The 114,802-nt window shown below is 51.0% G+C and carries 107 protein-coding genes and 1 pseudogene (2 of these 108 running past the window's edge); 41 read left to right on the forward strand and 67 right to left on the reverse strand.

Going from position 1 to position 114,802, the window contains the following annotated elements; all coding sequences use genetic code 11:
* Window positions 1-203: the 3' end of a universal stress protein gene (locus ACWHYD_RS13960; RefSeq protein ID WP_447962638.1), read on the forward strand. The gene continues 304 nt to the left of window position 1, outside the view; 203 of the gene's 507 nt are visible here — the last part of the coding sequence; the start codon falls outside the window, past its left edge; it ends in the stop codon at window positions 201-203.
* Window positions 204-239: 36 nt separating this feature from the next.
* Here ACWHYD_RS13960 and ACWHYD_RS13965 read toward each other — a convergent pair whose 3' ends face one another.
* A complete protein-coding gene (locus ACWHYD_RS13965) occupies window positions 240-374 on the reverse strand; it encodes a hypothetical protein (RefSeq protein WP_447962639.1) in 135 nt (44 codons plus the stop codon).
* On the opposite strand from ACWHYD_RS13965, the gene ACWHYD_RS13970 reads away from it, so the two are divergent.
* A complete protein-coding gene (locus ACWHYD_RS13970; RefSeq protein WP_447962640.1) occupies window positions 373-2,226 on the forward strand; it encodes an alpha-amylase family glycosyl hydrolase in 1,854 nt (617 codons plus the stop codon). The genes ACWHYD_RS13965 and ACWHYD_RS13970 overlap by 2 nt on opposite strands.
* A 28-nt stretch (window positions 2,227-2,254) precedes the next feature.
* Here ACWHYD_RS13970 and ACWHYD_RS13975 read toward each other — a convergent pair whose 3' ends face one another.
* The 9 genes from ACWHYD_RS13975 to ACWHYD_RS14015 all read right to left on the reverse strand — a co-directional run bounded on the left by ACWHYD_RS13975 (window position 2,255) and on the right by ACWHYD_RS14015 (window position 19,565).
* Window positions 2,255-2,923, reverse strand: coding sequence for a protein-L-isoaspartate(D-aspartate) O-methyltransferase (locus ACWHYD_RS13975; protein WP_447962641.1), 669 nt, complete (start codon window positions 2,921-2,923; stop codon window positions 2,255-2,257).
* A gap of 387 nt (window positions 2,924-3,310) precedes the next feature.
* A complete protein-coding gene (locus tag ACWHYD_RS13980; protein WP_447962642.1) occupies window positions 3,311-4,453 on the reverse strand; it encodes a patatin-like phospholipase family protein in 1,143 nt (380 codons plus the stop codon).
* 740 nt (window positions 4,454-5,193) lie between these two features.
* On the reverse strand, window positions 5,194-6,210 hold the full coding sequence (locus ACWHYD_RS13985) for a hypothetical protein (RefSeq protein WP_447962643.1): 1,017 nt from the start codon (window positions 6,208-6,210) through the stop codon (window positions 5,194-5,196).
* Window positions 6,211-6,562: 352 nt separating this feature from the next.
* Window positions 6,563-8,413, reverse strand: coding sequence for a hypothetical protein (locus ACWHYD_RS13990; RefSeq protein ID WP_447962644.1), 1,851 nt, complete (start codon window positions 8,411-8,413; stop codon window positions 6,563-6,565).
* Window positions 8,413-10,074, reverse strand: a complete 1,662-nt coding sequence (locus tag ACWHYD_RS13995) for a Kelch repeat-containing protein (protein ID WP_447962645.1) — start codon at window positions 10,072-10,074, stop codon at window positions 8,413-8,415. Before ACWHYD_RS13995 ends, ACWHYD_RS13990 begins: the two co-directional genes overlap by 1 nt.
* The gene (locus ACWHYD_RS14000) at window positions 10,071-14,075 is read right to left on the reverse strand and encodes a hypothetical protein (RefSeq protein WP_447962646.1); all 4,005 of its coding nucleotides are present in this window, start codon (window positions 14,073-14,075) and stop codon (window positions 10,071-10,073) included. The genes ACWHYD_RS13995 and ACWHYD_RS14000 overlap by 4 nt, the downstream gene beginning before the upstream one ends.
* On the reverse strand, window positions 14,059-15,006 hold the full coding sequence (locus ACWHYD_RS14005) for a hypothetical protein (protein ID WP_447962647.1): 948 nt from the start codon (window positions 15,004-15,006) through the stop codon (window positions 14,059-14,061). Before ACWHYD_RS14005 ends, ACWHYD_RS14000 begins: the two co-directional genes overlap by 17 nt.
* Before the next feature lie 11 nt (window positions 15,007-15,017).
* Entirely contained in the window at window positions 15,018-16,508 is a 1,491-nt protein-coding gene (locus ACWHYD_RS14010) for a hypothetical protein (protein WP_447962648.1), read from the reverse strand.
* A gap of 12 nt (window positions 16,509-16,520) precedes the next feature.
* Entirely contained in the window at window positions 16,521-19,565 is a 3,045-nt protein-coding gene (locus tag ACWHYD_RS14015; protein WP_447962649.1) for a DUF6603 domain-containing protein, read from the reverse strand.
* On the opposite strand from ACWHYD_RS14015, the gene ACWHYD_RS14020 reads away from it, so the two are divergent.
* On the forward strand, window positions 19,557-20,237 hold the full coding sequence (locus tag ACWHYD_RS14020; protein ID WP_447962650.1) for a hypothetical protein: 681 nt from the start codon (window positions 19,557-19,559) through the stop codon (window positions 20,235-20,237). The genes ACWHYD_RS14015 and ACWHYD_RS14020 overlap by 9 nt on opposite strands.
* Before the next feature lie 94 nt (window positions 20,238-20,331).
* Here the strand turns inward: ACWHYD_RS14020 and ACWHYD_RS14025 are convergent, their stop codons facing one another.
* A complete protein-coding gene (locus ACWHYD_RS14025; RefSeq protein WP_447962651.1) occupies window positions 20,332-20,817 on the reverse strand; it encodes a hypothetical protein in 486 nt (161 codons plus the stop codon).
* Window positions 20,818-20,933: 116 nt separating this feature from the next.
* On the opposite strand from ACWHYD_RS14025, the gene ACWHYD_RS14030 reads away from it, so the two are divergent.
* A complete protein-coding gene (locus tag ACWHYD_RS14030) occupies window positions 20,934-21,116 on the forward strand; it encodes a hypothetical protein (protein WP_447962652.1) in 183 nt (60 codons plus the stop codon).
* A 104-nt stretch (window positions 21,117-21,220) separates the two neighbouring features.
* On the opposite strand, the gene ACWHYD_RS14035 is transcribed toward ACWHYD_RS14030, so the two are convergent.
* Window positions 21,221-21,724, reverse strand: coding sequence for a hypothetical protein (locus tag ACWHYD_RS14035; RefSeq protein ID WP_447962653.1), 504 nt, complete (start codon window positions 21,722-21,724; stop codon window positions 21,221-21,223).
* An 865-nt stretch (window positions 21,725-22,589) separates the two neighbouring features.
* Here ACWHYD_RS14035 and ACWHYD_RS14040 point away from each other — a divergent pair.
* The gene (locus ACWHYD_RS14040) at window positions 22,590-22,859 is read left to right on the forward strand and encodes a CBS domain-containing protein (RefSeq protein ID WP_447962654.1); all 270 of its coding nucleotides are present in this window, start codon (window positions 22,590-22,592) and stop codon (window positions 22,857-22,859) included.
* A gap of 65 nt (window positions 22,860-22,924) precedes the next feature.
* Window positions 22,925-23,350: a c-type cytochrome gene (locus tag ACWHYD_RS14045; protein WP_447962655.1), complete on the forward strand. Its 426-nt coding sequence runs from the start codon at window positions 22,925-22,927 to the stop codon at window positions 23,348-23,350.
* 762 nt (window positions 23,351-24,112) lie between these two features.
* On the opposite strand, the gene ACWHYD_RS14050 is transcribed toward ACWHYD_RS14045, so the two are convergent.
* The 4 genes from ACWHYD_RS14050 to ACWHYD_RS14065 all read right to left on the reverse strand — a co-directional run bounded on the left by ACWHYD_RS14050 (window position 24,113) and on the right by ACWHYD_RS14065 (window position 29,569).
* Window positions 24,113-25,741 carry an ABC transporter ATP-binding protein gene (locus ACWHYD_RS14050; protein WP_447962656.1) on the reverse strand — a complete coding sequence of 543 codons (1,629 nt, stop codon included), beginning with the start codon at window positions 25,739-25,741 and terminating at the stop codon, window positions 24,113-24,115.
* Between the two features lie 54 nt (window positions 25,742-25,795).
* A complete protein-coding gene (locus ACWHYD_RS14055) occupies window positions 25,796-27,241 on the reverse strand; it encodes a TolC family protein (protein ID WP_447962657.1) in 1,446 nt (481 codons plus the stop codon).
* A 61-nt stretch (window positions 27,242-27,302) separates the two neighbouring features.
* Window positions 27,303-28,730, reverse strand: coding sequence for an HlyD family secretion protein (locus ACWHYD_RS14060; protein WP_447962658.1), 1,428 nt, complete (start codon window positions 28,728-28,730; stop codon window positions 27,303-27,305).
* 290 nt (window positions 28,731-29,020) lie between these two features.
* On the reverse strand, window positions 29,021-29,569 hold the full coding sequence (locus ACWHYD_RS14065) for a hypothetical protein (protein ID WP_447962659.1): 549 nt from the start codon (window positions 29,567-29,569) through the stop codon (window positions 29,021-29,023).
* A 203-nt stretch (window positions 29,570-29,772) separates the two neighbouring features.
* Between ACWHYD_RS14065 and nhaR the strand changes: the two genes are divergently transcribed.
* The gene (gene nhaR, locus ACWHYD_RS14070; protein WP_447962660.1) at window positions 29,773-30,687 is read left to right on the forward strand and encodes a transcriptional activator NhaR; all 915 of its coding nucleotides are present in this window, start codon (window positions 29,773-29,775) and stop codon (window positions 30,685-30,687) included.
* A 124-nt stretch (window positions 30,688-30,811) separates the two neighbouring features.
* On the opposite strand, the gene ACWHYD_RS14075 is transcribed toward nhaR, so the two are convergent.
* The 17 genes and pseudogenes from ACWHYD_RS14075 to ACWHYD_RS14155 all read right to left on the reverse strand — a co-directional run bounded on the left by ACWHYD_RS14075 (window position 30,812) and on the right by ACWHYD_RS14155 (window position 48,578).
* The gene (locus ACWHYD_RS14075) at window positions 30,812-31,063 is read right to left on the reverse strand and encodes a hypothetical protein (protein ID WP_447962661.1); all 252 of its coding nucleotides are present in this window, start codon (window positions 31,061-31,063) and stop codon (window positions 30,812-30,814) included.
* Between the two features lie 340 nt (window positions 31,064-31,403).
* The gene (locus ACWHYD_RS14080; protein WP_447962662.1) at window positions 31,404-32,279 is read right to left on the reverse strand and encodes a hypothetical protein; all 876 of its coding nucleotides are present in this window, start codon (window positions 32,277-32,279) and stop codon (window positions 31,404-31,406) included.
* A gap of 975 nt (window positions 32,280-33,254) precedes the next feature.
* A complete protein-coding gene (locus tag ACWHYD_RS14085) occupies window positions 33,255-34,787 on the reverse strand; it encodes an alpha-amylase family glycosyl hydrolase (RefSeq protein ID WP_447962663.1) in 1,533 nt (510 codons plus the stop codon).
* 479 nt (window positions 34,788-35,266) lie between these two features.
* Window positions 35,267-35,689 carry a nucleoside diphosphate kinase regulator gene (gene rnk / locus ACWHYD_RS14090; protein WP_447965878.1) on the reverse strand — a complete coding sequence of 141 codons (423 nt, stop codon included), beginning with the start codon at window positions 35,687-35,689 and terminating at the stop codon, window positions 35,267-35,269.
* 196 nt (window positions 35,690-35,885) lie between these two features.
* A pseudogene (locus ACWHYD_RS14095) lies at window positions 35,886-36,220 on the reverse strand (phosphoketolase family protein); the annotation flags it as partial.
* Window positions 36,221-36,222: 2 nt separating this feature from the next.
* Complete coding sequence (locus tag ACWHYD_RS14100) at window positions 36,223-36,531, reverse strand: hypothetical protein (protein WP_447962664.1); 309 nt, start codon at window positions 36,529-36,531, stop codon at window positions 36,223-36,225.
* Window positions 36,532-36,684: 153 nt separating this feature from the next.
* Window positions 36,685-39,381: a cation-transporting P-type ATPase gene (locus ACWHYD_RS14105; RefSeq protein ID WP_447962665.1), complete on the reverse strand. Its 2,697-nt coding sequence runs from the start codon at window positions 39,379-39,381 to the stop codon at window positions 36,685-36,687.
* A 144-nt stretch (window positions 39,382-39,525) separates the two neighbouring features.
* Window positions 39,526-40,470 carry a universal stress protein gene (locus ACWHYD_RS14110; RefSeq protein ID WP_447962666.1) on the reverse strand — a complete coding sequence of 315 codons (945 nt, stop codon included), beginning with the start codon at window positions 40,468-40,470 and terminating at the stop codon, window positions 39,526-39,528.
* 43 nt (window positions 40,471-40,513) lie between these two features.
* On the reverse strand, window positions 40,514-42,055 hold the full coding sequence (malQ, locus tag ACWHYD_RS14115) for a 4-alpha-glucanotransferase (RefSeq protein WP_447962667.1): 1,542 nt from the start codon (window positions 42,053-42,055) through the stop codon (window positions 40,514-40,516).
* A gap of 577 nt (window positions 42,056-42,632) precedes the next feature.
* Entirely contained in the window at window positions 42,633-43,193 is a 561-nt protein-coding gene (locus ACWHYD_RS14120; RefSeq protein WP_447965879.1) for a response regulator, read from the reverse strand.
* A gap of 725 nt (window positions 43,194-43,918) precedes the next feature.
* The gene (locus ACWHYD_RS14125) at window positions 43,919-44,377 is read right to left on the reverse strand and encodes a hypothetical protein (RefSeq protein WP_447962668.1); all 459 of its coding nucleotides are present in this window, start codon (window positions 44,375-44,377) and stop codon (window positions 43,919-43,921) included.
* A 280-nt stretch (window positions 44,378-44,657) separates the two neighbouring features.
* A complete protein-coding gene (locus ACWHYD_RS14130; protein ID WP_447962669.1) occupies window positions 44,658-44,948 on the reverse strand; it encodes a hypothetical protein in 291 nt (96 codons plus the stop codon).
* 170 nt (window positions 44,949-45,118) lie between these two features.
* Window positions 45,119-45,553 carry a CBS domain-containing protein gene (locus tag ACWHYD_RS14135; protein ID WP_447962670.1) on the reverse strand — a complete coding sequence of 145 codons (435 nt, stop codon included), beginning with the start codon at window positions 45,551-45,553 and terminating at the stop codon, window positions 45,119-45,121.
* Window positions 45,554-45,680: 127 nt separating this feature from the next.
* A complete protein-coding gene (locus ACWHYD_RS14140; RefSeq protein WP_447962671.1) occupies window positions 45,681-46,010 on the reverse strand; it encodes a cupin domain-containing protein in 330 nt (109 codons plus the stop codon).
* Window positions 46,011-46,195: 185 nt separating this feature from the next.
* Window positions 46,196-46,684 carry a hypothetical protein gene (locus ACWHYD_RS14145; RefSeq protein ID WP_447962672.1) on the reverse strand — a complete coding sequence of 163 codons (489 nt, stop codon included), beginning with the start codon at window positions 46,682-46,684 and terminating at the stop codon, window positions 46,196-46,198.
* 146 nt (window positions 46,685-46,830) lie between these two features.
* Window positions 46,831-47,349, reverse strand: coding sequence for a DUF1264 domain-containing protein (locus ACWHYD_RS14150; protein ID WP_447962673.1), 519 nt, complete (start codon window positions 47,347-47,349; stop codon window positions 46,831-46,833).
* A gap of 242 nt (window positions 47,350-47,591) precedes the next feature.
* On the reverse strand, window positions 47,592-48,578 hold the full coding sequence (locus ACWHYD_RS14155; protein WP_447962674.1) for a sugar phosphate nucleotidyltransferase: 987 nt from the start codon (window positions 48,576-48,578) through the stop codon (window positions 47,592-47,594).
* A gap of 493 nt (window positions 48,579-49,071) precedes the next feature.
* On the opposite strand from ACWHYD_RS14155, the gene ACWHYD_RS14160 reads away from it, so the two are divergent.
* The 3 genes from ACWHYD_RS14160 (at window position 49,072) to ACWHYD_RS14170 (ending at window position 52,162) form a co-directional block, all read left to right on the forward strand.
* Window positions 49,072-49,218: a hypothetical protein gene (locus tag ACWHYD_RS14160; protein ID WP_447962675.1), complete on the forward strand. Its 147-nt coding sequence runs from the start codon at window positions 49,072-49,074 to the stop codon at window positions 49,216-49,218.
* 1,226 nt (window positions 49,219-50,444) lie between these two features.
* Window positions 50,445-50,945 carry a 5-(carboxyamino)imidazole ribonucleotide mutase gene (purE, locus tag ACWHYD_RS14165; RefSeq protein WP_447962676.1) on the forward strand — a complete coding sequence of 167 codons (501 nt, stop codon included), beginning with the start codon at window positions 50,445-50,447 and terminating at the stop codon, window positions 50,943-50,945.
* Entirely contained in the window at window positions 50,942-52,162 is a 1,221-nt protein-coding gene (locus tag ACWHYD_RS14170) for a 5-(carboxyamino)imidazole ribonucleotide synthase (protein ID WP_447962677.1), read from the forward strand. The genes purE and ACWHYD_RS14170 overlap by 4 nt, the downstream gene beginning before the upstream one ends.
* Window positions 52,163-52,424: 262 nt before the next feature.
* Here the strand turns inward: ACWHYD_RS14170 and ACWHYD_RS14175 are convergent, their stop codons facing one another.
* From ACWHYD_RS14175 to ACWHYD_RS14200, 6 genes are all read right to left on the reverse strand, one after another.
* Window positions 52,425-53,387, reverse strand: coding sequence for a universal stress protein (locus ACWHYD_RS14175; protein ID WP_447962678.1), 963 nt, complete (start codon window positions 53,385-53,387; stop codon window positions 52,425-52,427).
* A gap of 100 nt (window positions 53,388-53,487) precedes the next feature.
* Entirely contained in the window at window positions 53,488-54,216 is a 729-nt protein-coding gene (locus ACWHYD_RS14180) for an alpha/beta hydrolase (RefSeq protein ID WP_447962679.1), read from the reverse strand.
* 26 nt (window positions 54,217-54,242) lie between these two features.
* Window positions 54,243-54,626 (reverse strand): hypothetical protein, encoded by a 384-nt coding sequence (locus ACWHYD_RS14185; protein WP_447962680.1) that lies wholly within the window; start codon window positions 54,624-54,626, stop codon window positions 54,243-54,245.
* Between the two features lie 102 nt (window positions 54,627-54,728).
* Window positions 54,729-56,177, reverse strand: coding sequence for a phospholipase D-like domain-containing protein (locus tag ACWHYD_RS14190; RefSeq protein WP_447962681.1), 1,449 nt, complete (start codon window positions 56,175-56,177; stop codon window positions 54,729-54,731).
* 351 nt (window positions 56,178-56,528) lie between these two features.
* Window positions 56,529-59,234, reverse strand: coding sequence for a bifunctional acetate--CoA ligase family protein/GNAT family N-acetyltransferase (locus ACWHYD_RS14195; protein ID WP_447962682.1), 2,706 nt, complete (start codon window positions 59,232-59,234; stop codon window positions 56,529-56,531).
* A gap of 195 nt (window positions 59,235-59,429) precedes the next feature.
* Entirely contained in the window at window positions 59,430-60,371 is a 942-nt protein-coding gene (locus tag ACWHYD_RS14200; protein WP_447962683.1) for a universal stress protein, read from the reverse strand.
* Between the two features lie 476 nt (window positions 60,372-60,847).
* On the opposite strand from ACWHYD_RS14200, the gene ACWHYD_RS14205 reads away from it, so the two are divergent.
* Entirely contained in the window at window positions 60,848-61,483 is a 636-nt protein-coding gene (locus tag ACWHYD_RS14205; RefSeq protein ID WP_447962684.1) for a YchE family NAAT transporter, read from the forward strand.
* An 870-nt stretch (window positions 61,484-62,353) separates the two neighbouring features.
* Here ACWHYD_RS14205 and ACWHYD_RS14210 read toward each other — a convergent pair.
* The 8 genes from ACWHYD_RS14210 to ACWHYD_RS14245 form a co-directional block, all read right to left on the reverse strand.
* On the reverse strand, window positions 62,354-62,659 hold the full coding sequence (locus ACWHYD_RS14210; protein WP_447962685.1) for a DUF2934 domain-containing protein: 306 nt from the start codon (window positions 62,657-62,659) through the stop codon (window positions 62,354-62,356).
* Window positions 62,659-63,639: a sugar phosphate nucleotidyltransferase gene (locus ACWHYD_RS14215; protein ID WP_447962686.1), complete on the reverse strand. Its 981-nt coding sequence runs from the start codon at window positions 63,637-63,639 to the stop codon at window positions 62,659-62,661. Before ACWHYD_RS14215 ends, ACWHYD_RS14210 begins: the two co-directional genes overlap by 1 nt.
* A gap of 332 nt (window positions 63,640-63,971) precedes the next feature.
* Window positions 63,972-64,328 carry an STAS/SEC14 domain-containing protein gene (locus ACWHYD_RS14220; RefSeq protein WP_447962687.1) on the reverse strand — a complete coding sequence of 119 codons (357 nt, stop codon included), beginning with the start codon at window positions 64,326-64,328 and terminating at the stop codon, window positions 63,972-63,974.
* Window positions 64,329-64,986: 658 nt separating this feature from the next.
* Entirely contained in the window at window positions 64,987-65,148 is a 162-nt protein-coding gene (locus tag ACWHYD_RS14225) for a hypothetical protein (protein ID WP_447962688.1), read from the reverse strand.
* Window positions 65,149-65,218: 70 nt separating this feature from the next.
* Entirely contained in the window at window positions 65,219-65,434 is a 216-nt protein-coding gene (locus ACWHYD_RS14230; protein ID WP_447962689.1) for a hypothetical protein, read from the reverse strand.
* A 147-nt stretch (window positions 65,435-65,581) separates the two neighbouring features.
* The gene (locus ACWHYD_RS14235; RefSeq protein WP_447962690.1) at window positions 65,582-65,731 is read right to left on the reverse strand and encodes a hypothetical protein; all 150 of its coding nucleotides are present in this window, start codon (window positions 65,729-65,731) and stop codon (window positions 65,582-65,584) included.
* Between the two features lie 165 nt (window positions 65,732-65,896).
* Window positions 65,897-66,544: a response regulator gene (locus tag ACWHYD_RS14240; protein ID WP_447962691.1), complete on the reverse strand. Its 648-nt coding sequence runs from the start codon at window positions 66,542-66,544 to the stop codon at window positions 65,897-65,899.
* A gap of 89 nt (window positions 66,545-66,633) precedes the next feature.
* Entirely contained in the window at window positions 66,634-66,993 is a 360-nt protein-coding gene (locus tag ACWHYD_RS14245) for a hypothetical protein (RefSeq protein ID WP_447962692.1), read from the reverse strand.
* Window positions 66,994-67,810: 817 nt separating this feature from the next.
* On the opposite strand from ACWHYD_RS14245, the gene ACWHYD_RS14250 reads away from it, so the two are divergent.
* From ACWHYD_RS14250 to ppsA, 7 genes are all read left to right on the forward strand, one after another.
* Window positions 67,811-68,248, forward strand: coding sequence for a cytochrome c (locus tag ACWHYD_RS14250; protein WP_447962693.1), 438 nt, complete (start codon window positions 67,811-67,813; stop codon window positions 68,246-68,248).
* A gap of 75 nt (window positions 68,249-68,323) precedes the next feature.
* Complete coding sequence (locus ACWHYD_RS14255) at window positions 68,324-68,728, forward strand: c-type cytochrome (protein ID WP_447962694.1); 405 nt, start codon at window positions 68,324-68,326, stop codon at window positions 68,726-68,728.
* A 73-nt stretch (window positions 68,729-68,801) separates the two neighbouring features.
* A complete protein-coding gene (locus ACWHYD_RS14260; protein WP_447962695.1) occupies window positions 68,802-68,996 on the forward strand; it encodes a dodecin family protein in 195 nt (64 codons plus the stop codon).
* A gap of 177 nt (window positions 68,997-69,173) precedes the next feature.
* Complete coding sequence (locus ACWHYD_RS14265; RefSeq protein WP_447962696.1) at window positions 69,174-69,617, forward strand: archease; 444 nt, start codon at window positions 69,174-69,176, stop codon at window positions 69,615-69,617.
* 83 nt (window positions 69,618-69,700) lie between these two features.
* Entirely contained in the window at window positions 69,701-71,131 is a 1,431-nt protein-coding gene (locus tag ACWHYD_RS14270; protein ID WP_447962697.1) for an RtcB family protein, read from the forward strand.
* Between the two features lie 74 nt (window positions 71,132-71,205).
* Window positions 71,206-71,589, forward strand: coding sequence for a hypothetical protein (locus tag ACWHYD_RS14275; RefSeq protein WP_447962698.1), 384 nt, complete (start codon window positions 71,206-71,208; stop codon window positions 71,587-71,589).
* A gap of 52 nt (window positions 71,590-71,641) precedes the next feature.
* Window positions 71,642-74,062, forward strand: a complete 2,421-nt coding sequence (gene ppsA, locus ACWHYD_RS14280; protein WP_447962699.1) for a phosphoenolpyruvate synthase — start codon at window positions 71,642-71,644, stop codon at window positions 74,060-74,062.
* 177 nt (window positions 74,063-74,239) lie between these two features.
* Here the strand turns inward: ppsA and ACWHYD_RS14285 are convergent, their stop codons facing one another.
* On the reverse strand, window positions 74,240-74,623 hold the full coding sequence (locus ACWHYD_RS14285) for a c-type cytochrome (RefSeq protein ID WP_447962700.1): 384 nt from the start codon (window positions 74,621-74,623) through the stop codon (window positions 74,240-74,242).
* 635 nt (window positions 74,624-75,258) lie between these two features.
* Here ACWHYD_RS14285 and ACWHYD_RS14290 point away from each other — a divergent pair.
* Window positions 75,259-75,426 (forward strand): hypothetical protein, encoded by a 168-nt coding sequence (locus ACWHYD_RS14290; RefSeq protein ID WP_447962701.1) that lies wholly within the window; start codon window positions 75,259-75,261, stop codon window positions 75,424-75,426.
* 91 nt (window positions 75,427-75,517) lie between these two features.
* The gene (locus ACWHYD_RS14295; protein ID WP_447962702.1) at window positions 75,518-76,015 is read left to right on the forward strand and encodes a hypothetical protein; all 498 of its coding nucleotides are present in this window, start codon (window positions 75,518-75,520) and stop codon (window positions 76,013-76,015) included.
* 414 nt (window positions 76,016-76,429) lie between these two features.
* Here the strand turns inward: ACWHYD_RS14295 and ACWHYD_RS14300 are convergent, their stop codons facing one another.
* Window positions 76,430-76,867, reverse strand: a complete 438-nt coding sequence (locus tag ACWHYD_RS14300) for a winged helix-turn-helix transcriptional regulator (RefSeq protein ID WP_447962703.1) — start codon at window positions 76,865-76,867, stop codon at window positions 76,430-76,432.
* Between the two features lie 104 nt (window positions 76,868-76,971).
* Here ACWHYD_RS14300 and ACWHYD_RS14305 point away from each other — a divergent pair, with 104 nt between their 5' ends.
* Window positions 76,972-77,202 carry a hypothetical protein gene (locus tag ACWHYD_RS14305; RefSeq protein ID WP_447962704.1) on the forward strand — a complete coding sequence of 77 codons (231 nt, stop codon included), beginning with the start codon at window positions 76,972-76,974 and terminating at the stop codon, window positions 77,200-77,202.
* A gap of 294 nt (window positions 77,203-77,496) precedes the next feature.
* Here the strand turns inward: ACWHYD_RS14305 and ACWHYD_RS14310 are convergent, their stop codons facing one another.
* From ACWHYD_RS14310 to ACWHYD_RS14320, 3 genes are all read right to left on the reverse strand, one after another.
* Window positions 77,497-78,108, reverse strand: a complete 612-nt coding sequence (locus tag ACWHYD_RS14310) for a hypothetical protein (protein WP_447962705.1) — start codon at window positions 78,106-78,108, stop codon at window positions 77,497-77,499.
* Window positions 78,109-78,200: 92 nt separating this feature from the next.
* The gene (locus ACWHYD_RS14315; protein ID WP_447962706.1) at window positions 78,201-78,584 is read right to left on the reverse strand and encodes a DUF4168 domain-containing protein; all 384 of its coding nucleotides are present in this window, start codon (window positions 78,582-78,584) and stop codon (window positions 78,201-78,203) included.
* Window positions 78,585-78,676: 92 nt separating this feature from the next.
* Window positions 78,677-79,108, reverse strand: coding sequence for a CBS domain-containing protein (locus tag ACWHYD_RS14320; protein WP_447962707.1), 432 nt, complete (start codon window positions 79,106-79,108; stop codon window positions 78,677-78,679).
* 869 nt (window positions 79,109-79,977) lie between these two features.
* Between ACWHYD_RS14320 and ACWHYD_RS14325 the strand changes: the two genes are divergently transcribed.
* From ACWHYD_RS14325 to ACWHYD_RS14340, 4 genes are all read left to right on the forward strand, one after another.
* Entirely contained in the window at window positions 79,978-81,057 is a 1,080-nt protein-coding gene (locus tag ACWHYD_RS14325) for a glycosyltransferase family 4 protein (RefSeq protein WP_447962708.1), read from the forward strand.
* 52 nt (window positions 81,058-81,109) lie between these two features.
* On the forward strand, window positions 81,110-82,633 hold the full coding sequence (locus ACWHYD_RS14330; protein WP_447962709.1) for an MFS transporter: 1,524 nt from the start codon (window positions 81,110-81,112) through the stop codon (window positions 82,631-82,633).
* A 230-nt stretch (window positions 82,634-82,863) separates the two neighbouring features.
* Window positions 82,864-83,547, forward strand: coding sequence for a BON domain-containing protein (locus ACWHYD_RS14335; RefSeq protein WP_447962710.1), 684 nt, complete (start codon window positions 82,864-82,866; stop codon window positions 83,545-83,547).
* Window positions 83,548-83,567: 20 nt separating this feature from the next.
* Complete coding sequence (locus tag ACWHYD_RS14340) at window positions 83,568-84,857, forward strand: MFS transporter (protein ID WP_447962711.1); 1,290 nt, start codon at window positions 83,568-83,570, stop codon at window positions 84,855-84,857.
* Between the two features lie 352 nt (window positions 84,858-85,209).
* Here the strand turns inward: ACWHYD_RS14340 and ACWHYD_RS14345 are convergent, their stop codons facing one another.
* From ACWHYD_RS14345 to ACWHYD_RS14375, 7 genes are all read right to left on the reverse strand, one after another.
* Window positions 85,210-85,656, reverse strand: coding sequence for a response regulator (locus tag ACWHYD_RS14345; RefSeq protein WP_447962712.1), 447 nt, complete (start codon window positions 85,654-85,656; stop codon window positions 85,210-85,212).
* 268 nt (window positions 85,657-85,924) lie between these two features.
* Complete coding sequence (locus ACWHYD_RS14350) at window positions 85,925-86,551, reverse strand: hypothetical protein (RefSeq protein WP_447962713.1); 627 nt, start codon at window positions 86,549-86,551, stop codon at window positions 85,925-85,927.
* 92 nt (window positions 86,552-86,643) lie between these two features.
* The gene (locus ACWHYD_RS14355; RefSeq protein ID WP_447962714.1) at window positions 86,644-86,967 is read right to left on the reverse strand and encodes a hypothetical protein; all 324 of its coding nucleotides are present in this window, start codon (window positions 86,965-86,967) and stop codon (window positions 86,644-86,646) included.
* A 371-nt stretch (window positions 86,968-87,338) separates the two neighbouring features.
* Complete coding sequence (locus ACWHYD_RS14360; protein WP_447962715.1) at window positions 87,339-87,710, reverse strand: response regulator; 372 nt, start codon at window positions 87,708-87,710, stop codon at window positions 87,339-87,341.
* Window positions 87,711-87,826: 116 nt separating this feature from the next.
* Window positions 87,827-88,183 carry a hypothetical protein gene (locus ACWHYD_RS14365; protein WP_447962716.1) on the reverse strand — a complete coding sequence of 119 codons (357 nt, stop codon included), beginning with the start codon at window positions 88,181-88,183 and terminating at the stop codon, window positions 87,827-87,829.
* A 232-nt stretch (window positions 88,184-88,415) separates the two neighbouring features.
* Window positions 88,416-90,230 carry a sensor histidine kinase gene (locus tag ACWHYD_RS14370; protein ID WP_447962717.1) on the reverse strand — a complete coding sequence of 605 codons (1,815 nt, stop codon included), beginning with the start codon at window positions 90,228-90,230 and terminating at the stop codon, window positions 88,416-88,418.
* Window positions 90,211-91,593, reverse strand: a complete 1,383-nt coding sequence (locus tag ACWHYD_RS14375) for a sigma-54-dependent transcriptional regulator (protein WP_447962718.1) — start codon at window positions 91,591-91,593, stop codon at window positions 90,211-90,213. Before ACWHYD_RS14375 ends, ACWHYD_RS14370 begins: the two co-directional genes overlap by 20 nt.
* Window positions 91,594-92,202: 609 nt before the next feature.
* On the opposite strand from ACWHYD_RS14375, the gene ACWHYD_RS14380 reads away from it, so the two are divergent.
* Window positions 92,203-94,371, forward strand: a complete 2,169-nt coding sequence (locus ACWHYD_RS14380) for an amylo-alpha-1,6-glucosidase (RefSeq protein ID WP_447962719.1) — start codon at window positions 92,203-92,205, stop codon at window positions 94,369-94,371.
* A 92-nt stretch (window positions 94,372-94,463) separates the two neighbouring features.
* Here the strand turns inward: ACWHYD_RS14380 and ACWHYD_RS14385 are convergent, their stop codons facing one another.
* A complete protein-coding gene (locus tag ACWHYD_RS14385) occupies window positions 94,464-94,874 on the reverse strand; it encodes a hypothetical protein (protein WP_447962720.1) in 411 nt (136 codons plus the stop codon).
* A 333-nt stretch (window positions 94,875-95,207) separates the two neighbouring features.
* On the opposite strand from ACWHYD_RS14385, the gene ACWHYD_RS14390 reads away from it, so the two are divergent.
* The 3 genes from ACWHYD_RS14390 to ACWHYD_RS14400 are packed head-to-tail and all read left to right on the forward strand — an operon-like array spanning window position 95,208 to window position 97,934.
* Window positions 95,208-96,596 (forward strand): NfeD family protein, encoded by a 1,389-nt coding sequence (locus ACWHYD_RS14390; protein ID WP_447962721.1) that lies wholly within the window; start codon window positions 95,208-95,210, stop codon window positions 96,594-96,596.
* The gene (gene floA, locus ACWHYD_RS14395) at window positions 96,596-97,573 is read left to right on the forward strand and encodes a flotillin-like protein FloA (protein ID WP_447962722.1); all 978 of its coding nucleotides are present in this window, start codon (window positions 96,596-96,598) and stop codon (window positions 97,571-97,573) included. Before ACWHYD_RS14390 ends, floA begins: the two co-directional genes overlap by 1 nt.
* 13 nt (window positions 97,574-97,586) lie before the next feature.
* Window positions 97,587-97,934 carry a hypothetical protein gene (locus ACWHYD_RS14400; RefSeq protein WP_447962723.1) on the forward strand — a complete coding sequence of 116 codons (348 nt, stop codon included), beginning with the start codon at window positions 97,587-97,589 and terminating at the stop codon, window positions 97,932-97,934.
* A gap of 1,843 nt (window positions 97,935-99,777) precedes the next feature.
* On the opposite strand, the gene ACWHYD_RS14405 is transcribed toward ACWHYD_RS14400, so the two are convergent.
* Window positions 99,778-100,344: a cold shock domain-containing protein gene (locus tag ACWHYD_RS14405; protein WP_447962724.1), complete on the reverse strand. Its 567-nt coding sequence runs from the start codon at window positions 100,342-100,344 to the stop codon at window positions 99,778-99,780.
* 111 nt (window positions 100,345-100,455) lie between these two features.
* Window positions 100,456-101,373: an ATP adenylyltransferase family protein gene (locus ACWHYD_RS14410; protein ID WP_447962725.1), complete on the reverse strand. Its 918-nt coding sequence runs from the start codon at window positions 101,371-101,373 to the stop codon at window positions 100,456-100,458.
* Between the two features lie 414 nt (window positions 101,374-101,787).
* Between ACWHYD_RS14410 and ACWHYD_RS14415 the strand changes: the two genes are divergently transcribed.
* Complete coding sequence (locus ACWHYD_RS14415) at window positions 101,788-102,207, forward strand: CBS domain-containing protein (protein WP_447962726.1); 420 nt, start codon at window positions 101,788-101,790, stop codon at window positions 102,205-102,207.
* 230 nt (window positions 102,208-102,437) lie between these two features.
* On the opposite strand, the gene ACWHYD_RS14420 is transcribed toward ACWHYD_RS14415, so the two are convergent.
* Window positions 102,438-102,980: an acyloxyacyl hydrolase gene (locus ACWHYD_RS14420; protein ID WP_447962727.1), complete on the reverse strand. Its 543-nt coding sequence runs from the start codon at window positions 102,978-102,980 to the stop codon at window positions 102,438-102,440.
* Window positions 102,981-103,336: 356 nt separating this feature from the next.
* Between ACWHYD_RS14420 and ACWHYD_RS14425 the strand changes: the two genes are divergently transcribed.
* The 4 genes from ACWHYD_RS14425 to pfp all read left to right on the forward strand — a co-directional run bounded on the left by ACWHYD_RS14425 (window position 103,337) and on the right by pfp (window position 106,301).
* Window positions 103,337-103,696, forward strand: a complete 360-nt coding sequence (locus ACWHYD_RS14425; RefSeq protein WP_447962728.1) for a response regulator — start codon at window positions 103,337-103,339, stop codon at window positions 103,694-103,696.
* 41 nt (window positions 103,697-103,737) lie between these two features.
* A complete protein-coding gene (locus ACWHYD_RS14430; RefSeq protein ID WP_447962729.1) occupies window positions 103,738-104,019 on the forward strand; it encodes a YgaP family membrane protein in 282 nt (93 codons plus the stop codon).
* A 46-nt stretch (window positions 104,020-104,065) separates the two neighbouring features.
* Window positions 104,066-104,983: a universal stress protein gene (locus ACWHYD_RS14435; protein ID WP_447962730.1), complete on the forward strand. Its 918-nt coding sequence runs from the start codon at window positions 104,066-104,068 to the stop codon at window positions 104,981-104,983.
* A gap of 76 nt (window positions 104,984-105,059) precedes the next feature.
* Complete coding sequence (gene pfp / locus ACWHYD_RS14440) at window positions 105,060-106,301, forward strand: diphosphate--fructose-6-phosphate 1-phosphotransferase (RefSeq protein WP_447962731.1); 1,242 nt, start codon at window positions 105,060-105,062, stop codon at window positions 106,299-106,301.
* A gap of 183 nt (window positions 106,302-106,484) precedes the next feature.
* Here the strand turns inward: pfp and ACWHYD_RS14445 are convergent, their stop codons facing one another.
* The 4 genes from ACWHYD_RS14445 to ACWHYD_RS14460 form a co-directional block, all read right to left on the reverse strand.
* Complete coding sequence (locus ACWHYD_RS14445; protein WP_447962732.1) at window positions 106,485-106,838, reverse strand: hypothetical protein; 354 nt, start codon at window positions 106,836-106,838, stop codon at window positions 106,485-106,487.
* Window positions 106,839-106,918: 80 nt separating this feature from the next.
* Window positions 106,919-107,536, reverse strand: coding sequence for a CBS domain-containing protein (locus ACWHYD_RS14450; protein ID WP_447962733.1), 618 nt, complete (start codon window positions 107,534-107,536; stop codon window positions 106,919-106,921).
* A 135-nt stretch (window positions 107,537-107,671) separates the two neighbouring features.
* On the reverse strand, window positions 107,672-108,916 hold the full coding sequence (locus tag ACWHYD_RS14455) for a pentapeptide repeat-containing protein (protein ID WP_447962734.1): 1,245 nt from the start codon (window positions 108,914-108,916) through the stop codon (window positions 107,672-107,674).
* A gap of 163 nt (window positions 108,917-109,079) precedes the next feature.
* Window positions 109,080-109,988, reverse strand: coding sequence for a universal stress protein (locus tag ACWHYD_RS14460; RefSeq protein ID WP_447962735.1), 909 nt, complete (start codon window positions 109,986-109,988; stop codon window positions 109,080-109,082).
* A gap of 513 nt (window positions 109,989-110,501) precedes the next feature.
* On the opposite strand from ACWHYD_RS14460, the gene atpD reads away from it, so the two are divergent.
* The 7 genes in view from atpD to ACWHYD_RS14495 are tightly spaced (at most 37 nt apart) and all read left to right on the forward strand, a layout consistent with a single transcriptional unit that may run on beyond the window.
* Entirely contained in the window at window positions 110,502-111,980 is a 1,479-nt protein-coding gene (atpD, locus tag ACWHYD_RS14465; RefSeq protein ID WP_447962736.1) for a F0F1 ATP synthase subunit beta, read from the forward strand.
* A 37-nt stretch (window positions 111,981-112,017) separates the two neighbouring features.
* The gene (locus ACWHYD_RS14470; RefSeq protein ID WP_447962737.1) at window positions 112,018-112,422 is read left to right on the forward strand and encodes a F0F1 ATP synthase subunit epsilon; all 405 of its coding nucleotides are present in this window, start codon (window positions 112,018-112,020) and stop codon (window positions 112,420-112,422) included.
* Window positions 112,415-112,753: an AtpZ/AtpI family protein gene (locus tag ACWHYD_RS14475; RefSeq protein ID WP_447962738.1), complete on the forward strand. Its 339-nt coding sequence runs from the start codon at window positions 112,415-112,417 to the stop codon at window positions 112,751-112,753. The genes ACWHYD_RS14470 and ACWHYD_RS14475 overlap by 8 nt, the downstream gene beginning before the upstream one ends.
* The gene (locus tag ACWHYD_RS14480; protein WP_447962739.1) at window positions 112,746-113,057 is read left to right on the forward strand and encodes an N-ATPase subunit AtpR; all 312 of its coding nucleotides are present in this window, start codon (window positions 112,746-112,748) and stop codon (window positions 113,055-113,057) included. The genes ACWHYD_RS14475 and ACWHYD_RS14480 overlap by 8 nt, the downstream gene beginning before the upstream one ends.
* Window positions 113,047-113,748 (forward strand): F0F1 ATP synthase subunit A, encoded by a 702-nt coding sequence (locus tag ACWHYD_RS14485; RefSeq protein WP_447962740.1) that lies wholly within the window; start codon window positions 113,047-113,049, stop codon window positions 113,746-113,748. Before ACWHYD_RS14480 ends, ACWHYD_RS14485 begins: the two co-directional genes overlap by 11 nt.
* A 31-nt stretch (window positions 113,749-113,779) precedes the next feature.
* Entirely contained in the window at window positions 113,780-114,061 is a 282-nt protein-coding gene (locus tag ACWHYD_RS14490; protein WP_447962741.1) for a F0F1 ATP synthase subunit C, read from the forward strand.
* 4 nt (window positions 114,062-114,065) lie between these two features.
* Window positions 114,066-114,802: the 5' portion of a F0F1 ATP synthase subunit B family protein gene (locus tag ACWHYD_RS14495; protein ID WP_447962742.1), read on the forward strand. 73 nt of this gene lie beyond the right edge of the window; only the first 737 of its 810 coding nucleotides appear in the window; its start codon is at window positions 114,066-114,068; the stop codon falls past the right edge of the window.

Here is a 114,802-nt window from a genome sequence, read left to right on the forward strand (position 1 = left end):
CCAGGATCACAGCATTATTTTCTTCATCTATCCATCGCCCGGATATTGCTCGCGAGTTGATCGAAATGGCTCACAAACAGAATTGCGGAACCATCGTGGTGGGAAGGGAATCGTACTCCAGCTTCAAGGAAATATTTCATCACCATGTGGGCGAAGAGCTGGCAAAAAAAGGGCAGGGCTTTGCGGTTTGGGTCATTGCCTGATGGTGCGTCATGAACCCAATGCCGGGAAACAATCCCTTAGTCCAGATTTTCCAGCGTGGTGAGATGGCCAATATTCGGCAGGTCGGCTATCTGACTGACCGCATGCGAATGCCACCCATATTTCAGACATACGTTGAGGTCCGCACCGTCACAATCAAGGGAGCCCGTCATGACAGAAAAGAATCTTCAAGAGGTGAACCTGCCTTCCCTCAGTGACCGGAAGTTTTTTCCTTCTCCGGCCGCATGGGAGGATCAGGTCTTATACTTTTTAATGCTGGACCGTTTTTCGGACGGACAGGAAAAGGGCTACAGAAGCAATGCCGGGACCATCGTCCGGCGTGGCTCGACTCCCCTCTTTCAGTCAACCGATGCGGGCAATGCGGATGCATCTCATTGGAAGGCCGCGGGACAGAAATTTTGCGGAGGGAATTTATCCGGATTGACGAGCAAGCTGGGATACCTTGAACGTCTCGGCGTGACCGCCATTTGGATCAGTCCCATTTTCAAACAGGTGAAATTTAAAGACACATACCATGGATATGGCATTCAAAACTTTTTGGATGTCGATCCGCATTTTGGGCAACGGGAAGATCTGAGAACACTTGTCCGGACCGCTCACGCTCACGGGATCTACGTCATTCTGGATATTATCCTCAACCACACAGGTGATGTGTTTCGATACAATCCCAACCGCTATCGAACCGAACAGAACGGCCGGACCTTCAATGATCCCCGCTGGGATGGCCAACTCTATGACGTGCAAGGGTTTCATGATCAATTCGGAGAACCGACTCTCCCCTTTCAACAATTCGATATCACAAGCGATCCTGCCGCCTGGCCGCATGGTGCCATCTGGCCACAGGAATTCCAAGACCCTCAGGCCTTTACCCGAAAAGGCCATATCACCAATTGGGATTTTTCACCTGAATTTCTTGAAGGGGATTTCCTTGACCTGAAAAATATTCAACTCGGTTCCGGCGACGTCGATCAGTATCAGCCCTCGGATGCTCTTAAGGCTCTGGCCGAGGTGTACAAATTCTGGATTGCCTTTGCGGACGTCGATGGATATCGGGTGGATACCGTCAAACATATGGACCTGGGAGCCAGCCGGTATTTTGCGTCGGTGATCCATGAATTCACCCAGTCCATCGGCAAAGAAAACTTTTATCTCATTGGAGAAATTACCGGAGGCAGAACCCGCGCGTTTCAAACGCTGGAAACCACAGGTCTGGATGCCGCACTTGGCGTCGACGACATCCCGGACAAAATGGAATACCTCGTGAAGGGCTATCGCAATCCGGAGGAGTATTTTCAGTTATTCCGGAATTCAATCCTGGTTCAGAAAGAATCCCACGTCTGGTTTCGTAACCGGGTGGTTACCCTGTTTGATGATCATGATCAAGTACGGAAGGGAGAAAACAAAGCCAGATTTTGTGCTGATGCTAAGGGGCCGGATGGACTCTTTAATGTGCTCGCGCTGAACGCGCTCACGATGGGCATTCCCTGCATGTACTATGGAAGCGAACAGTATTTTGACGGGCACGGGCAGAATGATCAATTCATTCGCGAATGCATGTTTGGAGGAAAATTCGGGGCCTTTCACAGCCATCAACGGCATTTCTTCAATGAAGAGAGTCCCGCGTACCGGCAACTTGCTATCATCTTACGCCTTCGTCGTGACAAGCTTGCGTTACGACGAGGTCGACAATACCTGAGAGAAATTTCCGGAAATGGCATCGACTTCGGGCTGCCGCGTATGCTTGGTGGGCAGATTCGTTCAGTGGTCCCCTGGTCCAGAATTTTCAATGACCAGGAAATTCTCCTGGCAATGAATACCGACTACGCTGCCCCCCGGAGCGCCTGGGTGACGGTTGATGATGGGCTGCATCAGGCCGGTCACACGCTCACGTGCCTCTATTCAACCAATGCGGGACAGATCGGTCAGGAGACGACCGTTGAGTCGAGAAATGGCAAAGCCGTCGTGCTCACCCTTCCGGCTGGCGGATTCGTCATCTATGCGTAAAGAAGGTGGGCAACGGGTGAAAAGTTCGTCAAGGCTTGGTTGGGGGAGGATTCGTTAAGGCTTCGCCCGTCATGGGCACAAATACCACGGGTAACAACTCGGTTTCCTGGTATCCCTCCTCAGTGCGACGAATAAACAAAAGACGTTGAGGGTAGTCTCCAACGGGAAGAATGAGACGCCCGCCGATCGCCAGCTGCTCTAAGAGTGGTTCGGGAAGATGGTTCGGCGCCGCCGTCAGGATGATCGCATCAAACGGGCTTTCGTCAGGCCAACCTTGATAGCCATCACCAGCCCGCACAATCACATTGTCGTACCCGAGTTCTGCCAGAGTTTTTTTCGCTCTTACGGCAAGTGGTTCGACAATTTCTATGGTAAACACTTTTGAAACTAATTCAGCCAGGATGGCGGCCTGATACCCGGAACCCGTGCCAATTTCCAAGACCTTCTCATCCGGTTTCAACTTCAGAGCTTGCGTCATATACGCAACAATGAAGGGCTGAGAAATCGTCTGCCCATAGCCGATGGAGAGTGGAAAATCTCCATAGGCATCGTCAGCATGTGACTCCGGCATAAACCGGTGCCGAGGAACCCGGCGCATGGCGGCAACTACCATTGGGTCGGTGACACCTCCCGCGACGATTTGGGTATCTACCATCGAATCCCGTTCAACCTGTCGTGTGTGATTAGTCTGCTGCATCAGAGCATGATTCCCATTTCCACATCCTGACAGAATAAACCATACTCCACCAAGTATCACAAAGAAGGCAAGTGGATATATTTTTCTCCTGTCTGTGATTGAGATTCTCATGTGGCCCTGATTATCCAATATGTTTTCTCATCAAAAAATAGAGCGAAATACCAGCACTTAGGGTCAGACAGGTCCAAAGGTTTTCAAGCCGTTTTTCCGCACTAAAAAAGTCATGCTCACTGTTGAATAAGGATAGCGTGGCGCACTTCGTTCTAGAATACGGGAAGACCGCCACCCTCTTTTCCCAGTCACAACTCACTCCATCTACACCGGCGACGACCAACCTTCCTGTAGCGTTACAACTGCGTAAGAGAAACGGCCAATTGAAATGGTCTTTTACAAAGGGTACCCAGTAATCGGCCATGATGGCTTTTTATAGACCCTACCCTCAATTAATTCATTAACGTGTTTTCTGATAGCGGTGTCCGCCAACGCATAGCCCCAATTGATTAAGTGCCCTTGTTCCGCATCATTGAAGGCATTTAACCGAGTACGTACATTCTGCAAGCTTTTAGTTAATTCATTGTCGCTCACGAGAGAATCATCCAGCTTGTAGTTAGCGATCTGGGTGGTAATCCCGAAATAGGTGCCTCCATAGACTTCATGGTTACCCTGTTCATCGAGCCTCTTGAAATTATACAGCAGCGTTCGCTTTCTCAGTGCGCGTTGCTGATCGGTCATCACATTGGTCATTCGAATGAGCTGACTGGCCCAATTGGTTTTTAGCTTCGATGATATTGAAAATGGAGCCCCTGCATCACAAACCAACACATGGCTGTAAGAACCTCTTCCCTTCCAAATGGCCTCTAAGCCCATATTGTCGTAAAGGCCACCATCGGTCAGTACCAACTTCGTTCTAAGATGAATATCATCGAAATGAATTGCACCATCAGTACGAACCCATTTGGCCGGATCGGTTTCAAGAGTGACTGGCGACATCACGGGTGGAAATGCGCTGGAAATTCCAACGACCTTGGCCATAGAAATATCGGGGTCAGGGTATGAACCAATTTTGTAATCGGATAGAGCAGACTTTTCGATTCTGACACTGGACCCTGTTTGATAGTTGGTTCCATAGAAGAGAAAACCAGGCGAGCGATCACTCAAAGCTTGAATATTGACGCCGTGAAACAACTCTTTATCATAGGCTTTTGCGACTTTATCGCCAATCGTATCGCTAAAGGAAAAGAGCCCCGATAGACCCGCCATCACATCCAGACTTTTTGAACAAAACTTCTGAATTGGCTTGGCAACCACCTCCTCAAAATTCGTAGCAATGCCTGAAGCCTCAAATATTAATTTATCCCAGTTGACAGCCAAATAGCCGGTCGTGATGCTTCCGCCGGAAACACTGGTTATGGTTTTAAGCTTAGGCAACAGACCAAATTCATTGAGCCGCCAAAACGCTCCAAGGGAATAGAGAGTTGCCCGGTAGCCACCACCTGATACCGCCAAACCAATTGAGAACTGGTCTGCCATGATATTCCACCCTTTCCATGAGGTATTTATTATGAGTTGAGAGAGAAATAGTCAGTCTGTATTTCTTTGCCAATGGTTATACGAATATTGTCACACCCACCGGGAGACTCATCGCTGCCCGGACCGACCTTGCTCGCATTTTGCCCGCAAGAAGCGTCTATTCAAATCCGGTCGAGGGAAGAGCCCCGCCCCCGGAGTCTAATTTTTTGAACCGAGCGCGGACGACTCCACGGCACCTCACCTGGTTTCGAAATTTGTGTTCATGGGTACGTTCATGGGTGTCTCCTTATTGTCCGGTGGATAGTTTATTGGTTCAGTCTCACTCCCGTGCGGCGATCTTGTTTCATGGTCACAGCTTCCCGATCGCAAAAGTAGCACTTTCTACTGTGAGGGCAGAGCCCTCGCCCTCAAACCTTCGCCCCTCCACCGTGTCTTTCTCGTCAATGGCGACAATTCATGAATCCATCCAAGCAGTAGGCCATTTGAAAAAATCCGGCGGTACGCGGAATTGGTGGTGGGCTTGGGATTGTCCTGCATGGCCTCTAGTTCGGCTATCTTTTAATGTATGAAAACTAGATCTGCTTGAAGATCGCTGAGTCATTGTTGTGTGATTGTGCCCTCCAAGTGGGTAACTGCGCTGTCGTTTTGGTTGATCGTCGTACGTCACCGATCACCTTGGTGGACGCGGAGCCGATGTGTGATCGCAAGACCCGGTCCCAACGGTGCACAGCCCTTCATTGCTATCTAGCGAATCTTAACTGCCAGTGGCCCTGATTGATGCGATTTCCCTTCCTCCAGGTAAAAACACGTCGTCGATCTTTGTCATAGGGCGCATAATCCGCAGCATACAGGTACTCTTTTTGTTTGGTATTAAACAGATCGACTATGAGAGTTCCCGAAGCCAATTTTTTCAAAGCCAGTAGTTCCTTTTCTCCAACGACGGCATTGCCTATTTTTACGCTTTTGACTTCGAGTTGACCGGCGATGTTCACCTTGCCGTTTCCCCGGGGCTTCAAGTTTATATCTTGACTAGCATTGTTTCCTGTTGCGTAGATCGTATTGTATCCAAACCCAATCCCTTGGCTTCCATTACTGTGGCGAAACTCCACGCCGCTGTCGGGCGAGAAATCTCCAGTTACATACAACCCCCGGACAGAAGCCGGATGGGCACCGATGCGATTATCCTGCTGGACATCCAGCTTCGCCTTCGGTGCATCCGTCCCTATGCCGATGTTGCCTTCTGCCGTAACCCGCATTCTTTCGGTGCCACCATTGACAGTATCAACACGGATTCTTAAGCCATCCTTTGGATCAGTGGTTCGGACATCTACAAATCCTGCAGGAATAGCCCCATTGACAAGACCGCCAAATAGCCTGAGTCCATTTTGGCCGGCATTTGTAGTGCCACCAAAATAAAGATTCCCATCATTCTCACCATTGGCATTTGGCAACAGAATGTTACCAGAGCCTAACGTTAACCTTTGACTTGGCTGCGTCGTCCCGATGCCGACGTAACCATTCGTGCTGACAAATAATGCGTGCAGAGCTTCTTCGCTATAGACCATACCCGCGCCGGCGAGTACTGCCAGCATGCCAGCTGCTGCCAGAAGAACAACGGCGTTTCGGGTAGTTCTGGATTTCCCTTTCTTGCCATGCGGCTGGTTGGGAGCATAGCCCGGCACGCTGGCCTCGAGCGAGGCCAGTCTCTGCCTTAACAACTCAATTTCATCGTGGAGTGTCGAGGCTTCTGTCGCCATGTTTGCCTTTCCTGTCTCACCGCCCTCTGCTGTGTGGTGTGTCATAGGTCCCCTTCCATGGATGGTGTGGTTTCGTTCTTACAGGATGTTTCGAATCTATTTCCTGCTTATGCCCGCCTATCGATGCAACTCGCTTCCGGCGAACCCACGCTTCCGGGATACCTCTGTCGCCCCACTCCGGGCCGGGGTATGGTTGCCTTGGCCGCCCGGTTGCGGATGCGGGGAATTCATTCCGGAAATACGAGAAGGCACCGGCTACCTGTCCGACGCACAACTGCAAATTAAGGCATGCGTCCCCTTTTCTGCCCCCTTGAGGTGGATATGACCTGACCGCTAAAGACTCAACTCCGCATCATTGGACCTGGACCGAGAGCTCTGCCCCCGACTCAACCTGGAAGCCGTTGCCAAATCCCACACTCTGCTTGCCCCGGAGCAAGGTTTTCGTACCAGCAGTCAACGTCGTGTTGGCGGAGACTCGAACGGCGTTTCCGACGTAGGCGTAGCCGTCCTTGATTTGATCGTTGTCGATGGTCAGGGTCTGGTCTGCGACCCGTCGCTGGAGCGCGTAGAGGGTCGTTCCGTGCCTCGTGATCACGCTGCCGTCGGCAGCGAACCGCAGCGTCAGATTCTCCCCGAGGTCACGAAGCGGCTCCTCCTTGATCAGCTTGCAATCGGGTCCGTAGATGTAGAACGTGCCGTTGTTCCAGAAGTAGGCATTCGACTCACCATCGAGAATGATGTTGGAAGTCGCCGCGAGGCCAGCGTCAGAATGACATCGCTCGTTCCCGTTCAGAAGGTCCAGCCGGACGAACCGGCCGCCCGCGATCGCCACGATTGAGGGATCGGAAGGGTTTGTCTTTGCGTCGATCGTCGGTTGGCTCACTGCCAGATCCTGTGTCCAGTACCATGCACCGTGGGAAAATGCGCGCACGATCCCGTTCGAACTGCCGGCAGCGAGGATGGCATACTCGTGTTCCGGCCCCGCCGAGACGACGGGATTCAAGCGCGGCCAGTTCTTGTCGGCTTTCCACTCGCTGGTGTCCGACTTCGTGCCGGTAGCCGCATCGAGGGCGAAGAACCCCTCCTTGGCCAGGGTGTAGGTCATGAAATCCGGGCCCGGTGGACTGACCACCACGTTGGTTGCGACGCCACCGGTCGTTGTTTTCGTACGCCAGATCGGCAGCAGCTGTTTGGGAGCGGCCTTTGCGGTCCAGGGCGTGAGGCCGTAGATGTAACTGTGTGTACCGCTGGTGGCGAAGTAGATGTTGCCACCCGTGGCAACGGTAAGCTCCTTGTCGAGCTTGGTGTCGTTGGGTAAGAAATCCAACGGCATCTCGCCAATCTTTTCGCCGTTTCTCTCCAGGTCGAACAGGCGTATCTGGCGGTCAGAGCCAACGTTATACAGTCGACCCTGCCTGTCGATCGCCGACCTCATGCCCGGGTTGGATATCGTCACCCCCGGCCAGCGACGGGCACCGTTCGTCGACAGGCGTTCGACGTTGCCACCGGCAATGACGATAACGTCGTCACCGTGAATCAGCGGCTCCGAGTCGGCCAGAAGCCCCGTGAAGATCTGAGTCCTGTCGACCACGGGAGGCTTCCCGGCCGAGTAGAAGATCCAATCGGTCGTGTCACCGGAGGCGATCGAGGTATCCCGATCGACCTCGAAGGTGACGATCAGGCGCGGCTTCTTGTCGGAATCTTCGCTGACCAGGGTGATGGACCCATAGCTCCAATTCGAGTTCCGGCTCTCCGACCGCAGGAACAGACTCAACGTATTCGGTCCCTCCTTCAGGGCTTCGGCGACGACGTCGACGAGCCCATCGCCGCTTGTGCGCGCCTCTTCACCAGAGGCTCTGATGGTCCAGGTGGCGATCGACCCCTGGTCGGTTTTCGGTCCCGTACATTGTTCGTTCGTTTCGAACACTCGCACTATCTGCGTATTCTGGACATCGCTCGTTCCGATGACCCGGAGAGTCGCCCCCGTGATCTTGGTGGGGTGCGATCGCGCGACGGGGCCCAGATCGAAGTGAAGGCATGCCGTGTTGCTGGAAACGTGTTTCTCGGTGGCCGAGATCACAAGGTCCCGGGAAGGATCCGTCTTGAACGGGAGCAGAGTCGTGGTGATTGACCCCGACGCCTGCGCAGTGGAAGCAAGCCCCGCACAGGAAATCAGCAACGCCGCTACATGGATTTTGTTCATTATCTTACCTCCGGAATGTATACGTGAAGTCGGCATTTGGTTATTCCCGTGCGATCGCCGAGGGCCCGCAGGAACATCCGCCCGCCGAATTCGATTGCCGCCAGGCTGTAGGGTGTTACCTGGTAGGTCTCGAGCTGGGGTTTCCTGGGCATAGCGGTGAAGCTCCCCTGGTTTTTGGCCCAGGCGTTGAATTTTAGCTCCTCGAGGTTGCCGATGAGATAGGTTGCAACGAAGTACCATTGTCCTACCAACCTGCCCACGGCGGATGCCAGCGCGTACTCGGCGCCCACATCTGGCTCCTTCTCCTTTTTCCAGGCTTCATCTGTTTTCGTGCGCGACCACAGGTCCTTATACCCTGCTCCGAACGGCTCCTTCACGCCGGCGTAAACGACGATATGGTCGTCCGAACTCGCCGCACCGAACATGCACCTGCCGGGCCAATTAGCGGTGGTCGGGCCCTGCCAATTCTCATCTCCCTTGGCGAGCTGCCACACATCGTTCTGCGCGTTCCCATTCTCGTCGAATCCGCCCATCACCCAAAGCTTGTTGTCAAACACGACACATGCGTGACCCATTCGCGGCGAAAAGCGTTCCGCCCTTGAATTCCACTCCTTCCAGCCCTCATCCCGTGTGTAATGCCAAATCCGATCGGACCCTTGGTCTGGGCTCACTGCCGAGCCACCCAGAAGCCAGAGCTTCTTGTCGAACACGACACCGGGGCTGGTCTCCATTCCACGAGGAACCGACGATGACTCCTGAAGCCAGGCACCTGTACCGCTCTGGGAGCGATACAATCGCGCTTGACCGTCCTTGATGAAGATCCCGGCCATGCTGGGAGTAGTGTCTTCTCCGAATATCAGCCCACCGAACAAGGTCGACGGCTCGCCGTACGAACCGGAGTAGTCCAGGGAGATCCAGCCCGGCCTCTCCCTCCGTACGATAATCTCCCGCGTGATGTCCTCCTTATGGCCGGCGCGCTTGGCGATAAGGAGGTACCTGTTTTCACCATCTTTCGGCGGATAGTCCGGGAAGGCGTTCTGGGTTAAGTTATCTTTCGTCGGTATCGGGACCATGTGTCCATCGCGCAGAAGCTCGACGCTGGTGGCCTGATTGACACTCCACGAGAACGTCACCTTCCCGCTACCGGAAAGATAGGTCGGCGTGGCCGTGAACTTCACGATTTCGAATTGCTTCTCGTCTTGCTGCTTTTGAATGGCGACTTCTTCGGAATCCTTAGCATTACCCGTGAGGTCGAAAGCCAGTTTGACCTTGGCTAGACCGGCATTGGTCTCAGAGACGATCCCGGTGAATGTCAAGACGAGGCCGTCCGTGGCGTCGACGTCGAAACCTCGCCTTCCGTACTTGATACTCCAGTTATAGGAGGATTCGTCGGGCTCGCTGCCTGAGATCTCAAGCTGTTCACTGGGATCTTCGGCGACGGCCGGTGACACGACGGCGACGAGCCTCAAATCTGTGGCGACACTCACCAGCGCGTTTTCATCGTTCCCGACATCAACTTTAACCGCCAGCATCTTGATCGTCGTCGTGTCCGTTTTGGAGACGATTTTGATCGTCACTTTGTTGTCCTTCGTATTCTCGCCCGATCCGACGAAGACTTGGGTCTTCTTCTTGTCGACCGAGACGTTGAATGCTTGGCTCATTGTGCACCCTCCCTCTCGACTGTGATGGTCACGGTTTTCTTACTGGTATTGCCACGATTGTCGAAGGCGGTGAGGACATAGGTCTCTGTCTTCGCGACCCGGACCGGGCCCTCCCATTCCGGCGATTGAGCCAAGCTGGCCTCCTCCCAGACCTTGTCGGGCTCTGCGATGTCCTGACGCCCGAGGGTCACGCGGTCCGCCCCCTGGACCTTCCATGCCAGTCTGATGTTGGTATTGGGCGGCACCTTCGTCGCCCCCTCGCGCACCCAGAAACTCAGGATGACAACCGGGTTCATGCGCAAACACAGCCATCCCTCGTTTAGCTGCTGCGGCAGCGACCCGACTCTCGCCCGGTCGTCGGCAGCCCCGATTTCGGGGTTCTGCCGCCACTTGGTGACTTCGGGACGCACAGCCCAGGACCACTGCCCGTAGTCATCCGAGGGGGCCGGCATGCGCGGCATGTCGCTCGTGCCAAGCACCGGCGCAGTCACAAAGAAGACGTCCCTGACCCCGGCGACGCTCGAGACCACGCGCGCCGGAAGCGCGGCCCGCTTGGCCGGGAGGATTCCGGTCCGGGCGACCACCGGGCGATGCGGATCGACCAGCATCGTCACCCTGGTTCGGGTCGCCGAGTTGGCGTTGACCGTCCAATCGTGCTCGTACTCGATGGCCCCCTTGTAGATTTGGCCGCCTGTCGATGCCCATGCTCCGGCCGCCGGATAGAACACCTTTGCTCCAGCGTCGCCACCAAGTACTCCGATGAGGCCGTCGTGAGGGTCGTCTGCGTCACCGAGGCGAAGTGGAAACGGAATCTTCGTGTAGGAGTCCGCGACCGCGGCCGACTTGTCCCAGTCCACAGCCGTCTTCCCGGCGAGCTCGATCGAAAGCGATGCGGTGACGAGAGCGAGCGCACGACCGACGAGGATCGACAACAGAGGGTCGTCCTGCGGATTTGCCGTGTTCTTGCTTCCGAGCAGGCGCTCCACCAGAGCATGGAACTCGTTCCCGGGGTTGATCTCGAGCGCGAGGAGATAATCGACGAACGCGACGAGGGTCGCGTCCTCTTCGCTCAGGGAGTCCGGCCGCTTCGACTCCCACACAGACGAATCGTCGGACCCCAAATCCTGGTAGAAGCTCAATGAGTCCGGCGAACTGTCGTTGGGTACCGGCACCCAGAAGAATGCCTTGCTGCCTCGATCGGGTGCCCCACCGGTCGCCGCTGCATTGACGCGCAGGGTCTTCTGGATGGCGCCGAGGACTTTCCCTGCGGCGTTATAGACAAGGAAACTCCTGTCGAGGCGGTTCGGGACCAGCCAGCCATGGATCGGACTCGCGGCGGCGGCATCCACGGCGGTCGGCAAGGCCGGTTCCCAGACGAAGCGCAATCGAGCCGGTTGGCTGAGGCGCGGCGGCAACGCCAGTTTCTCCGGGGCGCCATCGGCTGGCAGCAGGCGCACCGGGCGCTTGGGACGATTCAGGTCTTCCGGCTTCAACTTCAGGGTCTGGCCGAAGGCATCGACGATCCAGAGGTTCTTAAGACGGAGGGTTCCGGAGCGGACCGGGAAGAGAGACTTGCCTGTGTCGGGAGAGAGCAATTCGGCCGTCGCCAGGAGCTGGCCGACGGGGTCTTCGGGCTCACCTTCGCCGGAAACAAGGAATGCCGGGCTCACCGGCTGGAGCTGCACCGCGGCATCGAACTGTAGCAACGCCTCATTAAAGCCGCCCAGAGTCTGCGATAGGACCGACGGGCTAGCGAGGCGAGCGATGAGCGCTTTGATATCGGCCGAATCGCGGCTTTCGGATCCGTTCTCCTGGAGACTTCGGCGTAGGAGGTGCGTAGAGTCGGGGTTCAAGATCGTCCAGCCATTGAAGCTGGACAGCTCCCGCGACGCTTGCGACCCGCCGCCGCTGGTGGCGCCCCTACGGTGAACCAGGTCGCCGGACTCTTGACTGAACTCCCAGTTCTTGGTCGGACTCCAATTGACGGGCTTGTATTCCGACTCCCATTCGACCTCCCACTGTAGTTGGAACGGCAACCACGGATTGCGAGTCCATACACTCTGGCTGGCCGGTCCTGGCGCGGCGGCGTATTCCGCCAGCCTCGTGTACTGCGGCTCGCGCGGAGGCGCAGGCCGTCGCAATGCGCGCTCCACGAACGCCCTGATGTCCTCAAGCATCTCCTCGAGTCTCGGTGTACTCTTGAGCCCTGCCATCTCGTACGCCTTGCGCCCGATGCGCTCGACATTCACCGTCTCGAGCAGCATCGCTTCGCGGAGAAGACTGTCGATCAGTTCTCCAAAGGCGGAGCCGATGGGCACATCGCGCTTGAGGACGAACAGTTGGCGCGCGCGAACGACGTTTCCCTTTCGGCCGTTGGGGATGTCGATGAGCAGCGAGTCGACAAGCGCCTCCGGCAGCCGGCACGGGAGTGCTTCGTCCTTCGCGTTGTTTGCCTGGAAACGGGATGCCCGACCCAGGCCGTCGCCCGAGATCACCACCGTCGGCTCATTCGGCTGGTAGAACGGAGCGAAGGTGGCGTCGGCCACTTCGAGGTCCGGACAGCCGTCGGCAAGCAGCTTGTCGAGCGCGGTTTTCGATAGTTTGAGGTCATTCTCGAGATTCGTCAGGTCCCCCACTGACTTCTCGACGGCCTGCTCGAGAGCGACCTTTCGATCGGTAAGCGGTGTATTCTCTGCCGGCTCGGGACCCTCCCGGTCGAGGTAGTCATTCGCCCAGAGGCACCAGGCGCCGTAGAGCTGCTGGCGCTCGGCCGCAAGTTCCCGCCGCCTCCGTGCCAGGCTCTCTGCAGTGCTGTTCAGCTTCTCGAGCGCCGCCTCCAGCCGCTCTGGGACCTCCACCGGCGGTGCCGATTCGCCAACCTTGGCGGCGCGGCGCTCCTGAATGGCAAACGCGGCTCCGCCGTCAGACGCGCCGAATCGGCGGAGGTGCAGTTCGTCGCTCAGTCTTATCGGATCCAACTCCCTGGACAGAATGCCATGCTGCAAGCCCTGGAGAACGGTGTCGGTATTGGCCGGGTCGGTCTCGGCCGGGCGCAACAGAGCCGACAGCGCCTCGATCGACGAGTTGCCCACGGCGACCCTGTAGCCGTCCGGGTCGGGCGCCCCCGTGGCGTAGCGCTGATCGGGCCCGCGCCACGCGATGTCGACAACAGCACCGTGGCAGGCCGTTCGCGTCGCGGGCTCGGCGGGCTCCTTGGACTGAGGCTCGCAGGACCACTTCTGCTGGGTCAGCCTCGCATTCCACTGTTCGATCGGAGTTCTCTTCCGTGACTTCTCGCCGAGCTTTACTTCGAGCGGAGGCAGGGATCGCTGAAGCGGGTCCTTCGCACGCTCCGAGTACCAGCCGACGACGAGGTACCCCAGGCGCTGCCCCTTGCCCAGCGTCGGAGGGGCCGGGTCGTGAAACCCGAGGACACCTTTGCAAGCCGGATAGTACGTTGCAAAGGCGGGATCGCCCCAGCCGAGGGCCGTGAGCTCAATCCGGAACGGCTCCTCCTTCGGCTCCCACGGCCCTCCTTCGGCGAGCCTCTTGCACGCCCCTAACCGCGTAACGAGCTTCGCGGCCTTCAGGTCCAAGATGCTGATTTGCTTTTCATGACTTCCTTCCTGGTCGCCGTCGAGCGCGTCACTCTCCACCAGCCAGCTACACACCGCCACCGAACCATCGCTCGATTCGACGAACCGCTCCACCAGCCAGCGATTGGGGATGAGGGGGTAGCCGGATTCGGTCCCACCGTCCTCGGATGCTCGCGCCATGGCCTCGGGTAGAGCCCAGTGGAGGTGAACCCCTGGCTTCGGCGTCCACTTCGACTTGTCGAGGAGGCCGACGATGTTGACACCAAGGTAGCTCCACTTTTGCAAGATGTCCGCAAAGCGCGGCGAGATGTCGGACCAAGTTGTGGTGAGATGGGCCTCCTTGCCGACCAGGAGGGCATCGACACTCATCGGAACGAGAAGATAACGATCAGGATTTGCGCTCATTTTTTTTCATTCCAGCAGCCTCGAACCTGACCCTGCCGGGACTCTCCACCATCTGCAGGCCGAACTCGGCGGCGGTGAAGAGGCTGTACTCACCTTCCTTGTCCATGGCCCCCATGCCCTTGAGTTTCTTCTCCAGGTTCTCGGCGAGCTCTTTCACTTTAACCACCCGGTTCACGCCTGGGCGCATCGGCACGTCGAGGGCATCGCCCTTCTTGACCTTCGCCTTCGGCCCGGGGAGTTGTTCGCCTGCCGGGGCATTGACTCGCCGCACGCTCAACTTCTGGAACCCCCCTTTGGGCGTTGGCGATGCGCCGAAGTGCAACCCCTCAAGGGGTTGCATGACTTCGATAAACTTGATCACGCCATTGTAGAGACACAGCAGAACGTCGGGGCCGAGGCGGTCGATTCGAAGCGCCTTCAGAACACCGATCGGCTTCTCGATCGTGGAGTCGAACCCCTCGGAGGCGACCACCTCGAGCCCCTGCCAGCCCGCGACCACGGACGACCGCAGCAGAAAGCCGGTGAGTGGCCAGTTGAGCTTGGTGAGCTCGCTCGCCTTGGCTTCGTCGTCGTCAGAGTCCGCACGGCCACGATCCCGGAGCGAGGCGCCCGCTTCAGAGGCGCGGGCGAGAAAGCTGTTACTGAGTTCCTGATCGACCATCTCATCACGCTCGGTCCCGCGGCCGACACTCACAGCCCCCTCGAGCAGACACTGGACCCAGGCCTGGTCGAGATAGAAGAACCGGATCGACTCCGGAGGCAGCATCCGCTCATCCGGGACGAGGTAGTTGAATGGAACTCCATAAAGCAGCAACCCCCGGCCCAGCCAGCCGGCGATGTCGTCCGGAACACTGAGGTCGATACCCTTGGTGAGCCGGCGCTCGAAGTCGCTCTTCGGTGGGGAATTGCTTGCTGTGTCCTCTGCCATCATCACTCCGTGCGTTACGAGTTAGAGCCCTTCTCAGAAAGTGACCGGACGGCGCGCTGACCGTCCGCCGACATAAGCTGCCGGAGGGCGTGACGTTCCAGCATGAGGGCGTCGGTCTTGCCATCGGTGATTTTGAACTTGTGGCGCGTCGCCTCCATCCTGATCTCCTCAGCGATCACCTGTGTGACCTCCCGGCGATAGAGATAGACCTCCTTTGCAAAGAGACGGTCTTGCAGGGCAAGTAGGCGTCCAAGCTGCCAAGCGGCGGCGTAGGTCGTCTCGAACAACCCGCTCTTGTAGTCGTACCCGAGGGCGGCGTCGGCACACGGGTAGAACGGGTAATCCTCGTGTTTCTCAAGGTTCAGGGGGACGAGCGGACCGCGATACCACGAGACCGTTTTCTCACCGATCCGGACCGTGTGGTTGAGGCCGACATAGCCATGCTCAAAGGCGTCAGCGACGGTCTTGGAAGCGTTGTCCTTGGCCGCCGGCTCCGGCGGCGGAATGCACAGGCGCCCGTCCGACCCATCATGGTTGCCCTTTAACGGGTCGAGGTTGTACATCAACACCTTGAAGTCGTTCCTGCCGCGGCAGGTAAAGCTCCAACTGGCCAGCACCGCAAGCCGTACCGTCTTCTCGGAAATCGTCTTACCACCATGTAAGTAGCCGTCAAACCCTTCGAGAGAAACCAGGTACGCGGTGTTCTTCTGACCCTCCTTCTCCTCGAAAACGGGGGCCTCCCTGCCGTCATAGAGGACCTCAGTGACGGGGATCACCTTGCCATTCTCAACCTTGGTGACGGGCGTCTTCACAGTCGTTTCGGGGAACCGGTTGGTGACAATGACGGAATAGCAACCGTCGCCGAGCCGTGAGAGGGTCTCCTTGTTCTCGCTGTCGACTTTGCGTACGTGGGCGAGATACGGCAAGTCGTCTTTCGCAGGTACGATCGACTGGAAGAGGTTCGATGGCAGGTCGACGACATTGCACAGATCGTCCGGGGATTCGTACTTGTCGTTGATCTTGACGCCCTTCGGGCCACGGACTTCGCTGCCCGGGTTAAGGAGCTCCGAAACTTTTGCCGATCGCACGGCGCCAAACGGCGGCTTGTTTGCCTTCTTGTCCTCCTCGCGCTGCGACTCCGTTCGGATGTCGTCCTTGTCGCTCACAACCAGTAGCGCGGCGAACGGGCACGGGGCCTTGGGGTCCTGGGGCTTGTCATCGATGGTCCGCTCCCACGGGATCGTCTTGCGGGTGAAGACGATATGTGGCAGAGCGTTCTCGTACGCCCCGGTCTCTCCACGAGGGGGAAAGACCGAATAGATGTCGGAAGGCGCAAGCGAGAACCGGGGACCAGCGATCGTGAACTTCAGCTCCTCGTCATACTTGGCCTCCTCCCCCATGCGCAGGGTCTGGTCGACTTTAACGCTGTAGTCCCCCGGAGGAAGGCTCGGGATGCAGGACTGGAAGAACCGGATTTCACCCTCGAGCTCTGCTTCACCGCCCATGCTTGCTTCTCCTCATCTTTTCTTCTCGAGCGGTTGACCCAGACAGGCCATCCGCGGTGATGCCTGGTACACGCGGTCCGCCGTTTTCGACAGGAGCCGCAAGTCGATCGTGTTAAGCCGAACAGCCGGGGTCGCTGCCTGCAGTGCGTCCAGGATGGCTTGCCGGCGAGCCTCCGACCCTCCGATCTCGATGGTGTTCATCAAGGTGTGAGATCCGTGCGCTTCAATCGGCTCTGGTGCCTTGAGGTCCGGCCGCCAGTTGATGTCCTTGCCGAGATCCTCGTAGGCCAGTTTCTTCAGATCGACCGGCAAGAGCTCGTGGGTCGGGTCGGCCCCCTTGATCGTGAAACTGAGGCCGGTCTGGGCGCCGGCGATGACGTCGGAGCTGGGTCCCTCTTTCGGCTTGTCCGGACCCCACATGGCGGTCGGAACGCCTTGCCGCACCACCTTTGAAAAGACGTTCTCTTTCGTGTAGGCCCCGCCATCGAGTCGGCTGAGCACGACATCGTAGTTCGATGTCAGTTCCCGCACGTCCATCGGCTGGACGCCATACTTTCGTTGAATTCCGTTTGCGTCGAGGTCATTCTCTGGCGTGTACTTGTCCGTCCCATTCAACTTGATCGTCGTCGCGGGGGCGACCGAGGAAGTCGTCAAGACGAGCTGATGGGCATTAACTACTGGCCAGTCAGCGCCATCGACCGTTCCCTGGCTGATAAGCCCGGCGCTCACCCGAAGCGTGATGAGCGACGGGTTGGTTGGAAGCAACGTTTCTTCGAACTGAGCCCAAGTGAGGGGATCCGGCTTCTTGCGTTCCTGATGGCCGAACTTGACAGTGAACGAGATGATGAACCAAGTGATGTGCGCCCGGCCGGCAAACGGCGGGCCCCATAGGGAAAGATCGGCCGACAGCTCGACCTTGAGGGTGGTCCTGCAACCGAAAATCTTGAAGGTGTACGACACACCGAGATTGACGCCGACGTCGGCCTCGTAATAGAAGGGTTGCCACTGCAGCAGGAAATCGGCGTAGGCATCGAACCACGCCTTGAGTCCGCCGGACTTGAACACCGCCGCCAGTTTGCCGCCCGCCATCAGGCACGAAGGCGTGAGCGCGAAGTAGAGCTCGCCGGTAGCGCGAAGCTCGGCGGAGATCGGCCAATCGATCGCGACCCGCGGCACCACAGGATAATGATCGGGCTTAAGGAAGCGAGGGTGGTAGCCGCCGATCGTGACCACGAAGTCGCCGTCGTGGCTACCGGAGAACCAAGTGTAGAACGCGAAACCTCCTGCTAGCCGGCACTTGCCGTCAAGGATGAAGGAATTCTCCGATAAACGCCCTTCGACCTTAAGGGTACCGGTCGTCAAGTTGAGCTCGGCCTTGAGCTGGAGCTCGGCGTAGGCGACCGGTTTCTTGGCGCCCTTCGGAATGCTGAGCCGTGACAGGCCGAGTACCGAGATGGCCACCTCCTTGCCGAAACTGAACGCAAGGAGCACGAAGGATTCGATCATCTCGAACGAGCTGAAACGGACACCCAGCGCGAACCAATACCCGCCCGGTGACGACGGGATGTAGTCCCGTAGCTTGGTCAGGGCGGTCTGAACGGGGTTTTTGGAGCCTGCAAAATACGTCTCGTCGAACGCTCCCCGGACAAGCGGGAAATTTTGTACCTCGTCGATCGGCGGCAGTTTGAGCGCCCGGTTGAAGCCGAAGCCCGCCGCAAGGCCGGTGACATGAAAAAAAGCCGGTCCGCCCAGGTCTTTGTGCAGAACGGCGAAGATGAAGAAGGACGGGTCCTTGCCTATAGTGGTGTACGAACCTAAGCCCGTGATCGTAAAGTCAGCGGCCTTGATCAGGGCCATGCCGTCGTATTGATCTGCCCCGCTTGCGGTGGAGGAACGGAGCAACGCCCCGGAGATGCTGACCGGGTCAGCCGCCAAACTGAGGCCGAGGCCATCGAGGTTAAAGCTGGGCTGGGAGGGCAATTTCAAAGGCAACGAACCACCGAGACCCTCAACTGAGAAAGTGAGGGTCGACACCTGCACGTTCGCGCTGACCCGGAATTGGACTTCATCGTCCCAATATCCGGCGCCTACACGCTCCAGATACGCCGGACCGATCGACCGGTTGAGCTTGAACCATTTAATCGTCTTGGTTTGTTTCTCTTTTTGGTCTGAGCCGCCTAATTCGAGAGTCCCGTTGGGATGGCTTGTAGCTTTTGCCTTGTTCTCTCCCCCGCCTAAGGGAAAGCTCATCGGGTAAGACTCCCCCGTCACCTGAATAGCGGCCGAGAGCAGCAGCCCGCTAAAGGGTTCGCCTTCGGGCGCCGTGAGCTGCAGCTCCTTGGAGAGAACCGAATTGATAGCGGCGATTTCGTCGCGGAGGAAAGGCCCGGAGGCATACTGAACACCGAGGGTCATCTTGGCGGCCTCCTGCGATTTTATCGCCTCACCCACGAAAGGTAGTTCGGCGAAGTCCACGTCCATACCCAGGTTCACGCTGACCAGTGCCTTCGTGTTCGGATTACCGTTCTTCGTCTGCTTGGTCTTGACCATGACCAGCACCGGGTTCTTCACGGCAACGCTGAACCCCTTTGGAACGGAAACCTTATCGCCGAACATGGGAATGAACAGATCGTCTACCAAATTGACCTCCCCATCGAGGGCCATCACCAGCCACTTGGATTGACTTTCGGTATGGATTGAAAGGGTAAAGATCAGCGGAGGTTTTTCGGCACGGCGTGCGAGGAAAACCTCCCCCTCAAAGCTCCAAGTTTTGTTCGCTTTCCCTATCGCCAGCCGGATGACGGCTTGAACCGGGTCATCCAACTCGACTTCGAGTACCAACCCCTTGAACTGGCGGCTGAGCACCATGAACCCCCTGCGGACCGTCAGATGGCCCAGAACATCCGCAACGCCCGGCGGCAAAGTGAGATCTTTGTCCAGGCTTTTGATCGCATCCGCGAGGTTCTTACCACCGCCCTTGTCCGCCGGGAACGGCTCAAGAGGGAGCAGATACCGTCCGGCCCGAACGAACGCGGCGGTCCGCTCGGGTTGTGGCAATTTCGTGGCCGACGCTACCTGCGTCTCGGATGTCGGGAGAGTTGGGAAGACCGTGACCGGGCCGACCGACACAGGCAGGGGCACGACGGCGGATGGGGCCTCGTCGGGCCACAGGCGCACAGTCGAGAGCGGGGACGCCGATATGACTGCAGTCACGGCAACCGGCTCGGGCAGGCCGGGCCGAACCGGTCCATCGACGGCGGGCAGTGGGAGAACTATCACCGACGGAATTCCGGGGTCCAACAGAGGGCTGGCGATTGGCGGCGGCTCAAACCCAGGCGGCGAAGGGAGGGATTCCGCCGGCAGGCCGGATCTCTCGGACTTCGCCGGCGGCAACCCGATGAGACCGGGCTCAGTCGTCGGCAAAAGGAGTGTACCGGTGTCTGTTTCCCGGGGAAGACGGCTAACGGATTGCTGAACCGCCGTCAGCAGTGCGTAGGTCTGCTCCAGAAGATCCCCCTTTACGTCGATCTTGAGCGGCGGCTTAACGACCCCCATACCCGTATAAGTGAAGACAAGCTTGCGATCCATCGTCGCGAGTTCGATGGGCACTCCCGTTACATCACTCCGCCACTTTTCCCAGAGGGTCGCGAAGCCTTCTTTGTCCTGCTCTGCGAGCCACTCCCCCAGCGCGACGGGACTCTCGAACTCTTTGAAAGGATCTCCAGATGAGTCAGTCATGTTTACCAAAGCGATGACCTCGGTTGGAGGATTTGTCTGGAGCCATTATCGCCTTGTTCCTCTACGAACTTTTTTATTTTTTAGTTTAACCTTTTGGATCTTTTGGATAATTGTCCACCGCGATCACGATCTCCTTCAATGCGAGTGGGAAATCCATAGCATCCTCCGGTAGTTTGAACCCAATCACCAGCTCACCGTAGAGTTTCTTCAAGGGTTCGCCAGTATAGAACAGCGCCGCAGAATAGAGCACAAGGTCGGTATTAATTAAAATATTTGCCACGTCCCTAGCTGGGCTGGGGAGTTCTGCTACCTCTTTTCCAAGATCGAAATTCTTTATTTCTAATTTATTGGTTACCCATTTAGAAAAATCACTCGCCGACCCCAGATTGACAGGTATCATCCCTTCCGGGGTCTGCAAGGCGAATCCTTTCTCCTTCACTTCTTTGGTGATGGCCGATACCTTTGCCAAGGCGTCCCTTAGGGCCTGGGAGGCCTCAGCAAACGCTTTTTTGTCCACCAATACGGGTTTGCTGTTGATCTCGACCAAGGCGTATTTAAATTTAAGTGCCATAGAAGTATTCCTTTCTTTCCCAGCCATTCAACCGAGTTTGTTATGGGTGACGTGTTGTGTGCTATGTGAACTCGAACACTTTGCGGTGGAGGGAGAGTTCATGCAAGGAATTTCATTTGAATCTCGACCTTGTCGTCGCTATTGATTTGTTTTGCATCCAGATGGAAGTTCATGCTCGTCTTGATGCTGTTGCAGTCCCGCATCAACTCGGAGTAGTGCGTCAGCTTGCCGATGATATCGTCTTCGATCTACTTCTTCTGCTTCTTGTTCGTCGGTTTCTCATTCGTTTCCGTGTTTGAAGTATGAGTTGACATAGCTCCCCTTGTTTCTCTCTGCGGAAGGCGAATGGCCTGTTGAGCATCCAATTTCCGTCAAGTTGCACATTCCTGTTTTCTTGTGGAATCTAAAGGAACGTGTTAAGGGTCAGGCCTTGCATTGCAAGACCACCGGGCATGTACCGCCGTTCCCGCTCTTCGGCCTCTAAGACTTCTGACGCCAACGCCCGGAGTTGGGCGTGCTGTTCACGCAGCTTATGCTCGGCCTGCCTATGCTCGGCGATCTCCTGTTGCAGGCAGGCATTGGTCACCAGCAGGGAGGAGGTGCGCTCCTGCACAACTTTAATCAGTTCGTCTTGCTGCTCTTGCAAAGCCCCTTTGCACCGTCTGAGATCAGTGACATCAACGCACGACCCTAAGTATCCGCCAGGGCCCCCCTCTTCTGTGCGCGATGGCACACCCATATGCAAGACCCAACAATATTGGCCATCCTTCCGGCGCTGACCGTCATCGGGATGAACCGCTTTCGTCCACGTCGTCCTCAGCGTTTCCTCCAGAGTTCGCCCCGTAAACATCAGCCATGACTTATTGAAATACGTGCCGCGCGTATCCATTCCAGCAATCCAGATCATGCCGGGCATCGTATCGGCTATGATGCGGAATTTCTCTTGCTTGCTTGGCAGTGTGTTGTTGACGAGCTTCTCGTCTCATTTCTTTTGTAGGAAAATGCAAGATTCGCCCTCTTTTTAGCAGAATGAAGTAATTATAGAAACCCCAAAGGGATAAACTTTTCCTCTGTCACCACAGAACCAAATCTGGAAGACGGTAGCGCTATGGCTGCAATCACAACATCTGGTTAGATCAAAGCCGGTGGCCGCCCACAAAGCCATAAAACTTTCAGGTAGTTGTCAGATGATAAGTATGCGACACCCAGGTGCCCACGGCGAATGCTGCCTAAGGTACGGCAGCCAGGGGGAACACCAGTGCCACAAAGAGTGTCTCCACTGACAACAGGCGGGGATGATAGAAGAAGAAGGTTGCCCATAAAGGCACGAGGCTTGCTTCAATTACTGTACATGCAAAGCTCCTGATTTCATGGTTCTTACGAGAAAGATACCATCCACATGGTTCAACCTTTTAAAGACAAAGGACAACACATGCACTCCGATAACGCAGAAATGTTAAAAGTGAAAATTTGAGGAAAAACCATCCTGTCTGTTGAGCCATCCAGATGGTCCGGTGAGGTCAATTCTCTCATAAAGAATCAGGAGTTTTTATCCATCACTTAAAGTGACTGAATAGTTTTGGAGGTTGGAGGTGTATATTCGAAATGGAAGTCATACCTGATTTCGTTTCAATCCGTTTAAATTTTCATTCACTCCATCCCTGTAAAAACTTTTGTGGGGTTATGAGTGAAAGAGAGAGAGGAGAATCACATGGGTCTTCATGCGGTCGCCGCTGTCGGCCTCAGAACAATCCAACAAATCGCCACATTTCATGATTTCCGTTTTCATCAAGATCAAAATGGATGTGTTGGCCGTGCTGGAAGCAGGGCGGAATGTCAGCCAATTAACCGCACAGGAGATCATGGTGCCGGACCCAATCGCAATTCCTATTTCCACCACATTAGCGGAGGCTGTCAAAATCATGAAAGACCATACTTTTCTGGTACTTCCAGTAGAGGAAAATGGTTTGCTGATAGGATGCCTGACCCGGCAGAATCTTTTGCAGACATGGGTAGATCTGGGATTAGAGCAAAAAGACTAAGTGAAAATGGAGCACACGAAAAGTGTTGCAATTTGGGTCTATGGAAAGGGAAGGGACGTTGCAAGATGCGACAACATCGTACTTCTTTGAGGTTCAGTGGGTTCACTCAATACAAAAAAGCACCAATTCCTCTCAGCCTTCTTTTCCCCCTCCTCACCTGGGCCTGTCTTCTGTTATGGCCGGGAGAAGTCCAGGCTCAACAGACCACAACGATCGATGCGGGAGAAACAATGTATCGTCTGCATTGCCTCCGATGTCATGGGAAGGTCGGCGACGGAAGGGGCCCGGATTCATCCGCATTAATCGTGCCCCCCACAGATTTCCATTCTCCGCAATCCACAGCCAAAAGTGAGTTAGACCTTCGTGCGATTGTTATTTGGGGCTTGGTCTTTAGCCCCATGCATGGTTGGTGGGATCGATTAAGTTCAGAGGAGATTCGAGAGGTGATCAACTATATACGGCAATTAGCCCCATACCAACCCAGGATCTAAAGTTTGAAGTGGAGGAAACCTCATACGGATTTGCCGTGATGCCTCAATACGATTACAAATGCCTCAGGTGTGGCAAAGCATGCCTTCTGGCCTTAAGGCTCAAGGAACATGAAACCGAGGCCGCGACATGTCTCTCATGCGGAAGCAAATAACTAGAGCAATTAATTAGACGATTTGTTACGAGGACCAGTTCGAAAAGTTAACGAAGGTCTTCAGAATCTTTCCTAGAAAAAAGAGCCCCAACGTGCTTCGGCATGAATACCACCATTTTCACCGAACATGTATTGAACATGCCTTCTCCTTATAAGCCAAATGTGGCAAAGAAACCAAAACTCTGAATTTCCCCAGACATGACTAGCCGGTCTGTCGACACGATTGCCTTGACAGGATATGATGGTCGACAATTCAGTTGGTCAAGGAGGCCTGCCGGGGTGAAGACTTGAAGATCATTTGAAACTGTCCGGCCCTGGCGGCTTTCATGCGCCACCAGCCACACGTGTACAGTATTTGACGAACTCGTCTAACTGGTAGTCTCACTCCAAAAAATAGCCGGCAAATCGATCGTCTTAGGTACGGAAACCCACGAGACCGGCATGGCGCATGTTCGCCGACCGCCACCACACCCACCTCCAAGTCCCCCGGGCCTCCAAGCGGTTCATTAACTAGAGAACCGGCTGCCACCTCTACATACGGAGGCAAATTCGTTTGTGATGCCCATGCTTCATGCTTCGCGGTTATTCAACAACATTCCTCAACCACGCGTTAGTGTAATGATACACTTTGCTGGACAAACGTTTTGACGTTGGGATCAGTGGTGACAATTACCACTGTCCATGGGCTCTCAGCCGCACAGATCCTGCCAAGAATGGTCTCACGTTGAGGTGAAGGAATTTCATGAAGCCCACCATCGACCACCAGGAGTTTCGGGCGAGCGATCAAGGCCCGGGCTAATAAAATTTGAATAGTCTGACTGGGTGAAAAATTTTTTCCACCATATTGAACCATCGTTTGCAAACCTTCTGGGAAAGTCTCCGTTTCTTTCTGCAAATCAACAAAATTTAAAACCCACAGTAAATCCTCGGTTGACAGGTCCTTTCGTCCCAATGTGATGTTTTCCAAGAACGTGGCTTCAAAAAGTGACAAATCCCTACTCAACACCAGACCACGAATGCCATTCACGGCATCAGGATGAAGGTCACGAATATCAATCCCATTGTAGCGAATAGTTCCGTGTGGTGGATCATCCAAACCCGCTAACAGTCTGGAAACCTGTAATCGTTGGGATTCCGTTACGGTCACCAATGCCCATTTTTCTCCAGGCTTCAGATCTATGGTGAGTTCAAAGGCATGTGGCCAGGGAGGAGGCAAACCGCCAACATGGGAGATAGAAAGCCCGATCCCTTTGGGGGAAACCTCGGGCAAGCTGACGAACTGAGCTGAAGTTTGATGGTCTTTGGGAAGAGAAAAAATATGTTGAATCTCGGTTAACGCGGTTAAAAAATAAAAAATCACATAGGTGCGCTTAACGACCGAATCCAAATTAACAAGAAGTGTCGCGATGATGACTTCCGCAGCCACGAGTTGGCCTAAGGTCAGCTCCCCGTTACTCAACAGCCACCCCGCTGTCCCCAACAGACCCGTATGCAGAAGGACTTGAAGAGAAATAGACCCAATGTATTGCCTTATCAGCACCCTGAGCCTGGACTCTCTCGCATGGACATAGGCGTGGGCCAGGGAATCGGCTTTCTGTAAGATGAGATCCCGACTCTGGCTGGATTTAAAGTGACTGAGATTGTCGGCCACTTCCTGAAACCAATGATAGGTGGCATATTTGGTCTCCGACATGTGCAGGGTAGTGTGAAGTCCCCCTTGGCCTAATACTCCGATGATTCCTACAGCCAGGAGGAGAAGGAGATCAAAAACCAGAAAGTACGGGTGATACAGGACAAGCAACGTCATGCCAATGAACCCACTCACCACCACGTTGGTAAGGTCTACCAATAAACCGGCAACGGCCCGTTGCATAAAAACAATTTCGAAAAACCGGCTGGCATATTCGCCGCGGAAATGTGTTTCTTGTATAGAGGGAAATGTTCGGGCAAAGGCCAGAGTCATGCGAACAAAAATTCGCCGTTCAAGAAGATCTGTGGCGTAAAACTGAAGGACCTTGAACACTCCGACAAATGCGAGGACCCCGGCCATAATACTGACCAGCGTGACAACCATAATCGGTTGGATGGCCAACGCAAAGGTATTCACCAGCTCCTGGACCGTTAGCGGAATAATAAGTGAAAATGCACCAACGGCCAACGAATACATAAGAATCGTCAGAAGAAGTTGGCGCTCCTGTTTGAGAAAAACGCCCACATGCTGGAGGACTTTTTTGTTCATGCTCCGGACAGACTCGGAGGAGATCATTAAGAATACGCCGGTTCTTGTTGGTGGCTATGCCACGGGCTGGGTCCAATGGCCGGTGGCCCATTGATAAAAGGCTTGGGCCTGATGATATTCGGCTTGTGCCTGGATATAGATGACTTCTGCATCCACTACATTTCGTTCCCGAAGATTCACAAAAAGTAAATTAGTGGCCCCCACCTGAAACCGGGTTCTTTCGCCTTTCACAAGAGAGCGGGCGTAGATGAGGGCTTGAGAAGCCGCCTGCATCCGTTCTTCCGCTCGTAATAAAGCCGAGTTGGCATTGTCGATATCCAACGCCACTTGTTGCATACGGTATTGCTGATCCCACAGTAATCGTTCCGCCTTGGCTTTCATTTGCATTTGTTGGCCTGTTGCATCTTTTTGTAAGAATGGAAAGCTGAGTTGGAGCCCGAAGCGGTAACCCAGACCCAACACAAATTCTCCGGGTTTCCTGGTTGGTTCAGCCTCTGCCCGAAGATCAGGGAGCAAATTATTTTTGGCGACACCAAGATCAATATGATTTCGCGCCGCCTCAAGTGTAATTTGAAGAATTTCCGGCCGGCGTTGTTGTGCCAGATCAACATCAGTTTCCCGAGATTGGTTACCTGAAGTCGAAGTGGGAGAAGGAAAGTCTGGGACCGACTGCAAACCGAAGACCATAGGGGAACCATGGTCCCAGACAAAGAGGGACAGCTTGAACTGTTCCTGTTCGGCTTCCCGTTTGGCTTTAATGACATTCTCCAGTCGGCGTTGGACTTCCTGGTGGGCTTCGGTGACATCAAATTCTGCGACGGCACCGGCTTCAGCCTGTCGGGTCAGTTGTTGAAGGCGAACCTTGGCGACTTCCAAGGCTTGTTGGCGCAAATCCACAGCTTTCCAGGTGGCCACCCATCTCCAATATTGGGTAGCAGCACCCAAATACAGATCTTGGCGGGTTTGTTGAATATGAAGAGTGGCTTCCTGTTCTGCCAGTTTGGATTTTTCCAGTTCCCCCTTTTCTGGATTGGTGCCCAATCCTCGTAGTAAGGGAAACACGAGGCCTAACAGAGGTTGATTGGTCTGGTTAACTCCGAGATCAGCCACCTCCACATCTCCCAGACCGGTTCGCCATCCGGCAAATCCTTGGAGTCCCCAGGGATGCCGCATCTGAATCATGGTATCGTTGAACCCCACACTTTTGGTTTTGCCGTCTTTGACCAGTCGCTCCACCTCCAAATCATTGACCAGGATGGGTTCAAATGCACCAAGAGCTTTCAGTAATTTCCCTTGCGCTTCCAGTTTTTCAGTCCGACTCCCATGCAACAGTGGATGTTGTGTCTCAACCAACGACAGCACGGTTTCTAAGCGAAGTGATCGTGTGACCGCATCGTACCGGGAAGTCGTGGTCTCCAGCGCGAATGTATCGGGTAAAGGAGACCATACAAGAACCGCGCCTGCGAACAGGCAGGAAAGTGTCATGAGATTTCGTGGCATGCCTTCTCCCTCCTTACAATAGTTTGCAGAATTGACTGCCGTGTATCCGCTGGAGCCGTAATTATTTTCCCGGACGTCCGGCCTTGGGGAGAAACGTCTCGGGAAGATAGGTTGATTGTCCTTGATAGTCAGCCGGGAAGAGATTCACACGCCTCCACAATTCATACCAAAGAGGTACCCGGTTTAACAGAACCCATCCCATGACCTGAGTACCTTGCCGAACCTGACTTTGCGGTGGCCACGCAGCGGCCTCCGGATCTTGAACAACCCAAAAGCGAAATCGTTTTTGTGAATCCGGGGTTTGATCAACCACCAGAATGGTGCCATCGAACGTTCCAGCCATTAGCTCAGGCCAGGAAGGAAGTGGGATAGTCGGAATGCCATGAAACATCAGTCGGACCTTCCTTCCTGGCCTCAGAAGGGGCGCATCCAACGGTTCTGCCCACATTTCCACGGCCCGGGTGGCCTTATCCGGGACGATGGTGAATAACGAATCCCCTTGCTTCACAATTTCACCTGCTCCCACCCGTGCCATGCGGACCACTGTGCCATCCATGGGCGCGGTGATACGGCTGGCTGTTCGTCGCTGGGCTGCATTGGAGCGGGTTAAAGCCAGGTCCGCCAACTCCTTCGATGCCTGAGCAGCCTCTCCCAGGGCGGCAGCCCTTTGGGAACGAATGTTCAGAATGCGTTGGCCAAGTTCGGCTTCAATTTGGATTCGTCCATGGGTGAGGGCCAGTCGTGATTGAGACACTTCTTGAAATGCGGCGTCACTGGCTTTGCGTTCGGCTTGAGCCGCGGCTTCAGCTTGAATGGCTAATTCCAGTTCTCGCCGAGAAAGAAGCCCTTCGGCTTCCAGGATTTGTGAACGTTGCAAATTCAGTTGAGCAGTTTGGGCGGCGACCTTCGCGGCAGCCTGGCGCTGAACCATACTTTGGATTCGCCTTGAAGCTTCCTGGACACGGGATTCGGCAGATCGAGTGGTGGCTTCGGTCAGTGGGGTCATTTCTTTGAGTTGTCTGCCCAAGAAATCGGCACGAGCCAACGTGGTCTCCCGCCTTTCTTCCAGGGCCTGAATGGATTCGTCAAGCCGTGTGAGGAGATCCGGGGCCAGGAATTTGGAATCGACGTCCACGAGATCAAGGAGCAAATCCTGTTTTTTCACCGCCATGCCTTCGTTGACATGCCAAGTCAGGATACGGCCTTCAAGAGGTGCATGAATCTCCTGCGGGCGTTCAGCAGGAGAATAGGCCGATAACTGCCCTTGAGCCTTGATGGTTTGAGTCCAGGGGACAAAAACCAGAATCAGGATGAATACAAGAAAAAAACCGATGAGGATTCGGGTTCCGGTATACAGTTTCTTGGGAATCTTCACGGCTGCCCACGATTCAAAATGCGTATGACGGTCAGGGACACGAGGCGGGTGAACCTTGTGCGGAAAAACAACTTGAGTGGGAGTCTGATTAACTGGAATGGGGGTAAGGTCCATGAGTTAGGTGCTTACTGAGGACTTTCGGGTCATCATTCTTACTTAGCCGAAACATTGAGAATGGGTGAATCTGCCAAAGGTGTTATTCCTGATTGGCATATGCCAAAGATATAAATTAAGTCTAGACCCTCCGCATTGTTAAGCCAAGTGACGAGCACATCGTTTTTCCCCATTACACTTTGCCACTCACTTTGTCACCAACGTCCAATGTCTATTTAAAACATTCCGGCTATATATATACAAATACATTATAATTTTGAAAAATATAAATTTTTTAAATGTGCGTACATTTACCCAATACAGATGCGGTCCAAGTGTTGCTCAGGCAGGCCATGCAGCCTGTCAACTCGACTGCCTGGTTGAACCCAACCGCATTCTGTCTCTGGAGTGCTGGACAGGACTCCGAGAAGGATAAATTGATCGGAATTGTTTGTCAGGGCACTGACTGAAGAGTTGACCAGACGCCGAAACCGCTGTGCGGGGAAGATGAAATGGTCGGATGGAAGGATGATAACTATCGCATCAGGATCCAAAAACTTGAGATAGGAAAGCGCCAGGGACACAACTGGTCGCGTGTCGCAATTTATTGGTTGCATGAGCAAGGCACTCCCAGCGTGAAGGGCCATTTGCTGTGAGGCAAATTCCTTGTGAACCTGAGATATGACAGTGATTTTTTCCCGATGGTTAAATTGGTCAGCCCGCTGCAGGGTGCGTGAAACAACGACCGCTCCCCCCCACAAGAGAGCAATACTATTTGGGAATACCCTGATCCATCCACTGTTTAATGAAAAGCTGCCTTCGACTCCCGTTTCCACCAGCAAGAATAAACGAATACACATGATATGCGTTGGTTCTCACCGGACCCTCCTTTCGGACTGCCCGTTTTGCCTGAGAATTATGATCCCGAGATTTTCAGAGCTTCCTCGAATTTTTCATCGTGCAAGCCTTTCCCCTTTTCCGTATTAGAGACTTTTCATAGGCGCTTCGACAAATTCACAGTAATTCCTTGAATCATTGAATACCTGATTGTAAGCTGTGACCCATGGAATGGCTGAATTATCATCATTTGCTGTATTTCTGGGTCATAGCCCGGGAAGGAACTATTAAGCGAGCCTGCGAAGAACTCAATTTATCCCAGCCGGCGTTAAGCGCTCAGCTTCGAACCCTCGAAGATACATTAGGAGAAAAACTGTTTCATCGCGTGGGACGGACGTTAGTCTTAACCGACGTAGGACAGATGGCCTACCGATACGCCCAGGAGATTTTTTCTCTCGGACAGGAATTCTCAAACACCATTAAAGGTCGGCCTAGTCATCGGCCTGTAAAATTGGTGGTGGGTATCGCCGAAGTGGTTCCTAAAATGGTCGCGTATAAACTTTTGGAATCCGCCTTTGCTTTATCGGATCCTCTTCAAATGGTGTGTTGGGAAGGCCGCCTGGAACAACTGTTGGGAGAATTAGCTCTCCACTCCCTGGACATTGTGCTTGCTGATACGGCCATCCCTTCTACGGTGCGGATTTTGGGACACAGTCATTTACTCGGGGAATCCGGCGTGACATTGTTTGCATCAAAAAAACTCGCCGCCAAGTATCAAAAAAAATTTCCGGAATCCCTTGATGGGGCACCGTTTCTCCTTCCAACCGGTAATTCCATGCTTCGTCGAGGAATGGATGAGTGGTTCTCCCGGGTTGGGATAACCCCCCGGTTGGTGGGAGAGTTTGAAGATGGTGCAACCATGAAAGCGTTTGGTCAGGCGGGAAAAGGAGTTTTCCCCGGATCTAACGTCGTGGCGAAAGAAATATGCCGGCAATACCTTGTTCAAAAAATAGGTCAAGTTCAAGACGTTCGAGAACAATTTTATGCTCTTTCGGTTGAACGTCGCCTGAAGCATCCCGGCGTATTGGCCATTGTGGACTCAGCTAGAAAAACGATTTTTCGGAACTCTGGATCCCCATAATCAATGCACTTTCTACCTTGCTCTCGTCCGAAAGTCACTTAGAATGCGTGCGAATGAAAACAACTTTTTTAGAGGGGAAAGCTCAAATCTCATTCACGGAATCGAGGGGAATTCCCTTTCTGCTTCAACCCCTACCTCTGCTTTCCATCCTTTTTTCTGATGCCAACAAGCGTTGTCCTTCCTCCCGATGCATCGTGGCTAATTCCCGTAATTCTCTGGCTGCTTCCCAATGTAATGCCGAGATATGCATTAAGCCAGTCCGGCGAAACCCTTTGGATTCCATGTGGGATTTCTGGGCAAGGGAAATTGCCCGTTGCTCCAACCAAGTCACCCCACTTTGCAGTTTATCAGCTTGTTGGTCATAGATAATGGCCATCTCCAACAGATCGTTACTGTTCCAAGGCTTCGGATTTTTCAGTTACCGGAACTGACATCGCATAATTTACGGGTGTCACCAGCAAAGATTTCCCCCCATATCTTGGAAGAAGACCATCAGCCCCATTTATCCAAAAACCCCTATCACTACATAGGCTGGTGCTCGCATAAACTATTCTCCTTATTCATGTGTTGTGAGATCCAAAGCACCCTTGCATAATTAAAACATTGCAAACTCATCAGAATTCAAACTAGCTCCTCCGATATAGAAAACCGGCTTCAAGCCACGGGGGCCTCTCCCCATGGCTTGCTCTCATCGTTCTTTCCATATTTTCGCATCCTCAGGATGCCTCTCCAGCCCCAGGAAACTCACTGAGAGTTAATCCCCCTTGGCTATCATGCCACTCATCCGTTAGCTTCATAACAGCCTGGTTAAGAGCCTCTTCCAATGCAACCATCCTAAGCGTTTCAAACGCCTTATCCTCCTCCGGATAAATCGTGCTGGTCATCGCGGATCCTCTCACTCGTGGATAACGATTCGATGACAATGGAACGTCCAGCTGATCCAACGTGGCATAAGAATTCCCCTGGGACTGTAGTAACAATTTCCCAGATTGAAGATCTAACAAACCTAATTCCACAGTGGCGTGATTTTCAGTCTGATATCCAGTCAGCATGCTTACTTCCGGAAGAAGATCAAACTTAGCAGGGCTCTTGATCTCTTTAGCTGTGGGTAGAACAATTAAAACCATATCAATCGGACTATTTCCTCCCATTCCTTCAAGGAGAGAAACCTTTTCTCCGGATGGTATCCCGTCCACGCGAACAACCTCATACATAGAAACAGGAAAATGCCCCTGGACTTCCCGCTTCACTCTGGCCGCGAACTGAGGCCACGAGTCCTCAGTGACCGCGAGTGGATCGTGTGAGGAGTCGGGATGCATGACGATGGCCATGCCTACCGGTAGTCGGTTTTGGGAGTGAGTAGAGATTTTTCCTTTGATTATTTGAGAGCCTTCAGGTTCACTTGCAAAATGTGCCTGCAATCGATACGGAGAGGGGCCGTTACACCCGCTCAACACGTCCAAGAGGACGATGATCATTACCAGGTATACCAAGATCATCGACTGCGTCATTTTTGTTGAGGACTGATAGCCTGGAGCAAGGGTTGAAATGCGACGTCTTCGACATTGCGTGGTTTGATTATCGGCATTCATGGATAGATCTCCTTTACAATTGGAATTAGGTTCTTACCTGAAGAATCAAAGAAAAAGTGGTGCTAAAATCCCATCTGCCGATCAAGACAGAATTGGGAGGGTGGTTGTTAAAACCTACCCACCCCACCTCTCATCAATTAAGCGAGAGTCCAATCAGGTTCATCTTCCTTATCCTCAGCCTTGACTAAAGTCCGCTCCACATCCATTTCTCCAACTTCAGTGGCACAAGCCAAAGTCCAGTCGGTCTCATCCGCCACACCAATAAGCCATGTGAACCGGTCCTTCAGTCCTCCACTACCTAATCAGAACTTATGGAAAAAATTCCTGCGACCATTACGGCGAGCGTCCAACGATAAGAATATGTTGGTTGGTAAATCATGGCATCTCCTCCTTTGTGGGTGACGGGATTACCGTCCGGGTTACTCTGATTGATGGATTTGGTGATTGCATAGAGGTATTTAATATGGATGAAAGTTACATAGACAAATACATAATATTTTATTCATTATTAAAATTTTTAGATGTATATTAAATTCCTGAATCTTCAATCATGAGTCAAAATCATGTTGGACGTCAGGTGAAACCACATCCGATCAGAATACATTCGGGAATGCATGGGTTCGGTAGCCAATGAGGCACATACTCGATTTCAGACTGAACCCTCTTAATAAAGCATGGGGGGTAGGGCTTTGGGATCAGGCCATCTCCACGCCATCATGCCGGGCAAGTGTAATCGACAATCCGTCTTACGGAAGTTGTGAGGCGTAAGGAGGTAAGGAGAATTTTGGGATGGCTCCCAACTGCCAACCCGCGAGGATGACGGAAAAGGAAAGGCTGTTGTTACTGACCAAGGAAGGGAACCTGACGAACAAAGACTGCGGGGATAATGAGCTACTAAATTTTCGACTACAAACTTTCGGAAGGGGCTCACATCGATTCATGTAATTTCAAACACTCTGAACCGTATTTCTAACTTTACCTTTTAGCAGACTTAATTATCCCATCTTCCATAGAAAAAATATGGCACTCGAATGGATCGAGACGGACATACAATCCGCTTTTGATGAGATCCTTTCGGCTCCCCTCAAAGGATAAATCGTTGAACTGGTCATACAAAGTGTAGTCGGGGAAGGTGTCCGGTTCAATTCCAAACTCTCCGTTCAGGCGAATATGCGCTTGGGCCACCATGGGACTCAGGTTCACCGCGATGAGTTTCCAAACCCGCTCGGTTGTCCATTGATACGCGACGACATTACTGAAAGAATCGTCGCCGGCCGAATGGACAGTGAGCATGGCCCATTTCCCGGCATGAAACACGTCTTCATTGGTGATCGCCAGAATTCGGTCATAAAACGCCACGGTCGCTTCATCAGGGGGTTCGTCCTGGGCTCGGCAAAGTTGAACCGGAATCCGGATTCGTTTTCCACTAAGTTGGCCTTGATGATACAAACGCATGCCGGGCAATGTGGCCATCAGAACCCCGACCGCAGGGAGACGGACGTTACCGAACGCCACAGCACTTCTCGGCTCATCATGGTTTTCCAAAAACCGCACTAGTTTGCTTTGAAAGATCGTATCAGCCTGAAGATGCAGGGCGACCTCGTGTGGGGTCGAATGTCGAAGCCGATCATACAAGATTTTGTCGTAGGTAAACTGAAAACCAAGTTGTTGAAGCTCCCATTCACGATTCCAATATACCTCGGCAATCCACATACAATCCGGCAGGAGGGAGATGGCTTCTGTCCAGAACTCCCCGGAAGGGCAGACATCGCCCTTCACATGATTTTCCCACGTCTGTGCAAACACCTCATTGAGCACCAACATGGCCATATCACAGCGAACGCCATCACAATATTTGGCAACATGTTGCAATTCGCGAATCAGCGCCTTTCGCGTATCAGGATTGAAGTAGTCTAATTGTGCGGTGTCCGTCCAAGCAGGGGAATTGGGGTCCTTGCCATGTGCCAGATATCGAATGCCTTTTGAGGTGTCGATGGGAAAAAATTGCGAGGGGAAGTTTGTGACATCCCTGGAAGTTCCTTGAACATAATACTCCGGGTGTCTGGTGGTCCACTCATGATCCAATGCGGTATGATTGGGCACAAAATCCAGAATCAATTTGATTCCGCGGTCATGCAGTTTTCTTAATACGTCCTTCAATTGCTCCCAGGACCCCAGCTCAGGATCAGGCTGATACGCCCGAATAGCATAGGGGGAACCCACGACCTCGTATTCCTGCCAATCGGGAAGAGCTTTGGCATAGTCCTGTTGCAAATCGGAGTGTTGTCTAGCGATCCGCCGGCCAAGAGGACTGCGCTCCCACAAGCCCATGAGCCACACGCAATCAAACCCCTTTGCCTGAAGCTCATCCCATTCTTGATCCGGAACGTCCCCAAGGCGAATTGTTCGGTTCATTTTCTGAGAGAGGTCGTGCAACCACACCCATGTATTAATTTCATAAAGATGGGGATGCGGGCGAGATGAAAAAACCGAAGATCGCGGTTTCATAAAGGTGAATCCTATCCGTCTTACTCAAGCGTCCTAGGGGATTCCACACGATCAGGAATGTATTTGCCGGGAGAGGTGCTTCCTTTCCAAAAAGGACTATCGGGGATTCCATCCCTCGTCACGGCCAATGTTATTATTGGGGCATTTACACAAAGGATACAATCGAATAGATCCACGATGACAACGGGCGGGGTTAACGGAAAACCCCTATCCTGCCAACAATGATAAACCATAAAGCGTTGCTCTCGACCAGGCCAGCTCACCTGAGTTGTTATTCTTAGACGACGGCCAAGGATCTGAGCCAGGGATGAAAAATATGGGACAGGCATCTCCATCATCGCCATACCGGACATTTTTCATTGGGCATCCAAACCGAATTCCCTTCAAATGGATGTCGGCCTACTGATGGCCACATTTGACTTCTTTGCCGTAAAACGCTCCCATGCGGTTAATGTTGAAACGATCGAGCCCGGAGCCGTTTAAAGGTGGAAATCTCCGGCGGCTTCAGGTTGATAGAGGACCTCTTCAATTTTCACCTTTCGTATTCCTAACGGAACCGGCCATTCAATAATATCCCCCACCTTGTACCCGAGAATGGCAGTTCCAATTGGTGCAAGAATAGAAATCTTTCCTGCCTCAGCATCGGCATCACGCGGGAAAACCAACGTATAGATCAGATCTTCATCTTTGCTCGTATCTGACAATCGGACGCGTGAATTCATTGTCACGACATCAGGCGGAATGTCCTTCGGGTCAACAATATTCGCCCGGTCCAACTCCTCTGATAACCCCTCCAGATGAATACTGGTACTCTTGCTGCCTTTGAACGTTTGCCAGACGCCTAATAATTCAGTGAGTCTATTCAGATCGAATTCGGTAATATAAATGTCTCGGCGCTCCATCATACGTCTCCTTTGTTCTTGTCAAAATCACACTCAGGTAAACATCCAGGTCATCAACATGAGAGTCGATACCACAAAGATGTTTATCGCTGAGTTATGTTACCCGAACAGGCCATAAATCCAAACGACCCTCGTTATCTTGCATGTGAAAGTAAAACTCATACTGTCACTTCCAATCTTTAATTTCCGGCCTATCTTACCCGTACCTGGCAACGTACGGTTTATGATCGATCTTTTTACCCCGAATAGCCTGCCGCAAGATATCCGGGTTCGGCACACGATCAATCACATCAGCCACGAGATGATACCGGTCAAGATCGTGAAGAACAACTATATCAAAAAGGGGGTGGTCGTCGGGCCTTCTTCTTTATAGCCTCGAACGTGGATATTTTTATGGTTGGTTCCCGATATATCAGGCGATGAATCCACCAGGGATATCCAAGAAAGGCAAAAAAAGCGGTTTATCCGTCGTCAGCAGGGTATCAAACTCTTGTCGGACAGACCATGCAAATGCTTGCTCTGAGGTTGAAGCTTTATGGGAGCTTGATAGCCGCATCTATTTTGTGAATCTGCAGACCCGATTGTCCTTTTAGCAGCAGGGAATGGAGGCGGTTGGACACGGTTTTTCGCGGACGAAAGACCAGGAAATTCCGATTACCCATGTTGCGTTTCATGACATCCCGGAGAAAGGTGCCCATCACCCGTATCGCTTCAGCCACAGCCTTATGGGGAGGGACCTCCACTGCGTAAACCTGACAATCAGACTTCTTGAGATCTTTGAGCAACAACCCACCGTTGGCATGAGGATTCGGACCCCTTCGCCGGTCACCCTTAGGTTTCAAACCCGCTAGCTTTGGAATGCGTTTGCCTGTCGCGTCAAATCATTCCTCTGATTTGTAGCCATTCATCCTCATATCGGGTAGTTGAATTTGATCCTTCGAGAGGATCCTTCCCGGTCGCCATCTTAACAACCGTACCGAGTCAGGACCCATCCGTCACGTTTTCAGGTCGGGAGTTCTCAGTTTCAGCAAATTCCGAAACACATACTTCTCGAACTCAACCAGCAAAAAAATCACCAGGCCAATGCCAACAATTCGAAACCACGCCAATCCATCAATCCCGGTGGTATGAAACAACGTCTGCATCACTTCGGTATAGGTAAATAGCCCTTGAATCCCTAAGACCATACCTATGGTGAGCGGAACATAGGGGTTTTGAAACAATCCTTTGGGGGAAAGAACCGAGCCATAAAAAGACCGCGCATTCAAGACATAAAAGGCTTCAAAAACCACCAACATGTTGACGGCTATGGTTCTCGCGGTTTCAATTGAGGTCCCCCGGTCGCACTCCCAGAGGAACAGGCCAAACGTGCCCGTTACGGCTAAGACTGATACAAAGCCGATCCTCCACAGGAGAAACCGTGACAAAATGGCTTCACGGGGATTTCGAGGAGGACGTCGCATGACATCCGATTCAGGGGGTTCGAGGGTCAAGGCCAAGGCCAGGGTGACGGCGGTGATCATGTTGACCCACAAAATTTGTACCGGCGTAATCGGCAACATGGTCCCTAATAAAATGGCGGCCACAATCACTCCGGCTTCGGCGACATTGGTGGGTAGAATAAACAAGATGGATTTTTGAATATTGTCATAAACCCGACGGCCTTCCTCGACCGCATGAGCAATGGAGGCAAAATTATCATCGGCCAGCACCATTTCCGCCGCTTCCTTGGCCACTTCCGTTCCCTTTACTCCCATCGCCACTCCCACATCCGCCCGTTTCAGCGCCGGCGCGTCATTCACACCATCTCCAGTCATGGCCACCACTTCCCCACCCGCCTGGAGGGCTTCCACCAACCGCAATTTATGTTCGGGACTTGCCCGGGCAAATATATCAATATCCCGCACAACACCCGCCAATTCCTCATCACTCAACGTTTCCAGTGTTTGTCCCGAAATGGCCTGTTTTCCATCTCCGATATGCATCTGTAAGCCAATCGTTCTCGCCGTCACCAGGTGATCCCCGGTAATCATTTTGACCCGAATCCCGGCTTGCTGGCATTGTCGGACCGCTTCAATGGCTTCAGCCCGGGGTGGGTCAACAATACCGATGAGCCCCAACATGGTCAGACCCTGCTCCACATCCTGAAACCGTAACTCTCGATGGTCATGATTGGTAGAGGCAAAGGCCACGGCCAACACTCGCTGCCCCTGCCCGGCCATCTGCTCAATCCGATCCTGCCACGACCGGCTATTCAAAGGATGATCCTCCCCCAGACTCCGCTGGAACGCGCACATCTCCAAAACCCGTTCAGGGGCACCCTTGATATACATAAACCCATGCCCGGCATGGTCGTGATGCAACGTCGACATAAACCGGTGTTGCGATTCAAAGGGAATCACATCCGTCCGTGGCCACATCTCATGTTCGAATCGAAAATCCAATCCGGCTTTTCTCCCGAGGGTAACCAACGCCCCCTCCGTCGGATCCCCGTTGACCTGCCAGGCCCCTTCCACCTGAGCCAGATCCGCATCGTTACACAACATTCCGGCTCGAGCGAGTTCCATCACATCTGGAAGATCCGTCAGCACGACCGTGTTGCCAAACAGAGAAAATCCGCCATGAGGATCATATCCGACGCCACTGACATCCACGGCATACGCTGCGGTCGCCAATGTTTGTACCGTCATTTCGTTTCGTGTAAGAGTGCCGGTTTTATCTGAACAAATAACCGTGACGGAACCTAAGGTCTCCACAGCCGGCAGCCGGCGAATAATCGCTTGGCGTCGGGCCATCGCTTGAACCCCGATAGCGAGCGTGATGGTCATAATTGCGGGAAGTCCTTCAGGAATGGCCGCAACGGCAAGTCCCACGCTCGCCAGAAACATGTCACTGAAACCATACTCCCGGAAAAAAATTCCGAAGAAAAACACACCCACCGCTCCGGTGATAATGGCCAGACTTAACCGGCTCCCGAATTCTCCGATCTTTCTGAGAAGCGGCGTGGTTAAGGTCTGCACTCCCGCCAGCATGGCGCTGATCCGTCCAATTTCTGTGGCATCTCCGGTTGCGACGACCACGCCGGTCCCTGTTCCATAGGTCACCAGAGTTCCCGAATAGACCATGCCTTTTCGATCACCAATGGACGCGGTTTCGGGAACCGGTTGTATATGCTTCTCAACCGGCACGGACTCACCGGTCAAGGCGGCTTCTTCTATACGCAACGCTTTCACCCTGAGAAGACGCAGATCTGCTGGAACCTTGTCCCCTGATTGGAGAAACACAATATCCCCAGGCACAAGATCTTCCGCTGGAATGGAGCACCGGGCTCCATCACGAAGGCCGGAGGCTTGCACGGACAACATCCGGCGAATGGCATCCATCGCCCTTTCGGCTTTGCCTTCCTGAAGAAATCCGATGACGGCATTAATCACCACGACGCCAAAAATCACGCTGGTATCCACCCAATGACCGAGAATGGCGGTTACAACACCTGCTCCCAGCAGAATATAAATGAGAATATTGTGAAACTGGGCGAGAAACCGCTGCCAGGAGGCTTGTTTTTTAGGTGGGCGTAAACGATTGGGGCCATAGAGGGCCAGACGTTTGGCAGCCACATCCTGAGTTAACCCCCCAACCTGACCGGCCAAAGCCTTGAGAACGGATTCACCATCCAAGGCATGCCAGCACATGTCTGACCTTTTTTTATCGGATGCAGGCATCGTGCTCATTTCAATTGAAGTTAAGAGAACGCATAAAAGCAGGCTCAGAATTCTCTGCCTCCTTATGGAAACACCCTGATGGTCTTGAGTGTTTCTGGAGAAAGGGGACGGCCATCAACCCTCTTGCTTAGATCTGCCAGGGCGGATGAGAAACACCGAACATGGGGCATGGCGGGCGATTTTTCTGACCACATCTCCCAATGGGACGGGCTTCCCCCCCTTAAATCCTTTTGATCCCACCATGATCAATCTGGGTTTTGAACGCTCGGCGATTTTGACAATTTCTTCAGCAGGGTCTCCTTTGGTCAAGACAGTATCGACTTTCATGCCGAGGTCTTTGACTCTTTGGCTCAACTCTTCCAGATGGCTGGCCGCTTCTTTGTGAGATTTTTCCAAGAATTGTCCCGCTAATTGTTTAAAGGCGGGTTTTCCTTTTCTCCCAAACCAACCTTCCAAATACACGGGCTTTCCCACCACATGCGCCACCGTCACCTTTGGAGGGGTCTTACAAGCCAACAGACCGAGCATATCCACAGTATTGAGCGCAACGGATGATCCATCGGTGGCCAGAAGAATTTTGGCGGCGGCTTTTCCCATCGTCACCTTACTGAGTTTTTCACGAACCAATAACACTGAACACGGGGCTTCCCTCATCACCCAATCACTGGTACTCCCTAGAAGAAACCGTTTCACATTGGAAAGACCACGGGTTCCTAAGATGACCAGGTCAATTTGATAGTCCTCCACCGCCTGTAAAATTTGCGCACCCGGAAGCCCTTCCATCACCAGGGACTTAATGGTCACAGCCCTTTCTTCAAGAATCTCCTTCTGCGTCTGCTTAAGAAGACCCTTCGCTTTAGTGAACAGTTTCCCTCTTGCTTCGGAAATGACCCGATCCCAACTGGAAGGCCCATCCGACGGTATCAGAGAAGACGCATGTTTCATCTCGATCACATGAATGAGATACATTTCTGATGTCTTTGGCCAATCCACCGATTTCACAAATCGAATGGCCTCCTGCGTATGTTCGGAAGGATCAACCGCCACTAAAATTTTCATTGTCAGCCCCCTTTCTCGCAAAGGCTTTTATTTTTTAGGATTCCTAAGGCATGGGTATTGGCAGCCGATCAAATAAACCTGTCAGGTCACGGAGTCGGTTCCCAACATTCTCTGTCATCTCACCAGGGTGAACCCGCCATTCCCAGTTCCCCTTGAGCGTGCCGGGGCGATTCATCCGGCATTCACTCCCCAATCCCAAAACGTCCTGAAACGGAACCATGGCGAGTTGGGCAACAGAACTCATGGCCAGTCGAATCACATCCCAATGAATATCTCGACCGTCAGTCCCGAGATAGCGCAACACATTCACACGCTCCTCCTTGATCTCCTCTTTGGATTGGGTGGTTTCCTTCCCCGGTTCAGCGGTAAACCACCCGACCGTCGTATTATGGTCATGAGTAGCCGTATAAACAATGGAATTCTGGGTATAGTGATGGGGTCGATAATGATGGGCTTTGGGATCGTTGCCGAAGGCCATTTGTAAAATTCGCATGCCGGGAAATCCACAAGAATCCCGTAACGCCTCAACCTCGGGGGTGATCACACCAAGATCTTCCGCGATCACAGGCAAATCACCCAGTGCGGTTTTCACGGCTGCAAACAATTCGCCTCCCGGACCTTTCACCCAGCGACCATGGATAGCATGAGGTTCAGAAGCCGGGATTTCCCAATAGGCTTCAAACCCCCGGAAATGATCCAATCGAATCATATCGACAAGAGCAAGATTGGCACGAAATCGATCGATCCACCAATGGTACCCGGACCCAGCTCTCACGTCCCACCGGTAAATCGGATTCCCCCACCGTTGTCCTGTTTCGCTGAAATAGTCCGGCGGCACCCCGGCCACTACGGACGGTTGACATTGATCATCCAGATAGAATGAATCAGGGTGCGCCCAGACGTCTGAACTATCATGAGCGATATAAATCGGGAGGTCTCCGATAATTCTGACCCCCCTGGCATGAGCATACTGTCTCAGGGCGGACCATTGGTGAAAAAACAGGTACTGAAGAAACTGATGATACTCAATCTTATCCCTGAGGCGACGACTGCAGTCCTGCAGGGCTTGAGGATCTCGAACGATCAGTGACGTATCCCATCGAGTCCATGGTTGCCCCGCATAGCTTTCTTTCAAAGACATAAAAAGAGAGAAGTCTTCTAACCAGGAAGCATGTTTCTCACGGAACAACAAAAAGGCTTGGCGATGTTCAGCTGGAGGATTAGCTTTAAACTGCTCAAAAGACTTTTCGAAGATTAGGCGCTTATGCGCAAGGACCAGAGGGTAATCCACATGGTCCGCCGGAAAAGACAAAGGCCGCCCCACATTGGATGCGGAGACAAATCCATCCTCCACAAGTTTTTCCGGACTGATGAGTAGTGGGTTTCCTGCGAAGGCGGAAAAGCACATGTAGGGAGAATTGCCATACCCGGTCGGTCCCAGTGGCAACATCTGCCACCAACTCTGACCGGCTGCAATGAGAAAATCAACAAACTGACAGGCAGCGGGCCCTAAATCCCCGATTCCCCATGCTCCTGGGAGGGATGTCGGATGCAATAAGATTCCACTGCCTCTTGTCAGATTCACCTTGATCCCAAGCGAAATGCGTTGAAAACCTGTTGAGTAGAAAAATTAAGTTGAAAATCCGGTTTTCCTGATTCCTGATGGCATCTGCAGGACATGTTGGAGACGTCCGACCGTTAAGATTGAGTTGGATGTTGGAACTTTCAGGGTGCTTTCTTTTTTGTTTGCAGCCTTACGTATGAAATTTGTTATAACAGCAAATATTGCACCAGTCTTACCCACACCTACATCCTTCCAAACCATTCCGCATTAGGAGCCCTTTCGCACCATATCCGGGTTATAGGGTAGAGGAAGCGGGACGCCTCCAATGATGCATTCCTCTACAGGGCCAAGAAACTACTGACCCAAAATGCGCCAAATTAAAACCTCGATACGGTAAACTCTCTCTTAAACGGTTTGATCGCTAGGGATACCGTCAACCCTAGGACTTCTTCCGGCCAGATTCACAAAGAGTTCCGGCTGCAAGCGATGAACAGCTTTTGAGTTGAAGGGTGAGAAGGCAACACTCTTGCTTGGACTCTCGATGACACGCACAAGACAGCACAGCGCAGAATTCACCAAAGTGTTGCGATCGAGATCTTTAGGATGATGTCTTATTTGTTTTTGTTGGCTTCTTCAAGCCTTTTGTAGTTTCAGCTTTTGTTGGCTTCGCCGCTAACACAGACTTTCCGACACGGAAAATTTGTCGCTCAGCTTCAAACCAGTCCTCCAAGTCATTCCCCGGCGTCCGGCCCCGTGCCTCGTACAATTCAAATGCGCGTTTAGCTATGCCGGGGCGCAATGCCATTTTGATAGCCGATTCCACCTGATCAAGATTCAGGGCCCCGCCAGCGCCTTGAAATCCTCCAATCACCTGGTCCACGCCAAGCTGAGAGGCCTGTGACATTAAGGAACGCACCGAGGTTCCGGCCAGCGCCACAATTTTTCCTTGATAATGTTGGGCTCGTAGCTCCTTGAGCACGTCCAGTCCGTTTGGTTCCGCCACATACATATCCAACACGACCACTAAAGGGGATTTTTCCTTTACCAGGGGAATAACATCCTGTCTATGAGGAGGAACACAGACTTCATAGCCTTTCTCAGAGAGAAAAGCAGAAATCCTTCCTCGAAAATCCTCGTGAAATGTCACAATCATAATCATCAAGATATTACCTCCCTCTCAACATCCCAAGGAACTGCTCAGCCACTCTTTCATGGTAGATGGTACAAATTCTATACCATTTTCATTTCGTAAATATATCAGTGAACCTTCTCAGCTACTGACACAGCACTGTGAGTGGCTATCTAGAAAGGGAAATTCCTCATAGAGGCCAATTGCCCAATATCAGGATAGTGTTGGAACCTCTATTGGCGGAATCTCTACACATAATCTTCATACTCTGATATGTATTTTTGGCAGACCCGTATATTCTGCTCTATCAACCACCAAACACCATTCCCAGCCAGCCCGTGATTCTCAATGGGCAAATGGTCGCCTTTGCGCCACCCGCCTATTCAGGTCCAGGGGGCCTCTTTTTCCAGCCTTTCACCAAAACAATAAAGCCGATCACCCCGATCATGAGCGCCAGTCCACCCAGTAACATTAAGGCATCCATTTTGTCTCCTTCCGGTTCCGACGTGTCCCTAGAATGGTCATCTAGAGATAGAGCAAGGAAATTTCCCGCCGCTCCCATTTCCGCAGCCATGATCATGTTGAATAAATAATGGTGGTATCAAAAGATTGTCTTTGCCACGACCACGGCCCTCGGGTGATCAGTGCCAATAAAACTCTTTGCGAAAGGAGGGTAGACAAGGACAAAACACGAACCCAGGGGATCCTAACCTAAAGTAAACCTGAAAAAACATCACAATTCATGTGCCATGCTTCTAAGAGGAATCCCCGTCCTTATCTGAATTATCTGTCGGGATTTTTCCGTTTTTTTCCAATGCCAGGAGACGTTGTCCTTCCGAACGATGCATGGCGGCCAATTCTCGTAATTCTTTTGCCGACTTCCATCGCGTTGAGGCAATTAACATCCATCCCGACCTGGTAAACCCCTTGGGATCCATATGAGGCTTTTCTGCAAGGCTTATGGCTCGCTGTTCCAATCTGACCGCCTCACTTTGAAGCTCATCGGCCTGTTGATCATAGACCTGCGCCATCTCTAATAAATCGGCGCCCGTCCAGGGTTTCTCGTCTGCTCTTTCAGAAGCTTGCTCGGCAGACGTCATCGCATAACTCACTGGGGCCAACATCGTAGTGGGACTTGGTCCTCCCTTTTGGCTAAGGCTCATCACGCCCATCCCACCCAACACTCCTATCAACAAATATGCCAATGCACGCATATATATCCCTCCTGATTAAAGGATTGCTTACCTCTTGCAACTTAAGAGGTAGTCATTAAAACATTTCTCTCTCTTTTTCTTAAAATTCAATATCTTCCCATTCTCACGAACACCAGCATAGTTACCCTCTCAATGCTCCTTTTACTCAGCCTATAAAAAGACACCTTCCAGTGCAGCTGTGAAAAACCCTTGTTACCTGGAATGATCTACTTGCGAAGTATTTTAGACTCTATGTGAATGTTCTCGACCCTCCCCCTCTTCCATCCGCTTAACTTCTTCATCAATGCTGTGGGAGCCGATGGGTACGGGCACTCGGAGGGGATGGTTCTTTCTCCAACATCTGAGCGGAAACCCCACTCAGATGTATGTTGACCTTTTGGCCCACCGCATTGACACAATGAAATTGATCAAAGGTCACCTGAAGCGAGTACCTCCCCGAATGGTCACGCCCCACCGACAGAAGATGCCATCCTTCAATGGCCGTTCCATCCGGCCCCAGAAGTTCCCATTCACAGGGATCTGAAGCTTCAAAAACCCTGACGGTGACATAGCTGTTAGATTCTGAATTCATAAACCACCTCTCATGCCCTCACAAAGACCAGGAAGGCTCACATTCCACTCTCAGTATGATCCAACCCCTCCCCCGCTCCGGGATCTCTGAGATTTACCCCTCAATAAACATGTCCGTCTTATAGACTACGTGGGTTTTCCCATACTGGGAGTGATCGCCAATCCATTGATCTACTCATTCCCATCTTCTATGCCCAATCCTAATCCAATCCAGGCCCTCAACAGATCATGCCTTGTCACGGTATACATCACCTCCCCGTTTCGCTCTACCGGCAGACTCAACAATCGTTGCTCTTCCATGAGGTGCACGGCATCCTTGATCGATGTCGTATCAGTAATTGAAATATGATCTTTTTTCATCACGTCTTCGACCGTCACCTTGTTCAGGTCTTTTCCTGCTTCCAAAGCACGGAGAACATCAAATTCACTAATAAAGCCGATAAAATGGTTTTTTTCGTCCACGACCGGCCCTCCCGGGGTATGATGAGAAAGTAACTCGACCGCCGCCGCCAGGGCATTCAATTTCCTACCGAATTTCAATTCATTGGTTGGCACAATCTGTCCGACAGTCTTAAACCCTGAGGCTGGGACACCTTGAATAGCCATATGACCTCCTCAAATTAAAATGGAAAAACTTCGGCATCCATAGACAGACAGCAAGCATTACGCATTGTTCATAAAATTCCATCATACAAAAAGTCACCCCGTAGCCAAGTTACCGGATATAACGGGCTTAGTTGGAAACCGGGTCATAGATCATGAGGATGGTCACTCCGTCTTTGGTTGAAATGGGAGACACATTACAATGCTCGGGCATCATCCGATAACTGCCCGATTCACAGACCTGGCCGTCCGTCTCGTACTGTCCCTCAAGAACAAAATGCTGAACGATGCCACGGTGGCTATGAGGCGTAATCCGGCCGCCGGCAGGAATCCGAACAAGCATGGTTTTGGCGCCAAGGGATGGGTCTTCTCGAACAATCTTGACGTCTGCGGGCCCCGGGAATTCTTGAAGTTTCTCCCACTGCATTTTAGCGGTGTGGTGAAATTTTTCTTTGCTCATTGGTCTCTCCCCCTTTGATTTCAATAGAAGTATTGAAATTGAATGATTATCATTTCTTTTCAAGAAGAACTTCACGCAACGCGTTCGTCTGAGATGGACTGAGTCAAGTGTTTGAAACGTCCGTTTGTTCCTCGCGGATATCCTGGTCCCTACCACACAAGAGGATCCCGTTCCCTAGTCGATCTCTACGGTTCGGAGGAGGGTAAGGGCGGTGACCAGGCAATCTGGCCGTTCTGATTAAAGAGGGTCAGCACAGGACTTCCATCCAGCAACACACGGAGCCGTGCGCGTGGAACGTCATTCTTGTCTCTGAGAGTGAGGGAAGGCAATCCATCCGGCTGCAGATCCAGAGCCGCTCGTTGCTTACAGCCTTTATCGTTAAGGATCAATGCCGGCTGTGCTTCATTAAAGACACCGAGGAACACACGGTTATGACAGGTTTCATCAGCGAGGGTCAAAGCCGGCAATTCCCCATTCCACAGAAGCAGCGTGGCCCGGGGTTGGCCATCCTTCGTCACAAGGCGGAATTCCTCCGCCGTAACAACTTTCTTTGGGTGCTCGGATTCCTCTGCTGACACTGCGGCATTGAGGAAAACAAGGTTGGACAGCGCTCCACCCACCACCCCGGCCAGAAGAGTCGTCATGACTAATATGCCAAACTGTCGTGTATTCATTTCCTATACCTCACAAAGCATAGATTGTTTGATCCATTAACCCTCATGATTTCGCTAGAGATAGGCCCCAGACTCCTTTTTTGTTATCACAGTCACATCCGGAAGGAACGGGGGATTTTTGAGGTTCCCCGTCCAGTCATTACTAATTAGTTTGGTTGAGGAAACTGCACACCAATCGATTGTGGGAAGGTCACGGTTCCATCCGGGAACGCCTGTCCTTTTTGCCACAAGTGATAAATGACTCCATCGGTTTTGCCTGCAGCTTCGGCAATTTCTTTTTTCTTGTTCTCATCATCGACATCAAGGATAAACAGGCGACCAGTGTTAATCTCCTCCTGATGATCATGGAAATACCGGTGCCATTGGATTAACGGAAGCGTTCTGGAAGCCTTCTTGGCCACGAAATATTCCACAGCGACGAGCGGAGCATTGGCCTCGGTGGTCTCAAACAAGAGACACTGAAAAATGGTGTCTGAAATTCCCTTACAGAAATGGTGAAATGGACCACCAATCTCTCCGTTGGCCATGAGATGCGGCGCTTGGACATGAAGATCATAGCCATCTGCCGGGCCGGAACCAGCGCTCATCGCGGGCGCAGACATTCCTCCCATCATCACAACAGTCAACACACTCGTCAGTCCTAGAATTCGGATAGCATGAGACATAGCAACCTCCTTGATGAATGTGAATCATCATCCCTCTCCCCGAATGAATAAATTGGGATTTTTCGTTTAACCACTTGTCATTTCCAACATCTGTTATGGGAAATTCATTTTGGAATTCAGTGGAATAGATCTCCGCTGGATAGTTTAGCCCCTCTCTTTTTAGAGACAACGGCTTTTCTTTAGCCCGAGGGAAATGGGATGGGTTGCGTCTTCACGGCTCTCTGATTGTTGACTCGTTCGCATCACAAGACCTCTGTCAGCTGATTCTCATTGCGTGCACGACGCGATTCCATCAGGCATTCCAATCCAAAAGCCGGCGTTTTTCCTATGGCGCGAATAGTGTCAGCGATACGATCGGGCCGACCCCAGTCGCTCCACAGAACATTTTTGAGTTCAAGCACTCCAACCGATTCAGGGGCACAACCCAAAAGATCGGATGAAAAGTTCCGCCGCGGCATATCATGGTAGATTTCACGAAGAGTCCGACTTTCCTGAGGTGTGCCTATAACTTTTTCCAATTGTTCAAATCGTTCCATAATCTCCGGCATACATTTCCATCCCAATCTCCAGAAAGTCTCCACTCTGGCGGCCATGATAAAGGTATTCCAAAGGGCTCCTTTGGCCTGAGCGGCTAGCCCCTGGTTAGCGTTTGGCTTCTCGAGAAAGGCATGCACCCGTCTCACGCACAGTCCGCCACTTAATCCCAGGGGTCCTCCTGGTTCGATCCATCCATACTCGAGCTCAAGAGATGTGGGCCTGACACCGAGGAGCATAATTCGATCTTGAAAGATGGTGGTCGCCTGAATAGCCTTTTCAACCGTGTCCATAAATCGATTTTCGGGGAATACAAAATGGTCTGCTGGATACAGTGCCACCGTCGCATGGGAATTCTGAGCCCGAATGTACGTTAAGGGAAGAAAAATCCCGGCAGCCGTATCACAGTTCCGAGGTTGTCCAATCACCTGGCCACAGGATCGATTCGCCGACTGAGTTACCACTTCTCGAAAGTGGTTCTGAGCAATGACGGTTATTTTGTGTTCAGGATGCGTCAAGAGGTCCGCACGATCCCACGTATGTTGCAACATGGAACGATGGCCCACAAACGAACAATACTGTTTGGGCTTGTGATACCCCAGCCACTGCTCAATAAACGGACGCGTTCGCTCCCCTTCTCCTCCAGCCAAGATCACTGACCAGCGTTCTCCCTTTGCCGTGTTTTGGTCTTTCATGGAGTCCCCTTTTTCAGCAAACAAAAAACCCTTCTCAAAGCTTTTGGTTCTGCGAACGCAAACAGGGTAAAGATCTTTCAGTTCTTCTAATAGTTTCGCTCACTTGATTGGTATTTCCTACATTCTCTTCAAGTTCGGTACCATTACGAAAATTTCTTTTCTATTGGGCATCTGACGGCAGGCATCATTTTCCCATCCCCAAACCGATGACCCATTTGGCTACAAAAAATTTTGCACGGACGTGGCAAATATCTACAGTTCTTTTCGTGGAATATGGAATATCTAGAAAGCGTGAAAAGGACCAGCCCAATATAAAGTGGCGGGTGAGTCTTCCTCCAACAATCGTCTGAGCGTTCATCTGGGGACATGTACATCAAGGGGTGGAAATCGTTGGCATGTTTTAAGCACCAAGGTAGAAGGGAGGAAATCACTACGCCTTGGACGGGTCGATGGTGAGTTTCCCCGCCTAGTCAAAAGATGGGAGGTGATTCACATGCTTGATGCCAACACCAAGGCGATGGTTCTGGAAGCGCTAATGGATGAATACAAGGCGCGGGCGTTCTATCGCCTCGTGCTCAACACATTCGGTGAAATACGGCCGTTCAGCAATATCGTAAACGCGGAGGAAACCCATGCGTGAGCGCTTGAACTTCTGTGCGGGCACATTAAAATTCCGTTACCCAAAGATGACTGGGAAGAGAAGCTTGAGCCTCCGTCGTCTATACTCGAGGCCTGTCAAGCCGGCGTTCAAGGTGAACACGACAATATCGCGATGTATGACCGGTTTCTCAGGCAGACGAAGGTGCCCGAAGTTCTGATATTATTCCAACGCCTGCAGGCTGTCTCACGACAGCACCATCTCCCAGCATTTGAGCGCTGTGTTGCTCGAGGCGGTCAGTCCGGAAGAGGAGCAATGCCGCTTGGCCGATTCCGAGCCGGTCGGCCCGGTCGCCATCGAAGTCAGGAGGATGGCAAACCGGGTCCACATCATGTGTAGATGCTGCAATTTTCCCATTTAGGGAGGGATGAATTTTTTGTGATAAACCGAATCCTCACCAATCTGTTATTTCGATTCAACAGCGAAGGAACGATGAAGTCTTTGGAAACATCAAGACCTTGCGAGATGCTTCGTTTTACTCTGGATGACATGGTCTTCCAGGGCTTGCGTTACTATCCCTCGGAATTTTTCAAACATTAAGACAGCGTTTCGCCCATCCTCGCGCCCCAAAAATCCCGTCGCATTCCCCCTTCATCGGGATAAGGTTCCGAAAACTGAGTAGGACGGTTGCTGGACCAGCGACGCGAGGCCGAATAATTGCGTGGGCAGTAGGCCGGGCTTTAACGTGTGGGCTGGAATTGGCTAGAGTCTTCCCGGCCGGCATAGTGACCAAAAAGAGAAATATACGCCAACACCAACTCTCTATACCAGGCAAACGCCTTGCAGCGATTGTGTATTTGGTCCGATCAAATGCGAATTCATTTCCAATCGGGGGACAAAAGCGTGGACAGGGTATGTGAGCCAGGACCTGCTGATGAGGAGTACCGATGCCGGTTTATGGGAACAAAGGATATTCAAATAACCTGGGACCACGCACATGGAAGCGTTCAACCGGAAGTATTGGTGGCCGACGGTGCAGAAAATATGGAATTATCATGGTGAAGCAGGGTACAGTAGGGCGGACTGAGAAGAGGGCAGTGAGACAAATACGGACAGAGCCGGAGCCGGGGAAAAAAGGCTCAGGCTCCTAGCAGAAGAATTCACCATTCATTACCCTGAACTGCCGGCTCATGATCTGTTCACGGAGCCTGGGCGGTTAGGGTGGCTGCGTTTAAAGGGGGAATATTTTTGGGGGTTCAACCTAATCGATGAATACTGAATCTGATAAATCCAATCCACTCGTGGCGATTATCATGGGGAGCCGCAGTGATTGGGAGACCATGCGACACGCAAGTCTGATCCTCACGGAATTGGCCGTTCCCCATGAATGCCGGATTGTGTCAGCTCACCGCACACCTGATTTCCTCTTTGAGTATGTCGGATCGGCCAAAAGCCGGGGCATCCACGTGCTCATTGCCGGAGCAGGAGGAGCCGCACACTTGCCGGGAATGGCCGCGGCAAAAACAATTCTTCCGGTTCTCGGAGTACCGGTGCGGTCTCGAACCCTGCAAGGCTTTGATTCGCTCTTATCAATTGTCCAAATGCCAAAGGGCATTCCGGTTGCGACCCATGCGATCGGCGAGGATGGAGCGGTCAATGCCGCATTGCAGGCAGCAGCTATCCTTGCCGTATCTGATCACGGCATCGGCCAACGACTCAAGGCCTATTATGACCAACGACACACCCCTGCACTGGAGAAACCTATATGAATATCATCCTTCCGGGTGGAACGATCGGGATATTGGGCGGAGGCCAACTTGGTCGCATGCTGGCCATGGAAGGCCGCCGGATGGGGTATCGGATTGGCGTGTTAGATCCCGTTGAGAATTGTCCGGCCGCCCAGGTTGCGGATTTTTTTGTGCAATCAGAACTCACGAACACACAGCGCGTGATGGACTTTGTCTCTCAGGTTGATGTGGTAACTATTGAGACCGAACTGGTGCCTTGGATGCTTCTTGCCGACATTGAAACGGGTCAAGCGACCCGGCCGTCCTCTTCCGTGCTCGCTCTCATCCAGGATCGACTGGTTCAACGAGAATTTCTTCAAGATCAAAGCTTTCCACAAACTCCTTTTGCCTCGATCAAAGATCACGCCACCTTGACCGCAGCGGCTCAGCATGTGGCATTCCCGGCTATTTTAAAGAAGCGCCGTTCAGGATATGACGGTAAAGGCCAAATCCGGGTTGCCGGCGCGGAACATCTGAATGAAGCCTGGCGAGAATTAAAGGAAGTCCCGTCTGTTTTGGAAGCCGTCGCGCCCTTCAAGATGGAACTATCGGTCGTGCTGGCCCGCAGTCTTCAGGGAGATATTCAACTCTATCCCCTGGCTGAGAATGCTCATCGGCAGAACATCCTCCATACCACACGCGTTCCGGCCCGGGTGGCGGACACGATCCGGTTACGGGCGGAGGAGCTTGCCGTTTCCCTCTCAGAAGCGCTTGACTACTGCGGAGTCATGGCTGTGGAGCTGTTTCTTCTCGAGGACGACACCTTGTTGATCAATGAGATCGCTCCCCGGCCCCATAACAGTGGACATTTCACGTTTGGGGCCTGCGTGACGTCCCAATTCGAACAACATCTCCGCGCCATTTGCGGATTACCATTGGGAAATACCTCCCTCATGCATCCCGTCGTGATGGTGAATCTCCTCGGAGATCTATGGCAAAACGGACCGCCCAGGTGGGATCGACTTCTGGCTCATCCGCAGGTCCGGCTTCACCTTTATGGAAAAACACACGTCGCCCCCGGCCGTAAAATGGGGCATTTTCTTCTGATAGCGGACAATCCGGATCAATCCTACCAACAAGCCGAAAGTCTTCTTCAGGACATGATGAATGCAGATTCTCGGGAGAACAGTTTTCCTATCAAAAATTCAGCCAAAGAGCCTTTCCAAAAGCAATCCAGGCCATTAGAAACTCCGGCATGACTGCCGCCGATTTTTAATCAGGGTTCATAATGGCGGCTTGGCCCGATCATTATCATAATAAGACAGGAAAACCATGCCCACCACAAGAAGTCGCTCGACACCCTCCATATCGAAAGTGGCATGAATGGAGTTACATTGATCCATTGATCTCAAGCCCGATTTGTTTGGCATCAGTCAGAAAATATTCGCATCATAATACGGCACGATCCGTAGTGTGCCGCCCAAGGCCACGGTCTTACCGTGGGGCCAGGTTTGGCGCCTCTTACTCGGCCAGCTTGACCGGGGAGATAAAGCCGGAGGGTTTAACGGCGAGCACGGAACATTGCAACTGTTCAAGAATAGATTCTGCGGTATTCCCAATGAGCCATCCGGCGATGCCTGTTCGAGCGACCGTTCCCATGACCACCAGATCGGCTTCCAACTCCTTCACGGTTTGCGGGATGACCCTGGAGGGTATTCCTCGGCGCAAATGGAATTGAGGCGAAAGATGGGCGTAGGCCTCTGTGCCTATTTGGTCTCTTAACTGCTTGCCAAGGCGGGTAAACGCGCTTTCATGTCGCGAACGTTCCCCATCAACATAAGCCAGGACGGCTTCACTGTCGCTCCATGACCGCACCTTCTTCTCGAATGGGGCATCCCAAACATGAAGGACATTCAGTGAGGCGAATTTTGATATCGCGAGCGAACTGGAAAGTTCAAGAATCTGCCGGTTGAGGTTTTGTTCTGGTTCGTCAAGCATATCCGGGTCGATGTCGACAGCTGCCAGAATGCACGCGTAATCCGACTTATCCTCTGAGCGCGTAAGCCATACCGGACAGGGACAGTTGCGAAGCAGTTGCATGTCGTCACTGCCAAACAGCCGTTCGATGAAATTTGGATTTTCAGCAGGCTTGATCAACAAATCGTACTTGTGACGTAAAATAGCCCGAATAACTTCAAGATATGTTTTGCCCACCAGCACCTCCAACCGGATACTGAGGCGTTCCTTATAAGGCTCGACCAGGGACTCCAGCCCTTTTCGGCGCTCGCTCACCATGGCTGTCTGTAATTCAGCGGAGGTGTGTCCGCCGGGCAGCATCCCGATGCCCGCCGTGGGGGCTGGAATAACATCAATGACCGTCAGGTTCGCTTGATTGTTTTCCGCCACTGACACAGCCCGAGCTATCGACGGTTCCTGTGCTACGGACACTTCGGATACGTAGAGAATATGTTTGAAGAGTTTCATCGCAATTTACCCCATTCCAGACAGTTAATCACACATCCGATGGCCGTGACATAGCCACCACTTCACGTTTTATCGCTCCTTCATCCGAAGTAAAACCGGACTACGCGCGTCCGACCTGTTCCCGAACCCATTCATGTACGATCCTGATCATGTCCGGTGTATGCTCGGAGAACACGTGGTCTGCACCTTCAATCTGTACGAGCTGCTTGGGTTCATTGGCTCTTGCGAAGATATCGAGCGAGTCCTGGAGGGGGACAACGTCATCCTCGGTTCCATGGACGAGCAGCCAGGGAATCCGGATCGACGGAGCACAGGTGATAACGGTACCGATGGCTGCGGTGTCGGCGATGAAAGCCTGCGACAGCGGGCACGCCGGCTCGTCCCACATGAAGCCCACACCCGGTGTGACGTCACTGAATTCCCGCCGGGCGAACGCGTCCGTATGGACCATGCCGGCTAGTGAAACGAGTCCGACAAGACGTGTATCTTTGCCGGCCAGCAGAACGCCGACGGCTCCACCCATGCTGTGGCCGACATACAGGATGTTCCATCCGTCAAGCGCGTCGAACACGCAGCGCAGGTCTTCTACTTCCTTGGAGATCGTGGAGTCCTCGAAGCAACCTTCCGAATCACCGTTGCCGGAAAACGACAGCCTGAGCGACGGGATTCCGTCGTGTGAGAGGGCTTCTGCCAGCGCGACGATAAATGGGCGATCCTTATTGCCCGTGACGCCGTGCCCGAGAACCACGATGACCTTCCGACTTTTATCGCCCGGGTGAAAGGTGTAGTCGATCTTTTCACCTTCGATGTTGCGAATGGTTCCGAACATGATTCCTCCTGTAATCCGATAATATTTTAATAATCATCACCGGCATCAGTTCGAGCCCCGCCTGCTAAGAGCGACAGGGCTCGAAAACGGCCGATAGGTCGAGCGAAAGAACGTTTCGACCTAGTTACCGACAAGACAGGGCGCTCGACGTCAACCTTCCTTTCCCTGGAGATTGTTGGTTCCCGATGACGCTCACCCCTATGCCGTCCCCGTGTTGACAATCCATGCCAATTTTGTCCCGCGCAGGTCTTCTTCGTCCACCGGATCAGCGTTCTCCCCTGCCTCAACACGATCCTTTTCAAGAGAAATATCTTGCCAATTTGAACCTTGATTGTCCCGCTATCCACGAGTTGGGCCAATCGCGTCAGGACTTCAGTGGTGATATGGGTCAACTGTCTAGTGATCGTCAACAGCTACCGCCTTCTCCACCTCCAGCCGAATCACACTTCTCATCGGCGCGCCCGCTTGGACGCCTCTTCTGGGCGGATCGACGAATATCTACTTTGCTGGACTCACTGAGCTTTGCCGCGGTACAGCTTGTAGCCTCTGTAGAGTAGCGCGCCGGCGATCCAAGTGAAGACTAGGACGAGTGGATAGGCTAACAGGGGCGGGAAGAACGAGAAGAGAATCCCCAACGTCAGTAGCATCACCCCCGCCGTCACCGTGATACGCGCTTCAAGTGGTTCGAGCACACGCCGGTTCGTGAACGCCGCGCCCACGGTATTGGCGAGGCGGAGAGCGCCTGCAGCGGCACGCCCGCCGCTCCCGCCGCCGCTGGAGAGTATTGGATGCGGATGGCGCTGCTCATTCGGCGCACGCAACTTCCGGTGAGCATCTAAAACCACCTCGGTCGCGTTCTCCAAGTCCTGCAGATACGTCTGCTCCATGAGGCGGGCGAAAGGTTCGTCTTCAACGACGACGTCCATCTCGCAATTGCCTAACCAACTGGCGAGGTTGAGATTCGTCGAACCGACGCGAGCCCAATGTCCATCGGCGACGGCCGTCTTCGCGTGCAGCATCGTTCCGTTCCATTCAAAAATTCGCACACCCGCTTCCAACAAGGGACGATAACCCGCTCTGGACAACAGCCTAAGAAGGGGAATATCGGTTGCGTTCGGCACAAGCAGGCGCACGTCAACGCCGTCGCTCGCTGCCGCACGCAACGCTTGCACATAGGAGGTCGTCCCGGCGTAATACGCATCGACCAACCAGAGACGTTTTCTCACAAGGGCCGCCATCAGGAGATCGACGCGAAACATCCCCGCCGTGGCCGGCACGCCGGCCACAACGCGAAGGGCCGTTTCGCCTTTTTGCGCGTGCACGTCTGGTTTGACCAGGTCGCGCTCAGGGATCGGCTCTCCCATCATCGCCCAGACATCTGCGAACGCCTGCTCAATGACGGCCACCGACGGTCCGCGCACTTGCACGCCGGTATCGCGCCACGGTTCAATCTTCTTTTCAGGCACACCGACCCACATCTGCCCAACGCACAGGCCGGTGACAAAACCCACCTCGCCATCCACCGAGATCGTCTTGCGATGGTCACGACTAAGCCAGCCAAAAGGTGAGTCCCAGCGCGGCGGGTTATAACAACGCACTTCCACGCCGCCCGCGCGCAAGCGGTTCCAAAAAGCGCGCGACGCTCTACCGAATCCGCCCATCCAGTCGTAAATGAGACGCACCCGCACGCCTTCCTGGGCTTTACTAACGAGTACGTCGGCAAACATTCGACCCGCATCATCTTCGCGAATGATGTAGTTTTCGAAATGAATGTACCGTTTCGCCCCGCGGATTGCATCGAGCCACGCCGGGTAATTCTCGCACGCGTCTTGGAGCAGTCGGATGGTGTTGCCTTCGATCAGAGGTGCGCCGGCGGCGCGCGAGAAAGCCTGGTTTGCAAGTGAGCGAATGGGTAATATCGCGGCGCGCTCACGGTTGGGAAGCTGTACGGCGGCGCCCATAGTCATTGTCCCTTCACATCGGCCTTGGGCCTGCGTCTCAAGCGCATTCGGGCTCACCGGTTACACTCCGCATTGGGCACCATTTGAACCAACGACCTTCATCGACAATTCTTTTTGCTTCTATCAAGAAACAAAGAATCCGACCTCCCGAGACGCGCATGAGATACGGGCGTCCCATGCCATTACGATTCTTTGCTAATTGAACCATATGCAATATTCGAATATTGGATAGGTGTGTTCAACCCATTGCCGTTTGACCTATGCTGCCGGCTCTGCTTCAAGCCATGCCCAGGCCTCTTTCTCCTGATCTTCCATTCATCGAGCAGTGATCTCGCAAGCAACCCCACTCTTTTATTCAGACGCTCCTCCGGAAGTGAGATTCAAGGTAATCTCCATTGCATCTCCCTCTACGGTAAGTTTTTTGGTAAATCCGGTTCGCTGCGCCAACTCCAGCATCCCGGTATTGTCCGTTAAGACTTGTCCGACCAGTCGCTCGGTTCCCCGTTTCCGACAATATCGGATCATTTTTTCCATCAATTGTCTCCCCAGGCCCTGCCCTTTCATATCCGAGCGCACCACAATGGCAAACTCTGCATTTTGATTATTGGCATCATTGATAGTCCGAACCACGCCAAGTGTTTCAGGACATTCTCCTTCGGACGGCCGAATGGCAATGAACGCCATTTCCCGATCGTAGTCAATTTGCGTAAAGCGTGCCATTTGAGAATGCGGCAATTCTTGGATAAGCCCGAAAAAGCGAAATCGGATATCCTCCGGGGTTAATCGGGCGATAAATTCATGATGGGCAGGTTCATCCTCAGGCCGAATAGGACGGCAGAAGAGTTTTTCACCGGATTGGAGCGTGATCCATTCCTCAAGCTCTTGCGGATAGGGTCGAATGGCAAGATGGTGCGGACCCGATAAGCGAGAAGACGCAATCTTCATCCTGGCATCCAACGCCAGCACCCCATTTTTGTCGGCGAGAAGCGGGTTGATATCCAGCTCAACAATTTCTGGAAAGTCCTGCACCAGATGAGAAATTTGAATCAAGGTCAGGCAGAGGGCTTCAAGATCAACGGCTGGGCGTGTCCGGAAGCCCTGTAATAATGAGACAATTCTGGTCGAATGAATCAGATCGTTCGCTAATTTCATATTCAAAGGCGGAAGCGCCATCGCATGATCGTCCAACAGTTCGACGGCAATCCCTCCCTGTCCGAAGACAATGATCGGGCCAAACGCGGCATCAACCGTCGCGCCAATGAGTAATTCGTAGGCGCCGGGCCGTCGCGCCATCGCCTGTACCGTGACTCCACGCATCTCCGCCCCTGGATGAATGTGTTGCAATCGATCCCTCATCCCCTGAAATGCGGTTTCAACGGCTTGAGAAGATTCCACATCAAGCACCACTCCACCCACATCTGTCTTATGGGTAATGTCCGGAGAAAGAATTTTCAACGCAACCGGAAACCCCACCTGCTCCGCCAAACGAATGGCTTTCTCAGCCGTCGACGCAATATGTGTTTCCACTGTTGGAATACCATAGGCGGTGAGGATTGCCTTGGCTTCCGATTCATTCAGCAAAGACCGCCCCTGCTCAAGGGCTTGCTCGATCACCAACCTCGCGGAAGAGACAGCCGGGCGAAATTCATGAGGAATAGAAGGCGGGGTCTCCATTAACGTTTTTTGGCGTTGAGAGTAGTCTATGAGATGGAGAAACGCCCGCACGGCTTTTTCGGGAGTGTCATACGTTGGAATCCGGGCTTCGGCAAACAGTTGGCGGGCCTGAACGGTTGTTTGGCCTCCGAGCCAACTGGTGAATACATTTTTTTTGGAGGACGAAGCGCGAACCGCATTCACCACCGCCAATGCGGCCTCCTCGCTGGTGATCACTGCCGTGGGGGCATGGGCCACGATGATCGCATCCACATCCGGAGCCTTCAGAATACTGGTCAAGGCCTGAGCATAACGTTCCGCTCTCGCATCCCCGACGATGTCGACAGGATTTCCGTGAGACCAGCTCGCCGGTAACAACGTTGTGAGTTCATGAATCGTGGCCTCAGACAAGCGGGCGAGAGAACCACCCCCTTCGGCAAAAGCATCGGCAGCCAGAACTCCCGGCCCGCCCCCATTCGTGACGATCGCTAATCGTTCTCCCCGCAACGGGCCGGCTCGTTCCAGCGTTTCCACCGCATCGAACAGTTCATCGATTTCAAACACCCGCAAAATTCCGGCCCGGCAGAATGCCGCATCATACACCTCGTCACGACCGATGAGTGCTCCGGTATGTGAACTGGCGGCCGTCGCCCCTTCCGGATGTCGACCGGCTTTGATTGCTAACACCGGTTTATTGCGAGCGGCGGCTCTGGCTGCAGACATGAACTTTCTCGCCTGTGTGATGGATTCAATGTACAGAAGGATCGCCCGGGTATCGGGGTTGCTGCCAAGATAATCCAGAACATCGCCCATATCGACGTCGGCGCTGTCCCCGAGGGACAAAAAATGGGAAAAGCCGATTCCTTGAGAGCGAGCCCAATCCAACACAGCCGTGCAGAGTGCACCAGACTGAGAAACAAATGCCAGCGATCCGGGAAGAGCTTCCATATGGGCAAAACTGGCATTCAGATGCAGCCCGGGAATCAGCAGACCGATGGTATTCGGACCAAGAAGACGCATACCAAAATTTCGTGCAGTTTCAAGCATGATCGTCCATTCGGTGTCGCTTTCCTTTTCTGATGGCTTCGGTCTCATGCCGGCTGTCAGAATGACCGCAGCCCGGACTCCCCGTTCCCCTAATTCTTGAATCAGCCGCGGGATCGTCGGGGGAGGGGTGCACAGAATGGCTAGATCGGGATTCATCGGCAAGGCCTGCACATCGGGATAAGCCAGCACTCCACATACCGCTTGATACTTCGGATTCACCGGCAGCAGAGGACCCTCGAATCCCCCTTTCAACAGATTCTGCATCACGACACGTCCTACTCGATGAGGCCGATTTGACGCACCGATCACGGCAATAGAACGAGGCTTAAACAGGTACTTGAAATTTCGAATGCTCATGATACGTGCCTTTACTGTATTTACATATAAATATTGTCATACCCCTTTGCAATGCCGACGGCGCCAGTTGATACGGGGTCGTGTGAGGAAGTGAGAAACGGAACTATTCTCCTGTGCACTTCTGTTGGCACAAACGGGCGCCACCAGGATATGGCTCATACAAGAAGACAGCTTTCTTGCTCACGCTTCCGAAAATTATTTTTTCCTTTTACTGCGAATGACCGCCACCGGGGATCCGGCGCTACGGACCACCTTGTTGGACACGCTGCCCAAAATCATCCGCTTGACCCCCGTCGATCCTTGGGAGCCCATTACAATAAGATCCGCCTTCATCATTCGCGCGGTTTTCAATATTTCGGTCGCAGGATTGCCATAGACCAGCCTTTTTTTCGTCGTGAGGTCAGGCGAAGAGAGTACCGCTGACGTCTGCTCAAGAAGTTTCATCCCCTGTTGCTCTTGTATTTCCAAAACTTCTTCTGCCAGCTTTGCAAATTCCTTTTCATTTTCCCTGCCGGTAGTCAACGCCCGTTCGGTTTCATACATGTGTTTTTTGATCACATGGAGAATCATCATATGCGAGGAATTCGGCAAACCCATCCCTTTGACAAAATCGACTGCCGCCCGTGAATCGGAGGATCCATCAGTGGCCAGCAGGATTTTCATCCCTCCATCATTCAATAATTTGTGCGGCGTATTTCGCGCAATCAATACCGAGCATGGAGCTTCCTGTAATACCCATTGGCTCACACTGCCGAGAAAAAATCCGGCGGCTTTGGAATAGCTCCGTGTACCGAGAACCACCAGATCAATGCCTTTGGTGCGAATGGTTTTTAAAATCTCTTCTCCAGGAAATCCATGTTTCACCATAGAGTGAAACACCACATCCTGCCGCCGCAACGTGTTCTCGACCTTGCCCAAAAACCGCCGCGCCCGTTCATGGACTTCTCCCTGAACCTCTTGAACCTGCTGAGAGATTTTCAAAATCCTTTCCTTTGCCAGCCCCATGATCTTTTGAGGAACGGGATGGACATGGAGTAGAAACAGATGTGAACCAACGGGAAGAGATAACCTGGTGAGTATTCGAATAGCTCCTACAGAAATACGAGTTTGCTCTACCGCTAGCAGCACTTTCATCATTGGGCTCCTTTCAAATTTTTACTTGGAATGCGACCTGAACGGCCTAGTCTATCCTATGACACCCTCATTCTCTACTCAGTGGCCAAGGACTGATTCATCAATCTTCCCTCCTCCGCTTGAGAACGTCTCTTCCATTCTGGAAGTTGCGCGAAAACCGCCTGTCGTCTTCCTCAAATTCCGACAGATCTCCATGAAGAAACACCCACAACATCGACTCAGTTAGTCTTCAAGGACCTTCCTCATTCTCCTGAACCAGCCGGGAGGAACATGCCAGGTGCAGAGTCACTCCTCAATGGTTACAATGCGGTGGGGTGGAATTGGGGAGCATCTTTCTTGAGAATAGATCATAACAATACCGTCCTTGTCCGTCGTATCAATCAGCCTCATGTCCGTTGAAGTCCCATAATTTTTCAGCCACCCTTTGGATACCTGCCTACGATGCGAAACGGTTGGTCATGAATGGATATCGATAACGCATGCTTGATGACACCGAATACGTAAAAATCTTCGTGGCGCTCTTAGCCGTGATCAATCCTTTAGGCGCTCTCTCTATTTTCATCGCACTCACACCAGGAAAAGAGAAGGCCGCTCGGAAGAAGATTGCTAAGATTGCGGCATTCTCTGCGACACTGATTCTGTTAATGGCCTTAATCGCTGGGGAATGGATACTCGAAATTTTCGGGATCAGTGTGAGTTCTTTTAGAGTAGGCGGCGGGATCCTCATCCTACTCATGGCTATTTCCATGCTTCAAGCAGAATTGAGCCCGACAGTGCAAACCAAAGAGGAAGCGGAAGAGTCCAACAAGAAACACGATATTGCCGTCGTCCCGTTAGCAACCCCATTGCTGGCCGGGCCCGGTGGAATTAGCACAGTTGTGGTTGAAGCATATAAAGGCACCAACCTGGGACATGAATTGTTGCTAGGTTTGATCATCATAATTATTGGTTTTTGCCTATGGATGGCTTTACACCTGGCCCCCCTGATCTCACAACGTTTAAGCGTGACCGGCATTAATATTTTCACACGTATCATGGGCCTTATCCTGGCAGCCATCGCGGTAGAGATTATTGCCAACGGGTTAAAAGGATTGTTCCCGGCTTTGGCCGGATGAGACAAAATGAGTTGAGTGAGTCTGCATGAAATTGCAGTGGGCCAAGACTTACTCGTATTTCCGCAGATCTATCCCCCGCGACTCAACAGGAAATTCATTGTGGATCATTCTCAACCCACTTCTGCATTTAGAGCCATTTCGCCTTACCAGACCATTTTTTGACCTACATAAAGCTACGCATGGTCCAGTGGGTGTTGCCCCATGTTTTTCACCTCCGGAGATAGAATGCTGTACCAGAAAAAGAAGGGAGGGATAAGCAGGTGAGAGGCATCATGCGTCCAACATCCCCACAAGTCAGCCTCTCAATCAATCAAACAAAATCCGGGAAGGGGTTCCGCACATGAGGGGAAACCGATAACGGGCCGGAACCTTTCAATGCTTACGTGATGAACGTTTGGCTCTCATTGTTCTGCGCAGTAATCTTTGGCTCATGGATTTTTTGTTCATCCATTTCAGCCGGAATTGGGCCTTACAATTTCCCGTCCTTGACGACACATATCACGTCCTCTTCCCATTGATGGAGGTTTGCCATTTCCCGTTGATTTTGGGAATGAATCCTTTTTCCCGTTGTTAAAGGTAATCCTGAACCTGGAGTTGGTCACGTCCCTGATCTTGAGACCAAATAAGACTTGCAAAGCCCACCGATTGGTAGAACCCACGATATGAAAATGAAACCACAGAACATCTTCCTGGATATCAAATAAACACCTCCTCTTTAGAAAGGATGAAAGCGACATCATTTTGGATCAACGCCAATCTACCGACAGAAACAGGGAAAAATATTTTAGGAAACGGGCCCGTCATTCAGATCAAAAGAGGAAGAAGTGCAACCAGTATTCTGCAACTCAGCTAATTGATAGACCTCCTGGGCTATAATGATCTATCATTGGCCTCTATCTCTTGCTCGGCAACGAACCAATCATCGAGATCCTGTCCATGGTGCCCCCCTCGAGAGTGAAATAATTCATACGCCCGCCGGGCAATCCGCGCATGCACATTCCCATTGGTAGGTTGAGAGTTCATAGAATCGGTATCGCCAGGGATCATACTCTCCTGAACCTCCAAAGGGTCCTCTCTCATAGAGGTCTTTTTCCTCGATACGCTCTTTCGCTTGGCGGCGAAAGGAGACTGTCTGGGTGTCTCATCGGATGGTTGAACCGATCGTTTTTTCGCCATTAGGCCACCTCCACATGAGGAATTGTCTGTATGGGAGCCAAAGACCTTTGTAAAATATCGGAAGGAAATGCAGGCTCTTTCCCCAGAGTTTTAAGGGTCTGGACTATACGTTCGGGTTGTCCCCAATCGCTCCACAGCACTTCTTCGAATTCCATCACTCCCAGATGCTTAGGAATCCGTTGCAGCAATTCACGAGAAAAGTCCAGGACAGGCATGTCCCGATAGATCTCATGAAGCGTCTCATTTTCGTGAACGGTCCCAATCACCGTTCCTAAGCGTTCAAACCGCTCCATCATAGTCGGAAGGTTTTCCCAACCAAGTTTCCAGAGGGTTGCCACTTTTCCCACCATCACCAACGTATTCCAAAGCGCTCCATTTGCCATTGCCTGCTTCCCTTCAATGATGTTTGGTTTTTCAAGAAAAGAACCGGCCAGGCGAATACAAGACCCACTGCTCCAGCCCAGGACTTCGCTCAAGTTGATCCACCCATAGTCCAATTCAGGATGTGAAGGAGAAACCCCAAAAAGGATCAACCGATCCTGGAGAAAATGACTTGCGCGGATCCCACGCCTGACCGTCTCGACAAAACGAGCTTCTGGAAAGACAAAATGGTCGGATGGGAAAATGGCTACTGTGGCATCAGCGTCCCATGCCCGAACAAAGGTCAGCGGAAGGAACACTCCTGCGGCTGTTCCACTATTATGTGGCTGAACAATGACGTGTCCGGACTTCTCTCTCTCCATGGCTTCATTCAAAAACTCCCGATGATTCCGCCCGATCACCGTGACTTTATGTTCGGGATATACTAATCGGTCTGCCCGGTCCAGCGTATGTTGGAGCATGGAGCGTTTTCCGACAAATGTACAATACTGCTTGGGCTTATGACCGCCCAACCATTGCTCGATAAACGGGCGGGTCCTTTCCCCTTCTCCCCCAGCTAAGACAACGGACCACAAATGATTAACCTGGGTACTCAGCATGTTGTTCCCCTCCTTGGGTCCTGAATGCCAAAGAAAAATAGGGTCTTTCCCCTTCTTCCCAGAAACTTTTGTAAAACATTCCAAAGAGGGAAGGAACTAGGAATTTCCCTAGTAAACCAGGAAAAAGTCCCTAGGTCCTACCGTTCCAGACATGACGCCTTACTCTGTCCTCTTGGGCGAAACGAAGGATCTCGTTGAGCCATAACCCCGTCGACCAAAGAAAAGGAGGGGTTTCAACCTTATCGGCTGTCCACCCGGAACTGCCACACACTCATTCCCGGTCGATTCCTCTGCGGCCCAGCGCAAGCCAATTGGTAAGAGCTTTGTGGATCTCACCCCTTTACCCAATGCCAGGCCTCATCGGTTTGATCTGGTGTAAAAAATTTCAATTGGACCTTGGGCCAAGGAACAGAAATCTTTGGTTCCCCCTTCAACATCCGTCGATTCCCCACCAACGCAATTCGCTGAAACTCATGAATGTGTTGAAGATGATCGATCATCTCTTCCCAAAAGGCTTGCCCATTCAGGCTCTCAAAGCTTGCCATATCACATAAGAAATTTATCGGCCCAACCTCCTGCATCAACGTTTCCAAGTATGTATTCAATAGATCATACTCTTCGGTCGACAATTTACCCTCAAACCGTATTCCCACACTTCCTTCTGCACTTTCATCTAAAATCCGATACATACGATTACCTTTCACCTGTGAGCCAGAAAGTCGTTACCAGCCCCTCTGGCTCATTTCCATAGAAAAACACACCGTTTAATGGCTTAACTTTTTCTCACTTTTCTTCACTGGCACTTCCATTGCCATAGAAACATTTCACCTGTCCCTGAATGGATATAGTCCCGCTCATCTTTTTCTAGCGAGGGTTATGCCAGGGGAAAGGCTCTGAGTAATTCCCTTTTTTTATAGTGGTTTCTGAGAGGTTGGGAAAAAGCGGAAGATCGTCCCTTGGCCAAAACGCTACAGGGAATGTTGGGGAACTGTTGAAGTTTGCAACAACGATTGGGAGAATGCGGGAATCAGACCCGTTGGTCACACCCAAGATTAATTATGAGGAACCCAGGCAGGATTGAGCCCTTTAAAGGTGTATCTCCCCTCAAGACAGTCGGGAATCCGAGCAGAATCAGCACAATTGATTTCCTGTACCGACAAGTGAGGCTCAAATGTCGGCACATCAGACCCATCGAAGCCCAGCCTGATGGAATAACTTTGGGCTTTCACCAGCCTGTTCACCTTTTCACCTTATTTGGCAAATTCAACTTCGTGTGTCATCAGAAGTATTACGGGTTTTGACTTTAATGCAGGCCCGATCACATGTCAGGAGAGAACGCCTCCATTATCAGGCTTCAACTGGATCATGAATGACCTCACCACATTCCCGACACACCAGGTTCCCGATTCTCCTGCCTTCTTCATTGTAATAATTATCCACCATGCCTTGATGAGCGCAGATTACACTCTTCCCGTTTTTTTTGATGCCATCGACCTCATCTGACTTCATACTTTCCTCTCCCACGGATTTTCCGCCTCCCGCATAGGGGTTCAATTTTCAATTTGGATCCGCGCCTTGATCAGGCCACATGGAAATAATGGGGGACCTGTTCCTCAATCTCCATTTTCGTAATGATCTCGCGACAGACTTGCTTGCGAGATATGAGATGAAACGGTTTTAAGATACAGCCTTGCGCTCCTTCCCGGAACAGTTTGCGGAGGACACGTTCGTCAGAACCACCCGACATCATCAACACCCGCATTTGATGCCCCAACCATCGCGATTCACCCAGCATGGTCCGCCCTCTCTAATGGACATTTGCATATCAACCAGAAGGCCATACACACGATGCCGCTTCACCACGTCCAACCCTTCACGCCATTTTTCGATATCCCGCCACCTTTTTCGCTGAGATGACCCGTCCGCCGGATCATGCACACGTTCACACCGAACGCACCAACAAACCGGCTTGGGACAGGCAGAGGAGGATATGGTGAAACAATGTCGTAACCAATGTCCTGGGCGTGAGGGGGATGGCTTCGGAGTTCATCAGGTCTTTCGTCAATATGGAAGATGTAGAAAAGTGATTCATGAGCACGCCTCTTTTGTATAAACGGGTTTCAAAGATGAAACCATCAGATGCTTGGAGTTTGATCACCAAAAAAAGATAGAATAACGATCGGAACAAAAAAAAGAACTCGGGATATTCCAGGTTCTACGATAAAACATCCCTGGCTTGGAAAATCCGAAGAATGGCTTATTCAGGTGAAACGAGGCCATGGACAATCGCATACCTCGTTAACTCCGCCGTGCTATGAAGATTTAACTCCCGGATTATCTGGGTTCGATGAAATTCAATGGTTTTGGCAGACACATTCAAGATCGTCGCAATTTCTTTGTTGGTGTGGCCCTCGGCGATGAGCTGTAGCACTTCCCGTTGTCGGGGCGTCAACAAATCCGTCTCGGTGTGGGGAAACGACATTTCTTGACTGAACGTACCCAGAAAATCTTTGGCAATGGCCGGCGTCACATAAAACTGTCCTTTCATGACCGCATGGATCGCGAGCATCAATTCGGAAGCCGCAGACCGTTTTAAGAGAAACCCGGAAGCCCCGATTTGAAAGGCTTCCTTCGCATAGAGCGGATCCGCATGCATGGTCAGAAAAATCAACTTAATCGTTGGAAATAATTTCTTCAATTGGCGGCCCGCATCCAGTCCATTTAATTTTGGCATGGAAATATCTAAGACAATCACATCCGGTTCCAGCTTTTGAGCAGCCTGAAGGAGGGCCCGCCCATCCTCCACTTTCCCCACAAGATCACAATCCTCCTCAACCAGTTTAGCCAGGCCTTCCAAGACCAAGGAATGGTCATCAGCTAATATGACACGAGGTTTGGTTACCATACCCAATGCCCTATGCTGCAATACCTTTGACGTACTCGAAAAGACACTCCCAACTCCTTTTTCTTCATGCGTTATTCCCTCCCCTACTGTCATTCTTGACACTCTGGAAATCCATCCCCGCCGCTGAAAACGGCATAACGATCACGTGCGACTTCAAGCTCGAGTCGAGTCCGGCATAATTCCTCATTTTGCATCTCCGGAAGAGGTTGAACCCCTGCCGGCGATACCTCTATTCCCTCGACGGGTAAACCATCCTGAGATTTTTTGACATAAGAAGAAGAAGAACGAGAAGATTTTTTATCCCTGGAGGAAAGCCTGGGATGTGTTGGTGGGCCTGGGGATTGCGCCCTGATCGGACGCCCGAGAGTGGCTTTCTTGATGAAAGGGTCGCCTTTCCCGGACTGTTCAGTTCGCCTCTTGGATTTTGGGGGCTTATTTGACTGAGACATGAAAGCTTTTCCCTTAGGGGTCAGTTTTCAAGCACCTCACAGGGCCCAATCATATTCATTTTGCCCAGAAAGGTACAGCTCTGCAGTTATCCCCCTTCATTAGGCCTGCCCTACTAATGAATTGCATTGGGCATCGGTCCGCGAATTTCCTTAAATGGATCTCATTACTCCCACTACGGGTATGATGGAATCGAAAGATGCAACCCCCGGTGAGGAAGACTGGGACGTCCAATTCTAGAGGTGTGGGGAAAGATGCTACACTTCCTTTGGCTATCCTTATGAATATTTCCCTTCTTTCCTCACTTTTCCTCAAGCAGGTCCAGATCCACTAGACAATTTTTTTCACTTTTTCTTCCTCACGGCCTTCAACGTTTCTCCACCCTCTCAACGGAATATGATTCCCTTTCTCCAATCCACTCTTTTTGAAACGTATTCTTTTAGACCACAAATCAGTAACTGGCACAAAGTTTGATACTACCTTCTCAATCAGGGGGGAACCAAAACGTCATTTTGCCAAAAAATTGTAAATTGATAGACCCAAATGAAATACGCCACTCATTTATTGCTTTAACAACACGCTGACTGCAGGAGGTGACTCAATGGAATGTCCTCGCTGTCATGGTTTAATGGTCATTGATGCCTGTTTGAATCTGGAAAACGTTCATCACACTGTCTGGATTCATGAATGGCGATGTTTGAATTGTGGAGAAATATCTGATCCGCAAACTTTGGCAAATCGCGCTCCACGCCAACAGGATGTCAGCAACCGACTCCCCAAGAGGTTGGGTGAATGTTTCAGTCACGCAAAGGATACCCCATGAATCATCTCCTTACACTTGTTCTGCGGAACGGGAGCCTCGCATTGCTTGTTATAGGCATGGGAATGAGTTCGGGATGGGCCCAGGAACAGGATGTCATAGCCGGAGGCAAACAGCTCTTTCAAAAATTTTGCGCATCCTGCCATGGTAGTCAGGCCAGAGGAAATGGCCCTCTTTCTGAGTCTTTGAAGCCCAAGCCGGCGAATCTGACCAGGTTATCAGCCAACCATAGGGGCTCATTCCCCTTTTGGCAGGCCTACCGCATGATCGATGGACGTGATCACATTCCGAGCCATGGCACCCGTGATATGCCGGTGTTTGGAATCTGGTTCCGGATACCGGATGACGAAGTCTCGATTGAAACCGAGTGGGCCGACCAGGTACGAGGGCGAATCTGGCAACTGTTGTCATACCTGGAATCTATTCAGGAGCCATAAAAATGACTGTGAAGGTATTAGCTATCCATAGATGCCAGGTAATCCACATCCCTACAGATGAACAAGCAGGAGGACATGATGTATCAACCACACAAACGCATTGGTTTGCTGAGTTTCATCCTCATAATGGCCTGGCCCATTTTGGCCTTATGCCAGGAAGTTCCAGGCAACCCGCAGAACGGGAAAGTTCTGTTTGAAAAACATTGCGCGAATTGTCATGGAGAAAAAGGGACTGGTGATGGACCGGACACCAAATTTTTGTTGGTACAGCCCGCAAACTTTCACTCCTTGGAATCACGATCGAAAACCGATTGGGAATTAATGAATGTGATCACTTTCGGAGCTATATTTTCTCCTATGCATGGGTGGTCAGAGCGGTTGACGGAAGATGAGCGCTGGGATGTTTTGCGATATATCAGATTTCTTGCTCCATTTAACCCCATCGCCAACCTTTACCCTTTACCGGAGACTCACGGGTAAAAACTCGACGAATGCAGCTAGATCGGGTGTCCACCATTCATTTTCCCATCAAGGAGATTCAGCCATATCGGACATGTTAAAAGTTATCGAAGTGTTAGCCGAATCAGACAAGAGTTGGGAGGATGCGGCTTCGCACGCCGTGATCCAGGCAGCTAAAAGGGTGCACGGCATAAAATCAATTTACATCAGGGATAGGGAACCCAAAGTGGAAAATAACAAGAGTTCCAAATATCGAATTTACGCCAACATTTCTTTCCTGCTGGATTAGAAAGAACAGAAGGACAGGTGGATTCCCGCTCCTGGTCATCCTGCCCTATTCGGCAAGCCTGCCCTGAGCGTAGTCGGAGGGGTTCAGGGCCAGGTCCACGGAAGTACCTGGCTGAGCCCTAGCGCCATCAACCCGGGCACAGATCCTTCACGATAAACTCAGGATGATAACAGGGGAATGACACGCATGGACGGCCTTGAGTCTTCAACACGGTGGGAACATTTTCCCCATGAAGCGGATATGGGCATTCGCGGGTTTGGAATCACGAAGGCCCAAGCCTTTGAACAGTCTGCGTTAGCGCTGACGGCTGTGGTCACGGATCCCCAACGGGTGGCTGCTCAAATGGAACGCCACTTCACCTGCGAAGCACCGGATGATGAGCTCTTACTGGTCGATTGGCTGAATGCCCTCATCTTTGAAATGGCATGCGGGCATATGGTATTTGCGAGGTTTGACGTCACCATCACCGATCGTCATCTGAAGGGCATCGCATATGGGGAACCAGTCGATCGCATGAAACATGAACCAGCCGTAGAAATAAAGGGGGCGACCTATACCGAGCTGTTTGTCAGGCGGATTGAGGGAAACGGTTGGGTTGCCCAATGTGTCGTTGATGTCTAGTCCTGGGAGTTGAATATTGCAGGCATGGTAACCGACTAGGTCGGGGTACCGATTGATCCACTCTTCCTTTTGCGAAAAACCGTATGGACCTGAATCTCCTATCCCGAGTCTCTGGGTATGAATGGCACATCCCTCAAAAGGGAAAGATGCGCGTGCCGGGAATTATTTACGCCGATGAGTCACTCGTTCGCGACATGGATCTCAAGGTCTATGAACAGGTCGTCAATGTGGCCACACTCCCGGGAATTGTCCAAGCCTCGTTTGCCATGCCCGATGCGCATTGGGGGTACGGGTTTCCGATAGGCGGAGTCGCCGCCTTCGACCCTCAACAGGGAGGAGTGGTGTCTGCCGGCGGTGTCGGGTTTGATATTTCCTGCGGCGTACGGACCCTCTACACCGGTTTGCGTGCGGACGATATCACCCCCCTGAAAGAAAAACTGGCGAACCTCTTATTTGCGAAGGTGCCCGCAGGCGTGGGTAGTACAGGGCAATTGCGCCTGAAACCCAAGGAAATGGATGACATGCTCGCTGGCGGTGCCCAATGGGCAGTCCAACGAGGCTATGGGACAGCAAACGATTTATCGCGCATTGAAGAACATGGCTGCATGACCGGGGCAAAACCCGGGTGTGTGTCTGACCATGCCAAGAAACGCCAGCAGGACGAAATGGGTACATTAGGATCCGGGAATCATTATTTGGAAATTCAAGAGGTCGTGGAAACCTACCACGATCCTTTATCGGAAAAACTTGGTATCCAGGCCGGGGATATTCTGGTCAGCATTCATTGCGGTTCACGAGGGCTTGGGCATCAAATCGGCACCGAATACCTCAAGAAAATGGTGGTGACGGCAAGCCAATATGGCATAACGTTGCCGGACCGCGAATTAGCCTGTGCCCCGATCGACTCTCCCCTGGGCCAGGAGTATTTAGGGGCCATGCGGGCGGCGATGAATTGCGCCTTAGCCAATCGTGAAATTATCACCCATTTAGTCCGTCAGGCATTTGTAGAAATCTTTCCTCAGGCGGCCTTACCCTTGCTATACGATGTGTCACATAACACATGCAAAGTGGAGGAGCACCAGATCGGCGGCCGGAGTCGACGCGTCTTTGTCCATCGGAAAGGTGCCACGCGTGCGTTCGGTCCCGGACATGCCGATATCCCTCCTGACCTCCAACCTTTCGGTCAACCGGTCCTCATCGGTGGAACCATGGGCACAGCCTCTTATCTTCTGGTAGGAACGAAAGAAGGCATGGGTCTGGCCTTTGGATCGGCCTGTCATGGGGCAGGACGGAGTATGAGTCGACATCAGGCCACTCGCCAATGGAAGGGCCACAGAGTCATTCAAGATTTAGCAGCTCAGGGAATCCTCATCAGAAGTCCTTCGGCGCGAGGAGTGGCCGAAGAGGCACCGGGTGCCTATAAAAACGTCACCGCCGTGGTGGATGCGGCCGAACAGGCGCACTTGGCCCGTAAGGTGGCGAAAATGCGCCCGTTAATCTGTATTAAGGGCTAAGGGCTCGACCATATCAAACGACTAAACCCAGGACGCCGCAATCGCATCGTTCATCAAGACAAGGGGAAATTGTTATGGATCACGCTCAATGGGAACAGAGTCTTCTCAAGGTCTTGGAAGCCTTCACGAAGGGGTTGACCTCCTTAAAGGAGGCAATCGCCCTCGTCCATTCCGCGAACGATCAACTGCCGCCAGGCGAACAAAGAAAAACCATTCAAAAAAAGATTGAAGGAGCGGAACGGATGATCCAGGTTGGTCATGCGGCCATGGGACAATCCCTGGGCTTTCAACTCTGTCACTGCACGTGGCCACCTCAAGTGATGATCAGCAGTCACTATTCGAATGAAACGAAGGTTGAACGATTCACCTGTCCCAATTGCGGGAAAACACTTTCACTTCATGGTCGACAAGCACCGGGGGCGGCTCTGACCGCCTTTGACCCTTATGATGTGTATTAAGGTGCAATGCCTTTTGACCGGTTTTGAAAAGTAAAGAAGGAGAATCATCGGCATGAAGCCAGTTACCGCAACATCTGAACCCTACATCCTCTGGTTTGAAGAAATTGGCTTGCAGGATATCAGTCGAGTAGGAGGCAAAAATGCCTCTCTTGGCGAAATGTACGGGGAGCTCACTCCCCATGGGGTCAAGATCCCCAACGGTTTCGCCATCACGGCTGAAGCCTATCGCTATGTGCTTCGTGAAGCCGGACTCGACAGCAAAATCCAACAGATCCTGGGCGACCTGGACACCGGCGATATGTCTAACCTCCGGCAACGGGGGCGACACATCCGACAAGCGATTATTGGAGCCACCCTGCCTCCAGCTCTGGTCCAGGCCATCGAGGAGGCCTATGACCATCTGAGTGACCAATCCACCGAAGGAACCGACGTCGCCGTACGAAGCAGCGCGACAGCAGAGGATTTACCCGATGCCAGTTTTGCCGGGCAACAGGAAACCTATCTGAATGTTCAGGGCCATCAGGCACTCCTTGAAACCTGCAAGCGGTCCTTTGCGTCGTTGTTCACCGACCGGGACATTTCCTATCGAGTCGACAAAGGGTTCGACCATCTCCAAATCGCGCTGTCTATCGGGGTGCAACAAATGGTGCGTTCCGATCTGGCCTCGGCAGGCGTCCTCTTTACCATTGATACCGAAACCGGATTCCCTGATGTGGTCCTGATCAACGCCTCCTACGGGCTTGGGGAAAATGTCCTGCAGGGCGCGGTCAATCCTGATGAGTATTATGTTTTCAAGCCAACCCTCAAGCAGGGCTTTCAGCCTATTCTTCATAAAATTGCAGGAAGCAAAGAATTTAAACTGATTTATGATATCGGCGGGAGCAAGATGGTCAAAAACGTGCCGGTCCCCCCTGATGACCGAAACCGTTTTGCCATGAACGATGAGGAAATTCTCAAGTTGGCCCGATGGGGTTGCCTCATTGAAGACCATTACAGCGGGAAAAAAGGCCGGGCCTGTCCCATGGACATCGAATGGGCCAAAGACGGACAGACGGGTGAGCTGTTCATTGTCCAAGCCCGGCCCGAAACCGTTCAGTCCAGAAAAGATCCCGATGTGATGGAAACCTATCACCTGACAAAGCGGGGACAGGTTCTCATTCAAGGCCGGAGCGTGGGAGAGAAAATCGGTCAGGGCTTGGTCCGGGTGATCACCCATATCCAGAACCTGCAGGACTTTCGAGAGGGAGACGTGTTGGTCACGGACAAAACCGATCCGGACTGGGAACCCATCATGAAAAAAGCATCCGCCATCGTGACCAATCGCGGAGGTCGGACCTGCCATGCGGCGATCGTCAGTCGGGAACTCGGTCTTCCCGCTATCGTGGGGGCAGAGCGAGCGACCGAAGCCCTCAAGGACGAGCAATCGGTGACGGTCTCCTGTGCCGAAGGTGATACGGGTTTTGTCTATGAAGGTCGGCTTCCGTTTGACGTGGAACGGGTTTCCCTGAAAAATTTGACGCATCCCCGTACCAAAATCATGATGAATGTCGGAAACCCGGAGGAAGCCTTTTCTCTTTCCTTCATTCCCAATGAAGGCGTTGGGCTGGCCAGGGAAGAATTCATTATCAGCACCTTTATTAAAATCCATCCCTTGGCATTGCTGGAGTATGGAAACCTGAAGGATGCGGACGTGAAAGCGGAGATTGATCGTCTCACGACCGCCTATCCCGACAAAACACAATACTTCATCGACAAACTCGCCCAAGGGGTCGGCATGATCGGGGCAGCCTTCTACCCCAAAGATGTGATTGTCCGCATGAGCGACTTTAAGTCGAACGAATACGCGAATTTAATTGGCGGCAGAGCGTATGAACCGACAGAAGAGAATCCCATGCTCGGATTTCGTGGCGCATCCCGCTACTACGATCCCCGCTACCGGGACGGCTTTGCCTTGGAATGTCAGGCCATGAAACAAGTCAGGGAGGAGATGGGACTCACCAACGTGAAACTCATGATTCCCTTTTGCCGGACAGTTGAGGAAGGCAAAAAGGTTCTCGAAGAGATGGCCAAGCACGGACTGAAACGTGGCGATAAAGGTTTGGAAATTTATGTGATGTGTGAAATTCCGAGTAATGTCATTCTGGCAGAAGAATTTGCCGAAATCTTTGATGGATTTTCCATCGGCTCAAATGATCTAACCCAGTTAGTACTGGGTGTGGACCGGGACTCAGAAATCGTGGCCCACGTGTTTGATGAGCGTAATCCCGCAGTCAAAACATTCATCACCCAGGTCATCAAAGCGGCGAAGGCCAAAGGGCGGAAGATCGGCATCTGCGGCCAGGCTCCCAGTGACTATCCCGAGTTTGCCCAGTTTCTCGTGGAGCAGGGCATCGACAGTATCTCCCTGAATCCCGATGCTGTCCTGAAAACCACGGTCAAGATCCTGGAAATGGAAGAGCCCTTGGGTCAGTAAATTCAACCTCCTGATGTCCCGGACGTTTCCCGGCCCCACTACCAAACGGGTTCTTTGAGGAATCACGTGAACCGGCTTTGGGCATTATTGTTCATTCCCATTTTTTCCTCATTCAATGTGTGTTGGTCTCATCCAAATGAATACACGTTTCATTTACCAGTCTGGCCTTCAGTCTTTCTAGTCAGTGCATCCGTGCTTGCAAATGTCATGGAGTTGATAATAAACGATAGACCAAATCTCCTCATCAGAAAGCAGATGCTTAAAAGGCATATGAGATGTCCCCGGTACCCCCAATTGAATAATAGAAAAAAGTTCTTGTTTGGTTAGAGGTCGTCGCACGGCGGTCTGGCCATGACAATGCATACACCTGGCAACCCCCTCATATAAGGCTTTGCCCTGTTGAAGTCGTTCTTCGGAGGGTGGCAGGGCGTCGGGTTGATCACCATTCAGAATGGTCCCAGGATGACCGGGTTCAACCACTGAGAGGCACATAATCATCACAAAGGCTAGGGTTCCTCCATAAAAGCTTTGCTTCATCCCTCCATCTTTAATCAATCTCATCAGATTATTTCCTTTTTGAATCATACAACATCCGGATCGTCACATCGCCCTCAAAGGTTGTTGTTGGTCACCCTGGTCTGCCCTCCCTTCCCCAGACCGGCCAGCGCATTCATCTGACTAGTCCGTCAAGATTCCGGGAACATACGGGACATTTGTCATGTGAGCGGTTCAAAACTAACCTTTCCAGTTCCTTTTGCCATCAGTCCGGAATCTCAATGGAGAGGTTTCCCCGCGCAACAGGAAGGGAACCAGTTGGCATTCGAATAATTTTTCAAGCAATTCATTGGTTACTTTATAGAACCTACTTTACTTTAGTAACTAGTTACTTATCTTAACTTATAAAACCGGCCAAAGACAAAAATGGTTATAATCTTAAGGAAGGTGCACAATGGGAGAATGCGAACGCTGCAGAGGATTCATGGTGAGAGACAGTATTTTTAACGTGGACGGACAGTTTTTAGAAATTGAAATGGGGAGATGCCTCAATTGCGGTCATGTCGTCGATCTCGATTTCCTGAAAACCCGTCAAATACCAAACGGTAGAATTCCAGCAAAGCAGGAAGGGGTGCTTGCCTGAGGGCCACATCTTTGTCATTCCAAGTGCATTGCGTGAAGAACGCGAAAAGGAGTTGCCAATGACAGAAATCATCGGAGGGAGTGCTGCCTATCAGTATATAGGGTCGGTCATGATCATGGCCGGTTCCCTGTGGGGATTGTTCTCGACCGCCAGAATGATCCCGCTATTCACACGAAGCCTCACGCGACATTCCAGGAATATACCCGGCGTGAAGGATGTTCCCTAACAACGCACTTCATGAATGCGACGGAAAAAGCAACGTTGGTTTCCTCGGGGAAATTAAATATTTCAAGAGTCTGTGCGATACCAGGGAGGTAATGATGAATATGATTCGTCCGACGATCCAACAGAGGATCCACCAGCTTGCCGGAATGATTGCTCACGTTGGCCAGGCCGCGATTGTGAGCATGATCCTGGCTTTTTCGTTGGGGACCCCCTATCTGCTTCAGGCCGAACCGGCTTCCCAGGCTATGACCAAGGAACAGGCCATAAAGCTGGGAGAAGACTTCGGCATCATCGTCGGAGAAGTGGACGAAGAGATACGAGATTATCTGGGCTTAGAGCGCGCAAAAGGCGTGGTAGTCTTTGAGGTAATCGGGGGAAAACCAGCGGCTCTTGCTGGAATAAAACCCCGGGCCCTCATCAAGGAAATCAATTCCGTCGAGGTAACTACCCTGTTGGATTTCGGACTGGCTCTCCAGGACGCGTTGCCCACAGAAAATTTTTCCGTGGCAACGTATGAAACATCTGACCCCGACAATCAGGGCATCAGTGGCGGAATTAACTTTCACTTTGTTCGAGTTGAAAAAAGCTAAACCAGCTTCCGGTCCTTCTTGAAATCGTGAGCGGAATTGCCGCGTCAAAGCCCTGATGATGCCAGGACCTTCAAGAAGGGAGAAACACATTCCTTTTCGCATTCATGAATTTCTCGACCTCTCAATCTAATCGGGTGGAGTCCTTTCCCGCAGGAAACTACTCATCTTGGATTAAATTTCAGGAAAAGCCGTTCAGGCTACACCAGACACAGATGTCTTTCCACCCGTGTTGGATTCTCTTCTCACGACATGTAGGGCCCGGCGACGGTAAACACACTTTCGAGAAAGCGTTTGGTCGAGGAGAAATTCCCATCAGGCGACTTTCCGAACCGATTGAAAGAGGGAATGTCTCACATCCCTCCATATCCGGGGAATTTCCTCGTCCAACCAATCTTTGGCGGTAGCAACGATCGCCTAATTTTTAGGTGTAGTTCTTCCCTTTTTCAGAGGAGGCATCACGGAATCGTTAGATACCGCCTTTCTCCTTTTTGCTTCTTTCACCTGAACGCTGGAGTTCGCCGTCTTTGTCTCCTGATCCTGCCATCGGTCAGCCAAAGTATTGATTTGATCCAGAATGGTGGTGAGTTCACGACCTTCCGTCGTGAGTCCATAGGTCACCTGGAGGGGAATTGTCGATGCTTGGCGACGGAAGATAATTTCAGCCTTCTCCAACGATCGCAATCGCTCCGTCAACATTTTCGATGAAATGCCCGGCATTTGACGCTTGAGCTGGCCAAAACGGGTTTCTCCATTGGTATGCAAGCGGCAAAGAATGTAAATCGTCCACGGCCCGGCAAGAATGCGAAGGAGAGAGTCCAACGGACAACCGAAAGAACTTGGTGGCAACTTCATGGTTACTTAACAGTATCTACTTTACTTTTGTAACTAGTTACTTATCTTAACCAGCAGGAAATCTCAGATGCAAGTCAACGTATCCAAAAGGAGGAAATATGTTCATGACGACTGATCAGATGAGTGCAGAGAGGACGATGAAATGCCACCGGTGCGCAGGACTGTTAGTGCAGGATAGCATTTATAATCTCGATGGTCAGTTTCACCATCTTGAGGTGTTGAGATGTCTCAATTGCGGAGACACGGTAGATCCCACCATTCTCAAAGCCCGCGGAATGAAAAATGGGCAGCGAGGAAGAACGGAACTCCAGTTTTCCTCAGGGCACGTTCATTAAATAAAAATGTTCGACAGAAAAGGGGTGGAGCACAGCATAAAAGCCCAGTGGACAAAGAGACCGGGATGAGAAGGAGTATTGATGCGTGCGGGTAAAAATTGAGAGGGACGTCAGCCACAAAGAGTTGCGCTCTGTGCTCCTAGAAGGATTCGGGTCCCATTGATTCTTGTGCGCAAGTAAAAAAAGAACCTCATGGAAAGTGAATTGCCACACCAATTTTTTCAGGGCAGGTGAAGAGGAAACGCGGACTAAAAACTTATTCATTCCCACCGAATGGCTATTTCAACCTTTTCTTCAGACCATAACCCAGGCCGCAGTTAGAGAAAACACATTCTTTTCTGAGGGAAAATCGAAAGTTCCTTCTACCGAAACCCTTTCGCCAGCATTGTTCTCTGTGACAAATTGAAAGGTGCCTTTAATCGGACTGGCTTCTGGAGATAATCGGTCAGGTGAAAAGCTATCCAACGTCATTGTGCCCTCCGTATTGTTTTGGTACGCAATGGATTGTCCTTTTTCAACCGCTTCTATCTGGACATCAAAATTCTGACCTACCTTTAGTGGATCAGGGGCCATCAGGTTATAGTGTCCAGGCTGGGCTCCATCCGGGATCCGGAATATAATAAAGAATTCTCTCCCTTTCATGTCATCTCTAGGTAGATTGTTCACGAGCATATAATACCCTGGGCGATTTCCGGAAACCGTACCTTCCTTTGGAGGCAGATATGTCACAATTCCGTCTCCCCATATGTCTGCATGAACCGCGCCGTCTACATTTGCAATGAATGCGGAATGTTTGCTCCTGGGCTCGGGAGTACTCTTATCGGTGGATGATTCAGAACACCCGCCGATGAAACCTGTCGTGAAGATAAAACTTATTATGATAAACCTTGAAAAATTTACTATCATGACTTTTCCCCTTCTTCGGGTTTTCCCTAGAATGCAGCTACTTGCACCCCTATAATTTCCCATGATTAGGGAATTGATAGGTGAATGATTGTTTAATGCCCTCGTTGTAGTGCAATCATAAATTCATCCTGAAGTCCAGGTTCACTTTGGATCGTTTGAAAGATTAAATTGTATTCTTCAACCGAAAGCCCATGATTCGCGACAGCCTGGGCCATTTTTTGGTTTGCTTCTTCCTGCAACGCATCACTTTGACCCGGCTCGGATTGAAGAATCCGCTGGGCATATATCTCACTGAGCTCCGACACTTCTTTGTAAGCTCCGGCAAAAGGTTCAAGATTTTTTCGAACCATTTCCTCTGGTGCAGATTGAGAGGAACCATCGGCGGCAGGTAGAACGGCCGCTGGCATCAATAAACAGACAAAGGCGAAACAAGCCACAATACCAAAATTTTTAAGGTTCGATTGTTGGGATTTCATAATCTTCTCCTTGTAGGATTGGTTCATCATAGGTGTAAAAATTTTGAATACCGCTTTCAAACCTACATTCCTTTTCGGTCAAGCACTCTTTCTTAATTTTCTATCCCCAACCCGGCTCCGGTTAGGGCTCGAATAAGATCATGTCGGGTCAGGGAGCCGATGACTCGTCCTTCTCTTGTTATTGGTATTATTTGTAATTCTTCGTCCTGAAATAATGTGACGACGGCAGAGATGGGTGTCATTTCCGTTACCGTGGAAGTCCTATCTTCTGTCATGATGTCCTCAACTTTTACCTGACTAATATCCTTCCCCGAATACAAGGCATTAAGAATTTCTGACTCTCCAAGGAATCCCGCTAAGTGCCCTTCGTCGTCGACCACAGGAGCCACCACCAGATGACTGGATAAAATATCCATAATGGCGGAATTTCCCTCTGATTGAGCCAGATAGATCGTCATATGATTTGGTACGATATCGCCAACTGTTGAATAACCGGTTGCAGACATTCCCGCTATAGTCGTCATCACGCCCCCCCTTCTCTGATTTATTCTAAAAGTTTTGTTGATCCACCTTTGTCGTTCTGACCCATCCTATTTATTTTCCAAGCAAAAGGTAGACCCAAAACATATTCCTTGAGCCACAATGAATTTTCTCTTACTTTTCAAAATATTAAAAAAATCTGGCGAGACGGAATCTAATTTGAAAATTTTCAAGAGAATCACATTGAAGTAAAATTTACAGAAATTCGAGTAATACCTACAGACTTGAATACTGGAATGAAAATCATGCATGGAGCATCACATTTACCGGAATGTATCATCATTAATTCACATGTTTTTTTGCGAAACGGGCTAGGGATGGGAGATAGCGACCATTTGAAGGGTCACAGGGGAAGAAAACCTTAATAACTCTCTTTAGGTCTGATGAGTATTTTGAGCAAGGATTGTCATCCATTTCTCGTTAATTTTTCATTTCTTTAACAAAAATGGACATCTTGTCTGTTTTGAATTCCCTGCTTGTAGGGCGGACCGTATGCCCCCTCTATGATCATTCATTTCCAACGCTTCCTAGCACGCCTTAACGAAACACAACAAATTCCCTCCATTAGCGAAAACATTTTTCCTGCAATTTTCACAAAATAATTTCTTTTATCTCGTTCGTGTAACCCTTACACGGGCTTTGTAGTTTTTACATTTTTATTTCTGCTTAGAACTCACTGTTGTTTGAAATTTCCATTTCATTCCAACAAAAGTTTCATTCGCTCAATCACTTAGCTCTGCTCTCAATAAAAAGTTTTGTCGGCATCGAGTTTGCTAATAAGCGAATACAACAAAGATTTGTTTCCCCCGGAGGTTCTTTTAATTTTTTTTCATTTCCTAGAAAGGAGTTTCCCATGAGAATCGCCCAACTGGCTCCCTTGGCTGAAAGCGTTCCACCAAAACAATATGGAGGAACCGAACGGATTGTTTCCTATTTAACCGAAGAACTTGTTTGTCAGGGGCATGATGTCACTCTGTTCGCTTCCGGTGATTCTCAGACGAATGCTCATCTGAAATCCATGTGTCGGGAAGGCCTTCGAAAAACTAATGGGGTCTCCAATCCTCAGGCTCCCTTTACCATGATGTTGGAGAAGACATTCTCCTCCGCAGATCAATTTGACCTTTTTCATTCTCATCTGGATTTTTTAGCCTTTCCCTTAGCCCGGCGTTGTGGGACTCCCGTCCTCACCACACTTCATGGCCGCCTGGACCTTCCCGAACTGAAACCCATTTTTGCAGAATTTTTAGATTGCCCGCTTATTTCCATTTCCAATGCCCAACGTAACCCTCTGACCTGGGCAAACTGGAAACAAACCATCTACCATGGATTACCCGAAAATCTGTACAGCTTTCATCCTGAATCAGGTTCTTACCTCGTCTTTGTCGGGCGATTAACACCGGAGAAACGACCCGATCATGCCATTGAAATTGCCAAACGCGTGGGCATGCCTTTAAAAATAGCTGCGAAAGTCGATCCTGTTGACCAGGAATATTTTCATACAGTCATTAAACCCCTCTTATCGGATCCCTTAGTGGAATACGTGGGTGAAGTCACGGATGCCGAAAAAAATGACTTAATCGGCAATGCCTTTGCTTTGGTCGCACCCTTTGATTGGCCAGAACCTTTCGGTTTGGTCTTTATTGAGGCATTGGCTTGTGGCACACCGGTATTAGCATATCGTCGAGGTTCCGTTCCCGAAATAATTGATGACGGGCATACCGGATTCATTTGTGACTCCATCGAACACATGATTAAAGCCGTGCCCTGCATCGCTTCTCTTGACCGTCAACCATGCCGTTTGGCCTTTGAACAACGGTTTACCGTTACACGAATGGTTCAAGACTACCTAAGAGCCTATGAAAATCTATTGAAAGTCCAGGAGGAGAGCTACCAACCTTCATTAAACGGTCGTGAAACGGCTGTGAATTTCTAACCTCCGTTGCTTTGAGCATATAGGAACCATTTCGTGTAGAACCAGGAACATCATGGCTACTTCTAATCATTTGGACACCTCACCCAATAGATGGGATCTGTTTGGAAATCGAAACTTCCGCATGCTGTTGGCCTCTCAGGCCGTTTCACAAATTGGGGACGGGTTAACCAAAGTGGCTCTTTTATGGTTTGTGTACCAACTGACGGGATCAGCCTTGAAAATGACGATCATCGGTCTATTGCAAACAATTCCCCCGCTGGTTCTGAGCCCGGTCATCGGTGTGTATTTAGATCGATTGCCTAAAAAACCTGTGATGGTAATCCTTGATGTCATTCGAGCTTTTTTAATTGCTCTTATTCCTGTCCTGTATGTTTTTGATGCCCTGACCCTGGAAGTGTTGTTTATTTTGGTGTTTTTCACAGCTATCTTCTCTACGGCTTTTGGTCCGGCATTGGCCGCATCCCTTCCTCTTCTTGTCAAGCCCTCTGAACTCATGTCCGCCAACTCTCTTCTTCAATCCACAACAAATATGGGCATATTGATCGGGCCGGCTATATGCGGAGTCTTGATTGCATGGCTGGGCACCCAGAATGTTCTCTATGTCGATGCGGCAACCTTTCTGCTATCCGCCTTGTGCCTATTGCCGATCAAAGGTCATTTATTGACGACCGCTCCCAGGATCGCCAATGCGACTTCGAATATCAGTCAGGACCTGGCTGTCGGAATGCGATTTGTGTTTAGAGAAAAACCCGTGCTTCGCGCCCTTCTCATTACAACGGTCTTTTATACCTTGGGAGCCAGCGCCTTTATCTATGTGCTTCCACTTTTCGTCAACGATCACATTGAAGCCGATCCGAGATGGTTGGGGTGGCTGTGGTCTGCCATGGGGGCAGGGATGCTTGCGACCTCTTTTGGTTTGGGTTGCGTGAAGAAGCTGGAACAGAAGAGTCGGACCTTCCTCATGGCTTTTTCAATGGTCGTGGGCGGAAGTGCGCTGCAATTCCTTGCTCATTCACAATCGGTCATGTGGGGCTTTATCCTTGTGACCCTTATCGGGGCCAGTACGGCTGCCTTCACTCCCATTGCCTGGTCTATCATTCAGGAAACAACTCCCAACCATTTAATGGGACGAGTGTTTACCTTAGTCAATACGGCGAGTATGGCCATGGCCAGCGGGGGCATGGTGGCCTTTGGAGGGGTGGCTGATAACTTCGGATCAATGGCCGGCATCTCGATGATTGGTTTCGTATTTTTGATCACAGGCATGATCGTGATTTTTTCGAATCGTTCCCCCATTCAGGCGGAAAAGCCTCTCCCGTGGAAGGCAATGGAATCTCCTGACCATTCTTATTTCAAAAGGGCTTGGCATCCAGTCAGAATGGGAAATTCCACTTCTCCCCTCGATAGACCATGGACAAGGAACCTTCAATGGATCTCAATTAAGTCTCCATATCCATTTAGGAAAATACCGTCTGTCCGCCCAGCATCTGGCTCGCGCGCACCGCCGGACCAGCAAAAGTTTCGCATGAGTCCTCAGACGCTCATCTATGAAGGATATGAAGCGATTCCGCCTTAGACCACTTTTCACATTCCTAGAACAATTTACACTTAGGAGAAACTTTTCGAGTCCAATTAGTCTCAGAGGGTTCCATCGTTTCGACAAGACATCTCAATCAGAAAAGCTTTGCTGAAAACCAGACAATCTGGGTCAAAGATTTGTCGTATTTCATGAATCCATTTTCTACCGGAGTCCAACCTGAATGATTTCTGAAGAAATATGCAGCTTGAATGGAATTGAGATGAATCATGACAAATTTCAACATGCAAATTATCAATAAAATCTTAATGAAATCGACTTTTACAATTAGTTGTATTATATGGGGGCATATATGGGCCATAAATGCGACTCATGGCTATGATGTGCCCATTTCAGTGCCAGGCGGAACTCATATTCTTCGTGTCCAGAATCATCAAACTAACCCATCCCCGAAAAAAGAACTTTCTGGCGAAGATCAGCGAAAAACATCAGCCAACATCATAGAATCCCGGAATTTGGAATTAAAACTGGCGTTTATGGGAGATCCCCGTCTCTTTCCTTTCGATATCGATTGCCAGATCCAAGAAAAGACAGTCAAATTGACAGGTGCGGTAACTCTTGAAGAAGAAAAGACTTTGGCTACGCTCCTGGCTTCACACCTGATAAAGGAAAAAGAGATCGTTAATCTCATCGAAGTTCGTCCCTCCTTGAGCGCAACCTTGCAGGCCGGCATGGACACTAGACTGACGGAACTAGTTAAACAGCGTTTTGCCAAAAGCCAAACCTTGCGGGACGCCAACTTCGAAATAATCACAATTCGAGGGATGGTGTCTCTAAAGGGCCAAACCCGATTTCAGGTGATTGCCTTGGAGGCCGCACAAGCCGCCCGGGAAATTCCCGGCGTTATTGCTGTTCTTACCCAAAACATTCGTCTTGAGGCAGGGAATGAGTGAAGGAACTCATGTAGAAAGTTATGGCCAAACTTTCTCTATCTTCTCCCACCCTTCTTCATTCGGTGTCTATTGCAACCAATCCTCCGCTCTTGTTGCAAAGAAATTTTGGAATTATTTGGTGGAGTCAGCTTATCTCTCAAATCGGAGATGGAGTGACCAAACTGGCACTATTATGGTTTGTCTATGCGGTCACGGGTTCCGCGCTCCAAACAACGATCATTGGAATCCTTCAAACACTCCCTCCTATTGTGTTGGGCCCATTCATCGGAGTCTTCATTGACCGTTTCCCCAAAAAAATCATTCTCATCGGGACGGATCTTATACGAGCACTCGTTATTGGAGTCATTCCCTGCCTGGTCTCACATGAAGCATTCACGGTTGAATTCCTATATGTGTTGGTATTTTGCAATGCCGTAGCCACCTCCTTATTCGCTCCGGCCTTATTCGCCTCCATTCCGTTTATCGTGGAGAAATCCGCCTTAACAGCCGCAAATGCCCTCCTGCAAAGCACAATGAGTCTGGGAGTAATATTCGGCCCGTTGTTGAGCGGGTTAGGGATCGCCCTTTTAAGTTCACAGGAGGTGCTCTGCATCAACGTCTTAACCTATATTGGGTCGGCCCTGCTTTTGGTATTTGTTTCAATTCCCGAGGTGACTCACCGGGCTAAAACCTTCCGAAACTCTCTCATCAATTATGTGAAAGATTTACAAGAGGGCATCCAATTTACCTTTTTCCAGCAGCCCGTTATTGTTCCCCTTATGCTTACGGCGGGACTGTACAGTTTTGTGATGAGCGCCTTTCATACTTTATTGCCGGTCTTTGGCAGGAACATGTTGAAATTTGGGCCAGTGGAAGTCGGTTATGTCACGTCAGGGGTGGGAGTGGGTCTATTTTTGGCATCCCTATTCCTTGCCAAGGTCAATCTTGGAGCACAGTGGCGACGCATTCGTCTATTAGCCACAACCAGTCTTATGGCCGCTTTCGCTTTATGGGCTCTCACAGGAGCCGCTGGGTTGCCTCTAAGCCTCGCAATCGTTGTTGTTATTGGCATGGGAAGCGGCGTTTTGACCCCAATTGAGTGGGGAATTATCCAGGAAATCTCTCCTCCACAACTTATAGGACGGGTTTTGGCCTTATATGGAACCTTGGCCATGCTCGCGGCCATCGGAGGAATGACGATGTTTGGGTGGATTATGGAACAGTTCGGGGAAATCTGGACGCTTCTGGGTATGGGGGCGGTCCTACTCATCACGTCCCAGGTCGCATTCAAACTTTCACATAGAGTCCGATCCCACTCCAATTTAGATTAGTAGTTGAGTAAAATCCCTTCCTCCTGTTCATTCCTGTATCCCAAAGAGCGCTCCTTCCATGTCCCAACGACAACCGGGAAACGCCTTCACTTAATAGGAGAGGTGAGTTTCCACGATGAACTGAAGAGGATAGAATTATAAATGTTTTTTATCGAAGAGAAGAAGAGCAAAAACAAATTAAGGAGCTTGTGATCCTTACCAAAACATTCGGAAAATTCATCATATTCAATCCTATCTTTTCCCCCAAGAAATGATCCTTCATGGGATATAATTAATTCTGAAAAACCGCATGCTTGGCGTTGAAATTACTCTGATCCCCAGTAAATCAAATGTATGTCTAACCATAAAATTTTCATAATTCATTAAACACTTCTACAACTTTTAACGATAAATCAGAGAGAGAGCAGGGTTTTTCCAGAATGGCATAAACCCCTGCCTGTTCAGCTTTTTGTCGAATGGGCACACTGATATCTCCTGACACAAAAATTATGGGTAAATCTCTGTGATTTTGCTGGAGCCATTCGATTAACTCTAGTCCATCCATTTTAGGCATGCGAAAATCAGTCACCACCATATCAACATGATTTTTTTTGAGTTGTACTTTGGCCTCTTCCCCATTGCCTGCTTCTACACATGTCAGTCCCAATCGCACCAACCTGTCACGTAAAAGCAATCGAAAGTCTTCTTCATCATCAACAATCATGACAGTTTTCCCTGTTGATCCTTTCTGGGGGAATGGTTCCCTTATCGTCACAAAATCATACCGATTGAATATGTTCCCAAGTAATTGTGTGGTCATCGTGAGCCTCCTTCATTATTTCAATTCCCCTAAATACCTCTTCCATAAAAGAACTCCATTCAGGAATACAAAATTTTCTTTTTGAATCTCATAGAACCATTCCATTTAAATAATATTCTTTAAATATCGCCATTTACATGGATTTCGGTTCCGGAATCTCGACGCATGTCCTCCGAATTTTTGCACCAAAGGGGGTTTATTCCTATCAGATACCCAGACACCGCTTTGAACTTTTACTAATAAATATTTGAGGCAACATTTTGACGCATCAGTGAAGGGTTGTCCCTGGTTCATCCTGAAATTCTTGGATCTTAATAGCATATCCGGCGTTTCCTAATTGAGCGATAATGGTGCTCCCTTCATAAATGTTCCCTTCAAGAGTGCTCCGATCATCAAGATGTAAAATTTCAGTATTCTCACCCTGATTTACAATAAGAAAGTTTTCATCCATTCGTTCGACTCTTCCGCTAATCTGACGCGGCAAAACAGAATTATTTGAATACGCATTATTCTGCTCAATTTTCTGAACGGTTTGAATCGTTCCATTCCTTTCAATAATTGCCTTCACACGATCCCCTAAAAAGATCTCTCCAATTTTCTGGGTTTTTTCTTCAAGGTGGAGGTCCCATACGTTCCCTAACGGGGTTTCCACTTTGTATTGCCGATCCTTCATTTGAGAAAAATCTTTTCCCACAAATTCCCCCTGGACCCTTATAACCTCTCCTTCAATGATGATTTGCCCGATCTCTCCTTGTCCTTGGATCACATCTCTCCTTGGATTATCCTCGGAAAACATCGCCATATCCGTTGAAGGATTCAAACCCAACACTCCGACCATGACAATCAAGGAAACACCTATCGCAATGTGAAAATGATTAAAATTTTGTCTCTTCATGGTCTTCTCCTCTTCTTCACCCACTCAACCCTTCATTCGCCTGAGAATCGGAGAAAACTTCTCTGGGATCTTTCCCCAATTCCAGAGAACCCTTATTCGTTCATGAGCACTTTCACTTTCTTGGCATGACCATCTCCCTCTACCATGGCGATAATCGTTACACCTGGCAGAACACGACCAATAGTGTCGGTATACTTATCCACTTGAATCTTCCATTCAGTCCCTTCAAAATCTTCCACAACACACCAATCACCCTGTACGTCTTGGACAGTCCCGCTTACCATGGTCAATAGCTCCTTCTGGTGTACTTGTTCGGTCAAGTCATTGCTCTTCCCCCGCATTTCGGATGCCTGTGAAATCGGACTGCCCCAAATAGAAATGAAAAACACTGGGATGAAATACGAAAAGATTTTCATGAGATCCTCCTTCGGTTATAGAGGATATTTTGAATTCCCTCCCAACCCAGCCAGGATTTTTCAGGAAAGAGGGTCCAATTTAAAAAAGCTATGCCGCAACTTTCAGGCCAGAACAGTCCTGTGGACTTATGCAAGAAAAATCCTTGACAAATCACGCATTTTGGGGTGGGGATATCGGCCGCATCAGGGAGGACCATGTAAAAAGTCCTCGAACCGGTAAAAATTACAAAAAGTTGAAATTTTTACAAAGCAATGAGAAAAAACCTCTGATGCCGCAGATACGGTTTTAGAAGAAAAGAAATATTGAACTAACCAAAAGGAGGAAGGGGGACAACCGGAAGGAAGAGTGTCAAGAGCCTGGAACTGACTATTCAGCCCCCGAGAGTTTCCATCAGAGATTTAAGATGGGCAGGGCGAATGGGTTTTTCCAAGCATCCAGCCAAATTGAATTGTTGAGCGCGAGCCTTAATCCCTTTTTCTCCACTGACGACAATGATGTCTATGCTTGGGTTAAATGATCTGAAAATCCGGATCAAATCCCAGCCATTAATTTCCACGTCCATGACGGGAGGAAGGTTGATATCGATGACGGCCACTTCAAAGAAATTCTCTTTGATTTTCTTAATAGCCTGCAAGCCGTCTTGGGAAGTATCCGCATGATATCCATACATTCTGAGCATAGACTGGAGGCCCTCACGGCTATTCAGATCATCCTCTACGATTAACACGTTTTTTTTTGTCATTCGACACCAATTTGGGAGGCATCCTCACCAGCAAGAAAGGAATTTCCTGTTAATTGCCAATATTCCTCTTCCAACATTGGACTTCTCTCCCGATAATTCTTCAAACCCATTTCTTGCTACGGTTTTGTGGAATTATTGACAATTTCTTTAGTCAAAGTATGGGCTTTCTCGGATAGATTCAATGCCATGGACAGATCATTTTGTGAAAAAGCCTCTTGGGCTTTTTCCAGAAAACTATTAATAGAAATGTAGGTATCGTGCTGTTCCTTGGACAGTTGGCTTTCATTAATGGTACGCAACAAATTTTGCGTCTCATCTATTTTTGACTTGTAGGTCACAATTTCCTGACGATTATCCTTATTAGGAATCTCGGGGACAAGAATTGCCGGTTTTTGTTCTTGGGAATCCGGGACGTGTTGTTGCGGTTTATCGGATGGGATTTCATTTTTCCCGGGGATAGGCTCGGAAGACATGCGGTCATCTACAGAAACTGGCCTGATGGGAGATGAATTGGAGAAAAGATGAAGGAATGACGGACGAAGGGCCTCTATCCCTGGTGTGATCTGACGGGGATACCAAAGGTCCGTTCGTGAGACAACACTGTCTAATGAGCATCCACTAAGAAACACAGTCATTCCGCATATCAGAAATTGACCTCCACCCTTGAAGATCCTCCGTTGAAGACATGGCCACAAAAACGTCACCTCAAACCTTTCTTGGCAGTCGGACAATAAAGGTAGTGCCTTTTCCCATTTCCGTTTGAACATCAATTATCCCTTCATGCAATTGAATAAACCGATAGACTAACGAAAGACCCAGACCGCTTCCATGATGTTTGGTAGTGTAATATAATTGGAAAATTTTTTCTTGTATTTCAGGAGGAATACCAGGACCCTGATCGCTGATGGAAATCCGTATTTCATTATCTTGATGGGTTGAAGTGGCAATTAGAATGTCCCCGCCTTGTTCTTCCATGGCTTGACAGGCATTAAGGATAATATTAAGAAAAACCTGACTTAGGAGATCGGGATCTGCTGAAATGACTGGCAGATCTGACTCACAATCCAGGACAAAGCGAATGCCCTTATTTCCCCATTCCCTTTCTAATAGACTCAACTCCCTCTTGAGCAACTGATTGACATTCACGGAGGAAAGCTCCAGCTCTTGGGGACGCATGAATTTCAAAAAACCAAGTACGACACGATCCAAACGATGTACTTCCCCTTCCAGGACCTCCAAACTTTTCTGGAAGTCTCCATTGAGGCCTTTGGTTTCCTCTTTTAAAATTTCAAGATGAATAACCATTGAGTTCAGAGGATTTTTGACCTCGTGGGCAAGCCCTGAGGTCAGTTGTCCCAAAGTCGTGAGCTGGGCTGCATATCGAACCAACGATTGGAGAGTTTTCATGGATTCTATATCTCTGCATATAATCATGGCTCCGTGAAGCTGTGAAAATAGCCCCAAACACACGATGGAGATATAAAATGACTTACGTTCCCCCCTTCTGGGTAAGAAACAGGACACGGCTTTGAAATTCTTTTTCTCCGTCAATGCCTGTTCCACCAATTGAATGAGGGGAGAAAAAGATTCTCCCAGCACGTCCAGGCGACCAGGGGGAGGAGAAATCGGCATATCCACCATCGTTTCCATCGCCTGGTTCAGAAAGAGGATTTGGCCTTCTGCATCAATAAGGATGATTCCATCCTCCAAATGTTCAATGACTCCTTGAAGATGCGTCTCTTCACTTAGGGTTTTGAGACGATCAGATTTCAATTGTTGCCCCAACAACTGGAGTTGCGACGCCAGTTCCCGAAATTCATCCGTCCGACTTAGATCCGTTAACACATCAAAACGTCCCTGGCGAAGTTGCTCCATTTGATCAGCCAAGGCATGGATAGGACGCAAGGTCAACGTCGCCAGGCCCATTGTTAACAACCACGCAATCGGCAAGGCCACCAGGGCAAATACAACACTGGTTTTCAGGGAAGACGTCATTCTTTCACGGAGCAGACTGGTATGGATCCCCACAATGACTTCGCCGATTGGAACGTTCTCCCAGGTCATTGGTAGCGTGCTGTCAAAAATGGATCCCTCTTGATACAGCACAGTAAAACGGTCAATGGGTCCCATGGAAAGAAGGTCTTCGAGTCTGGGCCTGATCGGATGCGGGCGCTCAGTTTTAACGCCTTCGGAATGCAAAAGGGTTTTTCCTTGAGGATCAACAATGAGGGCATAGAGGAGATGCGGGGAGTATCCCACGCTGGCTTCAAGAAATTTCTTGAGTTCCTGATTGGTGGCCAGTAAGACAACAGGATGGGTATCGGGTGACTGAGCATTCAGTACCACGCGCTTACTATACTCAAAAATTTGTCGTTTTATGAGAGAAACCTGCTCCGAGGTTTCCTGAACGATGACACGACTTAACTGAGAAAGATTAAGAAACGTGCTGCCAACCACCACCACCAGTGTAAGGACTGTAACCCCTAATGCTTCCTTTCCCTTAACGTTCAATCGCATCATGTAACCCGTACCGGTGAAGCTTATTGTGAAGCGTTTTCAGACTGACCCCAAGAATCTCCGCGGTTCGTGTCTTATTATTTTGATTATGCTTAAGAGTCTGAACAATGAGTTGGCGTTCAGCATCTTCGATCGTCGCTCCCATAGGCAGTCGCACCATCTCTCCATTCGCCTCCGGATTTTCACTGTCCGCTGCTTTGGCAAATTCAGGAAGATGCGCGATCGTTATCACATCAGCGGTACAGGTCATTACGGCCCGTTCAACGGCATTTCGCAATTCACGGACATTTCCTGGCCAGGTATGCTTCATCAAACGCTCTAACGCTTCATCATTAATTGACTGGACGGTTCTCGTATAATTGCCATTAAATTCTTCAATTAAGGCCTTCACCAATAAAGGAATATCGTCCGTTCTGTCTCGTAGGGGCGGGAGGTGGATGATACACACATTCAAACGATAGTACAGATCTTCGCGCAATGATCCATCCTGTATGGCCTTCAATGGATCCTTATTCGTGGCCGCCACGACACGAACGTCGACCTGGATTGGAACGGTACCGCCAATCCGTTTGACTGAGGAATCTTGAAGAATTCTCAGAAACTTGGCTTGAATGCTTGGACTCATTTCGGCCACTTCATCCAGAAAGAGGGTACCTCCATGTGCCAACTCGAAACACCCGGGCTTTCTATCCAAGGCTCCCGTAAATGCACCTTTTTCATGCCCAAATATTTCACTCTCCAAAAGGGTTTCCGGGATGGCTGAACAATTCACCGGTATAAACGGTCCCTTGTTTCTTTCAGACAAATCATGGAGACTCTGGGCAACCAATTCTTTTCCTGTGCCACTTTCACCGAGAATGAGGACCCTCGCCGGCGTCGGAGCCGCCAGCTCAATGAGACTATAGATTTCCTGCATGGGTTTACTCTTGCCCACCAATTTTCCAAGTCCCCACAAACCTTTGAGCCTTTTCCTCAGCAGAACCATTTCTCTCTGGGTCTCTCCCTTTTCCAAGGCTTTTTCCACCATGATGCGAAGCCTGGGCACATCCAGCGGCTTAGTTAGATAATCGTAGGCACCCTGTTTGATAGCCGAAACGGCCGTCTCAATACTCCCATGGCCAGTCAGGACGATGACCGGACTGAATATTAATTCCTTCTGAAGAAACTGAATGAGTTCGAGTCCATTGAATCCAGGCATCACCAAATCCGTAATGACTACATCAGGATGAAAGTGAGGGATTTTAGTCAGAGCTTCCTTTCCATCCCCAGCCTGTTCCACTTCATAGCCCCATTTGGCCAAAAGGATAGCCAACCCTTCACGAGAAGCCTTTTCATCATCAACAACAAATAGTTTTTTCGCCATCATTCATCTCGCAGTGGAATCAGTTACTTGTAATTCTTGATCATACTCCAACCCAAAAGGCATGACCTCCTAAAGAAGGCAATTTAATTGATTTTAAAATTATATCCTTTAGCAGGAGAATCTTCACCACAAATGAGCGGGGCCCCTATCCCACTTGTAAAGATTCCCTTGGAAAGAAAAAATGGGGTTAAATTGACTTTGGATGGAGAAAAATTCCAGATCATTACCGCATCCCGTAGGAGTCCGGAAACCAGGTAAGGCATCATGGATTCGGCTTGTTCGATTTCCTCCCAGGATTCTGCCCTCAAAATAGTACATAGAAACTTTATGAATCGATGCGGTTTTTTGGGGAAGATCAGCCATGAAATCCTTGAATTCCTGCCCCAGCTACGGAAGAAAAAAAGAGATCGCAAGCGTTCCTAATCCCTTCTCGAAGATAAACAAAGGCTTCCTGAAGGAATTCCTATCTCACTCGATATAAAATTCCGGTGAATCACGCATCCGAAGATTTGCAGGAGATTTTCAGATGTTATTTCCTCTGGTTTTGAAAATGTCCCTCCGGACTAATAAAATGAGTAATATAATCACTTTTCGCTAATCAAAGGTTACAAAATGGATAAAAAAATTGTCCGGATAGGAGATGAGCATTATATTCTAGCGACTTCTGCGCTTGCCGATTCCCGAACACATGTCTTAAAGGATGGAGAGACATTTGGCATTTTTAATCCATACGGTGACATTCAACACGTGGGTCTAGGTGAGCAAGGCCTTTATCATGAAGGAACCCGTTTTCTTTCAGGATTGGAATTCCACTTGGAGGAAACCCACCCCTTTCTGCTCAGTTCCGCGATTAAGGGAGACAATGCCTTACTCGCAGTCGACCTGACCAATCCTGACCTGGATAGAACTGGGTTTCCATTCCTTCCTAGAGGCACTCTTCATATTTCGCGGACGAAGTTTCTCTATCAGTCCCGGTGCTTAGAGGAACTCCGGTTCACCAACTATTCATTAGATGCCTTACACTTCGGATTTTCCCTCTACTATCAGGCAGACTTCGCTGACCTCTTCGAAGTACGAGGGGAACAACGATCTCAACGAGGGATCATCAATATTTCCCTCCTGAACGACCACACTGTTTCTTGGCAATATCAGGGGTTAGACCATGTACAACGGACGACCCATCTGACCACCGATCTGGCTCCCCAACAAATCACGACAAGTTCAATGACGTTTAATTTATCGTTAAAACCCCAAGAGGAAAAAATCTGTCACCTCTCAATTGCCTGTTCAATAAATGGCAAGGCATTAGAACCTAAAATTTTTTCCACGGCCCAATCCCATGCGGCTCATAACCTACAAACAACTAAGTCCCAGTTTTGCACAATTTATACCGGAAATGAACAATTCAACGACTGGCTCAATCGATCCCTTGATGACATCTGCATGATGACGACCGACCTTCCTGAAGGGCCTTATCCTTATGCGGGCGTGCCATGGTACAGCACGGCGTTCGGGAGGGACGGAATTATTACCGCCTTGGAATGTTTATGGATTAATCCAAGTCTTGCACGCGGGGTCTTGAGTTATTTGGCTTCCACACAAGCGACGGAGATTATTCCTGATCAAGATGCGGAACCTGGGAAAATTTTACATGAAACCCGTAAGGGTGAAATGGCCACCCTCAAAGAAATTCCGTTCGGGCGATATTACGGGAGTGTTGATTCGACCCCATTATTTGTCCTCCTGGCTGGTGCCTATTACGATCGAACGGGAGACAAGGACTTTATCGTTTCGCTCTGGCCTCATCTGGAACGTGCCCTGATGTGGATCGATCTTTACGGGGATAAAGACAAAGATGGATTCGTGGAATATTTCCGGCAAACCCCCACCGGCCTCGCTCAACAGGGCTGGAAGGATTCCTATGATTCGGTGTTCCACGCGGACGGCACCATCGCCGAAGGACCGATCGCTCTCTGTGAGGTTCAAGGATATGTGTATGCGGCAAAACGGGCGGCCTCTCATTTAGCGAGACTTCTTGAATACCCCGAGCGAGCACAATCTCTTTTGCGTGAAGCCCAGACACTCCGGCATCAATTCAATCGTCAATTTTGGTCGGAGAAATTAGATACGTACATCGTCGCGCTTGACGGAAAAAAACAGCCCTGTACAATTCGATCCACCAACGCCGGGCATACGCTCTTCACTGAAGTTGCCACACAGGATCGGGCCGAACGCATCGCGAAGGGATTACTTGAGGAGGATTTTTTTTCTGGCTGGGGAATCCGGACAATTCCGACAAATGAAATACGATACAACCCCATGGCCTACCATAATGGATCCATCTGGCCCCATGACAACGCCCTCATTGCCATGGGGATGAGTCGTTATGGATTAACACAAAGCGTGGAACGACTCATAGGTGGACTCTTTGATTTGAGCATTCATGTTGACCTCCATCGCCTCCCTGAGCTGATTTGCGGATTTCCCAGAAAACCTGGAGAGGGTCCGATTCTTTATCCGGTCGCCTGTGCCCCTCAGGCATGGGCAGCAGGTGCGGTGTTTTTACTGTTACAATCCTGTCTGGGAATTTCTTTCCATGGTGCCGAACGTGAAATCCGATTCACGCATCCCTCTCTTCCCGAGTTTTTACCGTCTATTCAAATAAAAAACCTCGGTTTTGGGAACCTTTCGGCGGATCTGGAATTCACACGAACTCAATCAGATGTCATGATTAATGTCACCCGAAAAGATGACCAACTCAACATTGTGTCAGTCCGATAACGGGATACTGTTTAGTCATTCCATAACAACAATTGAGTTTATGAAGGAACCCCTCCTGCGGGGAGGGGGATCGCAACAATTTACAACACCACTTATTCTTTGCCACATTTGACTTTTAATGATTCGATATCGTCAGACATGTCTAATCCTGCTAAATCACTGTTTCGTTGATTTGCGACAAACACGGCTTCGGTTCCAGAAAAATCCGGATCCTTATAGGCGTAAACCATGGCATTAGGTCCTACAATCAGACTCTCGATTTCATTATTCCAATTCTGACCAGCCACATCCTCTAACGTGGCTGACTGAAAAGGTCCTGCTACACGTACATGGGGATCGTCAACATCAAAATCTGTATCCTCAAATAACTCCACCCAACAATTTTTATCAACAACTTGCATTTCCATATCACTCGCTGCGGCAACCACGTTTTCTTGACCGTAGGCCACTCCCGCGATGAAGGTCAGAGCCAATGCCCCGGTAAGCATGTTTGTAAATTTCATATGACACCTCCGTATTAAATTATAAGTTCAATAAAAAAATAAATTGACGCCTGCCGACGCCATTTCTTTGGTGAATATAGCTCCCATTTAACCTTTTCCTTTCAGTCTCTCGAACGCTCAACCTCCTTTCCACACACTGAAAAACTTCTAAAAAATAGTATGGCTCATATTACCCTGCACTTATCCTGTTTCACATTGGATTTTAACGACTTAAGATGGTCAGAGATGTCTAATGGGTCGGAATCAACATTTCGGCGCCCCAAGCACTCGATAGATATGCCATCGCTTGATTCCGGCCAAACAAGGTAGGATAAGGCAAAAGGATAGCGAATAATGTTGACACAAACACGATTACACCCTTTTCTATCTGCGCTGGTGATTTATCTGTCTGTCTTCATGCTGGTCAGCGTAATCCAGGCCGTCACGCCGAAGCCTATCGTATTTGTGGCTCCCATTGAGGGGGTTATCGATTTAGGCCTCGCGCCATTTGTGCAGCGGGTATTAGACGAAGCCACCGCCGCCGGAGCTAAAGCCGTCATATTGGAGATTAATACATTTGGCGGTCGGGTCGATGCCGCCGTGCTCATTCGGGATGCGCTCCTGGAATCCAAAATTCCCACCGTCGCCTTCATTAACAAACGAGCCATCTCCGCTGGCGCGCTCATTAGTCTGGCCTCGGGAAAAATCGTCATGGCAGAAGGCAGTACGATTGGTGCCGCCACGCCGGTACAGATCGGTCTTCCCGGCACTCCCGCCCAACCGGTTGAAGAAAAGACGGTGTCCTACATGCGAAAGGAATTTCGGGCTACCGCTGAACAACGAAATCGCCCCCCGCTCATCGCCGAAGCCATGGTGGATGCGGATGTTGAAATTCCCGACCTCATTGAAAAAAGTAAATTGCTGACTCTCACCACCAAAGAAGCCTTACAGGTCAACATCGCGGACTTTCAAGCCAATTCGCTGGAGGCTGTGCTACAGTCTCTGAACCTCGTTGACGCCGAGATTTATTACGCATCCGAAACATGGGCGGAGTCACTGGTGCGGTTCCTCACCCATCCCGTGGTCAGCTCGTTGTTGATGACGGTCGGCATTCTCGGAATTATGTTGGAAATGCGGGTACCCGGATTCGGGGTCCCCGGCGCCCTCGGGCTCATGTGCCTTGCCCTGTTTTTTTGGGGGCATGGGCTTGTTCAATTAGCCGGATTGGAAGAATTCCTACTTGTCGGACTCGGGCTGATTTTAGTTGGGCTGGAAATTTTTGCCATCCCCGGCTTTGGAATGGCAGGAATTCTAGGAATTTTGTCACTTATGGGAGGACTTGGACTGAGCCTTATCGGGACCGGAGCCTCATGGGATTCCATGCTGTCCGCACTTGGTCAAGTGGCCCTCTCAATCCTTGTGGCCATCATCGCTGCCCTCATTTTGGTCCGTTACTTTCCCCGCCTTCCATTCGGGAAACGCCTGATTCTGGAAACTAACCTTCAGGCTCAAGAGGGCTACGAATCGAGCCCGGCAGAAAATCATCGTTGGCTGGGAAAACAGGGTGTAGCCGTTTCAGACCTTCGCCCTTCCGGAATTGCTCGCTTTGATGGAGAACGTGTGGATGTGGTTTCCGATGGAACATTTATTGATGCTGGCCAACAGCTGGAAGTTGTACGAATCGATGGGAATCGGGTGGTGGTTCGACTGGCACCACTCCCATCAGAAAAGGACCACGCATAATGGAAATTGAAACACAGGCATTCGGTTCCCTTGGACTCCTCGTCATGGTCCTGGCTCTCTTGTTTGGCCTTCTCTATGTCATTCCGATCCCTCTTTGGATCGCAGCCTGGGCCTCGAATGCCTATGTCGGGCTCTTTACGCTCGTGGGCATGCGATTGCGCCGGGTTCCTCCGGTCACCGTGATCAATGCCAGAATCAGCGCGGTGAAGGCCGGACTCGATATTCCCGTGAACGATTTGGAAGCCCACTTTCTGGCAGGGGGGAATGTCGTCAAAGTGGTCAATGCCATGATCTCGGCTGACAAGGCCAATATTCCCATGACGTTTAAACGCGCAGCCGCCATCGACCTGGCCGGTCGTGACGTGCTGGAAGCCGTCAAAATGTCCGTCCTGCCTAAAGTCATCGAAACACCTCGGATAACGGCTGTCGCAAAAGATGGCATTCAGCTCATTGCCGTGTCTCGCGTAACCGTTCGAGCCAATATCGACCGACTGGTCGGCGGAGCGGGTGAAGAGACGATCATTGCCCGCGTGGGAGAAGGCATGGTGAGCACCATTGGCTCCTCCGTCTCCCATAAGGATGTTCTGGAAAACCCGGATTACATCTCAAAAAATATTTTAGGAAAGGGTCTCGATGCCGGCACAGCATTCGAAATCTTGTCCATTGATATTGCGGATGTCGATGTCGGTGAAAATATTGGCGCAAAACTGCAAATCGACCAGGCCAATGCGGACAAACAAATTGCCCAGGCCAAAGCGGAAGAACGGCGGGCGATGGCGGTCGCCTTGGAACAGGAAATGCGAGCCCGTGTCGTCGAAGCCGAGGCAGAGGTTCCCAGGGCCACGGCCGAAGCATTTCGTCAGGGAAACTTAGGCATCATGGATTATTACCGGATGAAAAATGTGCAAGCCGATACGTCCATGCGGGACGCCATTGCCGGGACGGATGAAGAATCTTCCGGCCCAGCAAGAAAGTGAGAGGATGGTGAGCATGGAATCTTTGGTGTTTTTCGCAGTCCTGCTTTTTTTATCCGGGCTCGCCTTGGTCATTCGATGGCTGAATGAGCGCATACGGCGGGACATCGCCTTCAAAAATCTTAAGGATCTTTTTCTTCCATCCAATGATTCCCATGAACAGGACGACCGTAAGGCGGCTGCCACCACGAAAACGTCCCCGACAAAACCCCAACAAGCCGTACAGCAATTACGACCAATCACCTCTCCGAAACGGCGGACCGCCAGCCAACTCCGTTTACGCAATCGGGCCGATCTCCGACAGGGAATTGTTATCATGACCGTTCTTGGCCCCTGCCGGGCGCTGCAACACCCCGATGATTAGAGCAATGCTATGGCTTTGAAAGTCTGCCCTGGCTGAAGCCGAATGGGCTCCCATCGACGTTGTTACCCATCGGCCCTCATCCCACCAACCTGTCTATGGAACTAGAGAATTGCAATTTTGAACGATAAGTCTTGAAGGGTCGCTCGCCCCTATTGGGACAAGGGTGCCGGCGAGGGAAATCATCAAGAGAAAGTTACCATACGCTATCCGGACACAAGGAACGGCGTTCTCTTTGAATCCAACCCGCCGGTCCAAACAAGGCGGGACATTCTTATTCAGATTGTGGTAGAAATCCCATTCAACCATCCTAGAACCAGTTCATGGGTGGGTTGAGCACATAGGGCAAGGCAATGGAGGGCCTTTGAGGAATATGTAAGCCTCAAAGGCCCTTTTTTCGTTCTACTTCAGCAAAGGAGGAATTCCTCGTTTTTATCCATGCATCACCCAGGATTGAACCGGATCTGGTTTCCACACTACATCCACCAGCCGGAGCGAGAGCTGAAAGGCCAAGAAGAACAACCGTCAATCACGGTTAGCTGAGTCAACATGCTTCAGAAGTGGTCTGAGCATGGTTCTTACAATTACACCTACGGAGGACCCAATGAGAAACTTTTCACAACACAGGAATATCTTTGGAATAGCGCTGTTAATTGGAGGTCTGGCGGGAGGCTTTCTAACCGGGGAGAAAGCTGAGGCGCAAAAGCTCCCATTTTTCGATCGGAATGTTGTTCTTTTGGATTGCGTTGAGAGCGCAACCAATACCTTTGTGGTTGAAAATATGTCTTCGACCGTCGATGTGGAAATCAATAGAGGACTGGATTGTGCAGCAGCGGTACAAAAGCTATTCGTCAAAGGGTATGTCTTGGGGCCTGGAGCCGGAGGTGTAACCTCGGGTGACGCAAATTCCCTGGATCATTTCTTGATGTTATTCCTCCTGAACCCCAATGATTTGCTTGAGCGAAGGATCGACACTTCGACTTTAAACCCCTCGCGGGATTGTATTGTTGGGCAAAACTCACCGGGATGCCCCACGAATATTGAAAGGCGCGACACACTCAGTCCGACCGTGAATAGACAGGAGCCCCTGAGCCCGATAATACAAAGTCCTCGAACCCCGATAATACAAAGGCGTACCCCTTAAGCCGCACGAGACAGATAAACATCCAAAGCCCGACGATGCAACACGGCTCTCGGGCTTTGGTGTCGTCCGGCCATCTAAGGGCTGCTTCGAGCCGGGACAATCGTTCTGACGTCGTGAGCATATGGGTGCCCTCATTCGAAATCCTCAGACAGATAGCCCTGCCATTAAGGAAGCTTATGATCGGGATGAACTGACTTCCTTACGAAGAAATGAGAATTCGGGGCGACTTCTGGGTTGCGGAGATTACAGGGAGGTGACCCGGTTTGGTCCATTCCTGTCCGAATTGCGGCGCATTAAACACGAGGCCGCCACGTGTGGACCCCATGTCAATTGAAGAACAGGGACAAGAGTTGGCACTTGAACGGCATGGACGGGTTGGGCAGACCGAGAACTACTACCTATGTGGAGGAAGCCCGCGTGCATGTGATCACCTGAACTGCCGAAATCGTTTGTTCAGAGATCAGGATCCTCCACATCTCCAGGCCGGTTCGTTTTCTTTGCCAAAAATTCCTCTGCATAATTTGCGCCGTGCCCAACACAATCAGGCCGAGCATGCACGGATATCATCCAATCCTTCAATGCGCAAAAACCTACAATCCATTTACCATGGGGCAGAAATTTCATCACCTGCCCAACACCCGGGATCTGCTCCTCATGGGAAACCATTCTGCGGGAATCCCTGACTTTTTAAATCAAGCCTCGTCAGGAAAACGCAGCTTTTTCGACGGCACCCGGTAGAATGGGAAGCGGATTGACCGTGGTGGCCTGGGGACCTTTCTCCCCGTCCTCCACATTAAACAAGACCTCCACCCCATCCTCAAGTTCCTCAAATTTCATTCCGTGTACAGCATTCTTGTGAAAATAGACTTCGCCTCCTCCGTCCTGGAGAAGAAAGCCGTACCCTTCCTGGGGAAATAACTTCGTAATCACTCCACGTAACGGAATAGGGGGGACCCGAATTTCTTTGGAGGCCCGTTTGTCCCGAAACTTCTTTACTTCAATCTCCATGGCAAAGAACGCCGCACGGATAGCCTCTTCGAACGTTTTTTCCTCTTTTCTGGCTGTCAGGGTATGACGACCGGGCATCGTGACGACTACCAGGGCTTCCGCCACATTTTCGGATTTTTTGTGATGGGCATTTTTTGTAAGCGTCACCCGCCCGTGGATCAAATCCTCATGGCCTACCTGCAGATCGGCCATCCGAGCTTCAATCTCCGTTTTCCATCGTGGGGTCATCGTCACATTTCGACTGTCAATCTGAAGATCCATAGTGTTTTCTTCCCTCTCAATTTGAGTAATAGAACAACAGACACACATCCTCACCACGTACACGTTAAGTATACTCATAGAAATGCCAGAGGAAAACATGGGAAAATTCCCTTAACACATGGCCACTCGACGAAGTACAGTCATTGGCCCACACTCTTTCAACCGATCAAGCTGCGACTGATCCCTCACCAACAAGCCTCCGGCAAATCCCAAGGCATTCACGAAAATCCCTTCAAAGCACTCCCTGGACCGTGGAACCAATAACATCCACTGTCGTGTGATAAGAAAATTATACGGACCAGGACTCTTGGTTTCCCCTCCTACGTCACCACCCGACAATCCGACAGTCCGCAACATATACAGATATTGCTCCAGCAACTCTTGTGCCCCTTTTGCCGGAACCGCGATCCATTCGGGATTCATCCGGACCAGCACATGGGAAAAAGGAAGACCGGGAATCTGCCCAATCTGCTCCTCAAACCTGGCTGCATTTAATAGGGGTTCAATGGGAAGCGGAGACACTTCAGCCGTCAAAGGAAGAGGGACCATTTGCACATGCTTATGCCGTTGACTGGCCCCGGCAGCTTCCCCCGCATTATAGAAGGCCAATCCTTCGAATTCGGCCAGACACAACAACACGGCCTCGATATCACTCAGCGTGAGGAAGGAGTCCTGTTCCTGAAAAGAACGGGTCACCATGAGTATGTGATGATCCAGGACGTTAAATTTATTTAACAAACACACATGGGTATCGGAAATATCCGCCACAAACAGGTCTTGTTCGTAAGGCAGAAAGGGGTCCTGCTTTATGTTGACAGCCCTGGAGGGTGGCCGTTGCTCAGCGTTGGACTGAACCTTCCTGGCCAGGTTGGAGACAATTCGAATAAGAAAATTCACCCCGCCTTGTTCCACCAACTCGAAGCATGTGGGAATCGTATGAATCGCCCCTCGATAAATGGCATGAGCGGTTCTGGCCTGCACCGTTGCTTGCAAGGTCCCGGGTTCGAATCGCCGAATGACAACCGACATGATTATTCCCTCATCTCAAGAGAATGTCATCCCTTAAAAAGCTGACACCTCGCTCAACCGGGCATCATCTTGATAGAGTAACCTCCGTTTTTCCAATGGGTGAAGGTTTTCAATCAGGACTTCTCTATTCTGCCAGATTTGACCAACTCTTAACACAGCAGAACCATGAAATACATGATTAGGTCAGGAATTATAGGGGTGGCCCTGCAGAATGCCTTTTTGTATAGTCATCGTTTGCATCCGATCCCTTCCAAAATGGCAGAGAAAAGATGGCGAAGTAAAGAAAAACGAGAAGTACCTGGACAATCAACTGCCCTATGCTTTGCTAGAACCACTGTGCGAGATTGAATATACACGTCCACACGATCCCAAACAGAGATTGCCCCCAAAGGGAATTTTCTATCAGGAGGTTTCATGGCTACACCGAATCTGCAGATGAAAGCGCGTGATCTCATGCAAACCCGCATGGTCGCGGTGACCCGTCAGTATAGTGCTCGTGATCTCTCGATCCTGATCCATTCCGGCACGTTTAGCGGAGTGCCTGTTATTGAACCAGGCAATCATCTGGTAGGAATGGTCACGGAATTTGATGTCTTGAAAGCCTTGGTCGACGGGAAAGATTTGCACACACTAAAGGCCGAAGACGTCATGACCCCGAACCCGGTGACAGTTGACGAAGCCGCAACGGCAGAGGACATTGTCAATAATATGATCAAGCATCAGATTATCCGGATTCCCGTCGTGCGTGAAGGCAAGCTACTGGGAATGATCTCCCGCACTGACTTATTGAATCAATTGATTGACGACCACCTGATTAACGTCTACGGAGCTTAACCGGCAGGGTATTTAATTCTGAATGCCCTCAAGAGACCATATCCCCCAACAGAGGTTGCATAGAGGGTGCTTCTCATTGGGGGCATCGTCTTTCTCGCATTCTGATCCACCTGTTTCTTACACCCCCAGGAAAAGACCCGAAAGCCAGAGAGGACGTTATGAAAGGATGGGACAGAGAGCCATCTCTCCACTCATGCGAAAACAGAACAATCCTAAAGACATGAAAACCGTCAGAAGTAGTAGGCCACCTCAAGCATATGGAAGTCCACACCACGACTGTCTCCATACATCGTGGCATCAGACATATGGTGAAATCGCCAGCCCACAACCATGTTTCCTGGGAGCTGAACACCCAGGCCAACGTGGGCAATAAATTGAAAGGGCCCACCGATATCTTGTCGGCCGAACTCCCACTTGCTGATAAGTGCTCCTCCGACTCCGCCATCAATAATCAAATGCCAACTCGGAAGTTTCAAAGCTAATCCAGGGGTAAGAGTTGTAATAAAACCAAGATCCCCGGCTCCTCTCAACGCACCAGCGGAACCCCAGACTTGCGAACGTACCTCCCACCCGGACGTCCCTTCCCACCGCCATGGAAGTCCCATGATCCCAAAAACATCAAATTGTTCGAAATCTTCCTTTTCGCCAGGCTGCAAACCAGCATCCTTAAAATTCATCCCCGCTCTCACCCCAAGAGCGACTAATTCAATATCTTTTGCCCATCCGGTTGCCGAACATCCCAGGATAAAAACGAACACCAATAACGCCCTCATTGAGTTACCACTCCTTTTAAAGAATTTCAGAATGCAATTAACACTGACTTCATTTCACACCAACAGACCCCCATACCCCAGCCGGATGTCCGGCATGAATACTCGTCATTGAAGAAGAAGGAGTATTACAAATCCCGGAAAAATTAATTGAAAAAATTCATGCGTGCAATGCTCTCAGATTCCCGGAGTGGGGCCAAGCGCTACACTCCTCCTCCACTCAATTGAGATTCTTTGCCCCATTTCTTCATGGCTGAAATCTTTGTTCCTGATAAATCAAGGGCATCTATCTTTGACATTTTGGCACAGGTTTTGATGGGTATAGATTGTACAATATTTCAAATACGGATATCTCTTGTATGTTACTCATTGCGACCATCGACCCCATCTTACGAAAAAATTTGCAACAGGCCTTAACGAAAAAAGGCGACCCATTCCTTTTACTGGATGAGGGAGAAAATATTATCGAATCCGTATTACGGCATAACCCCTCCCTGGTCGTGGTTGATTTATATCTGGTCCGTCCGAGCGGTCTGGAAATATTGCGTCAACTCCGCGAAAAAGGATTCTCAGGGAAAGTGGTGGCTTTGGGAGGGCAATCTAACCAAAGCCTTACTCCGGAAGCCAGTCACCTGGGTGCAGTTCAAATTATCGGACGTCCTTTCAATGCCAATCAGGTACTGGGCGCGGTTCGGGTTGCCAGTGGCGACCTAGACTAAATGGCTGAATACCTTATCCTCACCATCAAAAGAGGTGTGATATGAAAAAGTATCGTAACATCGGACACCATGAACGAACGATACGGGTCGGTGTAGGGTTTCTCCTTCTTGCCTTATCAGGATTTTCACTGTTACCGGGTTGGGGAGATCTTGTCCTCCTGATTGTCGGCCTTATCGCGTTGTTAACGGGAATTATTGGATACTGTCCGGCGTGGCAAGCTTTGGGAATCAATACGTGCCCACTTCACAAACCTGAGCATGCACCTTCCCATACCCATCCATCAGCTCACGAACACCAGGATCCCTCGTCTCACAGAACGTAAAGAGGCAGGTTTCATTTTGATGGAGTATCACTAAATTCGAGGACACGTGAAGACACCAACCGCGCCATTAAAATCCAAAACCATTTTAATTCCTGTGGATAATTCCTCACAGGCAGAGGAGGCCGTTCGAAGCGTACAGGCTATGTCTCTTCCAGAACGCGTACTGCTGCTCCACACCATTTCCATTCCCCAACTCGCCTATCCAGGAACAGGCATGAGTGTCGGGCACCATTTTTCCGAGGCCGCAGAAAAGGCGTTGCGGGAAGAAGGTGTTCGAATCCTCAAAAAGGCCGCCTCCCTTTTACCACCGGAGTGCAAGGAGGTCTCCCAACGCCTCGAAATTGGAATTCCCGCCTCGGTCATTCTCTCAATGGCACAGGACGAATCGGTGGACCTCATCATTATGGGTTCGCGTGGGTTAGGAACCATTAAGGAACACCTGATCGGGAGCGTCTCGCACAGGGTCGCGACCCATGCATCTTGTCACGTACTTCTCGTCAAGGCTCCCGTTGTCCCGTTCAACAGCATCCTTCTTCCCATCGAACAACTTCTAGATGCTGAATGGGCCGTTGAGTTCTTGTCACACAAGCCTTTTCGAGGCATTCCTCATATTACGGTGCTGCATGTCATACCCTTTGCTCAGCCTATTCTCCCGGTTGGCGCACTGTTACCGGGCACCTGGAAGAAGGCACTCCAAAACGGAGGCGTCCATTTAACGAAAAACGTCACGGACAAACTCTCAAACCTGGGATATTCCGTAGAGAGTCTTGTTCAAACAGGGGCTCCTTCCTCAGTCATTCAAAGACAGATCTCAAATCTGCAACCCCAATTAGTCCTCATGGGTATCCCCGGTCATTCACCCTTTCAACGACTGACACACGGGAGTGTGTCTCATGCGACCATTCACCATTCTCCCTGTTCCGTGCTCTTGATTCGTGAGCCCTCTCCACAAGCTACCGCTTGATTACTCATACGCCCTCTTTCTATTATGGTCCCCATTAATAATTCACGTGAGAAACGACATTATGGATTCCCCATCTATGAAATTCGCCATTTTGGTCGGAGGCGGACCGGCCCCCGGCATCAATAGCGTCATTGAAGCCGCCACGATTCGAAGTCGTCTTTGTGGGGTGGAGGTGCTTGGGATTGAAGATGGATTTCAGTGGTTGATGAAAAGCGACCTTTCCCATACTCAACCTCTCACCCGTGAAACGGTCAGCCACTTGCACTTTCGTGGTGGCTCCTTATTGCGCACCTCTCGGGCCAATCCCACTAAACGTCCCCAAGATTTATCAACCACGTTAACCTCCCTTCAAAAATTGAATGTGACCGGCCTCATCACCATTGGCGGGGATGATACGGCCTTTTCCGCATTAAAACTGGCGGAACTGGCCAATGGGCGATTGCATGTTGTTCACGTGCCCAAAACGATTGATAACGATTTATGCCTTCCCCATGGCATGCCGACCTTCGGGTTTCAAACGGCCCGGCACATGGGAGTCGAGCTGGTCAAAAATCTCATGATTGACGCCCATACCACCTCCCGATGGTATTTCGTGGTCACCATGGGACGTAAGGCCGGACACCTGGCTCTAGGCATTGGTAAGGCGGCGGGAGCGACCCTCACCCTGATTCCTGAGGAATTCAAGGGGGCCACGCTCAAGCTTGGCCACTTAACCAATATTCTGGTTGGAGCCATGACCAAACGTCTAATCCAAGGCCGCTCGGATGGTGTGGCGGTGTTGGCTGAAGGACTTTCGGAGTTTTTGGATCAGGACGACCTCGCCCTCCTAGGCGGGGTTGAACGAGATGAACATGGCAATATCCGACTGGCGGAACTGGATATCGGAAAGGTCCTGAAGGAAACCGTCACTCAAAAGCTGAAACACTCTGAGATCAAGATTACCATAGTATTCAAAAACATCGGATATGAACTTCGCTGCGCCGACCCCATTCCGTTTGACATGGAATACACCCGGGATTTGGGGTATTGTGCCGCCCAATTCCTTTTGGATGGAGGGAATGGGGCTATGGTGTCCATCGTGAACGGACGCTTCACCCCGCTGCCTTTTGAAGACATTGTGGACTCCACTACGGGCCGTACCCGGGTGCGAATGGTCGATATTGAATCAGAATCTTACAAAATTGCCCGTGCCTATATGGCCCGATTAGAAGCGGAAGATTTGGCAAACAAGGAGAACGTTTCGCAGTATGCCGAAATTTTGAATATGACTCCCGACCAATTCCGTAGTACCTTTGCCACGGTCGCTAATCCAACCTGAATATTCACGATATGTTCCTCCCGCTGACTCTTTTCGAAATGGCCATTCTCTCGCTAAAGGCCAGAAACTCGTACCCATGCAAATCCTTGCATAGACCAGGGGTTGGCCATAGGAGACTGAACGCTTAGACAAAAAAAGAAGGAAGGTGGCAAGCCTTGGCAAAGAAAAAACAAGGACGTGTTGTTATTGATGCGTTTCGTGTTTATAGAGGGATTCCGACACATCCATCGAAAATCCACCTTCATCCGTGAGCACCAACCCTCCATCCTGATCCAGACTAAATCCCATCGAATCCAAGAGAGCCGTCACCGGCAATTGATACACAATAAGGGTCCCTGAGACAATCGACATGACCTTTGTGCGTAGATCGGACTTCTTTTGCATGTTTCCGCTAAACATATCTTTGACAAACGTATACCCTTTCACCTTGACGATCCCGGATTCGTAGATCAGCACTTCTCCCACAAAAAACCGGGGCGTATCTTTTTCAAATAGTCGGCGATGGACGATTAACATTTTCTCTCCTTGGTTTAGCATGGGTTTCCTCCTTTAAATCGGCAAAAGGATACGAGAGGAATTGTCCGCTTCCTCACCGTAGGGCCGAGAATCTCTTTCGCTTATACCCATTGATCAAAGTCAGAATGTGCCACCAGAGCACGCAGAATATCACTTCTGGTAATCATACCCATTAAGCCCCCCGCTTCCGACACAATCGGCAAAGCACCAATCCTTTCCTCCAATAACACCCTCGCAATGGCGCGAAGCTCGGCCTCCGGGGACGCAACCAAGACCGGGTGACTGACCAGATGTTGGATAGAACCCTCCGCCTGCTTAACGGCCCTCTCTGTCCGTGAAAGAGCCGACTTCACTGTTCCCCGGAACAGATCACGATCAGACAATATTCCAATCACGGCATTATCCACTCCGATGATAGGGATATGTCGGTATCGAGTGGAATGCACAACATCCCAGGCTTGGGAAAGCGAGGACATGACAGGAAGCGTGACCACCGGGGAGGACATGATATCCCTGGCACGAATTTTTGCGCGAGAGGATTGCGTGAACGATTCAACCTGTTTATACAGGCGGGCCTGCAAAGAAGTTGGTCCGGCATTTTTCTGAGAAACCGAAAGAAGATTGTCCTGCCCAATCTTCACCTGGCCTGTGGCAGAGGCCTTCAAGATTTTCTCAACATTTCTCTGCCGGAACGAACCCGGCACATAAGGGGCCCGCATGCCTCCTGGCTCAAATACGATGAACATTCCGGCACTCCGGGGCTTGTTGTGTGGATTCAAGGTACATTCGTATCAATAATGTTGGCATGTTCGTTGAAACCCCTAAACCCTTTTGCGAGGTCGCACTGTTATCGCTCAGCGCAGGCATGGAGATGGTCCCACCAATCCCTCCGGCAAGCGGGTTCGTGCATCGACACAGGCCTGATTGAGTTGTGTCTGGTTTAAGCCTTGGGCATACCGGATGGCTACCCCCTCCAAACGCGTGCCCTGAAAAGAGGCTTTCTCGACATTCGCTCCTCGAAGATCCACCCCGTAAAACCTTGCTCCATCAAGTTTGGCCTCGTGTAGATTGGTTCGGAACATCACGGCAAACTCTAGAATGCTCTGTGAAAGATCGGCTTCAGCCAGGTTCGCCCATGAGAAGTCCGCCCCTTCCAGGTTTGCCCCCAGCAAATTCGCTTTGGCGAGATAGGCTTCGTCCAATGTCGCCCGGATGAGGTTGCTGTTCATCAAATTAGCCTCAAGCAAATCGGCATTTTGAAAACTCGCGCCGGCACAATTCGCGTCTTCGAGATTCGCTTGAAACAGCACGGCCCTGTCCAAATTCACTTCACGGAGATTGGCATGGTTCAGTACGGCCTCACTCAGATTCGCTGATCCAAAATCGGCCCCGGAAATATCAGCCGAACGAAGATCTGCTTCTTGGAAGTCGCTTCGATTGAAATCCGCTTCGAGTAGTTTGGCATTGACGAGTAAGGCCCGGCGAAAATTTGCCTCTCGACCATCCACTCGAATGAGGGAAGCTTCCGCGAGATTGGCCATTTCAAAATTCGCTCTCACCAGATAGGCTTCCTCTAGATCTGCTCCTCGCAAGACGCCTAGGCGGAAAGCAGACTCGGCAAGATTCGCTTCTCGCAAATCAGCTCCCGTGAAATTGGTCTGGGTCAAATCGGCTTTTCGAAAATCCGCCAACCGGGCACTGGCACCTGAGACGTTGGCTCCGCGCATATCAACCGAATAGAAAGAGGCTTCGGTGAGGTTCGCGTTTTGAAAGTTCACATGGATTAACCTAGCCGTAGTGAACACGGCACGAGTCAGGTTGGCCCCCTGAAAGTTGGCACCGCTCAAATCTTCCTCCCGAAAATCGACTTCGGACAAATCGGCCCCGCATAAATTGGCCTGCACCCCTTTCGGGTCTTGATGATCGGCGAGCCATCGGGCATGTGCAGCTAACATCCGGGTCAGTGTTTCTCCCGGAATTTGTTTTCCGAGGAATACCCCATGACAGTCCGAGGAGGTGTCTGTGAGACCACCGGATACATCCAGATGCTCCCCATAAGCTCCCGTGGACATCAGACTCCCGACCAATACGAATGCCATCACCCTTCCAAGCCATGACCCGCCCAGCTTCATAGAATTTCCCTGCGATCGTCCTGTCTTACTTGTGTTCAACAATTCCCCTCCTTTAAGTCGTGTAGTGCCCGATCTTCATATAAAGATTACGCATAACAGCAGGCAAAGCCTTCGCCTTTTACAATGTGTTCTAATGCCGAACGACCAGCACGGAGGAGGGCGCATAGGCGCTCACCCATTCCGAAACACTTCCCATGGTAAACCGTTCAACACCAGTGAGCCCCTTGGATCCCATGACCACCAATTGCGTATGACATTTTGGAACCGATTCGACGATTTTCTCCCGTGGATTCCCCTGAAGACGTTCTCCCACCACTTGAAACCCTTCCTTGAGAAACAATTTTCGATACTCCTCAAGGCATTCCTGAGCATGCTGTCGAAGGGGAGCCACCAGGGATTTGAGTCGTGATTTCGGAAACATCTTCTTGGACGCATTCGTCAGAATATCGGGCACAACCGACACCAGGTGAAGGGTCACCTCTTCAGGAGACAGCCATTCTTTCACCCAGTTCGCCGCAAACTTTGATGGCTTGGACCCATCCAGGGCGAGTAAGACGGAAGCCGGCACGTCGAGTGGACTCTTGACCGTCAAGACCGAGCAGGGGCCGTGGGTCAAAACCGTTCTCGAAATACTCCCAAGTAAATATCCCGGGAGATCGTTCATTCCGCGTGATCCCACAACCACCAAATCAGGGAGGCTTCGCTCGGCATAGGAAATAATGGAATCAGCCGCATGGCCTTTCACCAAGGCCGTCTTAATCGCCGCAAACGGCTTGGTGGTAGCTTGGCTTAACACCATTTCCATTCGATGGGCACAATCAGTCAAGACCTTCTGACCCGCTGCCTCCAGCTTTTGGGAAATATCTTTGGTGCCTGACTCATCCATTTTAGGTCGCTTTCCCCCACCACCTCTCAATATCCGTGGATCAACCGCATGCAACAGGATCAATTCTTTTACCGAATGGCGAAACAATTTCCCCACACATTCAAGAGCCCAGAGAGAAAACTCCGACCCATCAACGGCACACAGAATTTTCATTGGTACATCTCCCCAATCCCATTTATACAGAACACATCACACAATTCCATTGTTCATGACGACATACACTTCACTCGCAGGAATCCTGCCAAGTTGAATATTTTTCAACAAAAATTTTTTTATTCAGAATTTGGAATTTTCACGAAAAAAAAACGTAGAGCCCGTTCACTTCATCCCCACATGCCCTTTTTTGGGACTATTCTCCTTCATCACACTGTAGCCTTTTTCCTCTTTTTCCCCGAGAACAATTGATCACGGGCCAACACATTATCTGGTCCGAGTGTCACTCAAACCTGGCACTCAGGGAAGGAACATGGTCTGGCATTTTCTTTGCTGAGTTCTCTTATGAATATTATGATCATCAGTCCTTTTCTCACTGATTGTTAGCGTTGCCGGAATCCGTATCCCAAATTTTTCAGGACGGCAGATTTGGTGGTTTGGACTGTAAAGTGGCGCATGTCATGAGTCTCAACCTCCTGATTCAAAGCCATATACCATCCCAGGAATCTTTACATGGCTCCTGACCTCAATCACTCGAATCTCGGCGCGGTTGTCTCGGTTCGCGGCAGCGTGGTGGATATCCGGTTCGAGGACCATTTACCGCCCATTTACTCGTTGTTGCGCACAGGACAGGATGGAGGAATCGCCATTGAGGTGTTAGCCCAACTCGACATACATTGCGTGCGCGGAATTGCACTGACGCCCACACAAGGCCTCGCCCGCGGCATGGTCGTGGAAGACACCGGCGGACCGCTGATGGCCCCGGTCGGGAAAGGCATTCTCTCCCGCATGTTCGACGTATTTGGAAATTCCATCGACCGGGAACCGGCACCAACAAAGATTCAATATCGCTCCGTCCATCGAGCCCCGCCGTCGTTAGCCCGGCGTTCCACCAAATCCGAGATCTTCGAGACAGGCATCAAAATCATTGATGTGCTGTTGCCTCTGGAGCACGGAGGCAAGGCCGGGCTGTTTGGTGGAGCAGGCGTGGGCAAGACCGTCCTGCTCACCGAAATGATTCACAATATGATCGGGCATCACCAGGGGGTCAGCATTTTTTGCGGGATCGGCGAACGCTGTCGTGAAGGAGAAGAACTCTACCGGGAAATGAAGGAAGCCGGTGTACTATCGAACATGGTCATGGTGTTCGGGCAGATGAATGAACCGCCGGGCAGCCGCTTCCGTGTGGGGCACGCGGCGCTGACCATGGCAGAATATTTTCGTGACGACGAGCATCGGGATGTGCTTCTGCTCATCGATAACATCTTTCGTTTCATCCAGGCCGGTTCGGAGGTTTCAGGGCTGATGGGGCAGATGCCATCACGCCTGGGTTATCAGCCGACGATGGGGACCGAATTGTCCCGGTTGGAGGAACGCATCGCCAACACCGATACCGGGGCCATCACGTCGATTCAAGCCGTGTATGTGCCGGCAGACGATTTCACCGATCCGGCCGCCGTGCACACCTTCTCGCATCTTTCCGCCTCCATCGTGCTGTCCCGCAAACGGGCCAGTGAGGGACTCTACCCGGCCATCGATCCCTTGCAGTCGAATTCAAAAATGGCCACGCCGGGCACGATTGATGAACGGCATTACCGCATCGCGCAGGAAGTCAGGCGGACACTCGCGCAATATGCAGAACTCAAGGACATCATCGCGATGCTTGGCTTGGAACAACTGTCCCTGGAGGACCGGAAGGTTGTCGCTCGCGCCCGACGGCTTGAGCGGTTTCTCACTCAGCCGTTTTTCACGACGGAACAGTTTTCAGGCCTCAAAGGACAACTCGTCAGCCGCAAGGACGCCCTGGACGGGTGTGAACGCATCCTACGGGACGAGTTCAAGGATTATCCGGAGCATGCCCTATACATGATTGGAGCCATTGACCAAGCACGGGAAAAAGCAAAATCGGGTAACCCCGCAGCTCAAGGCGAACAGAAGTCGAACAACACATCCACGGGCGACCCGAACTCCAACGGGAAGTCCGAACGGTAATCGAAGCCATCGTCCAAATTGCAACCAAAGGTCAACCATGCAACCGGCGCTCATGACCTTGAAAATTCTTCTACCGTTCAGGATCTTCGCCGAACAGAACGCGGTGACGCGTATTGTCGCAGAGACCCGTCAGGGATCGTTTGGCATTTTACCGCAACGGCTTGACTGCGTGGCTGCGTTCGTGCCGGGAATTCTGATCTACAAAACAGACGGAGAGGATGAGAAATATGTGGCACTCGATGAAGGGGTGCTGGTCAAAAGCGGCCCCAATGTTCTGGTTTCCGTGCGCAACGCCATTGCAGGAACCGATCTCCATCAATTGCGCGAGGCTGTGGAACGTGAATTTTTGACCCTGGACGAACAGGAGCAGAGCCTCCGCTCGGTGATGGCCAAGCTTGAAAGTAGCTTTGTGCGCCGCTTCGCGGATTTTCGCCATGACTGATGACCCGGAAAAGAAGCCTCTCGGGGAAGAGACGACTTTTACACGACAGGTCGGCATCAAGGCTGCGCGCAAACTGAAGGCGCAACGACACACGACGCGGACCATCTGGTTTGGGTTGGGGATGATGGGGCTGATCGGTTGGTCGGTGGCGATTCCAACACTACTGGGTGCATCGCTGGGTCTCTGGCTGGACAAACGGTATCCCGGACCCCATTCATGGACGCTCACCCTGCTCTTCATCGGCTTAATCATCGGCTGTGTGAATGCGTGGCATTGGGTGACCAGGGAAGACCAGGAAATACGAGCCGAACAGGAGAATCACGATGAATGAAATTTTTATGATCATGCCTGCGCTGGTCACGGGAATATTGCTCGGTGCGATGTTTTTTGGTGGCCTATGGTGGACGATTCGGAAAGGGCTATCATCCAGACAACCGGCCTTTTGGTTCATCGGCAGCCTGCTGCTACGAACCTGCCTGACCTTGGCCGGTTTCTATGTGGTCTCGAACGGCCAATGGGAGAGGCTGCTGGTGTGCCTGGTTGGATTTACTATTGCACGTCCGATCGTCACGCGATTTACCGGCCTAGCGGATAACCCAAACAGGCCGGCACAGGAGCCCAGCCATGCGCCTTAGCCCGGACGACATCCTTTTCTGGCAATACGGGTTCATCAAGTTGAATGCCACCATTGCATTCACGTGGGGATTGATGCTCCTGTTGGCTATCGGATCAACAGTCATGACGCGGCACCTGTCCACCGGCCTGACACGGTCGCGTTGGCAGAATCTTCTGGAAATCATCGTCACGGCCATCGAGAACCAAATTGAAGAGGTGGGCCTGAGTCAGCCACGGAAGTACCTCAGCTTTCTGGGAACAATTTTTCTGTTCGTCGCCATTGCCAGCCTCTGTACGATCATTCCCGGGTACGAGCCTCCGACAGGGTCCCTCTCGACCACAGTGGCTCTTGCGTTGTGTGTCTTTGTGGCCGTCCCCCTTTTCGGCATTGAAGAGCAGGGAGTCGGCGGATATCTCAAGTCCTACCTGAAACCAACCATCATCATGTTGCCGTTTCACATTATCAGCGAATTTTCCCGCACGCTGGCCCTGGCCGTTCGTTTGTTCGGCAATATGATGAGCGGAGCCATGATCGTCGCCATTCTACTGACCATCACGCCTTTCATCTTCCCGATCGTCATGAGCCTGCTCGGTCTGCTCACCGGCATGGTCCAGGCCTATATCTTCAGTATCCTGGCCACGGTCTACATTGCGGCCGCAACACGAACGCGTCAACGTGAACCTCAACCCGAATCTGGAGGGAAAGAGTGACCCACACGCCACAACAACCAAAGGAGACATTATGGACAGCATGACTCTTATCGCGGTGGCATCCATTGTCACAGCCGGCCTCACTACCGGTGTCGGCTGCATTGGACCCGCACTAGGGGAAGGAAGGGCGATATCAACCGCCCTGTCTTCTCTGGCCCAGCAGCCCGATGCCGCAAACACGATTACCCGAACGCTCTTTGTGGGCCTGGCGATGATCGAATCCACGGCCATTTACTGCTTCGTGGTCTCAATGATTCTGATCTTCGCCAATCCATTCTGGAACCACGTGCTCTCCCAGGCCACAGGAAAGTGAAACCATGCTAATCGACTGGTTCACGGTTGTCGCACAAACACTCAACTTTCTTATACTCGTATGGTTATTAAAGCGATTCCTGTACAAACCCATCCTCAATGCTCTTGACGCGAGGGAGAAACGGATCGCTGATGAACTCGCAGACGCCGATGCGAAAAAAGCCGATGCCCAACATGAACGCGACGAGTTCCAACGTAGAAACGAGGAGTTCGACCAGCGGCGGGCTGCCCTGTTGAACAACGCGACGGCCGAGGCCGCAGCCGAACGTCAGCGGCTCCTCAATGAAGCGAGGAAGGAGTCGGACGCCTTGCGCACCAAGTGGCAAGAGACGTTGAGAAGCGAACAACAGAGCTTGAGTGAAGAACTCAGCCGTCGAACCAGAGAGGAAGTCTTTGCCATCGCCCGAAAAACATTGGCGGACCTCGCCACCACGAACCTGGAAGAACAGATGACCGACGCCTTCATTCGCCGATTGCACAAACTTGATAGTGTGCAAAGAGGGGAGCTGGAGTCGGCCTTCAAGGCCGCGTCCACTCCCGCAATCGTACGCAGCACCTTCCACCTGGCTCCGACTCAGCGTATGGCAATTGAAAGGGCGGTCAAGGACGTGCTTGCCATTCATACCCAGATCCAGTTTGAGACAACCCCGAACCTGGTCAGCGGCATCGAACTCACGGCAAATGGACACAAGATTGCCTGGAGCATCGGACATTATCTCGGGTCGCTTCACAAACACGTCGA

Source organism: Nitrospira sp. Ecomares 2.1, assembly GCF_965152585.1.

Excerpts from the sequence above, each read along its gene's own strand:
- ACWHYD_RS13970 (WP_447962640.1), top strand. The coding sequence starts at position 373 with ATGACAGAAAAGAATCTTCAAGAGGTGAACCTGCCTTCCCTCAGTGAC.
- ACWHYD_RS13965 (WP_447962639.1), bottom strand. The coding sequence starts at position 374 with ATGACGGGCTCCCTTGATTGTGACGGTGCGGACCTCAACGTATGTCTG.
- ACWHYD_RS13975 (WP_447962641.1), bottom strand. The coding sequence starts at position 2,923 with ATGCAGCAGACTAATCACACACGACAGGTTGAACGGGATTCGATGGTA.
- ACWHYD_RS13980 (WP_447962642.1), bottom strand. The coding sequence starts at position 4,453 with ATGGCAGACCAGTTCTCAATTGGTTTGGCGGTATCAGGTGGTGGCTAC.
- ACWHYD_RS13985 (WP_447962643.1), bottom strand. The coding sequence starts at position 6,210 with ATGGCGACAGAAGCCTCGACACTCCACGATGAAATTGAGTTGTTAAGG.
- ACWHYD_RS13990 (WP_447962644.1), bottom strand. The coding sequence starts at position 8,413 with ATGAACAAAATCCATGTAGCGGCGTTGCTGATTTCCTGTGCGGGGCTT.
- ACWHYD_RS13995 (WP_447962645.1), bottom strand. The coding sequence starts at position 10,074 with ATGAGCCAAGCATTCAACGTCTCGGTCGACAAGAAGAAGACCCAAGTC.
- ACWHYD_RS14000 (WP_447962646.1), bottom strand. The coding sequence starts at position 14,075 with ATGAGCGCAAATCCTGATCGTTATCTTCTCGTTCCGATGAGTGTCGAT.
- ACWHYD_RS14005 (WP_447962647.1), bottom strand. The coding sequence starts at position 15,006 with ATGATGGCAGAGGACACAGCAAGCAATTCCCCACCGAAGAGCGACTTC.
- ACWHYD_RS14010 (WP_447962648.1), bottom strand. The coding sequence starts at position 16,508 with ATGGGCGGTGAAGCAGAGCTCGAGGGTGAAATCCGGTTCTTCCAGTCC.
- ACWHYD_RS14025 (WP_447962651.1), bottom strand. The coding sequence starts at position 20,817 with ATGGCACTTAAATTTAAATACGCCTTGGTCGAGATCAACAGCAAACCC.
- ACWHYD_RS14035 (WP_447962653.1), bottom strand. The coding sequence starts at position 21,724 with ATGATCTGGATTGCTGGAATGGATACGCGCGGCACGTATTTCAATAAG.
- ACWHYD_RS14040 (WP_447962654.1), top strand. The coding sequence starts at position 22,590 with ATGATTTCCGTTTTCATCAAGATCAAAATGGATGTGTTGGCCGTGCTG.
- ACWHYD_RS14045 (WP_447962655.1), top strand. The coding sequence starts at position 22,925 with ATGCGACAACATCGTACTTCTTTGAGGTTCAGTGGGTTCACTCAATAC.
- ACWHYD_RS14050 (WP_447962656.1), bottom strand. The coding sequence starts at position 25,741 with ATGAACAAAAAAGTCCTCCAGCATGTGGGCGTTTTTCTCAAACAGGAG.
- ACWHYD_RS14055 (WP_447962657.1), bottom strand. The coding sequence starts at position 27,241 with ATGCCACGAAATCTCATGACACTTTCCTGCCTGTTCGCAGGCGCGGTT.
- ACWHYD_RS14060 (WP_447962658.1), bottom strand. The coding sequence starts at position 28,730 with ATGGACCTTACCCCCATTCCAGTTAATCAGACTCCCACTCAAGTTGTT.
- ACWHYD_RS14065 (WP_447962659.1), bottom strand. The coding sequence starts at position 29,569 with ATGTGTATTCGTTTATTCTTGCTGGTGGAAACGGGAGTCGAAGGCAGC.
- nhaR (WP_447962660.1), top strand. The coding sequence starts at position 29,773 with ATGGAATGGCTGAATTATCATCATTTGCTGTATTTCTGGGTCATAGCC.
- ACWHYD_RS14075 (WP_447962661.1), bottom strand. The coding sequence starts at position 31,063 with ATGGCCATTATCTATGACCAACAAGCTGATAAACTGCAAAGTGGGGTG.
- ACWHYD_RS14080 (WP_447962662.1), bottom strand. The coding sequence starts at position 32,279 with ATGAATGCCGATAATCAAACCACGCAATGTCGAAGACGTCGCATTTCA.
- ACWHYD_RS14085 (WP_447962663.1), bottom strand. The coding sequence starts at position 34,787 with ATGAAACCGCGATCTTCGGTTTTTTCATCTCGCCCGCATCCCCATCTT.
- rnk (WP_447965878.1), bottom strand. The coding sequence starts at position 35,689 with ATGGAGCGCCGAGACATTTATATTACCGAATTCGATCTGAATAGACTC.
- ACWHYD_RS14105 (WP_447962665.1), bottom strand. The coding sequence starts at position 39,381 with ATGTGCTGGCATGCCTTGGATGGTGAATCCGTTCTCAAGGCTTTGGCC.
- ACWHYD_RS14110 (WP_447962666.1), bottom strand. The coding sequence starts at position 40,470 with ATGAAAATTTTAGTGGCGGTTGATCCTTCCGAACATACGCAGGAGGCC.
- ACWHYD_RS14120 (WP_447965879.1), bottom strand. The coding sequence starts at position 43,193 with ATGATTATGATTGTGACATTTCACGAGGATTTTCGAGGAAGGATTTCT.
- ACWHYD_RS14125 (WP_447962668.1), bottom strand. The coding sequence starts at position 44,377 with ATGCGTGCATTGGCATATTTGTTGATAGGAGTGTTGGGTGGGATGGGC.
- ACWHYD_RS14130 (WP_447962669.1), bottom strand. The coding sequence starts at position 44,948 with ATGAATTCAGAATCTAACAGCTATGTCACCGTCAGGGTTTTTGAAGCT.
- ACWHYD_RS14135 (WP_447962670.1), bottom strand. The coding sequence starts at position 45,553 with ATGGCTATTCAAGGTGTCCCAGCCTCAGGGTTTAAGACTGTCGGACAG.
- ACWHYD_RS14140 (WP_447962671.1), bottom strand. The coding sequence starts at position 46,010 with ATGAGCAAAGAAAAATTTCACCACACCGCTAAAATGCAGTGGGAGAAA.
- ACWHYD_RS14145 (WP_447962672.1), bottom strand. The coding sequence starts at position 46,684 with ATGAATACACGACAGTTTGGCATATTAGTCATGACGACTCTTCTGGCC.
- ACWHYD_RS14150 (WP_447962673.1), bottom strand. The coding sequence starts at position 47,349 with ATGTCTCATGCTATCCGAATTCTAGGACTGACGAGTGTGTTGACTGTT.
- ACWHYD_RS14155 (WP_447962674.1), bottom strand. The coding sequence starts at position 48,578 with ATGAAAGACCAAAACACGGCAAAGGGAGAACGCTGGTCAGTGATCTTG.
- ACWHYD_RS14160 (WP_447962675.1), top strand. The coding sequence starts at position 49,072 with ATGCTTGATGCCAACACCAAGGCGATGGTTCTGGAAGCGCTAATGGAT.
- purE (WP_447962676.1), top strand. The coding sequence starts at position 50,445 with ATGAATACTGAATCTGATAAATCCAATCCACTCGTGGCGATTATCATG.
- ACWHYD_RS14170 (WP_447962677.1), top strand. The coding sequence starts at position 50,942 with ATGAATATCATCCTTCCGGGTGGAACGATCGGGATATTGGGCGGAGGC.
- ACWHYD_RS14175 (WP_447962678.1), bottom strand. The coding sequence starts at position 53,387 with ATGAAACTCTTCAAACATATTCTCTACGTATCCGAAGTGTCCGTAGCA.
- ACWHYD_RS14180 (WP_447962679.1), bottom strand. The coding sequence starts at position 54,216 with ATGTTCGGAACCATTCGCAACATCGAAGGTGAAAAGATCGACTACACC.
- ACWHYD_RS14190 (WP_447962681.1), bottom strand. The coding sequence starts at position 56,177 with ATGGGCGCCGCCGTACAGCTTCCCAACCGTGAGCGCGCCGCGATATTA.
- ACWHYD_RS14195 (WP_447962682.1), bottom strand. The coding sequence starts at position 59,234 with ATGAGCATTCGAAATTTCAAGTACCTGTTTAAGCCTCGTTCTATTGCC.
- ACWHYD_RS14200 (WP_447962683.1), bottom strand. The coding sequence starts at position 60,371 with ATGATGAAAGTGCTGCTAGCGGTAGAGCAAACTCGTATTTCTGTAGGA.
- ACWHYD_RS14205 (WP_447962684.1), top strand. The coding sequence starts at position 60,848 with ATGCTTGATGACACCGAATACGTAAAAATCTTCGTGGCGCTCTTAGCC.
- ACWHYD_RS14210 (WP_447962685.1), bottom strand. The coding sequence starts at position 62,659 with ATGGCGAAAAAACGATCGGTTCAACCATCCGATGAGACACCCAGACAG.
- ACWHYD_RS14215 (WP_447962686.1), bottom strand. The coding sequence starts at position 63,639 with ATGCTGAGTACCCAGGTTAATCATTTGTGGTCCGTTGTCTTAGCTGGG.
- ACWHYD_RS14220 (WP_447962687.1), bottom strand. The coding sequence starts at position 64,328 with ATGTATCGGATTTTAGATGAAAGTGCAGAAGGAAGTGTGGGAATACGG.
- ACWHYD_RS14225 (WP_447962688.1), bottom strand. The coding sequence starts at position 65,148 with ATGAAGTCAGATGAGGTCGATGGCATCAAAAAAAACGGGAAGAGTGTA.
- ACWHYD_RS14230 (WP_447962689.1), bottom strand. The coding sequence starts at position 65,434 with ATGCTGGGTGAATCGCGATGGTTGGGGCATCAAATGCGGGTGTTGATG.
- ACWHYD_RS14235 (WP_447962690.1), bottom strand. The coding sequence starts at position 65,731 with ATGAATCACTTTTCTACATCTTCCATATTGACGAAAGACCTGATGAAC.
- ACWHYD_RS14240 (WP_447962691.1), bottom strand. The coding sequence starts at position 66,544 with ATGGTAACCAAACCTCGTGTCATATTAGCTGATGACCATTCCTTGGTC.
- ACWHYD_RS14245 (WP_447962692.1), bottom strand. The coding sequence starts at position 66,993 with ATGTCTCAGTCAAATAAGCCCCCAAAATCCAAGAGGCGAACTGAACAG.
- ACWHYD_RS14250 (WP_447962693.1), top strand. The coding sequence starts at position 67,811 with ATGAATCATCTCCTTACACTTGTTCTGCGGAACGGGAGCCTCGCATTG.
- ACWHYD_RS14255 (WP_447962694.1), top strand. The coding sequence starts at position 68,324 with ATGATGTATCAACCACACAAACGCATTGGTTTGCTGAGTTTCATCCTC.
- ACWHYD_RS14260 (WP_447962695.1), top strand. The coding sequence starts at position 68,802 with ATGTTAAAAGTTATCGAAGTGTTAGCCGAATCAGACAAGAGTTGGGAG.
- ACWHYD_RS14265 (WP_447962696.1), top strand. The coding sequence starts at position 69,174 with ATGACACGCATGGACGGCCTTGAGTCTTCAACACGGTGGGAACATTTT.
- ACWHYD_RS14270 (WP_447962697.1), top strand. The coding sequence starts at position 69,701 with ATGGACCTGAATCTCCTATCCCGAGTCTCTGGGTATGAATGGCACATC.
- ACWHYD_RS14275 (WP_447962698.1), top strand. The coding sequence starts at position 71,206 with ATGGATCACGCTCAATGGGAACAGAGTCTTCTCAAGGTCTTGGAAGCC.
- ppsA (WP_447962699.1), top strand. The coding sequence starts at position 71,642 with ATGAAGCCAGTTACCGCAACATCTGAACCCTACATCCTCTGGTTTGAA.
- ACWHYD_RS14285 (WP_447962700.1), bottom strand. The coding sequence starts at position 74,623 with ATGAGATTGATTAAAGATGGAGGGATGAAGCAAAGCTTTTATGGAGGA.
- ACWHYD_RS14290 (WP_447962701.1), top strand. The coding sequence starts at position 75,259 with ATGACAGAAATCATCGGAGGGAGTGCTGCCTATCAGTATATAGGGTCG.
- ACWHYD_RS14295 (WP_447962702.1), top strand. The coding sequence starts at position 75,518 with ATGATGAATATGATTCGTCCGACGATCCAACAGAGGATCCACCAGCTT.
- ACWHYD_RS14300 (WP_447962703.1), bottom strand. The coding sequence starts at position 76,867 with ATGAAGTTGCCACCAAGTTCTTTCGGTTGTCCGTTGGACTCTCTCCTT.
- ACWHYD_RS14305 (WP_447962704.1), top strand. The coding sequence starts at position 76,972 with ATGACGACTGATCAGATGAGTGCAGAGAGGACGATGAAATGCCACCGG.
- ACWHYD_RS14310 (WP_447962705.1), bottom strand. The coding sequence starts at position 78,108 with ATGATAGTAAATTTTTCAAGGTTTATCATAATAAGTTTTATCTTCACG.
- ACWHYD_RS14315 (WP_447962706.1), bottom strand. The coding sequence starts at position 78,584 with ATGAAATCCCAACAATCGAACCTTAAAAATTTTGGTATTGTGGCTTGT.
- ACWHYD_RS14320 (WP_447962707.1), bottom strand. The coding sequence starts at position 79,108 with ATGACGACTATAGCGGGAATGTCTGCAACCGGTTATTCAACAGTTGGC.
- ACWHYD_RS14325 (WP_447962708.1), top strand. The coding sequence starts at position 79,978 with ATGAGAATCGCCCAACTGGCTCCCTTGGCTGAAAGCGTTCCACCAAAA.
- ACWHYD_RS14330 (WP_447962709.1), top strand. The coding sequence starts at position 81,110 with ATGGCTACTTCTAATCATTTGGACACCTCACCCAATAGATGGGATCTG.
- ACWHYD_RS14335 (WP_447962710.1), top strand. The coding sequence starts at position 82,864 with ATGACAAATTTCAACATGCAAATTATCAATAAAATCTTAATGAAATCG.
- ACWHYD_RS14340 (WP_447962711.1), top strand. The coding sequence starts at position 83,568 with ATGGCCAAACTTTCTCTATCTTCTCCCACCCTTCTTCATTCGGTGTCT.
- ACWHYD_RS14345 (WP_447962712.1), bottom strand. The coding sequence starts at position 85,656 with ATGACCACACAATTACTTGGGAACATATTCAATCGGTATGATTTTGTG.
- ACWHYD_RS14350 (WP_447962713.1), bottom strand. The coding sequence starts at position 86,551 with ATGAAGAGACAAAATTTTAATCATTTTCACATTGCGATAGGTGTTTCC.
- ACWHYD_RS14355 (WP_447962714.1), bottom strand. The coding sequence starts at position 86,967 with ATGAAAATCTTTTCGTATTTCATCCCAGTGTTTTTCATTTCTATTTGG.
- ACWHYD_RS14360 (WP_447962715.1), bottom strand. The coding sequence starts at position 87,710 with ATGACAAAAAAAAACGTGTTAATCGTAGAGGATGATCTGAATAGCCGT.
- ACWHYD_RS14365 (WP_447962716.1), bottom strand. The coding sequence starts at position 88,183 with ATGTCTTCCGAGCCTATCCCCGGGAAAAATGAAATCCCATCCGATAAA.
- ACWHYD_RS14370 (WP_447962717.1), bottom strand. The coding sequence starts at position 90,230 with ATGATGCGATTGAACGTTAAGGGAAAGGAAGCATTAGGGGTTACAGTC.
- ACWHYD_RS14375 (WP_447962718.1), bottom strand. The coding sequence starts at position 91,593 with ATGATGGCGAAAAAACTATTTGTTGTTGATGATGAAAAGGCTTCTCGT.
- ACWHYD_RS14380 (WP_447962719.1), top strand. The coding sequence starts at position 92,203 with ATGGATAAAAAAATTGTCCGGATAGGAGATGAGCATTATATTCTAGCG.
- ACWHYD_RS14385 (WP_447962720.1), bottom strand. The coding sequence starts at position 94,874 with ATGAAATTTACAAACATGCTTACCGGGGCATTGGCTCTGACCTTCATC.
- ACWHYD_RS14390 (WP_447962721.1), top strand. The coding sequence starts at position 95,208 with ATGTTGACACAAACACGATTACACCCTTTTCTATCTGCGCTGGTGATT.
- floA (WP_447962722.1), top strand. The coding sequence starts at position 96,596 with ATGGAAATTGAAACACAGGCATTCGGTTCCCTTGGACTCCTCGTCATG.
- ACWHYD_RS14400 (WP_447962723.1), top strand. The coding sequence starts at position 97,587 with ATGGAATCTTTGGTGTTTTTCGCAGTCCTGCTTTTTTTATCCGGGCTC.
- ACWHYD_RS14405 (WP_447962724.1), bottom strand. The coding sequence starts at position 100,344 with ATGGATCTTCAGATTGACAGTCGAAATGTGACGATGACCCCACGATGG.
- ACWHYD_RS14410 (WP_447962725.1), bottom strand. The coding sequence starts at position 101,373 with ATGTCGGTTGTCATTCGGCGATTCGAACCCGGGACCTTGCAAGCAACG.
- ACWHYD_RS14415 (WP_447962726.1), top strand. The coding sequence starts at position 101,788 with ATGGCTACACCGAATCTGCAGATGAAAGCGCGTGATCTCATGCAAACC.
- ACWHYD_RS14420 (WP_447962727.1), bottom strand. The coding sequence starts at position 102,980 with ATGAGGGCGTTATTGGTGTTCGTTTTTATCCTGGGATGTTCGGCAACC.
- ACWHYD_RS14425 (WP_447962728.1), top strand. The coding sequence starts at position 103,337 with ATGTTACTCATTGCGACCATCGACCCCATCTTACGAAAAAATTTGCAA.
- ACWHYD_RS14430 (WP_447962729.1), top strand. The coding sequence starts at position 103,738 with ATGAAAAAGTATCGTAACATCGGACACCATGAACGAACGATACGGGTC.
- pfp (WP_447962731.1), top strand. The coding sequence starts at position 105,060 with ATGAAATTCGCCATTTTGGTCGGAGGCGGACCGGCCCCCGGCATCAAT.
- ACWHYD_RS14445 (WP_447962732.1), bottom strand. The coding sequence starts at position 106,838 with ATGCTAAACCAAGGAGAGAAAATGTTAATCGTCCATCGCCGACTATTT.
- ACWHYD_RS14450 (WP_447962733.1), bottom strand. The coding sequence starts at position 107,536 with ATGCGGGCCCCTTATGTGCCGGGTTCGTTCCGGCAGAGAAATGTTGAG.
- ACWHYD_RS14455 (WP_447962734.1), bottom strand. The coding sequence starts at position 108,916 with ATGGCATTCGTATTGGTCGGGAGTCTGATGTCCACGGGAGCTTATGGG.
- ACWHYD_RS14460 (WP_447962735.1), bottom strand. The coding sequence starts at position 109,988 with ATGAAAATTCTGTGTGCCGTTGATGGGTCGGAGTTTTCTCTCTGGGCT.
- atpD (WP_447962736.1), top strand. The coding sequence starts at position 110,502 with ATGGCTCCTGACCTCAATCACTCGAATCTCGGCGCGGTTGTCTCGGTT.
- ACWHYD_RS14470 (WP_447962737.1), top strand. The coding sequence starts at position 112,018 with ATGCAACCGGCGCTCATGACCTTGAAAATTCTTCTACCGTTCAGGATC.
- ACWHYD_RS14475 (WP_447962738.1), top strand. The coding sequence starts at position 112,415 with ATGACTGATGACCCGGAAAAGAAGCCTCTCGGGGAAGAGACGACTTTT.
- ACWHYD_RS14480 (WP_447962739.1), top strand. The coding sequence starts at position 112,746 with ATGAATGAAATTTTTATGATCATGCCTGCGCTGGTCACGGGAATATTG.
- ACWHYD_RS14485 (WP_447962740.1), top strand. The coding sequence starts at position 113,047 with ATGCGCCTTAGCCCGGACGACATCCTTTTCTGGCAATACGGGTTCATC.
- ACWHYD_RS14490 (WP_447962741.1), top strand. The coding sequence starts at position 113,780 with ATGGACAGCATGACTCTTATCGCGGTGGCATCCATTGTCACAGCCGGC.